This window comes from Bacteroidota bacterium (assembly GCA_016718825.1).
Lineage (GTDB): Bacteria > Bacteroidota > Bacteroidia > J057 > JADKCL01 > JADKCL01.
The window spans coordinates 1-115343 of sequence record JADKCL010000065.1 but is presented as its reverse complement, the minus strand read 5'-3'; the positions used below and the strand labels follow the sequence as shown (position 1 = coordinate 115343).

Annotated in this window: 87 protein-coding genes and 1 tRNA gene; 41 read left to right on the top strand and 47 right to left on the bottom strand. The window is 50.3% G+C overall.

The annotated features are described in order from the left end of the window. Positions 1-182: 182 nt before the first annotated feature. A complete protein-coding gene (locus IPN95_29470) occupies positions 183-548 on the top strand; it encodes a GNAT family N-acetyltransferase (protein ID MBK9453443.1) in 366 nt (121 codons plus the stop codon). A 408-nt stretch (positions 549-956) separates the two neighbouring features. Here IPN95_29470 and IPN95_29465 read toward each other — a convergent pair whose 3' ends face one another. The 4 genes from IPN95_29465 to IPN95_29450 all read right to left on the bottom strand — a co-directional run bounded on the left by IPN95_29465 (position 957) and on the right by IPN95_29450 (position 6661). After that, on the bottom strand, positions 957-2003 hold the full coding sequence (locus IPN95_29465; protein ID MBK9453442.1) for an OmpA family protein: 1047 nt from the start codon (positions 2001-2003) through the stop codon (positions 957-959). Between the two features lie 8 nt (positions 2004-2011). Beyond that, a complete protein-coding gene (locus IPN95_29460) occupies positions 2012-3358 on the bottom strand; it encodes a hypothetical protein (protein MBK9453441.1) in 1347 nt (448 codons plus the stop codon). Between the two features lie 54 nt (positions 3359-3412). Further along, positions 3413-5095: a hypothetical protein gene (locus tag IPN95_29455; protein MBK9453440.1), complete on the bottom strand. Its 1683-nt coding sequence runs from the start codon at positions 5093-5095 to the stop codon at positions 3413-3415. A gap of 258 nt (positions 5096-5353) precedes the next feature. Then, positions 5354-6661 carry a hypothetical protein gene (locus IPN95_29450; protein ID MBK9453439.1) on the bottom strand — a complete coding sequence of 436 codons (1308 nt, stop codon included), beginning with the start codon at positions 6659-6661 and terminating at the stop codon, positions 5354-5356. A 381-nt stretch (positions 6662-7042) separates the two neighbouring features. Here IPN95_29450 and dnaB point away from each other — a divergent pair, with 381 nt between their 5' ends. Continuing rightward, positions 7043-8605, top strand: coding sequence for a replicative DNA helicase (gene dnaB / locus IPN95_29445; protein MBK9453438.1), 1563 nt, complete (start codon positions 7043-7045; stop codon positions 8603-8605). A gap of 164 nt (positions 8606-8769) precedes the next feature. Here the strand turns inward: dnaB and IPN95_29440 are convergent, their stop codons facing one another. Then, the gene (locus IPN95_29440; GenBank protein MBK9453437.1) at positions 8770-9174 is read right to left on the bottom strand and encodes a hypothetical protein; all 405 of its coding nucleotides are present in this window, start codon (positions 9172-9174) and stop codon (positions 8770-8772) included. A 519-nt stretch (positions 9175-9693) separates the two neighbouring features. Between IPN95_29440 and IPN95_29435 the strand changes: the two genes are divergently transcribed. Further along, positions 9694-9969, top strand: a complete 276-nt coding sequence (locus tag IPN95_29435) for a hypothetical protein (protein MBK9453436.1) — start codon at positions 9694-9696, stop codon at positions 9967-9969. Between the two features lie 2 nt (positions 9970-9971). Here the strand turns inward: IPN95_29435 and IPN95_29430 are convergent, their stop codons facing one another. From IPN95_29430 to IPN95_29420, 3 genes are all read right to left on the bottom strand, one after another. Continuing rightward, entirely contained in the window at positions 9972-12446 is a 2475-nt protein-coding gene (locus tag IPN95_29430) for a TonB-dependent receptor (GenBank protein ID MBK9453435.1), read from the bottom strand. Between the two features lie 136 nt (positions 12447-12582). Beyond that, a complete protein-coding gene (locus IPN95_29425; protein MBK9453434.1) occupies positions 12583-13683 on the bottom strand; it encodes a YARHG domain-containing protein in 1101 nt (366 codons plus the stop codon). 26 nt (positions 13684-13709) lie between these two features. Further along, on the bottom strand, positions 13710-14453 hold the full coding sequence (locus IPN95_29420; GenBank protein ID MBK9453433.1) for an FkbM family methyltransferase: 744 nt from the start codon (positions 14451-14453) through the stop codon (positions 13710-13712). Between the two features lie 281 nt (positions 14454-14734). On the opposite strand from IPN95_29420, the gene clpB reads away from it, so the two are divergent. Continuing rightward, entirely contained in the window at positions 14735-17350 is a 2616-nt protein-coding gene (gene clpB, locus IPN95_29415; protein ID MBK9453432.1) for an ATP-dependent chaperone ClpB, read from the top strand. 132 nt (positions 17351-17482) lie between these two features. Here the strand turns inward: clpB and IPN95_29410 are convergent, their stop codons facing one another. The 5 genes from IPN95_29410 to IPN95_29390 form a co-directional block, all read right to left on the bottom strand. Further along, positions 17483-23629: a T9SS type A sorting domain-containing protein gene (locus IPN95_29410; GenBank protein MBK9453431.1), complete on the bottom strand. Its 6147-nt coding sequence runs from the start codon at positions 23627-23629 to the stop codon at positions 17483-17485. Between the two features lie 194 nt (positions 23630-23823). Further along, entirely contained in the window at positions 23824-26259 is a 2436-nt protein-coding gene (locus tag IPN95_29405) for a carboxypeptidase regulatory-like domain-containing protein (GenBank protein ID MBK9453430.1), read from the bottom strand. Between the two features lie 45 nt (positions 26260-26304). Then, positions 26305-27267, bottom strand: a complete 963-nt coding sequence (locus tag IPN95_29400) for a type IX secretion system membrane protein PorP/SprF (protein MBK9453429.1) — start codon at positions 27265-27267, stop codon at positions 26305-26307. Between the two features lie 48 nt (positions 27268-27315). Then, positions 27316-29724: a DUF2341 domain-containing protein gene (locus tag IPN95_29395; protein ID MBK9453428.1), complete on the bottom strand. Its 2409-nt coding sequence runs from the start codon at positions 29722-29724 to the stop codon at positions 27316-27318. A 76-nt stretch (positions 29725-29800) separates the two neighbouring features. Beyond that, positions 29801-30025: a hypothetical protein gene (locus IPN95_29390; protein ID MBK9453427.1), complete on the bottom strand. Its 225-nt coding sequence runs from the start codon at positions 30023-30025 to the stop codon at positions 29801-29803. Between the two features lie 172 nt (positions 30026-30197). On the opposite strand from IPN95_29390, the gene IPN95_29385 reads away from it, so the two are divergent. Continuing rightward, on the top strand, positions 30198-31991 hold the full coding sequence (locus tag IPN95_29385) for a CocE/NonD family hydrolase (GenBank protein ID MBK9453426.1): 1794 nt from the start codon (positions 30198-30200) through the stop codon (positions 31989-31991). Positions 31992-32968: 977 nt separating this feature from the next. On the opposite strand, the gene IPN95_29380 is transcribed toward IPN95_29385, so the two are convergent. The 4 genes from IPN95_29380 to IPN95_29365 form a co-directional block, all read right to left on the bottom strand. Next, complete coding sequence (locus IPN95_29380) at positions 32969-34168, bottom strand: AAA family ATPase (GenBank protein MBK9453425.1); 1200 nt, start codon at positions 34166-34168, stop codon at positions 32969-32971. 198 nt (positions 34169-34366) lie between these two features. Continuing rightward, positions 34367-35782, bottom strand: a complete 1416-nt coding sequence (locus IPN95_29375) for an MBL fold metallo-hydrolase (GenBank protein MBK9453424.1) — start codon at positions 35780-35782, stop codon at positions 34367-34369. Between the two features lie 239 nt (positions 35783-36021). Then, positions 36022-36756 (bottom strand): hypothetical protein, encoded by a 735-nt coding sequence (locus IPN95_29370; GenBank protein ID MBK9453423.1) that lies wholly within the window; start codon positions 36754-36756, stop codon positions 36022-36024. A gap of 307 nt (positions 36757-37063) precedes the next feature. Further along, positions 37064-39010 carry a T9SS type A sorting domain-containing protein gene (locus IPN95_29365; protein ID MBK9453422.1) on the bottom strand — a complete coding sequence of 649 codons (1947 nt, stop codon included), beginning with the start codon at positions 39008-39010 and terminating at the stop codon, positions 37064-37066. A 106-nt stretch (positions 39011-39116) separates the two neighbouring features. Here IPN95_29365 and IPN95_29360 point away from each other — a divergent pair, with 106 nt between their 5' ends. From IPN95_29360 to IPN95_29350, 3 genes are read left to right on the top strand one after another with little or no spacing between them, the layout of a single operon-like run. After that, entirely contained in the window at positions 39117-39368 is a 252-nt protein-coding gene (locus IPN95_29360; GenBank protein ID MBK9453421.1) for a hypothetical protein, read from the top strand. After that, positions 39358-40809, top strand: a complete 1452-nt coding sequence (locus IPN95_29355) for a hypothetical protein (protein MBK9453420.1) — start codon at positions 39358-39360, stop codon at positions 40807-40809. The genes IPN95_29360 and IPN95_29355 overlap by 11 nt, the downstream gene beginning before the upstream one ends. Before the next feature lie 44 nt (positions 40810-40853). Next, a complete protein-coding gene (locus IPN95_29350; GenBank protein ID MBK9453419.1) occupies positions 40854-41216 on the top strand; it encodes a hypothetical protein in 363 nt (120 codons plus the stop codon). On the opposite strand, the gene IPN95_29345 is transcribed toward IPN95_29350, so the two are convergent. Next, a complete protein-coding gene (locus IPN95_29345) occupies positions 41191-42105 on the bottom strand; it encodes a DUF58 domain-containing protein (protein MBK9453418.1) in 915 nt (304 codons plus the stop codon). The genes IPN95_29350 and IPN95_29345 overlap by 26 nt on opposite strands. 171 nt (positions 42106-42276) lie before the next feature. On the opposite strand from IPN95_29345, the gene IPN95_29340 reads away from it, so the two are divergent. The 5 genes from IPN95_29340 to IPN95_29320 all read left to right on the top strand — a co-directional run bounded on the left by IPN95_29340 (position 42277) and on the right by IPN95_29320 (position 46268). Then, entirely contained in the window at positions 42277-42561 is a 285-nt protein-coding gene (locus IPN95_29340; protein MBK9453417.1) for a hypothetical protein, read from the top strand. Between the two features lie 98 nt (positions 42562-42659). Next, a complete protein-coding gene (locus IPN95_29335; GenBank protein MBK9453416.1) occupies positions 42660-43265 on the top strand; it encodes a heme-binding protein in 606 nt (201 codons plus the stop codon). Positions 43266-43362: 97 nt separating this feature from the next. Next, entirely contained in the window at positions 43363-44691 is a 1329-nt protein-coding gene (locus tag IPN95_29330; GenBank protein MBK9453415.1) for a serine hydrolase, read from the top strand. A gap of 41 nt (positions 44692-44732) precedes the next feature. Next, a complete protein-coding gene (locus IPN95_29325) occupies positions 44733-45266 on the top strand; it encodes a hypothetical protein (GenBank protein ID MBK9453414.1) in 534 nt (177 codons plus the stop codon). A 63-nt stretch (positions 45267-45329) separates the two neighbouring features. Next, positions 45330-46268: a hydrogen peroxide-inducible genes activator gene (locus IPN95_29320; GenBank protein MBK9453413.1), complete on the top strand. Its 939-nt coding sequence runs from the start codon at positions 45330-45332 to the stop codon at positions 46266-46268. Between the two features lie 138 nt (positions 46269-46406). Here IPN95_29320 and IPN95_29315 read toward each other — a convergent pair whose 3' ends face one another. Next, a complete protein-coding gene (locus tag IPN95_29315; GenBank protein ID MBK9453412.1) occupies positions 46407-47018 on the bottom strand; it encodes a YceI family protein in 612 nt (203 codons plus the stop codon). A 218-nt stretch (positions 47019-47236) separates the two neighbouring features. On the opposite strand from IPN95_29315, the gene IPN95_29310 reads away from it, so the two are divergent. The 3 genes from IPN95_29310 (at position 47237) to IPN95_29300 (ending at position 51388) form a co-directional block, all read left to right on the top strand. Further along, positions 47237-47860 (top strand): 3'-5' exonuclease, encoded by a 624-nt coding sequence (locus IPN95_29310; GenBank protein MBK9453411.1) that lies wholly within the window; start codon positions 47237-47239, stop codon positions 47858-47860. Between the two features lie 795 nt (positions 47861-48655). Next, complete coding sequence (locus IPN95_29305) at positions 48656-50272, top strand: T9SS C-terminal target domain-containing protein (protein MBK9453410.1); 1617 nt, start codon at positions 48656-48658, stop codon at positions 50270-50272. A gap of 72 nt (positions 50273-50344) precedes the next feature. After that, positions 50345-51388, top strand: a complete 1044-nt coding sequence (locus IPN95_29300) for a T9SS type A sorting domain-containing protein (GenBank protein MBK9453409.1) — start codon at positions 50345-50347, stop codon at positions 51386-51388. Between the two features lie 3 nt (positions 51389-51391). Here the strand turns inward: IPN95_29300 and IPN95_29295 are convergent, their stop codons facing one another. Further along, positions 51392-52543 carry a hypothetical protein gene (locus IPN95_29295; GenBank protein MBK9453408.1) on the bottom strand — a complete coding sequence of 384 codons (1152 nt, stop codon included), beginning with the start codon at positions 52541-52543 and terminating at the stop codon, positions 51392-51394. A gap of 1 nt (position 52544) precedes the next feature. Next, on the bottom strand, positions 52545-53993 hold the full coding sequence (locus tag IPN95_29290; protein ID MBK9453407.1) for an MBOAT family protein: 1449 nt from the start codon (positions 53991-53993) through the stop codon (positions 52545-52547). A gap of 162 nt (positions 53994-54155) precedes the next feature. Between IPN95_29290 and IPN95_29285 the strand changes: the two genes are divergently transcribed. Together IPN95_29285 and IPN95_29280 are read left to right on the top strand one after the other, a co-directional pair. Beyond that, entirely contained in the window at positions 54156-54860 is a 705-nt protein-coding gene (locus IPN95_29285) for a hypothetical protein (protein MBK9453406.1), read from the top strand. A gap of 39 nt (positions 54861-54899) precedes the next feature. Further along, positions 54900-58151: an ankyrin repeat domain-containing protein gene (locus tag IPN95_29280; GenBank protein MBK9453405.1), complete on the top strand. Its 3252-nt coding sequence runs from the start codon at positions 54900-54902 to the stop codon at positions 58149-58151. Between the two features lie 67 nt (positions 58152-58218). On the opposite strand, the gene IPN95_29275 is transcribed toward IPN95_29280, so the two are convergent. Beyond that, positions 58219-58560 carry a hypothetical protein gene (locus IPN95_29275; GenBank protein ID MBK9453404.1) on the bottom strand — a complete coding sequence of 114 codons (342 nt, stop codon included), beginning with the start codon at positions 58558-58560 and terminating at the stop codon, positions 58219-58221. A gap of 5 nt (positions 58561-58565) precedes the next feature. Between IPN95_29275 and IPN95_29270 the strand changes: the two genes are divergently transcribed. The 5 genes from IPN95_29270 to IPN95_29250 all read left to right on the top strand — a co-directional run bounded on the left by IPN95_29270 (position 58566) and on the right by IPN95_29250 (position 64519). Next, positions 58566-59387 (top strand): UbiA prenyltransferase family protein, encoded by an 822-nt coding sequence (locus IPN95_29270; protein ID MBK9453403.1) that lies wholly within the window; start codon positions 58566-58568, stop codon positions 59385-59387. Positions 59388-59546: 159 nt separating this feature from the next. Beyond that, positions 59547-60554 (top strand): hypothetical protein, encoded by a 1008-nt coding sequence (locus IPN95_29265; GenBank protein ID MBK9453402.1) that lies wholly within the window; start codon positions 59547-59549, stop codon positions 60552-60554. 10 nt (positions 60555-60564) lie between these two features. Next, a complete protein-coding gene (locus IPN95_29260; protein ID MBK9453401.1) occupies positions 60565-61644 on the top strand; it encodes a hypothetical protein in 1080 nt (359 codons plus the stop codon). Positions 61645-61653: 9 nt separating this feature from the next. Then, positions 61654-63168 (top strand): hypothetical protein, encoded by a 1515-nt coding sequence (locus IPN95_29255; GenBank protein MBK9453400.1) that lies wholly within the window; start codon positions 61654-61656, stop codon positions 63166-63168. A gap of 118 nt (positions 63169-63286) precedes the next feature. Next, positions 63287-64519 (top strand): hypothetical protein, encoded by a 1233-nt coding sequence (locus IPN95_29250; protein ID MBK9453399.1) that lies wholly within the window; start codon positions 63287-63289, stop codon positions 64517-64519. 28 nt (positions 64520-64547) lie between these two features. Here the strand turns inward: IPN95_29250 and IPN95_29245 are convergent, their stop codons facing one another. The 3 genes from IPN95_29245 to IPN95_29235 form a co-directional block, all read right to left on the bottom strand. Next, the gene (locus IPN95_29245; protein MBK9453398.1) at positions 64548-67403 is read right to left on the bottom strand and encodes a DEAD/DEAH box helicase family protein; all 2856 of its coding nucleotides are present in this window, start codon (positions 67401-67403) and stop codon (positions 64548-64550) included. A 126-nt stretch (positions 67404-67529) separates the two neighbouring features. Continuing rightward, the gene (locus IPN95_29240; GenBank protein ID MBK9453397.1) at positions 67530-68102 is read right to left on the bottom strand and encodes a pentapeptide repeat-containing protein; all 573 of its coding nucleotides are present in this window, start codon (positions 68100-68102) and stop codon (positions 67530-67532) included. A 2-nt stretch (positions 68103-68104) separates the two neighbouring features. Then, positions 68105-68623, bottom strand: a complete 519-nt coding sequence (locus IPN95_29235; GenBank protein ID MBK9453396.1) for an N-acetyltransferase — start codon at positions 68621-68623, stop codon at positions 68105-68107. Positions 68624-68772: 149 nt separating this feature from the next. Between IPN95_29235 and IPN95_29230 the strand changes: the two genes are divergently transcribed. From IPN95_29230 to IPN95_29215, 4 genes are all read left to right on the top strand, one after another. Further along, positions 68773-69744 carry a Smr/MutS family protein gene (locus tag IPN95_29230; protein MBK9453395.1) on the top strand — a complete coding sequence of 324 codons (972 nt, stop codon included), beginning with the start codon at positions 68773-68775 and terminating at the stop codon, positions 69742-69744. Between the two features lie 111 nt (positions 69745-69855). Next, on the top strand, positions 69856-71877 hold the full coding sequence (locus tag IPN95_29225) for an OmpA family protein (GenBank protein MBK9453394.1): 2022 nt from the start codon (positions 69856-69858) through the stop codon (positions 71875-71877). Between the two features lie 5 nt (positions 71878-71882). Then, positions 71883-73619 (top strand): hypothetical protein, encoded by a 1737-nt coding sequence (locus IPN95_29220; GenBank protein MBK9453393.1) that lies wholly within the window; start codon positions 71883-71885, stop codon positions 73617-73619. 58 nt (positions 73620-73677) lie between these two features. Next, complete coding sequence (locus IPN95_29215; protein ID MBK9453392.1) at positions 73678-74637, top strand: radical SAM/SPASM domain-containing protein; 960 nt, start codon at positions 73678-73680, stop codon at positions 74635-74637. Positions 74638-75063: 426 nt separating this feature from the next. On the opposite strand, the gene IPN95_29210 is transcribed toward IPN95_29215, so the two are convergent. The 3 genes from IPN95_29210 to IPN95_29200 are packed head-to-tail and all read right to left on the bottom strand — an operon-like array spanning position 75064 to position 77769. After that, positions 75064-75735 carry a glycosyltransferase family 2 protein gene (locus tag IPN95_29210; protein ID MBK9453391.1) on the bottom strand — a complete coding sequence of 224 codons (672 nt, stop codon included), beginning with the start codon at positions 75733-75735 and terminating at the stop codon, positions 75064-75066. Positions 75736-75746: 11 nt separating this feature from the next. Further along, positions 75747-76895 (bottom strand): glycosyltransferase, encoded by a 1149-nt coding sequence (locus IPN95_29205; GenBank protein MBK9453390.1) that lies wholly within the window; start codon positions 76893-76895, stop codon positions 75747-75749. A 43-nt stretch (positions 76896-76938) separates the two neighbouring features. Then, positions 76939-77769: a sterol desaturase family protein gene (locus IPN95_29200; protein ID MBK9453389.1), complete on the bottom strand. Its 831-nt coding sequence runs from the start codon at positions 77767-77769 to the stop codon at positions 76939-76941. A 322-nt stretch (positions 77770-78091) separates the two neighbouring features. On the opposite strand from IPN95_29200, the gene IPN95_29195 reads away from it, so the two are divergent. From IPN95_29195 to IPN95_29180, 4 genes are all read left to right on the top strand, one after another. Continuing rightward, positions 78092-78916, top strand: a complete 825-nt coding sequence (locus IPN95_29195) for a 2,3,4,5-tetrahydropyridine-2,6-dicarboxylate N-succinyltransferase (GenBank protein ID MBK9453388.1) — start codon at positions 78092-78094, stop codon at positions 78914-78916. Positions 78917-78974: 58 nt separating this feature from the next. Beyond that, positions 78975-81323 carry a ribonuclease R gene (gene rnr / locus IPN95_29190; protein ID MBK9453387.1) on the top strand — a complete coding sequence of 783 codons (2349 nt, stop codon included), beginning with the start codon at positions 78975-78977 and terminating at the stop codon, positions 81321-81323. 150 nt (positions 81324-81473) lie between these two features. Beyond that, a complete protein-coding gene (locus tag IPN95_29185) occupies positions 81474-82445 on the top strand; it encodes a polyprenyl synthetase family protein (protein MBK9453386.1) in 972 nt (323 codons plus the stop codon). A 3-nt stretch (positions 82446-82448) separates the two neighbouring features. Then, on the top strand, positions 82449-83156 hold the full coding sequence (locus IPN95_29180; GenBank protein MBK9453385.1) for a rhomboid family intramembrane serine protease: 708 nt from the start codon (positions 82449-82451) through the stop codon (positions 83154-83156). Between the two features lie 7 nt (positions 83157-83163). Here the strand turns inward: IPN95_29180 and IPN95_29175 are convergent, their stop codons facing one another. Together IPN95_29175 and IPN95_29170 are read right to left on the bottom strand one after the other, a co-directional pair. Then, a complete protein-coding gene (locus IPN95_29175; protein MBK9453384.1) occupies positions 83164-83547 on the bottom strand; it encodes a hypothetical protein in 384 nt (127 codons plus the stop codon). Positions 83548-83657: 110 nt separating this feature from the next. Then, positions 83658-84446, bottom strand: coding sequence for a hypothetical protein (locus IPN95_29170; protein ID MBK9453383.1), 789 nt, complete (start codon positions 84444-84446; stop codon positions 83658-83660). A gap of 119 nt (positions 84447-84565) precedes the next feature. Between IPN95_29170 and IPN95_29165 the strand changes: the two genes are divergently transcribed. Further along, positions 84566-85294: an SIMPL domain-containing protein gene (locus IPN95_29165; GenBank protein ID MBK9453382.1), complete on the top strand. Its 729-nt coding sequence runs from the start codon at positions 84566-84568 to the stop codon at positions 85292-85294. 371 nt (positions 85295-85665) lie between these two features. On the opposite strand, the gene IPN95_29160 is transcribed toward IPN95_29165, so the two are convergent. After that, a tRNA-Gly gene (locus tag IPN95_29160) sits at positions 85666-85738 on the bottom strand. A gap of 124 nt (positions 85739-85862) precedes the next feature. After that, on the bottom strand, positions 85863-86450 hold the full coding sequence (locus IPN95_29155) for a hypothetical protein (GenBank protein ID MBK9453381.1): 588 nt from the start codon (positions 86448-86450) through the stop codon (positions 85863-85865). 186 nt (positions 86451-86636) lie between these two features. Between IPN95_29155 and IPN95_29150 the strand changes: the two genes are divergently transcribed. Next, a complete protein-coding gene (locus IPN95_29150) occupies positions 86637-88934 on the top strand; it encodes a M48 family metallopeptidase (protein ID MBK9453380.1) in 2298 nt (765 codons plus the stop codon). Continuing rightward, positions 88931-89599, top strand: coding sequence for a hypothetical protein (locus tag IPN95_29145; GenBank protein MBK9453379.1), 669 nt, complete (start codon positions 88931-88933; stop codon positions 89597-89599). The genes IPN95_29150 and IPN95_29145 overlap by 4 nt, the downstream gene beginning before the upstream one ends. 4 nt (positions 89600-89603) lie before the next feature. Here IPN95_29145 and IPN95_29140 read toward each other — a convergent pair whose 3' ends face one another. After that, positions 89604-90131 carry a DUF922 domain-containing protein gene (locus tag IPN95_29140; GenBank protein ID MBK9453378.1) on the bottom strand — a complete coding sequence of 176 codons (528 nt, stop codon included), beginning with the start codon at positions 90129-90131 and terminating at the stop codon, positions 89604-89606. 245 nt (positions 90132-90376) lie between these two features. Here IPN95_29140 and IPN95_29135 point away from each other — a divergent pair, with 245 nt between their 5' ends. Together IPN95_29135 and pbpC are read left to right on the top strand one after the other, a co-directional pair. Further along, a complete protein-coding gene (locus IPN95_29135; protein ID MBK9453377.1) occupies positions 90377-95953 on the top strand; it encodes a hypothetical protein in 5577 nt (1858 codons plus the stop codon). A 90-nt stretch (positions 95954-96043) separates the two neighbouring features. Then, the gene (gene pbpC / locus IPN95_29130) at positions 96044-98383 is read left to right on the top strand and encodes a penicillin-binding protein 1C (GenBank protein MBK9453376.1); all 2340 of its coding nucleotides are present in this window, start codon (positions 96044-96046) and stop codon (positions 98381-98383) included. A gap of 80 nt (positions 98384-98463) precedes the next feature. Here pbpC and IPN95_29125 read toward each other — a convergent pair whose 3' ends face one another. From IPN95_29125 to IPN95_29085, 9 genes are all read right to left on the bottom strand, one after another. Beyond that, complete coding sequence (locus IPN95_29125) at positions 98464-98958, bottom strand: hypothetical protein (GenBank protein MBK9453375.1); 495 nt, start codon at positions 98956-98958, stop codon at positions 98464-98466. A 31-nt stretch (positions 98959-98989) separates the two neighbouring features. Then, positions 98990-99814, bottom strand: a complete 825-nt coding sequence (locus IPN95_29120; protein MBK9453374.1) for an ABC transporter substrate-binding protein — start codon at positions 99812-99814, stop codon at positions 98990-98992. A gap of 62 nt (positions 99815-99876) precedes the next feature. Continuing rightward, on the bottom strand, positions 99877-100173 hold the full coding sequence (raiA, locus tag IPN95_29115) for a ribosome-associated translation inhibitor RaiA (protein ID MBK9453373.1): 297 nt from the start codon (positions 100171-100173) through the stop codon (positions 99877-99879). Positions 100174-100198: 25 nt separating this feature from the next. Further along, on the bottom strand, positions 100199-101095 hold the full coding sequence (locus tag IPN95_29110) for a tyrosine-type recombinase/integrase (protein ID MBK9453372.1): 897 nt from the start codon (positions 101093-101095) through the stop codon (positions 100199-100201). Positions 101096-101190: 95 nt separating this feature from the next. Further along, positions 101191-101385, bottom strand: coding sequence for a 30S ribosomal protein S21 (locus IPN95_29105; protein MBK9453371.1), 195 nt, complete (start codon positions 101383-101385; stop codon positions 101191-101193). A 139-nt stretch (positions 101386-101524) separates the two neighbouring features. Beyond that, positions 101525-102667 (bottom strand): acyl-CoA dehydrogenase family protein, encoded by a 1143-nt coding sequence (locus IPN95_29100; GenBank protein ID MBK9453370.1) that lies wholly within the window; start codon positions 102665-102667, stop codon positions 101525-101527. Positions 102668-102790: 123 nt separating this feature from the next. Then, positions 102791-103324 (bottom strand): adenine phosphoribosyltransferase, encoded by a 534-nt coding sequence (locus IPN95_29095; protein ID MBK9453369.1) that lies wholly within the window; start codon positions 103322-103324, stop codon positions 102791-102793. Positions 103325-103387: 63 nt separating this feature from the next. Next, entirely contained in the window at positions 103388-103753 is a 366-nt protein-coding gene (locus tag IPN95_29090) for a helix-hairpin-helix domain-containing protein (protein MBK9453368.1), read from the bottom strand. Then, positions 103690-104358 (bottom strand): helix-hairpin-helix domain-containing protein, encoded by a 669-nt coding sequence (locus IPN95_29085; GenBank protein ID MBK9453367.1) that lies wholly within the window; start codon positions 104356-104358, stop codon positions 103690-103692. Before IPN95_29085 ends, IPN95_29090 begins: the two co-directional genes overlap by 64 nt. A 241-nt stretch (positions 104359-104599) precedes the next feature. Between IPN95_29085 and IPN95_29080 the strand changes: the two genes are divergently transcribed. After that, positions 104600-106009 (top strand): hypothetical protein, encoded by a 1410-nt coding sequence (locus IPN95_29080; GenBank protein MBK9453366.1) that lies wholly within the window; start codon positions 104600-104602, stop codon positions 106007-106009. Positions 106010-106021: 12 nt separating this feature from the next. Here IPN95_29080 and IPN95_29075 read toward each other — a convergent pair whose 3' ends face one another. Together IPN95_29075 and IPN95_29070 are read right to left on the bottom strand one after the other, a co-directional pair. Further along, positions 106022-106945 (bottom strand): SDR family oxidoreductase, encoded by a 924-nt coding sequence (locus tag IPN95_29075; protein ID MBK9453365.1) that lies wholly within the window; start codon positions 106943-106945, stop codon positions 106022-106024. A 48-nt stretch (positions 106946-106993) separates the two neighbouring features. Continuing rightward, positions 106994-107509 (bottom strand): hypothetical protein, encoded by a 516-nt coding sequence (locus IPN95_29070; GenBank protein MBK9453364.1) that lies wholly within the window; start codon positions 107507-107509, stop codon positions 106994-106996. A gap of 283 nt (positions 107510-107792) precedes the next feature. On the opposite strand from IPN95_29070, the gene IPN95_29065 reads away from it, so the two are divergent. The 3 genes from IPN95_29065 to IPN95_29055 all read left to right on the top strand — a co-directional run bounded on the left by IPN95_29065 (position 107793) and on the right by IPN95_29055 (position 111088). Beyond that, positions 107793-108095, top strand: coding sequence for a rhodanese-like domain-containing protein (locus IPN95_29065; GenBank protein MBK9453363.1), 303 nt, complete (start codon positions 107793-107795; stop codon positions 108093-108095). 939 nt (positions 108096-109034) lie between these two features. Then, positions 109035-109406, top strand: a complete 372-nt coding sequence (locus IPN95_29060; protein ID MBK9453362.1) for a DMT family protein — start codon at positions 109035-109037, stop codon at positions 109404-109406. Then, positions 109403-111088, top strand: a complete 1686-nt coding sequence (locus IPN95_29055; protein ID MBK9453361.1) for an alpha-glucosidase — start codon at positions 109403-109405, stop codon at positions 111086-111088. Before IPN95_29060 ends, IPN95_29055 begins: the two co-directional genes overlap by 4 nt. A 114-nt stretch (positions 111089-111202) precedes the next feature. Here IPN95_29055 and IPN95_29050 read toward each other — a convergent pair whose 3' ends face one another. The 3 genes from IPN95_29050 to IPN95_29040 form a co-directional block, all read right to left on the bottom strand. Further along, positions 111203-112189, bottom strand: coding sequence for a hypothetical protein (locus IPN95_29050; protein MBK9453360.1), 987 nt, complete (start codon positions 112187-112189; stop codon positions 111203-111205). Between the two features lie 65 nt (positions 112190-112254). Further along, positions 112255-113598 carry a T9SS type A sorting domain-containing protein gene (locus IPN95_29045; GenBank protein MBK9453359.1) on the bottom strand — a complete coding sequence of 448 codons (1344 nt, stop codon included), beginning with the start codon at positions 113596-113598 and terminating at the stop codon, positions 112255-112257. Beyond that, positions 113549-114154, bottom strand: a complete 606-nt coding sequence (locus IPN95_29040) for a LamG domain-containing protein (protein ID MBK9453358.1) — start codon at positions 114152-114154, stop codon at positions 113549-113551. Before IPN95_29040 ends, IPN95_29045 begins: the two co-directional genes overlap by 50 nt. Before the next feature lie 198 nt (positions 114155-114352). Between IPN95_29040 and IPN95_29035 the strand changes: the two genes are divergently transcribed. Next, positions 114353-115315: a pirin family protein gene (locus tag IPN95_29035; GenBank protein MBK9453357.1), complete on the top strand. Its 963-nt coding sequence runs from the start codon at positions 114353-114355 to the stop codon at positions 115313-115315. Positions 115316-115343 lie beyond the last annotated feature (28 nt).

The window sequence follows — 115343 nt, the reverse complement described above, 5'->3', positions numbered from 1 at the left end:
TATTGCCAGATTGTAAAAATAGGTGATCCAAATCAAATTCTAATGGGAGATTCACAGTTCTTGCGGCGTAGGTGGCCTATTTTCTCAACATTTTTCCTCCGAAATTGCATTCGTCTGCCTTCAATGCCCGAATCGGCAGCGTCGTGGATGGATTCTCTCGCTTTTGACTTTAATTTTAGCGTATGCTCAACGTTCAATTTGATAGCTTTCCAGAAATCGAAACCGCCCGATTGCGTATGCGCGAAATCCTCACCGCCGATGCGGAGACGCTTTTTGCCCTGCGCACGCATCCGGAAGTGACAAAATACCTCGATCGGGAAAATGACAAGGATGTCGACGAGGTGAAGGTTCTGATCGGTAAAATCAGAGATTCTTTTGATGCCGGAGACGGGATTACTTGGGGGCTTTGTTTACATGATGATCCGAAACTGATAGGCACCATGGGCATCTGGAAAATCGACAAAGGCAACCACCGTGGGGAAGTGGGCTACTCAATGTTTCCTGAATTTTGGGGCATGCGGCCGTCCAATCGAATCAAAAACAATTAAAGGCTGATGTCCGGAAACCAAAGCCACAGTCGCTGCATTGACGCCATTCACTGTCCTCAACGTGCACATTGAATTACACAGGCCTTGAAGCCAGTACCACCGCGTTCCGGTGCCAGATGTCGTCCTTGCCGCATTCTGCAAAGAATGCCAAGCCGGTGCCGTGCCTCTGAATTTGAGATTCAGTTGCAGCCAAGCGCATTGTCAAGTTGAAAGGTGGTACTTCCTGTGGGACAATTTTCTGCCGGCGCTTGATTCCGTGATGTTTCGTTGTTGAATCCAAATGCGTGTTAGGCGAAAAGCCGACCGTTGCCACGTCGGAAGGTTGGCAATCCCATTGCATACCCAATTCAAAAAAATCCGGGCCACTTTTCAGCAGCCCGGATTTTCTATTTGCATTCGAAGGAAGCCTTATTCAAACTTCACTTCCATCTCCACGCGGCGATTCTTCTGCTTGTTGGCAGGAGTGGTGTTGGGCACCAATGGCTTGGTTTGGCCAAACCATTCGACGATGAAGCGGTCCTCGGCGACGCCGCGGCTGTTGAGATAGTTCTTCACAGCGTTTGCGCGATTCTTTGAAAGCGTCATGTTGGAATTAGGGTTACCAACGTTGTCGGTGTGACCCGCGATACGCAATCTCCAGTCTGGCTTGGAAACGAGCAATGCAGCCAAGGAATCCAATTCGTCGAGCGACGTGGTGCGGATAATGGCTTTTGCAGACTCGAATTCAAGGTTGCTGAAAGCAAGATCCAAGATTTCCTGCTCCTTTTCGGAGAGTTTTGGACAGCCTTTGTTTTCTGGGAGACCAGGCGTATTCGGGCAATCGTCGACATTGTCGGTCACGCCGTCACCGTCGAGGTCACCGTAAGGACAGCCTTGGTTTTCTTTTGGACCAGGGGTGTCGACGCAACGGTCTTCCTTGTCAAACACGCCGTCTTTGTCCAAGTCACCGTAAGGACAGCCGAAGTTGTCTTTAGGACCGAAGTCATCGACGCACTTGTCTTCGTTGTCGTAGGTACCGTCACCGTCGGTGTCTGGGCAACCTTTGTGCTCGGCATCGCCGGGCTTGTCAGGGCACAGATCCTGGCTGTCCAAGATTCCGTCACGGTCGCGGTCTGGGCAACCCTTGGTTTCCTTTGGTCCAGCCTCATCCGGGCAAGCATCTTCCTTGTCAATGGTTTTGTCACCATCGCGGTCAGGGCAACCTGCAAATTCGGCCAAACCAGGTACGTCGACGCAAGCATCGGAACTGTCCACGACACCGTCGAGGTCAGTATCTGGGCAACCACTGAAGGCAGCCAAACCAGGAACATCCGGGCAAGCATCTTTCAAGTCAATGATTTTGTCACCGTCACGGTCTGGGCAACCTTGGAATTCGACGGCACCCGAATCGTCTGGGCAAGCATCTTCTTTGTCTGCAATGCCATCCCCATCGCGATCTTTAGGCTTCCAGCCCATGGTCAGGTTCAAACCAGCATGAACATGACCTTGGCGCACGGATTGTGGCGCAAAAGGAGCCAAATATTGTCGGTGACCGCATAAATCTGCACAGGGCCGGCATTCAGGGAGATGCCAACGCCTGGATTGAGCCAGCTGCGATTGGCATACGACCAACTTGCCGACAATTGGAGCCAACGGCCGAGGGCGATGTTGTAAGAGGCTGTGACCGATGGGCGGAATGTGCCTTTGTAAACTTCTCCGCAGAACAGCAACCCAGCATTCATGCGCTCATTGATGAGGTAGTTACCGCCAATGTAGAACCTTGGAATCGTCCAAGCGGTGTAGGCATTGTGGGTCGTATCAGGGACAAAAATTCCCACCAAGGAATCCAAAATGGCTGTGCTCAGCGAGTCAAAATAATTGCCATTGAGGCTGTCACCTGTTGGAAAATCGGTGATATCGATGCCTTCGAATGTGAATGTGGCATTGTCGGAGGAAATATTCGTAGGAGTATCCTTCCAGCGAATAAAGCCCAAATCCACGATACTTCCTGAAAGACGTACCTTTTCTGGCACAACATCCCAGCTGAAGCCAAGGTCAATCCCGGCGCCATGGTTTTTGCCGATGATCATGCTTGTCGGGGTAAATTCACCATCAACCAGCGAATCACCGCCCATCAACAAACCAGGCAGACCTGCACCATTGATTTGAAAGTCCGAATTGGCCGTCAAATTGAAGTAGTCCGCATCTGTGAACAGAGAAATGTCGCTGCGCGATGTATAGACGTTGGCGACACCATTCAGGTATTTCAGGCGACCACCAATTTTGAGTCGGCCATCGTCGAAGATGTCGCGGGTATAGCCCAAACCAATCTCGTGGTACATCCCCGCATCGATTGCAAGGCTTCCAAAATCAGCGGTTTCACCCAAAAACCCGCCATTACCTTTCCAAACCAAGCCGAAGAAATCTTCGGGATAGGTGAAGCGCATATAGGTTTTGGTGGTCGCATTCAAGCTCAAATAAGCTTGGCCAGAACGGAATCCTACAGAGATCAGGTCCGTGTTGAAATTCAGCGCAAGCAAGTTGCGACTTGCAAGTTTGCTCAACATGTTGTCGACGTCAAGCGTCAAGGAGTCATCGGATCCAAGGACCAGCAGGTCCTTAAGGGCAAATCCGCTGTTGATGCCTTGGAAGTAAAGGGAAGATATGACCGGCAAGCCGATATTGACCTTTGTCGGCGGAGTAAGCGCCGGGTTTTGGTACATCGACTGCGGTGTCCGGTTCATGTTGTAAAGCGTGAGGTCTGTTTGGGCAAAGCCCAACGAACCCATGCACAACATGATCAGTGACAATATTTTATATTTCAGTTGCATTGTTTTCTTAATCTTAAAAGGTCCTCAATTGTCCAATTTGTAATGAGATTTTCGTCAGAGCTGAACCTTGACTTTCGCTTTGACCATTACACCGAGGTACAAGTCCATTTCGTATTCTTTGTAAATCTTGACTTCGCGCGTACCCAACTGGTAACTGTCGATCCAACCGCGAGCCACGATTTTCCGCATTCCCAAAGTCTCAAGCTTTTGCAGAAGTGCGCGGTCGACGGTAATGTCAAGTACACTGTGTTTCTTGTTGTTTTGATCGACGATTCCGGAAGCTGGAACATCAGGAGAGGCAAATACCACTGCTTGTCCATTGGGGAAAATTGAGTCGATCAAGCCGCCGGTAATCGCGCCTGTGATGGAATCCACCACCAACGTCGAGTCTCCGAAATATACCTGGGCATGGGCGTCGGCCGGGAAACCGTTGTCAATTGTGAGGCGGAACATCACTTGCTCGATTTCTTCGATGTCTTCCGAAATCGGGAAAATGTCGATGTCGCTGGTGGATGTTCTGCGGAAATTTTCTGCAGTGCCATCAAAAGGCAAGAAAACCTCCATGTCCAAACGTACACGGCTCGTATCTTGGATCCAATTGTTGAAGGGGCCTGTGCCTGGATTCAGCTGACCATTGTAGGCATAGAGCAGCTTGGTGGGCTTTTGGGCTGCTACCGTCAGGATATTGGAATTGAGGCGATCCACGGTGAAGCTGTCCACGACGCTTGCACCAATGGTATTGCTGAAATTGAGCGTGGGATTGTTGAGCAATGGGCTCGAGCCGGTAAGGAGGGTTGAGGTGAATGGGCCGACAAAATTCAGCACAATGTTATTCAACTGAACGCCAGCGCCTACGCCGTTGGTAAAGATCGCCTTGACCTTTGGGTCATACCAAGTGATTGTTCCATTATTGGAGTTGGTGGTGTCATTTTCGAAGAAACGAATCCGCACTTCTCCTGATCGCTGAGGAATTGCAAAATTTTTCAAATCCCCCAAGATCTGCTCAAAGTCCAATCCGTTCAAGGCAACGGTAACATCGATGGTCTGCCCGGGAGCTCCTGCACCGCTGCCACCGATGGTCATCGTGGCAGAAACAGGCACCTGATTAATCGGCGAGAAGGTTAAAGTTGCACCCGCCAAGGAAATCGTCGTGGGCCCGGTTCCTGAAAACGTCTGATTGAATGGATTTCCATTGATCGTGAGGCCCGGAATCGACAATTGGATGGAAGCAGGATAGGAAAATTGCTTCTGAATGTCGACGACCATGGTGCCACCATCAAAACTGAGGCTCGTGAGCTCCGGAGAAGATCCCAAATTGGAGACATCAAAGGCAAAATTGTAATTGATGGGTACTGTGACGGTGCCTCCTCCGAGCAAGATTGTTGCCTCGGGAGCCGTCAAAGTATGGCTTTGCTGATCCAATTGATCCTGAAACACGATCATGGAATCGGCTGAAAATGAGAAAATATTGTCACGGTAATACAAGGCCAGAATCCCGGTCGAGTCAATCGTGATCACATCTTGGTCATCAAATCGACCGAGGACTTCCGGAACCGTGATCGTGGATTTGATCAAAGGAACTGCCAACTCGGGGTTCCAAGTTGCATCTTTGATCCGATCAGGTTGGAAATACTCCTTTTTGCAGGATTGCAGGGATAGCAATCCGAGCAGCGCAAAACCCAAGCAAGCAAGTAACCAGGTCGGCCTGGATACGCCAAAACGCACTTTGCTGTTCATAAAGGATGAATTACTTTTGGTATTAATTTAAAAACAGGGCAAAATTAACGCCCTAAGACTACAATTCCGCAAAAGTTCCGAAAAATAGCCCAGAATAACAATGATTTCTGGACGTGCGATACCTACAGAATCATCTCAATTCCAACATGGTTGATTCATTGCTTTTGGCTTTTCCGAAGCCCGATTTCTTTGCCAGGATTCATAGAATTGAGCTGAAAAAGATGCATCAACATTCAGTTCAGCAATGTTTTTTGCCGCTCACCGATTGTAGTAGGTGCTGATGAATCGTACATCGCCAAATCCTCCTTGAACCATGCCCAACGATGCACCCGCACCCGTCACAATGTCGATTCTGTCCGTGCTACCAATAAAAAGACGATTCCGCGCAGCGTCCACTCCCAAAGCAGAAAAATCACCCGCCATCAACACGGACGAAAGGGTGCCATTCGAAGGAAAATACTCCATCATCCCTGAATCAGTCAGCACCCAAACCCTGCCGTTTGCCGTCACTGCATCGCGAAAGCCTTCCAATAATTCAGTTTCCTGATTGCGGATCAGGGATTGCCGGTCTAGCACAAAAATCCTTCCCAGACCGCTGGAATTGCCGCAAACGAGGATTTCATCAGCATCCATGGCCAAAATCCGAAGGACATCCCAATCCAGCACCTGTGTCGCTTCCAGGCTTTCATTCGCGATGTCGTACACATCCACTTTGCGAGGTGACCCCAAAATGCCCGAAACGCCCAAATAAACCTTGTCTGAAGTGGCCATCACCGCCGTCCCCGGATACAACACTTGCTCGAAATTGTTCTTTGGTGAGCCATCAAAGCGATAACTGCGCAGATATTCCGGAACCCTTACGGCCGCATAAAAGCCGTTTCGATTCATGGCTATCCCTGAAAAGGTCTCTGTACCCGTCCCTTGCGGCAATGTAGTCTGAAACATCGGCGTGAATTCCTCAAAATCCCAAGCAGACAACACGCCAGCATTGGATTGCGCAGCTACAATTTGTCCGTTGCGGCTGTCCATCAACAGATCCACCATGGAATTTAATCCACCCGGTCCAGAAAGGACATTGCCTGCTGTATCCTGTGTGAAAATGGAGAATGCCCCTCCCCCGCTTTCTCCGGCCCAAACAAGACCTTTGAACTCCAATGGCAATGCTTGAACCGTGATTTGCAAAAACGCAGAACCCTCATTACCAGCCTTGTCGGCAGCGGTCACACGCAAGGTGTAATCCCCACCTTCGGTGTAGCGGTCGCCTGCGGGCATGCGAAACGAGAAATCGGTTTCCATTCCAGAGATCGCGATCGAAGTCGTTTGCACGATCTGCTCGGTAAATGTTTCAAACAAAACCGCCGTTACGCTCACCAAACCTTCGTTGTCTGATGCCCTTCCTGCGACTTCAAACTCCGAATTGGCAACAACCACAAAACCGTCACCCGGCAAGGAAAGCGCCGTGGCAGGCGGCTCACCGTCCTCATGTTTACAACCAACAACAAGGATCACCATGGCGAAAATCCCCAATGACCACCACCCCATCCTATTCGAACCCACTTTTTTCACCTTATTCCGTTGTTAGCGAACGAAAGATAGCTGATTCTCACCGTCTCTGCCAATTTGAATTCGAATCAATCCATTGGCAAGCTTATCCACAGCTACGTATTTGGCAGAATTCCTATTCCATCAGCAACGAAATAGTTGTACACATTCGCACATTTTCCCCTTTGCAAAAACGCGCTCCTGAGCCGTCCAACGCATCCTGAATTATTCACAAATGTGGAAAGCTTTCGGTAACGAAGGGGTTCTTATTCCTCGTAGATTCAGAATGAGCGACTTAGGCAGTTACGCACATCGCGGGAGAAAAACTTGTGGAAAATACGGAATTAAAACTTCTCCCTAATTTTGAGGCTGGGTTGTCAAAAGAACCCAAAGACGACAGTATTTATGAGTGAGCAGTATCCACCCGAAGGCGTACACTACGCGCCCTCCGCAGAGTTTTTGTCACGCAAAAACAAGAACGTCGTGCCGCAAGCACTGCGCTCAGGACGCATTCCCCCACAAGCCCTCGAAATGGAGCAGGCTGTCTTGGGTGCATTGCTCCTGGAAAAGGATGCCCTCAACAAAATCGTCGACGTCGTCAGGCCCGAAATGTTTTACAAGGAAAGCAACAAGCTCATTTATGAGTCTGTGAACAAGCTTTTCCAAAACTCGGAGCCGATCGACTTGCTCACCGTCAAAAATCACCTCAGCACCACCGGAATGTTGGAAGCTGCGGGCGGCGTCTATTACCTCACCGAACTCACAAGCAAGGTCGCCTCTGCAGCCAACATCGAATACCACGCAAGGGTCATCGCCCAAAAGTACCTGATGCGCGAGCTCATCAAAATCGGCGACGGCGTGGTGAATTCGGCATTTGACGAGACGACCGACGTGTTTGACTTGTTGGACCGCACGGAGCAGGACTTGTTTTCGCTGTCGGAAACCAACCTGCGAAGGAATTATATGGCGATGAGTGACCTCGTGGTCACTACGCTCAAGAAACTGGAAGCCATTCAGGGCACCGAAGGTGGCGTCACGGGTGTGGCAACCGGCTTCAGTCTGCTCGATCAAATGACCTCCGGCTTCCACCCTGCCGACTTGGTCATCATCGCTGCCCGTCCGGCTATGGGTAAAACCGCGTTTACCTTGAGCATGGCGCGCAATTCGGCGGTGCGTTTCGGGACTCCGGTGGCCTTCTTTTCCTTGGAAATGGACGCACCGCAGTTGGTGCAACGTCTGCTCTGCGCCGAGGCCGAGGTCGATGCGCAAAAGGTGCGTACGGGCCGTTTGGAGCGCTACGAATGGGAACAACTCACAAGCCGCATCGGCGGATTGAGCAAGGCGCCCTTGTACATCGACGACACCCCTGCCCTTTCGATCATGGACTTGCGTGCCAAAGGACGTCGTCTCAAGGCTGAGAAAAACATCGGGATGATCATCATCGACTACTTGCAGTTGATGACCGGCAACGTGAAGTCAGGTGGTAACCGCGAACAGGAAATTGCAGGTATTTCGCGAGGTCTGAAGGAATTGGCGAAGGAACTGAGCATTCCGATCATCGCACTTTCACAGTTGAGCCGATCCGTGGAAACGCGTGGTGGCGACAAAAAGCCGATGTTGAGTGACTTGCGTGAATCCGGCTCCATCGAGCAGGATGCGGACATGGTCATGTTCCTCTATCGCCCTGAATACTACGGACTTACCACGTATGAAGACGGCAGTTCGACTGCGAATGTTTGCGAAGTGATCATCGCCAAGCAGCGTTCCGGTCCGGTCGGTGACGTGAAACTGCAATTCATCAAAAAGTTCGCAAAATTTGCCGACTTGGACGACCACAACCTCGAGCAAAGCCTTGCACAGCAAGGATTTGGCCAAGGCAACAGCGGCACGATCACAAGGCAGTCCCGGATCAACGAAGAATCAACGAGCAACGCCCCAAGTGGCGGCGGAGATTTCTTTCCGTTTTGATGGAAGGGCAATACGCAGTCCAAATATCACGTTCAACACCATCCTGCTCTGTCAATGATCGAAATAAAGTAAGTTTTTTTGTTGGCATGCAGTCCACTTGAATTCGTTCGAAAGGTAATTTTTACGCGTTGGAGGTAACCAATTCCAAAGCACTAGGAAGAGATTCACAGTGACCCTCTTTCTTTTTCAATTCCAATTTCAAAGCAGATTTTCCTGAACTCTTCGAACAGATTCTTCCTTTCGATGAAATTTAGCACCTTGTTGATATCCCAAATCTCAAAGATTCTACCATATGCCTGTTTCTGATCAGAAATCCAGCCATAGATTCGAGGCAAGACCTCTGGACGTACATCCCCATTGAACACCAATATTCCAACGATACTTGGAGATTCCGCCTTACCCAAAAGAAACTCTGGTAATGGAACCTCGAAAATTTCTTCCAACTGTGGCTTGACTTGTCTCCATTCTTTCGTTTTTAGATCGCCAATCTTTGCTTGGAAAATTTCAATTTTGCTGTCAGCTTGGATAACTACGAGATCCTTACCGCATTCATTGCTTCCGTGCAGCAATTGAACATGCGGGACTCATATTGATCAGTGAAGTAATAGATTCCAAAAAGGGACTCTTCTTTATCCCTTTAAAACTTTCCTTAGCCAGTTCCTTCTGTGATTGGTCATTAAAGACTTTTCTAAAACCTTTCTTAATGGATTCGATCTCTTATTTTGTTGTAAACCCATAAAACGATGATGCTGAATAAATATCATCAACATCACACACAAGATTATTGCAGAAGAAATATAGACATTTCGAAAAACCAATTGATTACTATGAATTGGTAAGTCCATAGAGTCAGGAACTTTTCGATTGTTCCAAGTTCGTTCTTTCAATAGTCAATTCATTTTGTAGGTATTGATAGATTGCCTTTACGTCGCCAATTTCAATGTTCTCAACGACAAAGGCCACGTGGAAAATATTGTCTTGCGATTGTCTAATTTCAACAACATAGCAATCCTTCACCGTTTTTTCCCCTACATTGCTCAATTGAATCTTTTTCTCAACAAGCAAAAATTTGAATTCTTGACGAACGAATGAAAGTAAGTATTCGACCATTTATCTTAAGCAAGGAATATTTCCTACGCATTTGGCCAAAAAGGTTTCATTTGGCTAACATTTTTGCGCAATCACAAAGAAATGCAAATAAAACCATGCAAATAACCGGCAGGATCTCTACCTCTCCCTCGAAAATCATTGAAAATAATTTTGAACTGCTTCTTTCGCCAGCTGCTGAAGATGTTGCGTTTGAAATTGGTCGAAATACCAATCCTTCATCAGCGCCCCCGGTGCCAAAAGTGGTTGGTGGGTAGAATCAGGCTACTCTTCCCCCTCCAACCGCAAAATTCACCCGGTAATAAAATATCGGCAAGAACCCGATTTGATTCACAGGCGCAAACACCTGATTTCCACCGACATATTGCAAGCGCAGCAGATTCGCTTGCCCCGTCACGTTCACGAAGTCAAATCCGATTTCGTGCGTGAGCTTCGCAGCATTGATGCGGTAATAGAGCTTGAGATCCAGTCGGAAATAATCGGGGAATTGGAGCGTGTTACGCAATGAATCTTCGACAACTTCGTCGGCAATCGCAATTGAAGCCAGCGTATCGAGCGGCGAATACCGCTTTCCACCCGCATAGGTGACCTTTCCGCCGATGCCGAAGGTGACCTTTCGCTTTTTGCCCCAACTGAACTCCTTTGTTCCCAGCAAGTTGGCGACAAATCTGCTGTTGAAGTCAGTGTTGTAGGTGCGGCCGTCGCTGCCTTGGTACCTGCTGTCGAATACCGACGCAGTCGCCAACAAAAACCAGTTGTGGCTGAAGAACTTCTCGACCGTCAATTCGCCGCCGATATTGCGACCCGTGCCCGTGTTGACCATTTTTCCCGGGAAATAGCGGTCAAATCCTGAACCTTGGTTCAACATGGAAAACGAGGACGCTGAAGTATCCACCGGGGCGTTGAACAGGTATTGATAATAGACTTCCACCCGCGTGCGGAGGTATTTTCCGAGGAAAGCGTCGTGCCCGAGCACAAAATGAAGGCTGCGGGAGAATCCGAGGTCGGAATTGTGGCGCACTGCGCTGCCGTTGATCGCGGGCAACTGTTGGAAGTAGATGTAATAAGGCTGCAACTGACTGTGCAGGCCCGTACCGAAATTGAGGCTTTGCCGGTCGGTGAATGCCCATTTCAGCCCTGCCCGCGGTTCCAGGCTCATGCTGTTTTTGTTGAGGGTAAACACTTGTCCGTGGAGGCCCGCATTCAAATTCAAGCGTTCGCTGACGTTGTAACGCCATTGGAAGTAGGGTTGCAGCAAAAATTCGAGGCCGTCATAGTTCATGCGGGGGGTAAAATCGGTCTGACCCGGCGTTTGAACGATGCTATCATGGAGTCGTTGATAATACCCATCCACGACAATTCCGGTTTGAAATCCGTGCCGGGCACTGACTTTGTGGCGGTAGTAAAAATGGCTCAACGCCTTGTGGAGATTCCCCTTGAAGCCCATGTTGCGGGTGATGCTGTCGAGCACAAACAACGAATCGGGACCTTCGGTATGCCGCCAAACATCAAATTGGTTCATGTTCACATGTTCCAGCGAATAGGCCAAGCTTGCCCGGAACACGCCCTTGCTTCCATTCAGCACGGTCAACCGCGTGCCTGCCACACCCATCCCGGCGCGGAAGTATTCGTCACGCGTACCGGACGCGAAGATTTCACGGGCATCCTTTTTCTCATCGTCGCTCACGACAAAATCGATCTTGCTGTTGCCACCGAGACCAAAAAAGCTGAGTTCAGCGCCCTTTTTGAGCGGAACATTCACCTTGAATGCCGCATCCTGATATTTGGGGATGGCCGTCGTGCCAATGTCAATTCCTGCTGCCGAGAAAAAGCTGAGCGTGGCATACCGCAAATTGAACAGATACGATGCCCGTTGCCCGCTTGCATTTGCCTTGCCGAGCGGACCTTCGCCGGTTGCTTCGGCCCCAAAAATGCCCGCCTGCAAGGTAAATTCGTGTCGTTGGGTGATGCCCTTGCGGAATTTGAGGTCAAATGTTCCGGAAAGGGAATTGCCGAATTCCGCCGGGAATGCGCCGGTGAAGAAATCGCTGGAGGCCAACACTTTGTTGTTGAGCATTCCGACCGGGCCGCCGGCGCTGCCCGTAATCGCAAAGTGATTGGGATTGGGAATGTTGACTCCATCGAGGCGGTAATTGACCCCTAACGGCGAATTTCCGCGAATCACGAGGTCATTGCGGGTATCGTCGGTGCCTTGAACACCGGCAAAATTGCTCGCCATACGCGCGGGGTCGCCACGACTGCCCGCGTAGCGCTCCGCCTCCGCGACCGAAAAAGCCCTGGCAGAGACGGTCGACATTTCATGCTGCGCCTCGCCTGCCTTGCTCGCCTCGATTGTGACGGCATTGACCTCCACCACCATTTCCTCCATCCCCGCATCGACGACGACCGTTTTGGCAGACCAAACCACCACGTCGGGAACCATTCGGCTACGGTAGGATGCATATCCAAATGCCAATGTGTAGCGGCCGACCGGCACTTTCTCCAAGGCATAGGCTCCTGTTGCGTCACTCAGCACACCGGAAACAACGGAACTGTCCTTGAGCAGCCGAATTTCAACCCCTTCCAGCGGGGTACCCGCTGCGGCATCGGTCACCGTACCGGCTATGCGGCCGTTGACATCCTGCGCGCGCAATGGCAGGGAGGCAAGCATCAACAAACACATTCCAACCAGCCATTTGGAAATCCATTTTGGGAACAAGCAAAGAAAATTCATCGCCTTCAAACTTAGTGGTGAGACCAATGCGCAATGAAGATAAAGGAATTTGTGAAACTTTCGGATGCGCTGCTATTCGTTGCTGAACATCAAGGCCCTCACGTTGCAAACGGCGCCAAGCTGTGCCCCTACAAAGTCACTTCCGCTTCGCTTCTTCGGCAAGAATCGCCTTGATGGCATTTTGCTCCCAATCTTCCCATTTGATTTTGTCAACCAAAAGCCCCTCGATCGGATCGTACCAGATAAATTGGCTAAAATAGGCCGTCAATTCCTTGCTTTTGAAAGGTAATCCATGCCGCGCATAGAGGAAATTCCGCATGATCCGCAATTGCTTATCTGTTAGATCTTTAAGGCATTCATCGTCGGAGCCGGCAAACAGCGTACAGGGTAGCCATTCATTCACCTCTTCTATCAGATCAGGTCTTCCCCAGACGTAGGCTTGGTTGTGAATTTGCAATCCGTTGATTCCCAAATCGCGGTCTGGATGAAAATGGAGTGCTTTCAATTGCACTGCGCCATTACGGAGATAAACTGACCGGAAATAGGATTCGAAAATGATGTCTGCGTCCTTCCCCATTTTACCTTCACCGAGAATTTTCCATTTTGCCGGGGCATCACTGGTGACAAAGCTCCAAGGCAGTGTAAACAATGCCCGCTCGCCCATGTCAATTTCAAGCGTAAAATCCCCGATTTCGCCATTTGCCCAGGTATTCCCCGTCGTGAGCCGGTAGCCGAAGTCGTATTCCATCTCCACGCTGCTTCCTCCCCGAAACTCGTAACGATGCCGGATGATGTTCAGACCGGGCTTGAATTTTACATCAAAGTAATAGACAAAATCATATCCGGAAGGTTCCTCGTCCCCCAGGTATTTGAACCCGGTGTCTTCCATCCTTGCGATCTTGAACGGCAACATCGCACCGTTGACTTCGGCTGAAAATCCCCTTATCTGCGGATGCTGTGCCGTGGCGTCATCGACATCCCCTTCTGCCGGCGGCGTGACAAATCCGACGATTTCCGTCTTCTCCGGCCCTGGATTGTAAAATTCGAAATAGACGTCTACGGCCATGTAGTCGCCCATTCGCTTCAATTTCAAAATCTCCTTTTTGAGCTGAACCACCGTTTCCTTGACCGGGACAAGGTGATTGCCTTGGGCATAGAAGACGCCGTCGTTGGCAAACAAACCATTTGCAACGAACAAGGCTAATAAAACAAAGAATCCAAGTCGGCTATCCTTCATTTCAATACTTTGATGCACAACGCAACCTAACAAATCAGTTGCTCTTTCACGCTCGGGCTCACATACAGCACATTGCCATAACTGCGCCCAACCTTGATCGAGGCATTGCTCATTCCATAGAGTGCATAAAACGTATAGCCATTCCCCAAAACCAAATCGTTGAGGTCGTTGATAAACGTATGCGCTTTGTCGGATGGGTTGAAACTGACCTCGCAAAAAATTGCGCCAATTTTACCGTTGCGCAACATATCTCCAAAGCCTTCGATCACCGGAAGTTCAAATCCTTCGGTATCAATTTTCAATAGGTCAATCGTGTCGATGCCCTTTTCTTTACAAAACGCCTCACCCGTCGTGACGGTGACCGTTTCGAGCGTTGCCTCCGGGGCATTGTTCATCCCCAAAGGATTTAATGAATTAATGAGGGAGGTCGCTTCTGGATACAGCCTGATCTCCCGCTTCTCAGCCACACGGCCAAGTGCAGCATGCGTGCAATGCACATTTGGATAGGCCGCCACATTTTGTTTGAGTTGTGAAAATGTTGTTTGAACAGGCTCAAACGAATAAATCTTGGCCTCTGGAAATTCATCCACCAATTCCAATGCAGTTTGACCGACATTGGCGCCAACATCAAACACCGTACGCATCGGCAAAAGCAGGCGATGCCGCACATCCGTAGAGAGGTAATAACCAACGGGCGCATGACGTGATTTAAAAATCGTGTAGCCCGTGAGGGCCGAAATCTTGCGCAAAATCTTTGTCGTGAAAACCATTCTTGACTCCCTTATTCGAATGCAACAACCACATTCCCTGCGAAAATTCTCTACTGGAACTGAAATACAGCCCAATTCATGCAAAAATCAAAGATAAGAGCTGCCTCACTTCTCTCCAAATCCTGGCGATTCTGGACAATTTGGCTCATCCTTCCCACAAAGAAGTCCATTTCCTGCCAAAACGCCATGCTCGCACGCCCTTTTGGCAGATTTTCCATCTTGGACTTTCATTTGAACGGAAGAATGCAAGTACGAAAACAACGTGCTCAACGAGAATCACTATGAATTTCAATAAATACACCATCAAATCCCAAGAGGCCATTCAGCAAGCCGCTGAAATCGCCAAAGGCAATAGCCAACAACACCTGGAATCCGGGCACTTGCTCAAAGCGATGCTTGGCGCAGACGAGAGCATCGTCCACACCATGCTCAAGAAAATGGGCATCAACCTCGAGCATACCCGCAAAAAGGTCGACGAACTCATCGCTTCTTATCCAAAAGTCTCCGACACCGGCAACGCCTACCTCGGCAAGGACATGGAAAAGCTGCTCAAAGTGGCGGAAGAGGCTGCAACCAAGGCCAAGGATGACTTCGTGAGCGTCGATCACCTGTTGCTCGCCATGCTGAAAAGCGACGACAAGGCAGGCACGATCCTCAAAGATCAAGGCGCAGACGCCAAAACCTTGGAAAAAGCCATTCAGGAGGTCCGTGGGGGCAAAAAGGTCGAAGACCAAAATGCCGAAGCCACTTACAATGCGCTCGAAAAATACAGCCGCAACCTCAACGAACTGGTGCGTGCGGGCAAACTCGATCCGGTGATCGGGCGTGACGAGGAAATCCGCAGGGTGCTGCATATTTTGACGCGGCGCACGAAAAACAATCCGATTTTGATCGGTGAGCCGGGTGTTGGCAAGACCGCGATTGCAGAAGGGCTTGCCCACCGTATTGTCTCGGGCGACGTTCCCGAGAACTTGAAATCCAAGATTATCTATTCGCTCGACATGGGCGCGCTGATCGCAGGCGCCAAGTACAAAGGCGAATTTGAGGAGCGTTTGAAAGCCGTCGTCAAGGAAGTGGTGGATGCCGAAGGCGAAATCATTCTGTTTATCGACGAGATTCACACGCTTGTCGGCGCAGGCAAAAGCGAGGGGGCGATGGATGCAGCGAATATCCTGAAACCTGCGCTTTCCCGGGGTGATTTGCGCGCCATCGGTGCCACTACCCTCGACGAATACCAGAAATACATTGAAAAGGACAAGGCCTTGGAACGCCGTTTCCAAACCGTGGTCGTCGATGAACCGAGCGTCGAAGATTCGATTTCGATCTTGCGGGGTCTTAAGGATCGCTACGAATCCCACCACGGCGTGCGCATCACGGACGGCGCCATCATCGCCGCTGTCGAATTAAGCCATCGCTACATCGCCAACCGTCAGTTGCCCGACAAGGCCATTGACCTCATGGACGAATCCATGGCCAAACTCAGGCTCGAAATCGACTCCATGCCCGAAGACCTCGACGAAATGGAGCGCAAACTGCGCAAGCTCAAGATCGAACTCGAGGGCATGAAGCGCGAAAACGAGCAGGAGAAAATCAAGGAACTGAACCTGCAAATCGCCAACCTCGAGGAGGAAGCCAAAGGCCTTCGTGCGCATTGGGAAGAAGAAAAGCGAATCATCCTCGAAATCAAAGGCATCCGGCAAAACATCGATGCCTTGAAATTGGAGCAGGAACAGGCCAATCGCAGCGCCAATTTCCAGAAGGCCGCTGAGATTGAATACGGGTTGCTTCCTGCACAGGAACGCGAAATGAAAGCCCTGGGCGAAGAACTCAATCGCCTCCAAGTAGACCGCAAAATGCTCACCGAGGAGGTCGGACCGGCCTTGATCGCTGATATTGTCGCACGCTGGACCGGCATTCCAGTCTCCAAAATGCTCGAAAGCGAACGCATCAAGCTGCTGCGTTTGGAGGAGGAACTCGGCAAACGTGTCGTCGGACAAAAAGAAGCCATTGCTGCTGTGGCAGATGCCATTCGCAGGAGCCGAGCCGGACTGAGCGACCCCAATCGCCCCATCGGATCGTTTATTTTCCTTGGATCGACCGGTGTTGGCAAGACCGAATTGGCCAAGGCGCTCGCGGAATTCCTCTTCAGTGACGATGAAGCAATGGTGCGCATCGACATGAGCGAGTTCCAAGAAAAGCACAGTGTGAGCCGCTTGATTGGAGCGCCTCCCGGATATGTTGGCTACGACGAAGGCGGTCAACTGACCGAAGCTGTGCGCCGCAAGCCTTATTCGGTGATTTTGCTCGACGAGATCGAAAAAGCACACCCCGACGTATTCAACGTCTTGCTGCAGGTGCTCGATGATGGCCGACTCACCGACAACAAAGGGCGTGTCGCCAACTTCAAAAACACGATCATCATCATGACCTCCAACATGGGTTCGCAGCTCATTTTGGAAAACTTGGCCGGTTTAAAGCCGGAAAACCGCGAAGCGGTATTCGAGCGGACGAAAAATCAAGTTTTGGAACTGCTCAAAGCTTCGATTCGCCCCGAATTCCTCAACAGGATCGACGAAACGATCGTCTTTACCCCACTGAGCAAGGAAGAAGTCCGCGATATCGTGCGCTTGCAGGTCAATTTCCTCAAGCAAAAGCTCAAAGACATCGACGTGGTGCTGGATTTCACCTCCAAAGCCATCGACCGTGTTGCCGAAATGGGATTTGACCCGCAATTTGGTGCAAGACCGCTCAAGCGTGTGCTCCAAAAGGCTGTGGTGAACGAGCTGTCCAAGCAGATTTTGTCAGGACAAGTGGAAAAGGATGCGGTGATCTTGGTGGATGTCGATGATCAAGGTGGATTCCACTTTGAAAATGCAGAGGAACCGATCAAATTCTAATTTCATAGCTTTTGAAGGATGAAGTGTCGGGGCGGATCCAAAGGGTCCGCCCCGACTTTTTTTGCCATGCCCTGAAAACGAATGCGGTTCGACAAACCGATTGCCGAACCGCATTCGAAGGAAACAATAGGCTTATTCGATCACCAATTTGTGCACCAAGTTGGCATCGGCCGTCCTGATTTCCAGCAGGTAGATTCCTGCTGCCAATTCGCCAAGATCGAGCAAAACATCCTCCTTCAATTGACGCAGCGAAAATTGTTTCAACTCCCTGCCATACAGATCATTCACCCGAATTTCCAATGGCTTTCTGACCGGCGTTTCCGGACGCAGATGCACCTGTCCATTGGAGGGATTGGGATACAGTGTGATCGCTTGCAAAAGCGAAAGTTCCTCCGAAATCCCGACTGCGTACGGCAAGCCATTCGAAATTTCTGAACAGCCGTTGGCATAATAAACACGGACGCTGTAGAGACCATTGATGGGGGCAATGTAACTGCTGTTAAGGGCGCCGAGAATCGGGAAATTGCCATTGAACCATTGATAGCCAATCCCCACGGTATTGGTGTACATGGTATCGGCATTCGCCTGAATATCAGGAAAAGGCGAGGACAACGTGCTTATGATTACGGGATCGGAGGTTTCATGGCAACCGAAACCATTCCAGACCTGAACAGAATACGTCCCCGGGATAAAGGCCGTGATTTGTGGAGTCGTGAGCGCGTTGTTCCACAAATAGGCCGCATAGCCAACTCCAACATTCAAGTTGAGCGAAGTGTTTTCACACATACCTACGTTGCCGCCCGGCGTTACAATGGGATTCGGGCCTGGGAAAGGGACAAACGTGATTTGGACGGAGCGCAGCAGGCTGCAGCCATTGGCATCCGTGACAATGACCGCGTAGTTACCACCCGTAGTGACGAGGGTCGTATCTGCGGTTGACCCGGTGGACCATTGGTAGCTGACGTAGTTGGGATCCACGAGCAATTCAAGTGTATCGTCAATGCAGACGACCAATTCGCCACTTTCCGAACGCAAATTGGGGTCATTCGTGACGAATGCGCTCACGGTGACCGTGTCAGCGCCGTCGCATCCGACAGGACTTACAACGGCTAAGAAATAGGTTCCCGCAGCCGTCACGGTGATAGACTGACTGGTTTCACCCGTACTCCAAAGATAGGAACTCATGCCGGCAGGTCCGGAAAACACGAGCGTGTCACCGTTGCAAGTGGTTGTATCCGGCCCCAAATTTACCCCTGCTGCGGAGATTCCGGAGGTATCGACGACATTGACATGGCCCGTGCAATTGCTTTGGTTGCCGGTGCTGTCCCAAAGACTCAACGTCACAGCAACCCAACCCAAATCCGCGCAAGTGAAGGTATCTCTGGAAATCCAAGTGGAATCCAGCCCACAATTGTCAAACGAATTGGGGCCTAGTTGCAAGGGCGACAAGCTAGCCGCCCCATTGCTTCCCAATTGCAGCGTGATGCTATCGCAAAGGGCAAAAGGTGCAAGATTATCGTTTAGGGTAAACGTGGTGGTGCAGGAATCAAGATTTCCAGAGGGGTCTTCGACATACACGGAAACGGAATTGGGGCCAATGTTTTGGCAATTGAACAAAAATGGCGTCGTATAGGCCGTGTCGATCCCGCAAATATCCGTACTTCCTGCGGTGAGCAAGCTTCCATCCAACAGGTAGGTACCGTTGCTGTCCAGATTCACGGTGATGCTATTACATGAAATTTGTGGCCGGATCGAATCCAGAACGAGGATGTTCGCGATGCATGTCCCGACATTTGCGCTGCTATCAGTTGCCGAAAGGGTAACGGCATTGGCACCGACCTGCGCGCATGTAAACGTTGCGGAACTGATGGACAGGTTGGCGATACCGCATGCATCAGAACTTCCTCCGTTGACTTGTGCCACAAGCAACGTTGCGTTGCCTGCTGCATCGAGGTACAAAGTGTCGTTCAAGCAAACTGCGTTCGGGCTCGTCGTATCTACAATCGTCACGGTGATAGCGCAGGAACTGGTGTTTCCACTTGCATCGGTAAATGTGACCGAGACAGCATTCGCACCCAAGTCGGAACAATCAAAGGCCGAATTGCTCAGACTTCGCGTGGCAATTGCACAATTGTCAGTGCTGCCGCCCGAAACTGCAACCGCAGTGAGGGTAAAACTACCCGCAGGATTCAAGGCAAATGTATCATTGGTGCAGACGGGAACAGGTGCCAAACTATCCAGAACCGTCACATTGGCCAAGCAAGTACGCTGCAAACCAGATGGGTCCGTTACAGTCAGCGTCACCGAATTGGGACCGATTTGGCCACAACTGAAAGTCGTCGGGTTGACCGCCGAACTTGCGATCCCACAATTGTCTGAACTACCGTTGTCGACCATCGCGGGCAGCAAAGCAAATTGGCCATTACCATCGAGGTAGGCTGTATAAGCCTGACAAACAGCAACAGGCCGAATCGTATCAAGCACCGTAACGGTCGCCGCGCAGGACTGCGCATTGCCATAGGTATCGGTAATGGTCAGACTGACAGCGTTGCTACCTGTATTGGCACAAAGAAAAGTCGTTTGGGACAAGGAGATACTGGCAATTGCACAGTTGTCGGTGCTGCCATTGTTGATGTTGGATGTGGCAATGGTGGTCGTGCCGCTTCCATTCAGATAGGTGGTAAAATTCTGGCAAACGGCAACCGGAGCTACTGTATCGGTGACCGTCACGACGGCGCTACAGGTGCTGGAATTCCCGAAAATGTCCGTTGCGGTAAGGACAACATTGTTGGCACCGACGTTGGCGCAGGTAAAGGAAGTGGGGCTCGCAGTGATGGATGCAATGGTACAATTGTCGGAGGTGCCATTGTTGACCATGCTTGCCGTGATCGTCACGTTCCCTCCTGGATCGAGAATCGGCGCGATGTTTTGGCATAACGCGATGGGCGGCAGGTTGTCCAGAATGGTGACGTTGCCTGTGCAACTGTCCACCCGGCCATTGACATCCACGACAAACAATTCGACGACATGCAAACCGGTCTGTCCGCAGGTGTAAGTGCCGATGTCGACATAACTTGTGTCAAAAAAGGTGCAATTGTCGAAGCTGTTGATCCCAAAAACCGATGGATTTACGGTTGCAATCCCGAGGGCATTCAGGTAAAAAGTCGTGTCTGTGCAGATCGCCTGTGGTGGTACCGTATCCAGGATGGTCACGTTGGAAATGCAGGTGCTCAGGTTGGTATCTGCATCGATGATGCTCATGGTCACCACATTCAAACCCGTATCGACACATGTAAAGGAGCTTTGGCTGATCCAAATCGAATCTATCAAGCAATTGTCGGAGGAACCATTGTTCAGGTTTGCAGGTGTCAAATTGGCAATCCCCGAGTTGTTGATGTAAATGGTGGTGTCGCGACACAGCGGAATCGGCGATACGCTGTCGATCACCCGCACGTAGCCTTGGCAGGTGGCGACGTTGCCAGAAATATCTTGCAAGGTAAGGGTCACAAAAACGCCCGGGACATCCGCACAGTTAAATGTCGTTCTGCTGATGCTGAGGCTGTTAATGCCGCAATTGTCAGTGCTGCCGTTGTTGATCGCTGCTGCATTGGTCGCCGCATTTCCTGCGCCATCGAGGAATATCGTTGCCGTGCGACAGGCCGCTGCAGGACGCGTAGAATCCTCCACAACCACAGTAGCAACGCAATTGCGGTTGTTGCCGCTGCCATCGGTTGCGGTGTACGTAACAACGTGGCTACCGGTATCGGCACATACAAAAGAGGAAGGCGAAACAATTTGTGAAGTGATCGCACAATTGTCCGTGCTCGCTCCGCCTATCACCGCAGGATTGAGCGTTAATTGGCCATTCGTTCCGAGATAAACCGTCGCATTGCTGCAAACAACCGTCGGTCGGATCGAATCCAGGACTGTCACGGTGGCGGCACATGTGGAAGTCCGGCTTGCCAAATCTGTGACGGTCAGGGTGACGGTGTTGCTGCCTAAATTTGTGCAGGTCAAGGAGGTGGTGTTGAGCGCGTACGTTGCAATTCGGCAATTGTCCGAGCTTCCATTGTTGAGCATCGCAGGTGTCAAGGTCGCATTTCCACTGCCATTCAACTGCACGCTGATGTTTTGGCAAACAGCCACGGGATTGACAAAGTCATTGGAAATGAGGTTGTGTCCAACTGCGGCCGTATCGGCACAGCCGTTGGTGTCGGTGATGCGGCAATTGTAAATCCCGGTCAACATTGCTTGGTAAGGATTGACATTGCTACCGGGGATGGATGCTCCATTTCTGAACCATTGGCGGCTCACAGTATTGGACGCTGTGGCTGAGATTGCCAAGCTATCCCCGATACAAATGGTATCGATCGCATTGGGATTCACCGTCACGACTGGCAAAGCATTCACGATCAGGCTCAAGCCCGTCGCGGCGCTGTCACGACATCCATGGATATCGGTTTGGCGCATATTGTAAATGCCCGCAAGTCCAGTGGCGTAGGCATTGTTGGTGGCTCCGGGGATGATGCTACCGTTGCGAAACCATTGGTGGGATGCGCCGGGACTACCCGTAATTGTGACGACATCGCCTTGACAAATGGGTACAGGCACAGAAGTCGTAAAATTCACGACCGGCAACGGACGCAGGTACAATTTCAGGGCCACCGCTGCACTGTCGCCACAGCCATTGGCGCCAACGACGATGCAATTGTAGTTGCCGGCAATTGCGGCTTGGATCGTGGTCCCGGTTGCTCCCGGAATCGAGAGTCCATTCCGGTACCATTGCCGTGATACCCCAACGCCATTCGCAGTCACCAAAACCGAATCGCCTGTACAAATGGAATCTCTAGGTGCAGGTACCAAAGAGACCGTCGGCGGTGCACTCAAGGTAATCACAGCAGTATTCGTCGTCGAACAGCCGGTCAAGAGATTCGTCTCCACCACTGTGAGCGTGTAACTCCCGAGCACTCCAGACCAATTCACTCTCACGGAATCATTTGTGGCCCCAATTGCGATGGAGCCGCCGGAAGAAAGTGACCATTGATAGCCATTGAGCGGCGTATTATCGGTCGTCACTCTGAACAAATTATTGAAGGAATTGGCGCAACCGGGATTTTGGCCCAAAATCGCATTCGTGGATGGAAAAGCGCGCGGGAATTGGGCTTCAAAGGCCCCCAAATCCCATTTTGCGATGCCATTTCCATCTCCATCAATCGGCCTTGGATTGCCATCGTAGTCTTCAGCAATGAAACCGAGTGAGTCTGCGACATCGACGGCAGGTGAGCAAGCCTTGATACGACCGATCGGATCTGAAAATTGCGGGTCGAAGGTCATGATGTTGGTCCCCGGAGCATAACCGCCCTCGACAATGCAGCGATTCACGATAGGGCTCCCAAAAATATCAGGTCCGGGATTTCCCCAGAGTATACAATTGCGTACCTGAGCAGTAGAAGATGAAATGAAAAATGCAGCCCCAAAACTGGCCGTATTGCCCGTAAAAGTACAATTGAACAATTGGTAATCACCTGCAGCACCGGTAATTGCACCAGCGAAACTCGTTGCTGAATTGCCGACAAATGCACAGTTATGAATCCTGATTTTGGCTCCAGCGCTCGACTGATTGATTGCTCCTCCCTGACCTCCGGTCTGATTGTTGCGAAACAAACAACGCTTGAAGTTGAAACTCCCTACTGCATAAACAGCGCCTCCTCCATCAAAAGAATAATTGTTTTGAAAGACGCAGTTCAGGAAACTGGCACCACCCCCAAAGGAAAAAACCGCTCCACCGAGTCCATGAACCGATGCCCCGATGGCATTTCCAAGTTCGATCACGAAGCCGTCCACAACAGCTGTGGTATCTTTGGTATGCGCATTGACCACATGGTAAGCGTCAGCGGCACTATGGATGCCGTTTCTGTCCAAATCACCTGAAAGAACGGTGACGTTGGTATAAAAATTCCGTTGTGATGCCGAGGACTCCTGCGCTCCACTCAAACCTTGGAATCCCCCCAGCATCGCCACGCCGATCTTGAGATCAAACCAAGCGAGATTGTCTCCTGAGACTCCTGGGAAATAATGGCCATCTGCCACCCAAATCGAATCTCCAGCATTTGAAAAGTTAATCGCTGTTTGAAGATTGAGATACGCATTCGCCCACGAAGTGCCGTTATTTGCCCCGGCTACCGCGGAAGAATCCACATAGTAGTGGGTTGCCTTTCCGCCGATGGCAGCAATCATGAACAATCCCAAGAGCAGGTATTTTTGTAGGGTTGACTTCAACGTCATCGATGACCTCCGATACTAAGCAATAGAAAGAGGCAATATAACGCATTTCCCTTTCAAAATCGCCAACCTCAAAGGGCATTCTCTTACATCGCCACAAGTGTCGGATGGCTTGCAGATTTGCTGGGGATACACCCCTCCTAGCTCAAGAAACGATTGAGCATCCGCATTTTTCCCGCTGTGATCGATCTTTAGCGAGGTTCAACTTCCGAAGCGACCTTGGTAATTCTAATTTCCGTACGCCGATTGAAGGAATGCTCCTCTTCTGTGCAGGGGACATTGTCTTTGCATTTGTTGACAATGCCGGATTCTCCATAGCCTTTTGCCACGACACGATTGGCGGCAATTCCCTTGCTCGTGACGTAGGCCACCGCGGCATCCGCCCTGCGCTGCGAAAGATCCTGATTGAACTTATCCCCACCACGGCTATCCGTGTAGGAGCTCAACTGAATACTTGCCGCCGGATTGTCTTGCAAAAAGTAAACAATTTCAAGCAACTCCTTGGATGCCAATCGCTTGATATCACTTTTGTTGTAGTCATAGTAAATATTTTTCACAAGCGCACCGACTTCATAAGGTACCATCCCGATGGTGACATCCAAGACGGTGTCTCGGGTTGCACTGTCGAGCGGAGGCAATTCGTAACGAGATGCGAAGTACGCAGTTTTAGATGCGATCAGGGTCGGATCGGTTTTGGGATCCACGACAATTTCCCAGAATCGACCATCTTTGCGGCTGATAGCGGCAGAGGCCTCCTGCTGATTGACCATCGCGATCGCACGCACATTCACGCCTGCGATGGGGATCTGAGATTCACTATCCAAGGTTTTTCCTTGAACCAGGACAGCAACTCCGGGGACCATTTTTGCATTGAATTTGAAGTCTTCCGTAGCTTTTTTGCCTTCTGTTGAGAAGTAGAAAATTTGCGGAATGTAGCCTGCCTTTCTCACGATGACCGCATATTCCTTGTCGGAATCAATTTTCCGAAGGAAATTTCCCTTTGCGTCCGAAGTCAAAGATTCATCGGTATTGGAAACAACCCTTACTGAAGCACCTTCCAATGCCAAGCCAGAGTTTACATCTGTCACCCTGCCAGAAACGGTGAGGACCATTTCGCCTTCCATTTCAAATCGCCGATTGAGATCCTCCAACGGGCTGACCTCTGTGGTGGCAATTCGATCCCTGAATGGCAGGAAATTCGTCTTGTTGGCCGTCACAAGGTATTCCTTTCCCCAATCCCCCATGTGACTGAATGCGCCCATTTCGTCCGTCACATACTGCGTCTCTTGATTGGATGCATCACGCACCGAAACGGCAACCCCTGACATTGGTTTGCCGGTAGCCTTGTCTACAAAAACGCCATTGATTTTCATCTGACGCTTAAACATGTAGATTTCGTCATGGCCATGGCGATTGGATGCAAAATAGCCCATGGACTTCCCTGGAATCCAAGCAATGCTGAAATCGTCATAGGTACTGTTGACACCGTAGCCGGCATTCACAGGTTTACCCCATTTTTCACCTTGCTTGGGAGCAGCAAAAATATCAAATCCACCGAGGCCGATTTGTCCAGTCGATGCAAAAAACAAGGTTCCGGAGGGATGGAGATAAGGAAATTCCTCATCACCTTCGGTATTGATCGTGGAACCCAGGTTCTGTGGGGTCGTCCAGGCATCCCCCTCCTTTTTACAGAAATAAAGATCCGTACCGCCAAATCCGCCAGGAATATCAGAGGCAAAGATGAAGGTCATTCCATCTTGCGAAATGGCTGGATGACCACAGCTGTAATTGTCGCTGTTGAAGGGCATGGGTTCAATGTTTCTCCATTTGCCTTTGATGTATTCTGCGACGTAGATGCGGAGTTTGCTATGATGGATCGCCGCCTTGCCTTTCTTATCATCCACATATTGGCTGCGTGTAAAGTACAATTTGGATTGATCGCGGTTCAAGCAGGCAGGGCCTTCATGAAACCTTCGATTGACCTTCCCTTTGAGGCGATCCACCTTGATACCCGACTTTGACTTCGGATTCCGCTCGGCATAGTACAAATCGTAAAAAGCATTGCCATTGCGCAAATTCGTCACTTTGCGCGCAGAGGAGGAATATTCACCAGCAAAAATATAGCCTTGCTTGAACAAAACAGGTCCAAATTCGGAACCTTTGGAATTGAAAGGCTCAAGTGTGATTTTGTAGCGAAGGCTGTCTTGGCGACTTTCGACGGCAAAATCACATGCTTCAATCATTCTCGCGCCCAAAACGGGATTTTCTCCAGTTTGCAAATACGCTTCAAACCAAATCCGTGCCTCCTCATACTTGCCATTGGTTTTCAACATTTGGGCATAACGGTATTTGTTGATGGGTGCTGCCCCTTTCATTTTGACGACTTCACCGTACCACCGTTCAGCTTTTTTGGTGTTTGACAACTGTACATAGGAATCGGCAATACGTTCCATTGCTCTTAAATCCAATCCCTTTACCAGCCCGCGCTCGTATTCGCGTACGGCAGAAGGATAGATCATCTGGTCGTAGAATCGGTCACCGTTTTTGATTTGCTTGTTCTGGGCATTCACGGACCCAGCCACAACCAACATGAAAAACACCAAAATTGAAAAATAGGCACTCTTCATTGTAAGAGAGATGTTCTTTATGTGCATTGAGGACAGATTCATGCCTTAGAAATAACGGGGGGATACGTGAGCCTTGTGCTTGATATGCAAATCAAGGCCAAGCATGAACTCATGCGAAGCATTGCCATAGGTATTGATATCGGAGGTGATGTAGTCAAAGGCATATCCCATCCGCAACCATTGGAACAATTGCAGTTGCACCATCATCACCACAGCGTCTTCCGTACGGAAGGAAGCCCCGAGCCAGAGCCGGTCACCCAGGAGAAAATGTGCATTGAAGTCAAACTGCACGGGATTGGCAGGCGACATTTTCATCAAAATCGAAGGCTTGAACTTTAAAAAGGATTCCTCACGCCCCAAAACGAGGCCCGTGGTCAAGAAAAAGTGGCGGCTCAATTGCGCCAATGAACCTGCATTGTCGCCGTTGAGGCCGTGTAGGACCAGCCTTGGTGTGGAAGCACCCGCAAAAAAGCGCTTTGTATGAAAATAAACCCCGGCCCCCGCATTGGGAAGCCAAAGATTCACTGAATTGCCATTGAATGCAGGATCAGGGCCGTTGGCGTTAGGGTCAATCGTACTTCCAGTCCTTACTTCGCCAAAATTTGCGCGATAATTATCGATAGAGCCCTGCAGTCCGAGTGCAAGTCGCGCATTTTCACCCAAATGGATGCGAAATGCATACGCAGCGCTCACACCTGTCGTCTTCGTGATGCCAATTTGATCATTGACAAAGCCGATTCCGAAGCCATGACGGTCGTTGCGGGAAGGCAAGTGCATCGAGAAGGATTGTGTTTCAGGAGCGCCATTCATGCCCACCCATTGCTTGCGATAAATCAAGGTGGATGTCAGATAACCCCAACTTCCAGCATACGCTGGGTTCAGAACCTGATGGTTGAACATGTATTGGCTGTACATGGGGTCCTGCTGCGCTTTGACGTCTGCAGGCAGCAGAAAACTCGCAAGCAACAGCGTGACGCCAATGAAACCTGAAGTCAATTTCGCAACCATGGTCCTAGACTTGGAAATTTGCAAACTTTTCATTGTCATTCTCATGGCTTAACGGTTGATAATGATGTAGTCGCTAAACTCCTGCCCATTTCCGAGCTTGAGAATGTAGAAATATGTGCCATCCGGCAAATCATATCCGTTGTTGCCAATGCCATTAAACGAATTGTCGTACGGACTCTTCGAATACACCAACGAGCCCCAACGGTTAAAAATCACAAGATCGTTGTCGGGAAACGAGGTGATATCGGCAATGTAAAAGAAGTCATTGATGCCGTCGCCATTTGGAGAAAATCCTTGCGGGATATCTTCTGCCGAAATTTGATCCACCTCTTCAATCGTGATCACGTTGGAGTAAACCGTATCGCAACCATAAGGGTCGACCACCATCACCATATAGTCACCGGGCACATCTGGCACAAATAAAGAACTCGTCGCACCGGGAATGGCCACACTGTCAAGAAACCACTGATAATTGGGAGCAGCCGAAGCTGCCAATCCAGCAACGCCTCCACCGATGGCCACCGGTGAAAGCTCCGGATAGGCGAAGAAGTAAATAATGGCGCTGACCGCCGAACAACCGTTGGTGTCAACCACGACGACATTGTACAAGCCTGGCCCGACATTGACCGTTTGCGAGGTTTCCCCATGCGACCATGCATAGGTTGCAAAGTCTGGACCGGCATCCAAAAGCACCGTAGAATTGCCGCATATCGAATCACTCGGCCCAAGATCGACAACAGGCAATGGATTTACCAGCACATTCACTGTGTCTGCGCCTGTACAACCATTGGTGTCAACGACGTCCACGATGAAACTACCAGTGGTAAACACTTCATACGTTTGAGTACTTACCCCTAGAGGCCAAGTAACTGATGCCCAACCAATTCCCGCATCCAAAGTTGTGGAATCACCGATACAAAACGATTGATCGGGCCCCAAGTCGACATTGGGTGAAGCATGAAGTGCAATCGTGACCGCTTCAGATGTGTCGCTGCAAAATTCGCTATCCCATACGATCACTTGAAACGTGCCGGAGTCCGTCACAAGAACGTTTCCGGCGGTTTCGCCGCCAGGAAGCCATTGGTAAGCATACCAATTCTGGTTCAAGGCTACCAAGTTGGTGGACTCTCCGGGGCAAAAAATACTGTCTCCCTGAATGGTAATTACCGGCAAAGGCAACGGACGCAGGGTAATCTGAATCGTATCGGCATCTGTACAACCGACGGTGTCGGTGACTTGCACCCAATAACTGCCAGAAGTAGAAACCACCAAGGAGCTATCGCTGGAATTGTCATTCCAAAGGTATCCCTGAAAGCCGCCGGCGGCGCGAATGGTATCGTTGCCATTGGTGCAAACCAAACGATCAGGACCTAAATCAATTTGGACGGAGGGATAGCTGATCGAAAATGAATCCGAGGAAATCGATTGGCAGTTCATTCCAAAATCGGCCACACAATGATAAACGCCATCCGACAACGCCAAATAGCTCGTATCGGTTGCCCCGACAATCAGGTTACCATTCTGAAACCATTGATAACTTTGGGCACCAATGTTCTGTGCAAACAAGCCCAGCGTATCGCCAGGACACATTTGATTGCCGCCCGGCGAAGTCATGCCAAAAGGAATATTCCGGTCAAACTCCGGCCACAGGCTTGATCCCGGATCGACGAAGGCTCCACGACGGTACCAAACCTTCATAGAAGGAAAAACGCCACAGGAATCCGTTTTCAGGGCACCAAACACCCCTTGGTCACCCGGCTTGTATACTGCATAACCACAGCTTCCAGGGCAAGGAACGATGGGGGCACAAGTATTCAAAAACCTTCCACCTGTGCTTGTGTACCAGCCGGGATGGCCACCTACGCGTGCTGCGAGTGCGGCATTGAAAGTATAAAACCCTGGTGTACTTGGCACGTTGAAAAAGGCAGATGAGCCCGTCACCATGTTGGTATCGTTGCTCACCTTGAAACGAATGCGCATGGTGTCATCGGAATAAATCCTCCAAAGCACGGTGCGGGCATTGATTGGAAAAGTATATTCTTGCGTTGCAACAGTCAAGCCAGGCGTTGCGGTATCTGTACCCATGCTGTCATTGCCGAGGGAAAACAAGACAAGATCCAAATTGGATACCGGCGTATTGGCAGCCGAATTTCCGTAGTACATCTGTACCCAAGTCGTGTCCATCGATGCAAGTTGCGGATGGCGCACCCAGATAATCGTGGAGGGAGTATTCAAGCCACTTTCAATCCAATAGGGAATCTCCGTGCAGCAGTCGTCGGTGGTAAATCGAATGTCTGAGCCGTCAGCGTTCATTTTTCCAGCATTGATCAGGGTCTGTGTATCGACATTCACCCTCACCTGCCAATCATTCAGCAGACCGAAAATATAATTCTGAACGGCAACTGATCGTGTATACCTCCAGCCCTGGAAGCAAGTATTTTGTGCTGAAAGGCTCATTCCAGCAAAAAAAGGCACACTCAGAAGCAGGATTCGAAGTAAAGTTTTCCTCATTGCAAATACTCGTTACTGCCAATTAACGCATTCTATTCTTTAAAATCAGCATTCCTTTTCCCATTTTGTTCCACATCATTAAAGATTGGCTGCAAAAACAGGCAAAGAATTGTTGAAACATTTTCGCTAGCAAGCAGTGAATTCCAAAAGTTTGGGGCGATCCTCCCAAAACAAAGGATACCTCAGTTGTTGACCAAACAAAGGTATCTTCCAAAAAATCTTCAATCAAATCTTTTTCCAGCCCCAATTTGTTTTTTTTCGCTCATTTCTTTCAAGCGAAAGGCCTGCAATCCAACGCGTCATCCAATCCAGCGATCACCGCTCATCCAAGGCTGTAAAATAACCGCAGATTCAATGTCCAAGGAGCAACTGAATCCCGCCTGCTTCCCCTAAATTTGTGCATTAGACCGCTGATTCCAATGATGTATCCCTATAAATCCCCCGACGCAGGCCGTTTCCACAAGGTGCAGCGCCACTCCGTTTACCTTCCAATGCGGGACGGCATCGCACTTGCCATCGACGTTTGGTTACCCAAAAACCTCCCTTCGACCGAAAAACTACCCTGTTTGCTGCACCAAACGCGGTATTGGCGGGGTGCCGAGCTCCGTTGGCCGTTTTCTGCCTTGAGTGACGGCTTGCTCGGCCACGAGGGGAAAATGGTCCGCGAATTGGTTTTGAATGGCTACGCTTTTGTCAACGTGGATTGCCGAGGCTCGGGTGCCTCCTTCGGAAGTCGCAACCATCCTTGGTCCCCCGACGAGGTCAAAGACGGCTACGAAGTGGCAGATTGGATCCTCCAACAGCCATGGAGCAATCAAATCATCGGAACCTTGGGCATTTCCTACACGGGAACCACTGCCGAATTCGCGAGAAGTCTCGCCCATCCTGCCATCAAGGCAAGTATGCCGCTTTTTTCCTTGTACGACATCTTTGATGACATCGCGATGCCCGGTGGCATTCCACATGACGGTTTCGTCGTCGAATGGGGAAAAGCCAATGCAAGTCTTGACAAAAATGTCATTCCGGTCAAGGATCCGCTGATTAAACTCCTGGTCAAAGGCGTAGCTCCCGTCGGAAAAGGCAAGGAAGCGAATGCGCAATTGCAGGCCGCCTTGATCGAACACCGCCAAAACCTAGGGGTGCACGAAACCTCGTCGGGGATCGATTTCCGAGACCAAGCGCCGCAAAACAAGATCGTCAACAGCATGGACGACTTCAGCCCGCATCAACATCAGGCGGCAGGAGACTTGTCCAACACTGCCCTGCTCAGCCTCAGCGGATGGCGTGACGGGGCCTATCCGCATTCTTCGATCAGGCGGTTTCTCAATTCCACGGCATCGGTCAATCGTTTGATTCTCGGACCTTGGGATCATGGCGGCAAGAACCACATCACACCCGGAAAAGCCCATAAAATGGGCCTTGAAATCGCGCAGGAGGCGATCAAGTTCTTTGACCATCATCTCAAGGGCTACAAAACGGGGATCGACAAGCAGCCTGCGGTGCAGTATTTCACGATGCAAGAAGAGAAGTGGAAAGGCAGTGATGTTTGGCCACCCGCGGGATTTGTTGGAATGCCCTACTTTTTGCATCCGCAGAATGTCTTGCGTTCAACGAATTCGGCGGAGACTTCAACGAAAACACTGGTTCACAACCCCTTGCAAGGAACAGGGCATTATACGCGCTGGAGAGGCCTGCGCATGTCCTTGGGCACGGGAAAACTTTATCCTGACCGGAAAAAACGCGATGGATTGCTCGCCTGCTTTGATTCAGAGCCACTTTCAACCCCAACCGAAGTAACCGGTCACGGGGAGGCGCGCCTGTACATCCGCACGCAGGAGCAGGACGCGACCTTTTTTGTCTATTTGGAAGACATCACCCCCGGCGGCGAAATCTGGTATGTGACCGAAGGCGAAATTCGGGCCTTGCACCGCAAGGTTGCCACATCGCCTCCCCCCTACCGCGACGCGATCGCTTACCATTCCTATTTGAAGGAAGATGCGGCGCCGATTCCCGCTGGCGAAATCGTCGAAGTTCGGTTTGACCTGCTGCCGGTTTCCTATTTGTTCAAAAAGGGCCACCGCATGCGCATTGCCATTGCAACGGGTGACTGCGACAATTTCAAGCAGATTTCCAATCCGGGAGCAAAATTTGAGCTGATCTTGGGCGGCGAATTTGCTTCTCAGGTTATCCTGCCGGTCATGGGCGGGAAATAGGAGGATAAAAAAAGGCCGCTCCAGGCGGGAGCGGCCACGAAAACATCTATCGAAATTCATTTTCTATTCAGGATGTCTTGCGCTGCGTACTGGTCGGCAGCGGTGCTGGACGGCGGTCGGTTTTGTGACGACCTTGTTCAGTGGTGGAAAATTGCGGCGAAACCGTTGTGTGCTTTTTCATGATCAATTCCTCCTATCGTTAATGATGTTTGACTTTGGGAAGTTGGGAAGCGCGGTGACTGCGGTAGGCCATGACAAATCCGCCTACCAAAATCGCCCCAATTGCAGCAAGACCAAGAGCAAGTTCAATCAATTTTGCCTTTTCCATGGCGTTAATTATTTAGAACGTGAATGAGATACTTTTTTACCACCCCGGTGGGCCACTACAAAGCCACCGGCCATGATGAGGGCTGCAAATGCAAACCCTACGATTGCTTGAAACATTGATGCCTTTTCCATATTCAATTCCAACTGTCTGATATTCCATAATTGTAAACTGTTTTGAGGGTCTTGAATTAACGAGCCGCCCTGTTTGCCCGGATGAGGCCGATGGTGAACACTGTAAGCATCAACCCTAGCCCAACGACTGTCTGAATTCCTGTTGTTTCCATCTTGCCCTCCGTTTTTGAATCAATGTGAAATGAAACGTGAAAATCGAATACATTGACGTGTACGCAAGTCGGATGCCACCGGACGTCGATCCGCCCCGTTCCGAAGTCTCAAAATAGGCCCAATTCTTACACGGTGGCGTTTTTGATAGGGTTTGAACGATTTAGGTGCTTCGAAAAAAACTCAAAAAAAGTACAACTATTTCAATTTCTGAATAAATCCCGTTGTGAAAGGTAGGCCATAGGTATGCGAAAAAACGTAGCCTTTGCTGTACGATGGATTGGACACCTTACGGCCTAAGATGCCATAGCTGCCCTACGAAGGCATTCGAGGGCTAAAATGACCAGACCAGTGGACAATGCAGATTTCTAAACGAAGTCGCTTTCCATGATTTCGGAAAGGCTTGCGCCTACTGCGCATGTGCTCCTGCGAATGGTGACAGTCCCTTTGGCATCGCGATGAAAAATCAGGCGCTCCGCAGGATCAAATTCCGCGGCGATCACAGGACTATGGGTACTCACAAACAATTGACTTCCAGCAGTGATCGCCTGATAGAGCGGAAGGATTTCCTTGACAAATCCGGGATGCAAACCCGCTTCCGGCTCCTCCAACAGACAAAACCCATGTTGAATGCTCCGGTGGAAATGCAAGGCCCAGGTATGACCTAGGTTGAACAACAGCCTTCGAAGTCCTGTTCCCAAATCCCCATACTCTACGCGGTGCCCATGATGCTGATGTTTCAGGTGCAAAACGAGCTTATCGCGCAAATTGGCAGGAAAGCCGGCATGCTCGAGGTCGGCAACCAAGCCCAAATGCGACAGAATCGGTTCCCATACCTTTGCCAGGCTGGGCAAAATCTCTGGATAGGTCTCTTCGAATAGGTGTTTGGTCACTTGCTCAGGTTTGCCCCTATGCTGTGCGGTATCCGCAAATTCCTTGTACGCCCGCTCCCGTTGGTGAATCAGAAAGATCAGCAACGCCCAGAATTCGGTGGTTTTGTCAGGCGAAATCTCGTTGAAAAAGGGAAATGTCGTGGCGAGGCTCTCTGCCTCATGACTTTTCGTTGGCGGCACATCTGTCAAGCCAATCGTGCGGTCCCGCTGATAATCAGCGGGTTGAAAGACCACGATGTCCGAACCATTGTTATCCAGCCACAATTCGTCATACAAGGCAGGTTCTTCTTCGTGACCGATGCAGTATTGTTCGTAGTTTTTGTTGAAGGCCATCGTGAAGGCGCCGTCGCGAATCAATTCAAACATCCACATCGGCTCCTGATCAATTTCCTGCCGCAGCAGCAAGGCGTTGTTGTTGATGTGCACCGAATAGATAAACCGGTCGGCAAGCTGGATTTTGACCAAAAACAAGGTTTTGCTCTTATAGCGCAGCGTATTTCGCAAGTATTCTGCGACCATCTTCATCAGGCTGCTTTTGCCGGCCCCATTCGGACCGATCAGACAGACTTTGTCCAAGGCTTGGCCCGCACGGGCATGGCCCTCGGGATAGGTCAGGTCGATCTGAAAATCCCGGAAAGGCGGGGTGGATTGGACAAGGACTTGCGCTATTTTCATTTGCGCGCAAATCTAAGCGAAAACTGCATGTCACGCAGCAGAACATTCATCTACACGAAAACTGTGTGCGCTACATTCGGAAATTCGCTCAAAACATCAACCCCGCACCAACTCGAATTCGACATCAAAGAAAACCCGGAACATGATGCCCCGGGTTTCGATGAATTTCTATTGGTAAGTGAAGATCCGCTGCTTGAATCAGCTTTTCAGCACTTTGCTCTGACACATATAATTGGTGCGCGGAATTTCAGTGCCGCTGATGGCCTTGAATCCGCCTTCCACTTCCGAGAAGTTGCGGTATCCGCGTGCTTGCAAGATGCTTGCTGCGATCATGCTGCGGTATCCGCCCGCACAATGCAGGAAAAAATGCTGATCGGGCTGAATGTCCTTGATCCAGTCGTTGATCATTGCAAGTGGCTTGCTATAGGCCTCTTCGACATGCTCTGCGGCATATTCGGTTTCCTTGCGCACGTCCACCACAACCGATTTTTCGGGTTCGAATGCGGCTGCGAATTGTTCTGCGGTGATGCGGTTGACGGTATCAACCTCCAAACCTGCCGCGACCCACGCCGCAAATCCGCCTTTCAAGTGGCCGATCACGTTGTCAAAGCCCACACGGCTCAGGCGCGTGACCGAATCCGCCTCTTTTCCCGGATCAGTGACCAACAAAATCGGCTGCTCGACATCCACGATCAAGGCACCCACCCAAGGCGCAAAGTCGCCGTTCAAGCCAATGTTGATCGATTGCGGAATATATCCCTTGCTGAATGCACCGCTGTCGCGGGTGTCCAGAATCAAGGCATTCGAAACTTCAGCCGCCACTTCAAATTCTGCTGGAGAAAGTTCGGTCATGCCTTGCGCATGCACCTTTTCATAGCTTTCATAGCCGCTTTTGTTCATGCGCACGTTGGCACCAAAATAAGCAGGCGGAGGAAGCAGACCTTCGGTCACCGCCTCGATGAAGGCTTCCTTGTTGGGCTGATTGAGCGCATAATTCATCCGCTTCTGATTGCCCAGCGTATCCACCGTTTCCTTCATCATGTTTTTTCCACAGGCGCTGCCTGCGCCATGCGCCGGATAGACAATCAGATCGTCTGCCAAGGGCATGATCTTGGTCATCAGGCTTTCGTAAAGCAAACCCGCAAGCTGTTCCTGCGTCATGTCTGCGGCCTTTTGTGCCAAATCAGGACGACCGACATCCCCCAAAAACAGGGTATCGCCGCTGAAAATCGCGTGGTCCTTGCCTTCTTCGTCAATCAACAGGAAGGTGGTGCTTTCCATGGTATGACCAGGAGTATGCAAGACCTTGATTTTCAATTTACCGACGTTGAAGAGTGTTCCGTCAGCTGCTGAAACCGATTCGAAGGCCGTCGTTGCATTGGGTCCATATACGATCGTGGCACCTGTTTTTTTGGCCAAATCCACGTGTCCGGAGACAAAATCTGCGTGGAAATGGGTTTCAAAGATGTATTTGAGCTTCACGCCGTCCGTTTCCAACCGGTTCAGGTAGGGCTGAACTTCGCGCAGCGGATCGATGATGGCGGCTTCGCCGTCTGACACGATATAATAGGCCCCTTGGGCAAGACATCCTGTATAAATCTGCTCAACTGTCATTTTCTATTCCAGATTAAAGTATTCAAAGATAAGCACTTTGCCTCAAACGCCCATCGGGTAAGGAAGGGCCGACCTTGGCTGTTGAGTGGATAAACGCAACGACAGCGTCGATTGTTGCGGCAAAAAGCCTCGGATACTGGTAACTCAAGTTGCAAATCCCTTTCAATCAATCTTCCAAACAATCCAAAAAAACGATTCGATGGGTCAGGCCAATGCCGTCAGTCGTGAAGGGTCCAAATCTATCGTGGAATCCAAGCTTCAGTCGGGGTTTTCGAAACAATTTCAACAACCGCACCTTGCCGAATCACATATTCGCTCATTCCAAAGTGAGTCGGATTTTTGCTGTTCCAATCGAAGGTATAACCCATGCGCGTCCAGGGAAAACCTTTGGTGGCACCGATGATCCCCTCGTAAATCGGTTGATAGCTGACATTCTCTGGAGAATAGGCACCTTCCGGAAAATTTGGAATACATTCACAATCATTCACTTCCGGATCTCTACAGGGTCGAAAAAGGTCTTCCGGTTTTACGTGCAACACTAAAAATGCCCGCGTAGTGTCAGCCGCAGGTGGGAGTCCGAGCAATTGCTCCAACCGAAGGGCAAGTGCCTGCCCTGATTTCTTGTGCAATTTCAATTTGGCCATCATGGCCTCCAATTGCGACGCCTTGGTAACCCATGTAAGGTATTTGGAATCAAGGGTATCCAACTTGCCGGGGGCAGAATAATAATCACGCACAGCTTGACCGCCCTTCCAAGCCACCATTCTTACATATCCGCTTTTGCTCAAATCTTCCGAGGAAATCTGCGCTAGCCCATGGTCAACGCGGCTTGCGCCTTCATTGTCAATAATGGACTTGGTTTCGCGGTCATAGATTGCCTTTTGCGCCGCCAGTTCTTCAGCGGTGACACGCGCACTCGTGCAACCGAGGAGCATCAGAAGCGATAAGATCAGGGTAAAAGTGACTCTATTCATAGCAAAATAGCATTTTAGTTAATGTGGGAGAGATAACGCCCCTTCAAGGTAGCCTCCAATTCTCGAATTACGGGTTTGCTCACAAAAAATGAAAATGCAAGTATTAAAGGTGTGTTCCAAGATACCCCCTAAAAACGCCAAAAGCCCCGGCTTGGCGCCGGGGCTATTTGGTCGATTCTTACTGGTGTTGGGACCGTGGAGAATCGAGTCGGCGCAGTTGCCAACGCAATCAATAACAGTGTCCTTCAGTACACTCGTGTAGGTAAGAAAATGAAAGAACGTCGGTAATAGTATCTGTGAAGCTAAATTATCTTGTGATGATGACCTTGCGGGTCAAAAGTCCCTGCTTGACGCGCACTTGCACGAAGTAAATCCCCGGTGCATAGTGACTTGTCTCGATCACTCTGTTTCCTTGCAGGTCGCCCTGTTCCAGAAACATCCTTGTTCCGCTGCCGTCATAGACTGCAACCTCCTCGGCTTCAAGCGTGTCGAGCAGGATCGTCATCCGTCCATTCGCAGGATTCGGACAAAGATTCAAACCTGGCAACGCTCCCGGATAAACCGGCACGATGAAAACGTCGATCCCGATTGCATTGCCCTTGTTGTCGATCAAGCTGACGTCAAAGGGTTCCATTGCGTCTTCCCAAGGGTCGACCCCGGTGAGGTCGTCGATCATGACCATGGTCACGCCGCCCAACCTGCCGTTGCCGGTGGTATCTTGATGGTCGTCGCGGCAAATCGCCCAGTTGAACTTGCTGTCCTTGACCTTCATTTCGATCAAGTTCTGCCCCGGTTGACCGAGCCAAGTTCCTTGAAGGGTCGCCGTAGCGGAGTTCAAGTCAAACATCGTCGGGTCAAAGGCCAAGCTGAAGGCAATCCCATAGACGTTGGTCGCTGGGTAATTGGCATCGCCAAGGCGCAAGTTGATGTCGATCGTGTCGCCGGCTTGGGCTGTGCGGGGCACTTCAATGTAGAGCGGAATCCCGCCCGAGTTGATGTGCGCCTGCATTTTCTGGTGAGATTGGCCGTAGTTGGCGATGATCGCCGCCGTATCTGCCAAGTTCACCACTCCGTTGCCATCGCAGTCGGCATGTTTCAAGTTGAGACCGGTTCCGAAGTTCTGGTCCCAAGGCAAACCTGCCTGCCCGAGCCAACCTGCATTCGCGCCCTCCCGTGGGTAGCCCGAAGTGCCGTTGGCAACGCCGATGTGCAAAAGGTCTCTGACCCTTGCCGTGCCATCGTCGTCGGTATCCCCCGGCCAAACCTGACCGATCACGCCGCAATCCGTTCCCACCGCGCCATAGTTGAGGATTCCCAAACCCTGCTGACTGTTGCCGTCGATGATGGATGCCGCAATCTGGGCCGAATCACACCAACAATTGCTGCCGATGCTCACGTTGTTGCCCGAGGCGACTCTGATGTTCACGCCATTTGCGCAAAGCTCATTGTCAAGGAACGCTGGCAGACTCACTGCCGTAACCAATGCTGTGTCGTTTTCTGCAAACTGACAGCGGAGAATCGAATCCTGTGTGCCGCCCGTGTGAAACTTCAACGCCACCTTGTTGGAGACGAAGAGCGAGTGAGCGACCCGACCACTTGTGTTCCCGATTGCCGCGACCGTCTGACCGCTGAATGTACAGGAGTCAATGTCGGAGGCAGAATTGGAGACGCCGAGGTCGTTTCCATAAAAGGCGCAACGGGTGAGGCTGAGGGCGCAGTTTTGGACAGCAATGGTGTTGCTTTCAAAACGGCACCTGCGAATGGTCTGATTTCCCGACAGACCTTCCAAAGCCCGCGCATTGCGCTTGAGCAAAGTATTTCGAAGAACGATGTGGTTTCCTGTCGGATTGCCGCTGATCGAAAGCGCATTGGATGCGAATTCGATGTGGCAAAAGTCGAGGTCCACAAAACCTCCCACAGAACCTGAAACGACGATTCCCATCCAGGAACCCGTATCGGGCAGCAGTGCATTCGAAGTGAGAAAGATCGAATCTGTCGCAGTTCCCAAAGCCGCAAGGCTTCCTTCGACAGTGATTTTTGTGCCTTGGTCAAACCGGATTTCAAGACCGGGTTCGACCGTGAGCGTAGCGCCACTCGCTACCAAAACATCCCCTGTCACCGTGTAGGGGCCATTGGCCACTGACCAGACAGTGTTGGCAACAATTGTCCCGCTGACGCTTGTTTGCGCCATCACGCCCAAATTCCCCATTAAAACAAGGAGCAAGGGCAGGGTCAACCGTAGGATCTTCTTCATCGCCAACAGTTTTTCAGACTTGCCTCCGAAACGATAGTTTCTTCCGCTTATCTGATACAAATATCTACCCATCCTTCGCCAGAAAAAAGAACAAAAATAGAGCGAAGTGGGAAATAAATTATTGAATGGAGAATTGAGAATGGAGAATGGAGGGATTCTGGCTGAGGCGGACATGACCCTTAAAATTTGCATGATTCGCCCATTTGGGACAAATCCGCTGAAAGAATTCCCTGGAGATTCGTTTCCCAAGAGGGTCAAAAGTGGAAAAAGTATTTTTTGGATGGGGATGCAGATGAAAAAAAAATTGATTCTCTTTGTCCTACTTCGAATGTTGATCCTCGGTAACGATGAAAAATAGCAAGTTGGTCAAGGCGATTTCCGATCTCGGTGCCTGGGAACTCAGGCATCTATCTGATTTCGTGCATTCGCCGTTTTTCAACAAACATGAGCGCCTCACTTTGTTGATGGACCTGCTGATCGATTCCGCCCCCGAATTTGATGCGGATCGCCTGAATCGTTTGGAGGTTTACCGCCTTGTCTTTCAGAATGGACCTTATGACGAGCAGAAGTTCAAGGACTTGCTCTCGCTGGGAATGAAGACTTTCAAATCGTTTTTGTCCTTTTATCGGCTGCGACAAGACGAATTCACACAGGGAATGGCCTTGCTCGAGGAACTGAGCGTGCGGCAATGGGAAGGTGAATTCGCTAAAAGTCGGAGCCTGCTGGAAAAAGTCGCGGAATCCCAACCCGGGCAATTGCAGGAAAAAGAGCTACGGCTTTTGCGGTTGCAAGAGACCTTGATCAGCTTTTTGGGTTCGTCTGTGAACCGCAAAGCCGACGACACGATCCAAGTTGCAGCAGGATTGCTGGACAACTATTATCTCTTGGCCCGCCTGAAATATGCCGTCGAAATGGCCAATCGCAGGAATGTGATCGGGCAAGACTTCGACCCGGGCTTATTGGGTCCGATTCTGGATTTTCTCGCTTCCCATCCGGAAATCGTACAAGGGCATATCGGGATTCACATCTACTTGCTTATTTACCAATCGCTTACGCATCCGGAGGAAGTCGCTCATTTTGAACAACTTTCCAGCCTGTTTGGACAACATGCGGTGAGCTTCCCCATCGCCGAGCGCCGCGAAATCTATGCTTATGCACTCAACTTTTGCATTCAGCAGATTAACCGCGGCAAGGAATCGTTTTTGGAGACGCTGCTCGACCTCTACCAACGGGCTTTGGAAGACGGGAGCCTGCTCAAAGACGGTTGGCTCGGCCAATGGGACTACAAAAACATCGTTTCGGCAGGATTGAAGGCAGGTCGCTTTGAATGGACCGAACAATTCATCGAATCTTCCAAGGCCAAAGTCGAGCCCGGCGCCCGCGAGAACGCGTACACATACAACCTTGCGAGCCTGCGCTACGAACAGGGGCATTACACGCAAGCCCTCAAACTCTTGCAGCACGTCGAGTTCAGCGACGTCTTCTATCACCTCGGCTCAAAAGTCATTCTCCTGAAATCCTACTACGAACTGGCTGATATCGAGGCACTTTTGCACTTGTGCGAAACCTTCCGCATGTACATCAAACGCAACACCGACCTCAGCAAATACCACCAAACGACCAATATGAACCTGATCGCCTTGACGCGCAAGTTGGCCGATATGCAAAGCCGTTGGCCCGATTTGGGGAGGAAGGAGCGGGACGCGCAGATCGAAAAAATGCGGAATGCAATCGCGGAGAAGGGGAATGTGGCGCAGAAATCGTGGTTGGTGGCGAAATTGGAGGGGTTGGGAAGCTAGTATTAAGTTAGAATGGAATACTGCATCCGAAAAATTGATGAATTATGGAAAATGTAAAACCTACAGAATTGTCGGAAGGCAAAAGTCACAATCTTCTCCTATTCACATTCATCATGGAATACAAAAGGGGCACCTACATTTGGCAAGGGGAAAGTGAAAGTAAGGAAACAGCTTGTTTCAAATGGGTAGAAGAATTGAAAACCGATGAGATCGCCGGTTTCTCAAAAAAAACGAGAAAAAAACTTCACACACGATTATTGGATGTGGACAATGCTCCTATTGCAATTAAGAACTGTGAGAATGTTTGGTGCATGCTTTTTACCATAAAGAAGAAATCCATTCTTGTGAACATCATTCAAACGGAAAAGCCCATTCAGAATTCTACCGCGCAATCATCTGCCTTTTGATCAGATAGTCGCTCAACACCTTATCATAAGTGGTCGCGATGTCCACCTCCACGAAGTCGATGTTGAGTTCGTGGCATTTTTTCTTGAAGATGGCCTTGCGTTGCGTCATCAGCGCTTGGTATTGGTCGCGGATTTGGCTGGGATTTACTTGGATTTTTTCGCCAGTTTCCAAGTCCTCGAGCACGATCGGCCGGTTTGGAAAGTCGAATTTCTCCTCGGTTTTACGATCAAGCAGGTGAAACAGAATGACTTCATGCTTCGCATGGCGCAGGTGCTGCAACGAGCGGAACAATTCGTCCTGACCTTCGAGCTGATTAAAAAGGTCCGTGATCAAAACCACGAAGCTGCGCCGCTGAAACTTCAGCGCCAATTGGTGAATGATCTTGCTGTGCGCGGTTTTGTGCAGGAGCTTGCCTTTGTTTTCGACGACTTCTTCCAGCTTGGTGAACATCTGCACGAGCCAAGACTTCTTGCTTTTGGGCGGCGCATAAAACTGAATGTCATCGTCAAAAAGCGTCAAACCCGTCGCGTCGCGCTGCTGCACCATTAAATACTGCAAGGAGGCCGCGAGGTAGGCGCCGTATTCGAGCTTGGAGATGCCCGTCTGCGGATAACGCATCGAGTCGCTGATGTCCAAAACGACCTGACAGCGGAGGTTCGTCTCTTCGTCATAGCGCTTGGTAAACAGCTTGTCGGTCTTGCCATAGACCTTCCAATCGACGTTTTTGAGGGATTCGCCGCTGTTGTAGGGGCGATGCTCGGCAAATTCGACGGAGAAACCGTGGTAAGGACTCTTGTGAAAGCCCGTGATGAACCCCTCGACAATCAAGCGCGCCTTGATTTCGATGTTTTTGAGCTTGGAGACCACGACGGGGTCGAGGTATTTGATTTCGTGTAGCGCCACTTTGCTGCGTTGTTTGGGTAAAGATGCGGAATTTTGGGGAATCGGGAATCGAAATTGCCTAGCTTCGGAATGCAAAGGCGTCAACGGTCCTTTCCGTGTTGGCGTTTCCTTTCTTTAGCATGTCGACTTCTCCGTTTTGAACCTAAGATTGATATGATGTCCAAATCCAGAACCTTCGAAAATGTAACTCCCGAGATCTTCGCCTGCATCAAGGAGACGACATGGGTCAAGCATGCAGCCATTTATGAGCCTGCGAATGCCCTCACCGGCACGGTGAGGACGGCAGTTCCATTGGTTGGCACGGTGGTTTTGGCTTTTGAATTTGATCCGGAGGCCGAAACACTTACCTATTCCATTGTCAAAAAGCCGTTTGTGGTTGCCGAGCATTATATCTGGGACGGGATTCAAGAGACGATTGACGGATGCGGGACGGTTGGCTGATGGTCAATTTTTCGGCGATGCTGCAAAGTTGATGGCATCCGCTGCGGAAAATGAACAATCACTTCCCGGCTGTAGTTATCTCGCTAAAAATCATGACTATGAAAGGCTTATTCATCACATCCGGAATTTTTGTAGGCGCCGTCATCCTTTCCCAAATTTATACCGTGGTTTCCACCAATCGCACCGAGCGGCAGCCTTATGAAGTGATCCGCAAGGAAAAAGACTTCGAAATCCGACACTATCCTGCTGCGACGATGGCCAAGATCACATCCTCAGCGAAATCCTACAAGGAATTGGGAAACAACGGCTTCAGAAAACTGGCAGGCTATATTTTTGGCGGCAACGAAGGGAATCAACAGATAGCCATGACCTCCCCTGTGCACATGGACATCGATGACAGCTCCTCGACAATGAGTTTTGTGATGCCTGCTGCCTACAACATCGCCAACCTGCCCAAACCCAACAACGCCGAAGTGATCATTGAGACGGTGCCCGAGGAGTACATCGCGGCCATCACTTTTGGCGGGTTTGCATCAGATGCCGACATGAAAAAGTATTCTGATCTGCTTGCGAAGGCCCTCAAGAAGGCAGACCTGAAGCACGACGGGAACTTCAGATTTCTTGGTTACAACCCGCCCTTTCAATTGGTGGACCGCACAAACGAGATCATCGTACGGGTGGAATGGGTTCCTTTGGAACAATGAGATTCGAACGGCGCGCAGCCCAATCGGCCAACAAATTTTTAGAGGCCGTTAAACCTTTGCCTCTTTTCCTAGTCCAACTGGGAAACGCGCGTTGTCGATGAAAAAAACACTACTTCTCTTTACAGTCCTCCTTCCGCTCAGCCTGCTCTCTCAAAATCTCTACTTCCCGCCCACGGTCGGAAATACGTGGACGACCATGCCCATCACCGACCTCGGATGGTGCCAAGACAAGGTCGATAGCCTCTACAGTTACCTCGAAGGCGAAAATTCGAAGGCATTCATCCTGCTCAAAGACGGGGAAATCGTGCTGGAGAAGTATTTCGGGACCTTTACCCAAGACAGCCTTTGGTATTGGGCATCAGCCGGAAAAACCTTGACGGCCTTCACAGTCGGCATCGCGCAGCAGGAAGGGCATCTGAACATCAACGATACCACAAGTGACTACATTGGAACAGGATGGTCGGTTGCGCCGCCACTCAAGGAAGAGAAAATCACCATCCGGCATCAGCTTGCGATGACTTCCGGGCTCGACGAACTCGCCGCAGGCGACCCGAATTGCACGCTTCCCTCCTGCCTGCCCTACCTCGCGGATGCGGGCACGCGCTGGGCCTATCACACGGGCGTGTACACCCTGCTCGACAGCGTGATCGAAGTGGCTACGGGCATGACCCTCAATGCCTACATCAACGCAAAGATCAAAACACAAACCGGCATGACCGGCTCCTTTTTCATGTCGGGCTACAACAATATTTTCGTCAGCAAGCCCCGCAGCATGGCCCGTTTTGGCCTCTTGATGCTGAACAAAGGCAATTGGAATGGCAATCAGATTCTCACAGATACCGCCTATTTCCATGACATGACGCATCCCTCCCAAAACCTCAACAATGCCTATGGCTACCTGACTTGGCTCAATGGCCAATCGAGTTACCTCCTCCCCTATTTGCAACTTCCGATTCCGGGTCCGGTTTGCCCGAACGCCCCCTCAGACATGTACGCTGCCATCGGCAAAAACGGTCAGATCATCAACGTTGTACCAAGTCAGAACTTGGTCTTCATTCGCATGGGAAATGCCAGCAACAATGCCGATGTTTCCACCTTGCTCTGCGATACCATTTGGCAGTATATCAATCAGTTGCCTTGTACTCCGATTGCTGTAACGGAAGGTTTGGAGAATGGATTTGAGCTGTATCCGAATCCCGCGAAAGATCAGCTGACACTGCGCTGCCCATCGGAAATTGGGCATTGGATAGATTTGGAAATCATGGATCAAGTTGGCAAAGTAGTGTTTCATGCCATAACCAAACAAGTTCCTGCGAATGGAAATCTTACCTTGGAATTGCCCAACGGGATGCAAAACGGCGTGTATTGGCTGCGGATTACCACAGACAAGGGGCAAAACATCAGCAAGAAATTGCTGCGATTGTGAAGAGAATTCGTTAGCTTGGACTTGCATTCATCACAAGATTCATGAAAAACCTCACCTTTCTATTTCTGCTAGTCCTTTCAATTTCAGCAATTGCGCAGAACGGCAAAAAAGTTGACGTGCCACCTGGCGTGGTTTACAATTATTGCAAACCTGCCTTGCTTCAAAAAGCTAAGACTTTGGTGAGCAATGAGCTGAAAGGAACACCTTCCTATGAACTCTGCGGCAAAATACTTTTTGTCGGTCCGGTATTATGGCAACGGTTTCGTAATATCCCCGCACTTCAACAAATCGAAGGAGGAAATCTCACACTCAGGGTGGACAATCAAGAATTGTCAGGAAAAATGACGCAAGATATCGCTGACACCCATCGCTTTTGGGATGCCCTGAGGTCGGAAATCGGCGCCGAATCGTTTGTCCTTCGTGAGGCAACCGCAAGAGAACTCAGCTATTATTGGTCTGTCATTTCATTTGACATCGACGAGCCACTGATCATCGTTGAAACCAAGGCGCATCGGTACATCCTGAACATCGTACCCAAAACGATGCAGCTTGTTTGGCTGGATGAGGCGCCTTGAAGTTAATTGTCCATAGAAGAACTCAGAAGATTCTATCTTTGCCATAGATACGCACTATGGGATATGAATCTTCAGCAACTGGAATACATCATCGCCGTCGATCAGCTGAAAAGCTTCAGCAAGGCTGCCCTTCATTGCCAAGTCACGCAGGCGACACTCAGCGCGATGGTCAAAAAACTGGAGGAGGAGCTCCAAGTCGTCATTTTTGACCGTAAACTGCAACCCGTGATCACCACGGATGCCGGCCGAGACATCGTCAACGAAGCACGAATGGTGATTCACCATAGCACGCACCTCAAGGAACTTGCACGCCCCGGTGACCGCCCCCTGCAAGGCAACGTCAAAATCGGTATCATTCCGACCATTGCTTCCTCCTTGCTTTCCATCGTCTTGAAGCCACTGCTGGAAAAATATCCGGAATTGGTATTTGAATTCTACGAATTCACTACCGATAATATCGTGAAGCAGTTGCGCGACGGGTTGATCGACATGGCGATTGCGTCCACACCACTCGCAATGGACGGAATCGAGGAAAATATCCTGTATTACGAAGCCCTGCTGATCTATGGCAGCGTTGATCCTGACAAGGAATACATCCTACCCAAAGAACTTGAGGATCATCGTATTTGGCTCATGGAAGAAGGCCATTGCTTGCGACAGCAGGTCCTGCAATTATGCTCTCTCAAACCCAAGGAAAACCTCCCGAAAAATTTGGTTTTCGAAGCCAATTCATTTGAAACATTGTTGAGCATGGTCGACAATTTTGGAGGGCTGACTTTGATCCCGGAATTGTATTATAAAACGATTTCGGAAGCACGCAAACGCAAGGTAATGCCCTTTGCGCGCCCCATTCCCGTGCGGGAAGTGAGTTTGATTTATTTCCGGCCATTTGCAAAAGGGCGCATCATTGAGGCGCTGACCGCTGACATCAAGGAAATTGTCAATCGCGACTTGATCTCCAATCAATATAAGAAAAGCGAATTGACGATTACGCAAATTTAGGCTCAAGCAAATGTATCGTCATCCTTGAAGTTAGCTCCCAAAATGGCAAAAAAATTGCCCCCGAAATTGTAAACAAAATCGGGGGCCTCTCAAATTCACCTTCTCAAAATCCTTTATCTTCTAGCGCTCGTCAAAGTATTAGCCTTGAATCTTCGCAGCTTGGCCTTCATCGAGCTTCATTTTCAAGTTTTTCCCAGTCACATTGGTGAGTTCAACCTCACAAAGAATGTTCACATCCGGGCTGACCATAATGCCACCACTTTCCAATGCCTTGTTCCAATTCAGACCCCAATCCTCGCGGTTAATCACCCCGCTGATGGTAAATCCAGCCTTTTCATTTCCCCAAGGATCAACGGAAAATCCTCCGAAATTGGCCCAAAGGCGCACATTTTTGGTGATTCCCTTCATCGTAAGTTCGCCCCAAAGTTCACGGTTGCCGGCATTGTCGGTGGTTTGCCCGACATTGCTTGAAACAAACGTAATTTGTTTATGATTGGCGATGTCAAAAAAGTCCTCACTCATCAGGTGAGCATCACGTTCGTGATCTCCTGTATGAATAGTCGAAACGTCAATCCACAGGTCGATGTCTGCTTTTGTGAAGTCTTTTCCACTTGCAGAAATACTTGCTTCAAATCCCTTAAAGGAGCCTGAAACATGGGCAATCATCAAGTGACGAACGCGAAAGGTAATTTCGCTATGTGACTGATCAATTGCCCAGAAAGTTTTTGGTGAATTTACGACTGCTTCCATTTTCTGTATGTTGAAATAATTTTTCAAATTTTTATAGATCACAAAGTTGCAGGATCAAACGCTCAATCAGTTACACGCAACCTGTGAATTGTTACAGCATTCACAGGCAAGGTCACATGTCGCCGTGGGCCCGCATTATCCACATGGGTATATAAAACGCATTTGCAAACTGCCTTGAAACTTTCAATCCTTGCCATTGAGTCAACTCCACCCGGAGAATGGCTCATTCTGTATCTCCAAATGTTCTCCTTTATATGAATTTTGTTGCGATCGATTTTGAAACTGCCAACAGCAACCGGAGTAGCATCTGTGCACTGGGCGTGGCCATGGTACACAATGGCGAATTGCTCGATACTGCGCATTTTTTGATCAAGCCTGTACCCAATTACTATGACAGTTTCAATTCGCAGCTGCATGGCATCCGCGATAAGCATACGCGTGACCTGCCTACGCTGAAGGAGCAATGGGCGGATCTTCGGGAGTTTTTTGAGGGTTTGCCCATCGTGGCGCACAATGCCTCCTTTGATTGTAGCGCCCTGCGGGCAGCATTGGACTTCGACAATCTTGAGTACCCCAATGTCGATTACCACTGCACTTTTCAGCTAGCCAAGGCATCGCTTCCTTTGCAGGCCCACTCACTTGACTACGTTGCGCGGCATTTCAAGATTGAGCTCGATCACCATCAAGCGGAAAGTGATGCAAGAGCCGCAGCCTTGGTCGCAATTCGCCTCTGTGAAAAGCATAAAGTCAATTCGCTCGAAGAATTGTCAACTTCACTGGGATTCAAGGCCGGGAAGATCTTGCGGGACAACAGAAGTTATAAGCCGTTTTCACGGAGGTAGGTGGTTGATAGTACCCGAATTCACTGCATTTCGAGATCGAATTTCAAGAATTCTACATTTTATCCCTAATATTACATCATTTGCCAATCTCTGACACTCCCACACTTTCTTGAATGCTACACTCCAAACCAACCCCCCCCCCGGGGGGGGGGGGGGGGGGTTTTTTTTTTGGGGTTTTTTTTTTTTCCGGGGCTCGGGCCCCCCCCGGCCCAGCCGGCGGGGGGGGGGGGGGAGGGGGGGGGGGGGGCCGGGGGCGGGGGGGGGGGGGGGGGGGGGGGGGGGGGGAAATGGCCGGGGGAGCCCCTTTCCCCGGGTTTTTTTTGGGTTTGGGGGGTTTTTTTTTTTTCCCCCCCCCCCCCCGGGGGGGGGGGGGGGGGGGGGGGGGGCGGCCGGCCCCCCTCCCCCCCCCCCAACCCCCTCCTGGGGTGGGGGGGTGTTTTTTTTTTTGGGGGGGGGGGGGGCCCCCCGGGGGGGGGGGGGGCGGCCCCCTTTTTTTTTTTTGGGGGGGGGGGAAAAAGGGGGGGGGGGGCCGGGCGCGAGAATCACTTTTTTTTCCCCCCCCCCCTTCGCGGGGGGGGGGGGGGGGGGGGGGGGGGGGGGGGGGGGGGGGGGGGGGGGGGTTTCCCGGTTTTTTTGGCCCGGGGGGGGGGGGGGGGGGGCGCCGCCGGGAGGGGGGGGCCCCCCCCCCCGGGGGGGCTTTGTATTTGCGAAAGAAACCATGACCAACATCAGCAACTTCAATTGCAAACCGACTCGCATTCGCTGCCTATCTTTGCGGCGCAAAAAACAGAAATGATGAAGCTGAAGTTCGTCTTGTGGATGTTGTTGGTGCTGGTCGCGGTTCATTCGACGGCGCAATCGCCATTTCAAATTTCTTTGGAGCCACTGGAGATCAAAGAGATGCCAGGCTTACAATCCTTTGCATGGGGACAAGCAGATGGCAAATGGCTGCTGATGGGTGGCCGCGTGGATGGCCTTCACCGCCGGCAACCCTTTGCGTCCATGGACAGTGCGGGACATCATTACAAGCTTGTCGTCGCCGATCCCACTTCGCAAAAGACCTGGTCTGCCCCGCTGACAAGTCTCCCCAATGCAATGCAGGAACAACTCGCTTCGACCAATCTCGAATTTCATCAACACGGAAAGTTCCTCTACATTTTTGGTGGATATGGCTACAGCCCGAGCTCGGGCGACCACAAAACCTATCCGAATATGACTGCCGTCGACGTTGGGGCAGCGATTCAAGCAATCATCAAAGGCGAATCCGACCTCAAACCCTATTTCAGGCAGTTGGAAGATCCAAAATTTGCCGTCACCGGCGGGCAGTTGGAACGTATCGGTGAGGATTATTTTCTGGTTGGAGGACAAGATTTCGGGGGCCGCTACAATCCTATGAGTCCCGACCACGGGCCCGGATTTGTGCAAAAATACAACCATACCGCGTTGCGATTCCAAATCATCGACGACGGCAAAAACCTTCAAATAAAACACTTGCCCTCCGAAAGCGATACGGTTTTGCTTCACCGCCGAGACTACAATATGTTGCCGCAAATATTTCCTGACGGCAAGGAAGGCCTGACAGCATTTTCAGGCGTGTTTCAATACGGCGTCAACATCCCTTGGCTACATTGTCTTGACATTCATGCCGATGGAATGCGACAATCCCCCGGTTTTTTCCTATATTACAACCATTACCATTGCGCCAGGATTCCAATTTTTGACGCGCAAAGCAAGGAAATGCACAACTTGTTTTTTGGTGGAATTGCGGCCTATTATGACAGTCTCGGCGTGTTGACCCACAATCGCGACGTGCCATTTGTCAAAACAATTGCCCGCGTCACACGCACCGCAGACGGCAAAATGGCGGAATTCAAACTCCCCGTCGAAATGCCGGATTACCTCGGCGCAAGCAGCGAATTCATTCCTGCGCCTGACCTTCCAAAATATGAAAACGGCGTGCTCAAACTCGATGAAATGACCGGGAAGAGTGTATTGCTCGGCTATATTGTGGGCGGCATCGACAGCCAAGACGACAACATCTTCTGGGTCAATGAAGGTGAGCACAGCAAGGCGACTTCGCAGGTATGGAAGGTTTACCTTCGCAGGAATGCAAACGCCACCCAAGACGTACTCAATACCCACAGCATCAGCCCGATGCAATTGCAGGTATTGCCGAATCCATTCAAGGGGGAAATTGAAATCGACTTCAATATGGTCGCCTTCGGACATGCATCGATCCAATTGTACAAAGGCGAAAAGAAACTGCTGCTCTCCTCCCAACTGATGAACAATCCCGTCGGCCCGATGCATTGGAAAAGCGAATGCAAACAATTGAAAAAAGGGGGAATTTTCACCGTTGTCGTGACCGCCAATGGAGAAACGGCACGTATCAGGCTCGTGGTCGAGCTTTGATGCTTGGGTGAAAATCGTTTAGAATTTCTAAATTTGCCTACTTTGGACAACTAAAGTCTGAAGCAATTTTCTATGAAAAGATCATTGATTCTCCCGCTCTTGCTCTTATTAAGCTTCTTTGGTGCCAAGGCACAGGTCCCGTCCGATTGCACCGTCCCTCCCGTGCTGCGGCAGGAATACGCCCGCGATGTCATCAACCTTGCAATGACCGACATGTATGGTGCATCCAGTCCAGACACAGCCTTCGTTCATGTTCCGGCGACTTGGACCGAACCGATTTGGGCCGGATTGGCGGCCATTTACAATGCGACGCCACTCGCGGAGCGTGACTCCGTATTCAATCTCTATTGTGTTCATGATCAGACGAGCATGATTCAAACCTACCAAGGTTATCTGATTCAAATCGATACCAATTTTTCATGGACGCAAGCCTGGCAAAATCTCACGACCCTCACGGGCAACGCGCCGCTCGATGCCATGCTCACCCGCTATGATTTGGAACTTTCGCAGTATTTCAACTGGTCATTTGGCCAATATGCGCTGCTTCAATCGGACTCACTGTGGAACAACCGCGCCCTGATCGACAGCTTGGAAACCATTCAAGGCATTGTCTACGGTGAGCCCGATCAGATCATTGGATCCGCCGGAAAAATCCAGTATTCAACGATCGGAAATGACCGGTATTATGACTTTTTCTTCGAATGGAGTGATTGCTTTGATGGTTGCGACAACTCTCACGTATGGCACTTCAAGGTTTTGGCCGATTGCAGCGTAGAATATTTGGGTTTTGACGAGTGGGGCTTTTTTGGCGTCTTACCGCTTCCTGCGCCGTTGAACTGCAACATTTCGACGGGTCAGTTGGCGGCGAATCCGACGCGTGAATTTGAGGTTTTCCCCAATCCGACCTCGGGAAAAATCAGGGTTGAATTCGCTGATTTTCACGATGAACGCTCCGTACTCACATTGCAGGATGTCAATGGCCGCAACCTCGCGACCTTTGACGGATCAAATCATACGGTGGAGATCGACCTCAGTGTTTATGCAGCAGGGATTTACAACATGGTCCTCACCACCGATCAGAAAATCCTCGGAAGTTGCCGCGTGGTGAAGCGGTAGGCTTCACTTGTCACCCAACCGGGCCTGATTGTCGAGCAGGTGCCGCAAGTTCGCTTCCATGGGCATAAAAATCACGACATCGGGCTTTTCGTTGATGATGATCTCAGGGTTGAGCATGTATTGCCATGCGTCAAAAATCTTGACACTTCGGCCAAATTGTTCGGCCAAATGCGGGAAAATATTGTGCCCAAAGGAGTCACAAATCAATACCATTTTGGGCTTGGACGTGTCCCCGGTTTCCTTGACTTGCTCATAATCCCATGGATAAGAAAAACCCTCCAAGGGTTCGTAGGGTACTTTGGCAGCATCATTGGCCTTGAATCCGGCCTTTGGCACAAAGGCCACCACCGTATCGATCATCAAATTTTTGATCCCAAACATGGCAGCGACATTCCCCACTACTTTCTTGCTCGGCTGAAAACGAAAATCCTCCGGTCGGTTTGCGACCACCGCAGGAAAGTCCTGATGAATCCGATTCAAAACGACATTGGCCGCAAGAAAAGCACCATAAGGTGTCCAGTGATTGTCACGCTTGAAATAGAGCAATTGATCCTTGCGCCATGCGCGAAGGGTATCATAAACATTGATCGTCTTGATGGTACTTTTCTGCGCTAAATGATTGAGGATCTGTTCGCCCCAACAATCCGGGAAGAGCGGATAAGCGGTTGACGGTTGATACTCCGTATAAATGTTGTTCTTGACCGGCGCAACAAAAAAATACATTTCTCCGCCTTGCTGCCGAATGAATTCACGACGGTACTCCAATTCCAAACGGAAGGAATCGAGCTCCGCCGGTGTGATCCGATGATTTCCCAAATAGGAATCCTGTTCGTCGCCCGCAAAGAAAAACCAGTCTTCCTTGCCCAGCAAAGCCAATTCCGGAATCGGCGACACTTTAAAAAACCGAAATTGGAGCTGCGAATAAAAATCAACGAGTTGAAACCTCAACGAAAAGTGATCATTGTAGTAGGCCTCGTATTTGCGGGGAAATGGATCGAGAAGGCTGACGTCAAACACTGGCTTTTCAGCAAGTGCCCGATTCTCTGCGCTTTCGATGTCCTTCACCAGGCGAAGGTTTTCATTCACCATCGGAAAGAAAATCATCGCCAAAAAGACGATTGCGATCAAGGCCGTTCTGAACTTGGTGTGCGTCATTTCAGAAACGGTAATAGATGAATGGATTGTAGGTTCCCGCGATCAAATAGATCGTAGAAATCAGCAGCACAGCGGCATAAAATGCAGCCGAACCGACGTGAAAAAGGTAGGAAAAACCGTTCGCAAGCGGTTTCGGAGTGGCCAATATCCGATCCACCCATTTCCCGAGGTAGGCATAAAATCCCATGACACCGGGAATCGCAATCACCAAAGCCAGCTTCAACTCAAGGCCAATTTGCCCCCAAAACATTGCCTTTTGCGCCGCTGTGAGGGAAAATTGGAACATGGCCCCCCAGTATTGAACCGCATATTCCAGCGTATCGGCCCGGAAAAGTACCCAGGCAAACATCACCACAATAATCGTGTACAGATTCGACACGGGACTCCACAATTTGGTCAGCAATTTCTCGAATCCCAACCGCTCGATAACCATAAAGAAGCCATGCATCAAGCCCCAAACAACAAAACTCCAGCTTGCACCATGCCAGAAGCCGGTCAGAAAAAATACGAGCAGCAGGTTGACATACGTCCGGCCAACGGTCGCACGGTTTCCACCGAGCGGAATGTAAACATAGTCCCTGAAAAAAGTGCTCAATGAAATATGCCACCTTCGCCAGAATTCCTTCACGGATTTGGCAATGTAGGGGTAATTGAAATTCTCCAGAAATTCGAAGCCAAACATTCGCCCAAGGCCAATTGCCATGTCGGAATAGCCGGCAAAGTCACAATAGATTTGCAGCGAATAACAAAGAATTCCGAGCCACGCATTGGCAGCTCCGAGATTGGCGGCATCCTGCGTAAACATGGCATCTGCTACGCGGGCAAAGGTATTCGCCAACAAAACCTTCTTTCCAAGGCCGATCAAAAAACGTTCGACACCCGAGGAAAACTTGGCCCATGTATGCGTGCGTTCGCGCAGTTGCTGCCACATATCGCTGTACCGGATGATCGGGCCCGCGATGAGCTGGGAAAACATGGTGATGTACAGGGAAAGGTCAAAAATATTGCGTTGCGCAGTCGTTTTTCGGCGGTAAATATCGACCAAGTAAGACAGGGAGTGAAATGTATAAAACGAAATCCCCACCGGCAGCACGATCTTGGACTGCGGAATCAGCGGAATGGAAGCGGTGTCCAGCACCAGATTCAGGTTTTCGATGAGGAAGTTGGCGTATTTGAACACGCCCAGGATGACCAAGTTCACACCCACGCCTGCAAACAACCAATGGTAGCTCGCCCGCGTTTCCAAGGTTCGCTGAATCTGTAGTCCAAACACAAAATTCACGATGATGGATCCGATGAGAATCCCCGTGAAACTCACGCCACCCCAGGCAAAAAAGATCAAACTCGCGAAGAGAAGCCAATAGTTCCGCACGTGTCTGCCAGACAAATAGTAACCCAGCAACGTGAGTGGCAGGAACAAATAGAGGAATATCGTGGAACTAAAGAGCATCTGGCGTTCTAAGGTTAAAACCCGCAAGGCGAATCTAAGCACAAAACGAGGATTAGCCAATCCGTAAGCTGACAAGTGTTTTCCATTTCCTGCGGTTCTTTCGATCATTGGCCGATCGCCAGGAAATGGTATATTCGAAGGGTGAAATCAATCCGAATCCTCGTGAAGTTTCCCTTCTACGTTGCTGCTTTTCTCTATTTCCTCGGAATTTCAATTGCCCCAAGGCATCTTTCGGCACAGATGAAGGCCGTTGACTTTCCCGATACCATCCCCTTTCGGCCGTTGCAAAATGAGGTTGTGCAGACGGTCCCATATCATTTGCGGTCAAATCAATTCTGGATCGTTCCAAACACAACCATTCTCGTACCTGCTCACAGGAACAAAGACCGATCCGCCGAACATACTTTTTGGATGAATTCCGGCAAGAAGTTGGTGGTTTTCAAACTGAATCCGCAACTGGAATTTGATGATGAGGTCGGAATGGAGGTTTCCGAAATCCCCATCGGCGAAGATTCCTTCTACCGCATCGACTTTTCCGGTCAAACATCCGTCTCCTGCTTGAATGACGCTCCTCAGAAACAATGTGCGACCTTCTTCTGGGTGGATGCAGCGAATCGTCAAGTCTTGGATTTTACAGTTTTAAGAAACGAATCTTGGAGCGAAATCGACGCAAACAGTGGTGATACCCTCCAAAACACGGTGAGTGAAGCTGCAACGGTCACCATTACGGACTCCATGATTACAATTGAGCTCCTACGCGAGCGCTTTACGCCCGAACCAAACTACCACCTGTTTTTACAAAACTATATTTACACCTACCGGCACGACCGCATCGGCTGGATCAAGGAATCCGAAAGGATGGAGTAAGCAATTATCCGAGACTTGAAATTTCCTTAATTTTCCCTTATGATCCACAAAATCATTGTTTTGGGGGCTTTTCTATTCCTGCATTTGCTTGTCATCGGGCAATCAAATGCTGATTTTGTAAGCGCCGTGGAAGCTGGAAATCTCGCTACGGTTCAGCAGTACCTTCAGAAAACGGAATCGGCCAATTCGTTTCGGTATGATTACGTTTCCGTCCTTTCCATCGCGCTGCAAAACAAAAACAGGCCAATGGCGCAGCTCCTGATCGATCATGGCGCGAACCTATATAGCTGGACGGGCGCGGGTTCGCCGTTGAAATTTTGCGGTGATCAGGAGATTTGCGGCTGGTTCAAAAGCATCAGACAGGCAGCGGAAAGCATGGGAGCAGCTACCTTGGCGGGTGACATAGCGACTCTTCGGCGGACTGTCGCCCAAGGATTTTCCCCTGACCTTGGAGATTCCCTGCAAGGTCGCCCGTTGTACATCGCGGCGCAGAAAGGTGACCTAGAAATGGTGCAAGAACTCCTGAAACTTGGCGCCAAACCCACGGTGCATTGGGAAGAAAACAAAACGCTCTCGCCGTTGCATGCCGCAACAAAAGAAGGCCATTTGGAAGTTGCAAAACTGCTGATCATTAGCGGTGCCAATGTCAGTTCGCGCTCCGGAAACGGCGCCATGCCCTTGCATTTCGCCTTGGATATCCAACACACCGAGATCGCAACCTTGCTGATTGAAAGCGGAGCAAATTTGGAAACCACCTTGCATACGGCTGGGTATCCCATCATCCTAGCGGCGCAATACCGCAACAAGAAAATGCTCGACCTGCTCATTCAAAAAGGGGCAACCAAGCCAAAAGAATCATCCGATCAGGAGTATCTGCTGAAAGCACTTGCCAATTTTGGCGATGTGGAGCTCTTCAAGTTTTATGTCGAAAAGCTTGGACTTGACCCGCAATTGCCGCTGCGTGAGCGCATGGCGCATGATGCCAATCCGTTGGTGACCGCCGCCGCGCATGACAGCCTGCCCTTGGTAAAGTATTTCGTGGAGGAACTCCATTACGATATCAATCGAATTTCTTGGGGAGAATCGCCCCTTTCGATCGCTTGCCGGCTCGGGCATCTGGATATTGTGCGTTACTTACTCGACAAGGGTGCCGATATCAATGCCCCGATCAATTCAAGCAATGCCCTCGGGAGGGCCGTGATGGACTGCCGAACTGAGGTGGTGGAATTGTTGCTTCAACGAGGCGCAAAGATCGGATCTGTTAATGGCATCAACCATCCGATGCACCTTGCTTGTATGGTTGATTGTATCGAAGGCGCAAAAATTCTGATTCGATATGGCGCCGATCCCGAGGAAGGAGATTGCGCGCCTTGGAAAGGGAATGTGACGCAAAATTATATTCTATCGTCGCAAAATCGCTTGGCAGATGTCTTTGGAGCGCTAAAAAACAAGGATTACGCAACCTTGGAGGCATTTTTGAAAGCCACTGGCAACCCCAATGCTACGCATGAAGGCCATAGCTTGCTTGGAATTGCAGCGGGCGAAGGCGATTTGGCAGGAATGAACCTCTTATTCAGGTACAAGGCCGATCCGAATTTTGTACCCGAAAATGGCTACGCACCGCTGATTGCTGCGATCACTGCTCCCAACTGTGTTCCAGCGATCAAGGCGCTGATTGCAAAAGGTGCCGAAGTGACGCCCAAAGTGCTCAAAGGCTGGTCTCCACTCTCATGGGCGGCCATGATGGGGCCTCCCGAGGCTGTTCAAACGCTGTTGGAGGCGGGAGCCGATCCCAACCATTATGGGATCGATCGGCGGCCGGCTTGGTTTTCGGCTTTGGGCGAAGGACGCAGCCGCAGCCTGCAATTGATGCTGGACAAAGGTGCTAATCTCAAATTGCAGGATGATTACGGGCGAAATGCGCTGTATTCTTGCTCGAATAATGATTCCATGTTGCGCTATTTGTTGGCTCTACCCGGAATCGTCGTGCAAGACAACGACAAATTCGGGCTCAATATTTTGGCTTACCTGCAGCCCGACATTTCCATCGAGGCATTAAAAATGATTCTCCAGCATCCCATAGACGTCAACGCTAGCAATAGTCAAATTCGCATGGGTGTCGCGGAAGCTGCTTCCAATTGGAAACAAATGCCGGAAAAGGTCAATCTCCTACGCAAACATGGCTTTGATATCGAAGCTGAATTGCCCTTACAATCCTCGTTTTACCTTGCAGCCTACAACAACAACGCAGCTGAATTTCGTCGTTTGATCGATCAATTTCATCCGCCATTTGACGTCAAAAACCCTGTTTATGGACCTTCTTTATGGCAAGCCTGCATCCGGAAAGGCGACGTCGCCGGGCTGAAATTCCTGCTTTCCCATGGCTTGAGCATTGATGCCCGTGATCATCGCGGTGCAAGTTTGCTGCAATTCGCCTATATTCCTGGCATTGTAGGGCAAAAAAGGGATTCGATTTTGCAAACCATTCTAAACTACAATCCGAAACTCGACATTGCCGATTCTTTGGGACATACAGTCCTAATCTCTACGATGCACCAAGGCGACATCAAGTGGGCGCAATATCTCGTGATCCATGGCGCAGATCCCAACAAAGCCGACCGAGCAGGATACACGCCATTGCTGCATCTTGGGTACGCTTGGGCCTTTCAGAATCAGACGCTACCCTCAGGCGAATCCAATCTTGACTTGGCAAAATGGATGATTCGCAATGGGGCCAATCCTGAAAAAAAGGCATTGGATGGCACCACATTATTGATGGCTGCCTGTTTGCGCAACGATTTAGCGCTCGCAAAATACCTTATCGATACGTTAAAATTCCAGGTCAACGATACGACCAAAGCGGGTGAAAGTGCATTTACCAAGGCCGTCAGTGAACCGCAAATGAGAATCAGCATCGACCCTGAAGGGCCCGACATTCCGGGAGATGATCCCCTAATGTGGTTGGAAGCACGCATTCCACTTGTCCGTTACCTCATTTCGAAAGGAGCAAATGTCAATGCCATGAATCGCTATCTCGGTTATGACCCAGTCGCTATGATTTACCAATATGGCTATACCGACTTTGCAAGGGAATGCGTCGAGGCAGGTTACAAAATCAACCGTGTGACCACAGCGCGGAACTTGTTCCAATCGGCAGTGATGCAAAAGGACTACAACTTTGTGAAGTACCTACTTGGAAAAGGGTTGGATCCCAATTTGCACTTCAATGGAATGCCCCTTGAACGGGCTGTGGCCGACCCGAAAATGTTAGAAATTTTGCAGGGGCGGTGAAGGTAGAGGCTAAGAGAGAACAATTCCCGAAGTCCACTCCAAATCCACCAATCTCTCAAAGAATCATTCAAATGCTCAATTCGCCAAAAATGCAGAAAAGGGATACATCTACCTTCACGTCAGATTGTTGACCTGAATCCAGGATCATCCTGAAAACCCAAAGCACCATTTTCCGGTGATCCCCGAAGGCCCGAAACCTTCGGGGATTTTCTTTTGGCGGGCAAAACAGATAACATTGCACTGCCTGCAGGGATTCATTTGTATGCTGCAGGAGAAGATCAAAGATGCAATTGGACGTGTGGATAGCATTGGGATTGATGATTGCGGGAAGTTTGGCACCACCCTTGGTCGGGCTTTGGCTGCGTCCGGCGCTGACGCGGGCGATTTTGGGCGACCTTCGTTTTCCCACGGATTTTGTACTTTTTGACGCTCGGTGCATTGGGAATGGCCATTCGGATCCATGAAACGGGGCAAACGGCGATGGTCGATTGGGCCGAATCGGGACTGGAATTTTTAGCTATGCTGATCACACTCAGTTATGCAGCCGTGTTTGCCATCGTCACCAACAATTTGGAGGATTTGGAGGCGGATCGCATCAGCAATCCCGACCGCCCGCTCGTGCGCGGGAGCGTGAACAAGCGCAGCTACCTGCTTGCGGGCGTGCTGTCGCAAGCGCTTGCGCTGGGATTCGCGTTGGTGTTTCCAATGCTCTGGCAATCAGGACTTGAGCTCGATCTTTTTTGGGGAATCGTAGGGATTTCCATCGGATATTATGTCTATTCCTGTCGGCCATTGCGGCTCAAGCGGGTGCCCGTGATTGCAAAATTGATCATCGGGATGAATGGATGGATGGTGACGGTTTGCGGCTACGTCATGGCGGGCGGCGAATGGGCTACATTCCCTTGGATTTGGTCGATTTTCATCTTGGTGCCGCTTTCGTTGGCTGCGAATTTCATTGATTTAAAGGACATTGCCGGCGACAAGGCTACGGGTGTTGCGACGTTGCCGGTGCTCCTTGGCGAGCGGAATGCACGGTTGGTGATCGCCTTGGCGACCTTGGCGACGTATGTGATGGGTGGGATTTTGTTGGATGTTGCTTGGGCTTATCCGCTGAATGCCGGAGCTGCGCTGTTGCATATTTACCTGTTGTATCGGAAGCCCTACAATGAGAAATTGATTTTCCCGCTGTTGTTGGCTTCGCTTGCGGGTTTGGTTATTTTCTTGGTTTGGGCTTAGATTTAGGGGATGGTTGGTTGCGAAAGAATCAAGGATTTTGTTGGTGCCGTACCGGTGGGGGATCCTGTTGCGAAATTTTGCCACGAAGACACGAAGACACGAAGTTCTTTTTGCCACCAAGACACCAAGACACCAAGGAAAGACGGTTTATGGGCTTGCTTGGGGATTCTTGTCGGATTGCTGTTGGTGGTTGGCTGCAGCAAATCTCCGACAGAAAAGGCACTGGATAAAGGCGTTGAATTCTTCGCTAGCATTCAACGGGAGGACGGAGCCATCTGCGATACGGTCAATCCATTGTTTGACATCTGGGAAACGGTCGAGGCGGCGACGGCGATTTATGCAGTTCGCAAGGATACGGCAGACGAAACGTTCCGCAAGGCGATGCAATTTCTCGCAGCGAATGAAAACCCAGCGGGATTGCTCTGCCACAACGTCAAATGCCGCGCATCCTATTGCCTGGAAACGACTTCGGAGTATTTCATCTTGTTGGCCGACATTTATGGTCCCGAAAAAATTCAGCCGAGGATGGATACGATTCGTAAGCTCCAAAAACCGACTGGAGAATGGGAAATTGGGAATCCGGATGTGCTGGAAAACAAGGCTTTCCCTTCGGTGACGGCCTTTGTTTTGTCTGCATTTGAGGCTGTAAAAATGGAGCCTTTGTATCCCAAGGCAGCTTGGTCTTGGTTGTTGCAACAACAGAATGCGGAGAAAAATTGGGGCAAAACCTGGGAATATTACGGTGTGAAAGCCTACGCACTTTGGCCGGTGATGCGTGCGTTGCGGCAGGAAAATTCCAAGGAATTTGCCTTGCCCATCCAGCAAACCGCAGATTATATTTTCAGCGCACAACAAGGTAAATTGTATTGGGATTCGGGCGATCCAGCGCAACCCAAGCGTATTTCTGCAGAACTGGAAACGGCCTTGATGCTCGCTGCTTATCCGGATCTGATCGGGAATGTCGGACACATCGCCACTGAAAATGGCATTCAATTTTTGATACAAAGTCAAGGAGAAGACGGGCATTGGGACGGTGGATTTTTCCCCATTCCGAATGCGCGTTACGTCAAAGAGGAATATGTTTTTGCAACGGCAAGAGCGATGGTGGCCCTGCAAATGAAATTGCACGAGCGAAAAGGTCCGGGGGTGATGGAAAGTGAAAAGTGAAAAGTTATTAGTGAAAAGTGGACAATTTAGCCACGAAGGTACCAAGGCACCAAGTATTGCAGCTGATCCTTGGTGCCTTGGTGCCTTGGTGGCAAGAATCAGCAACCACCTTGGAATTGTTATTACCCTAATCATCAGCATTTTCGTTTCGTTTGGTTGCTCGAATTCCCGTCCACTGCCAGAGGAAAAGCCGTTGCTCTATGCCCCAACGACCGAAAAATACTGGCTATGCCATTTGGTAACAGGCATCGACAATGGGGACGACATCCAGTTCGTGCATGATTGTATGCTGGTCACCTATTCCCCAACAGAACAAGGGAACTACACCAATTTCTTCCTTTCTGAATGGAGCGAAATCGATTCTACCTTTCATTTTGGGATGCGGTCGAGTAAGGACGCCGTCTGGAGCAGAAGCGGAAAATGGCCGTTGTCTGTGTTGATTCCTGAGGATTCTACCCATCCTGCTTGGCGCTTGCACTTCAGTCCAAAGGCGATTTGGTTGAATGGCGCTTTTGCCAATGCCGAAAAAAAACCTTTGTCCATGCGAGGGCGGTCCAGCGCTGGCAAACACTATAAAGTCCTCCCGTTTCTTCCGAATGTCACTGCCACAGAAAACACCCTATATGCGTACCATATTCCCAAGGATACTGCCGAATATTTTGCCAGTATCCAATTGGCGGAGTTTACGGAGGCTGCCAACCTGATCGCTGCGGGAAACGCCAAGGCGATCTATTGGATTCATTTTGAAACAGGAATGGATGAACTGAGCATCCTCTTGCAGTTAGACCTTGATGGAAATTTGAAACTACTAGGACAGCAATCAAGGTATCATCCACATGGCATTCGCGCTGAGGCTATCTGCAAAGTAGAGCCGCAATTCCAGTGGACAAGCCAAATCAGCCACAAAACCTATCAGCTTGGGATCCACATCAATCTTGGGATGTGGAACGATTACATCGTGCGGCCGATGATGGAAGACCAAGAAATCCGAGCAGGCAAAAACAGCTTTTGGATGGGGGCGATCGAGGCGGTGGACTCCCTCAGGGGAACCCAAGCTGCGATAGGAAATATGTATATCTTCACGCATTAATCTCGCGGGATGCTCAAGAAAATACAGGCGCTGTTTGTCACGGTTGTCGATCGCATCGAGGGCAATCCTGCGCCTGCAAGCCGCTATTTCATCCTGTTTTTTGCCATTCTCGCCGTTCGGTTGGCCCTCGAATTCTTCTCCACGCAGCGGTTGTTCACGCTGGATGACGTCACCCACATCGGGCTCTGGTTTGCTTTCATTGTGCTGGCTTTCATGCTGCAATTGAACCTGTTTTCGGGTGCGCCCATGCAGCGCGTGGCCAAGTTGGTTGTCGTATCCTTTACGATCGCGCTGACGGCGCCGATCATCGACTTGATTTTGCGCGGAGGGGTCGGCGCGAAGATGAACTACCTGGCGATCAACAGTTGGCAAGATGTATTCTATGCCTACATCACGGTCGGTGGCGCGAGCCTGTCCCGCGGCGCGACCATGGGCATCCGCATTGAGATCATCTTGTTGGTGATTGCCTCGTTCAACTATTTGCGCATCAAAACAAAAAGCATCCTGAGAGCGATTTTGGGCACGATTTGCATCTATACCGTGCTGTTTTTGTCGGGAACGATTCCGCGGCTCCTCGGCTGGGTCGTCGACAACTTTGGATTGACGTATCAGCCGGATGATCAGAGCACCGTCCTCTTTTTACTTTGCTTGGATTTGCTGCTTGTCTTTTTCATTTTGCTGCGGCATTCGGGGAAATGGATGGGCTTGATTTTGGCGGCGATTCCTTGGGGAGCGGTTGCACTTGGCATCGGCAATTTTGTGATCGGTGCAGGTTTGGCTTTGAAGTCCTATCCGGGAAACTGGTCGCTGAATCCGACGACGTTGTTTTGGTTTCCGCTGCTTTTGGGACTTGGAATGGGTTTGGGTGCGTTTGCAGGCATTTTTAAGCTGCCGAATGCGATTCAGCCGGCCAATTCGCAATCCAAATTCGCGCCCTTTGATCCGCAGAAACCACAGCGATTGGTTCGCAACGGCCTGCTGATTTTGATTACCGGGCTTGGATTGGCCATTTCGGAAAGGGTATTTTTTGCGGGAATGGTGATTTGGGGTTTGCTTTTTTTGCTGAATGAAGCGCCATTGGAACTTAGAAAAGTGCCGATTCTGCGCAATCTCTTGGAAGTAATGGCCCTATTCGGAGCGGGATTGGCTGGGTTTGCTGCCTTTGGTGGGCCCATGATCGGCTTTCCCAAAGAATGGATGATGGTTTTGCTCGGAACCACCGCGCTGGGAAGTATTGCCTTCGACGCCTTCAGACAAGGTGATTCGATCGTGCTTTGGTACCGGGATTGGCTAAGTGGCTGGCAACGATGGTTTCGCATGCTGGGCGTTTTTGCGCTTGTGAGTGCCGCGCTACTTGCAAGTTGGGCTTTGGAAGGGCAATGGCAAGAATTCTGTATCGCAACAGCGCTGATCAGCTTGCCATCGACGGCTATTCTTATCAAAATCAACCGGATGCAGGCCGCAATAGCGACCTTGGTTCCTGCTTGGATCTATTTGGCAATGCAAGTTTTCGGGTACCTTTAAAGATTTATTTCTAATTTCACGTCCAGCGTTGTGCCTACTTCGGCAGGAAATAGTACCATTGGTCATTCGTATGAGGGTTTATTCTAAAGGTTTCTTCCTTGCTGCATTGTTGTTGTCAATGTCAACTGCGCTTTCCGCGCAGTCTGTTTTTTACAGCGTGAACTTCAACAATGGCTGCACCGCCAACTGCCTTGCAAACACCTATGCTGGCTGGACTGTACTCAACAACGATGGCGGTGTTTCCGGTGGTTCTCCCAACGATTGGTTTGTAAGCTGTGCGGAGGAAGGTATCGTGCCACCCGGTTGCGGTAGTACTTGCATCGGTGATGCCTCTTTGCATATCGGCGCCGATCCAGGTGCCGGTGGCGACAATGGAGCGACCTTTAATGAAACTGGCATAACCAATGCGACTTTCAAAACGGCTGTTTCCCCAACGATTTCCACGGTTGGATATTCGTCCAATACGCTTTCTTTTGACTTCATAGCTTTTGGAAGTGCCGCCTGCTCCGACGACCGAGCGCAACTCCGGCTCAGCACCGACAATGGCGCAACTTGGCCTGTTGGATTTCAATATTGCTTGACGAGCGTCTGCTGCGGTGCCTGTAACGGCTACAGCCAAGGTCAGTGGACGACCTATACACTGGCATTGCCTGCTGCATTCAACAACAATCCCAATGTGCGCGTCGGCTTCAATTGGAGAAACAATGGAAATGGAAGCGGTACGGATCCCTCCGTCGCCATCGACGACGTTCGCATTTCCACGATCATCGTTCCGGCACAATTGGTGACGTTTGCCGCCCGTGAAGAAGCCAATCTGATTCGACTCTCATGGACAAGTGCCGAGGAATTGAAGCTTGACCGCTACGAAGTCGAACGCAGCCTGCAACCCACTGGATTCAAGACCATTGGCACCGTATCGGCCAAAGGCAACGGCAGTTTGGGCAATGTCAATTACAGCTACAACGACCCCAAATCGGGCGCATCTACCGTCTATTACCGCCTCAAAATGGTGGATCAAGACGGAAAAACGCAATTCTCCAACATTGTCAGGATCGTTGAAGGCAGTACGATTCCTTTGGAATTGGTTTCCATCACCCCCGATGACAATGCCGCCTACAATGTCAATCTCTGGTCTGTAGCCGACCTTGTGGTTCAAATGGAAGTCCATGATTTACAGGGCCGCCGCGTATTGAGCCTCCCCGATCAGCACGTGGTCGCCGGAGAAAACAAACTCCACCTCGACATGAGCGAAAAAAGCACCGGCGCCTATTTGCTCAATGTCAAACTGCACAAGGCTCCCAAAGGATATGAGGCGATGAATCTGACACGGAAATTTGTGGTTGCCAGATAATCGGGCCTTCCTGTTCTCCGCGCAGATATCAAGAAAACAATTCGACCAAGTCTTTCAAATTCAACTGTTTGAACAATTCCTTTTCTTCGGAAATGACCGCATCTGAGAGTTGTGACTTGCGCTCTTGCAGCTTTACGATCTTTTCTTCGATCGTGTCTTTGGAAATGAATTTGTAGGAAAATACCGTTGCGGTTTGACCGATACGGTGACTTCTATCAACCGCTTGGCGCTCAGCCGCGGGATTCCACCACGGGTCAAGGATGAAGACATATTCAGCCGCTGTCAAGTTCAGACCCACACCCCCTGCTTTGAGGCTGATGAGGAAAACCTGCACATCCGGATCAGTTTGAAATCGCTCGACTTGCGCCTGACGATCAACCGTCGAACCGTCGAGATAACAATACGTGACGCCCTTTTTCTGCAAATCGGCCTCAAGAATCTTGAGAAGCCGTACAAACTGCGAAAAGACGAGCACTTTGGCGCCTTTGGAAATCACTTCCTCCAAAAGCCGCTCATATTCCTGGAATTTACCGGATTCGGAGAGTTCATAATCCTGTCCCTCTTCCACCAATTGGGGGTGAATCGCGATTTGTCGTAGCTTTTGAAGGCCTGCGAGGATGTTCAGCTTCTTGGTCCCGAATTCCGCTTCGTCCATTCCCAAGAGGAAATTGCGGTAGGCATTTTTGGTTTCCTCGTAGAGTCCACGCTGCGCGTCAGTCATCTCGCAAAAGTGCACCTGCTCAACCTTGGGTGGCAATTCGAGGGCAACTTGGGATTTGGTGCGGCGCAGAATGAAGGGGTGGATCATTTTGCGCAAGCGCTCTGCGCGGGCTGCATCGCGAAATTTCTCGATCGGGGTCACGTAAAAATCGCGGAAAAACGTTTCGCCGCCGAGCAATCCCGGATTGAGGAAGGTCATTTGCGACCAAAGGTCGAGCAATGTGTTTTCCACGGGCGTGCCCGTGAGCGAAAGTCGGTGTTTGGCGACAAGATCCTTGACCGCCTTGGCAGTTTTGGAGCTCGGATTCTTGATCATTTGACTTTCGTCCAAGATCAAATAATGAAACGGAAACTTGGCCAGCATTTCGAGATCGGAACGCACCAAGCCGTAAGTCGTAAAAATGACGTCGTATTGGGAAAATTCGAGGGGATCTGTATTGCGTTGGGAACCCGTGTGGATGAGCACCTTCAGTGATGGCGTAAACTTCCTGGCCTCCGCTACCCAGTTGTATATCAGCGAAGTCGGCATCACTACCAAAGATGCTTGCGTCGGACCATTCTCCTTTTCGCGTTGAAGCAAAGAGAGCGTTTGAAGCGTTTTTCCCAAACCCATGTCATCGGCCAAGATACCGCCAAAGCTGTATTCCTGGAGAAATCCGAGCCAATCGTATCCCTGTTTTTGGTAGCTGCGCAAATCGGCTTTGAGCCCACGCGGGAGGTCGTACTCCTTGATTTCCATCGAGGAAACCAAATCCCCGATTTTCTGCTTGAAATTGGATTTGTTCCCCATCGGCATGTCCAACACAACCGCCTGATACTTGCGAATGCTCAAGGTATCGTCGTCGCGTTGCTCCGCAATTTCGAGCAGGTGACGGTAATCTGAAAACCACTCTTCGGGAAGGATCGCCGTGGCACCATTGGGCAGCACGTAGTCCCGTTTGCCTTGCATAATGTGCTTCCTGAACTTCAAAAAGGGAATTATGAAGCCTGCAATATGCACCATGGCTTTGATATCAAACCAGTCGCCCGCGTCTTTGGTCTCGAATACAATTTCGGGGCGTTCAAACGTGAGATTCTGAACTTCACCGTCTTGCACGACTTCGATGCCGTTGGAAACGAGCTCACGTACATTTTCTGAAAGCCATTGCAGTCCAGATTGCCGGCCCATCATGCCCATATCCAGCAAGTTACTTCCGCCGAGCAAGCGTTCCATGTACAAAACGACGTCACGTTCGGCTTCTTGATTGCGGAAAATCTTGTAGAAGATGAAGTCGTTGTCTTGTTGTCCCACCACGACGTCGACATCCTTTTGGTGGTTGGGCTTGAGATCGAAATCCCCGTATTGCACACGCAACTCCATGGACAAAAGGCCATTGCCGGTCGCATCTACCACAAATCTAAACTTTGGGTCGCGCCGAATGTAGGATATCCGCATGCCCTCGGTATCGACCTCGTATTTGCTGACGATTTGAGGGACGAATCCTTTGAAGTACTTTTCCTCAACGGCTTTTGGAATCGAAATATGGGGTTTGGAAAAGAATGGACGCATCTTGCGCGCCTCAATATCTTGGTCAAAAGTGAAAATTTCCGTTCCCAGCATCATCCAAGCGGGCTCTTCCACGATGACCTTTGCATCTTTTCGACAGACGGAAAGCCTGACGTTGTTGCGGTAGACCATCGGAAAATACCGCGTTTCATCTGCATTGCGGCGAAAATAAAAGCGTACCGATGCGAGATCATCGGCAATGCTCAAACGGGTTTTGGCTGGATAACCGTCCCTGCTTGATTCAAAAAGGGGTTTGTTGCGTAACATGGGGATTGCTTCCAACATCAGGCGATCTACGTACCGAAGCACAGTGTCTTTGATCGCATCGTGGAACTTTTTGGAGAAAAATTCGCTGATGTTGCGCACCGTTCCGCCAAATTTCTTGACAATCTCATCGCTGGTAAGTTTGTCAAGATGTTTGACCAAGGCCCTGTCCTCGTTGTCGAGCATGTGGTTGAACTGCGACATATTCTCGGGCATCAGCGCTTGGTAGGTCAGGCTAAGGCTCCCATTGTCAAGCTCTTGCACGACATGCGAAGAAAAAAGACAACCCAAAAATTCATGCTCGTACAGCGAATAAACGACCTTGAATTTCTTTCCTGAATCAACCAATCTCATAAAACACCTCGACGCTTCATTTCAATCCAAACGTCAAAGATAAGCGGTTTTCGTGTCTCGGGGCACTGAAATCGATGCAAGAAAATGAGTTTGGCGTCGGGCCAATACAAAGTCCCAGAAGTCAATTCATTCAATTTCAATTCCAAACTTGTCGAGCAAGCCCAAGACGTCCGGATAGCTGAATTTGGCACCCTTTACGGCATTTTTATCAGGATCGATGCTGTAGTTTCGGGCTGTGCGGAAGTCTGCACCGCGCAACTGCGAGGCTTGAAACACGGTGCGCTTCAAGTCACAACCATCAAAAACTGCCTGGGACAAATCGGATTCGGTAAAATTGGCCTCGGCGATCGTGCAGTTGACAAATTTTGTCTTTTTGAGCTTTTTCTTGTGAAAATAGGCAAAATCGAGGTTGCAGCCATCGAAACCCAGATCGAGGAGAAAGTCGTTGCAGGCAGAAAAATCCAATCCGATCAGCTTGCAATCCTTGAAAAACACGCCCTTCAAGCCCGTACCTTCCAGCTTGGCATTGCCAAGATTGCAGCCCGAGAAGCGGCAATCGATGAAATTGACCTCGCTCAAGTCTGCTTTTGCAAAATTGCAGTCCAAGAATTCGCAGCCTTCGTATTCCGGGAAGGGCAAGCTGCGGCCGGCATAGTCGTTGCCTCTAAAAGTGCTGTTGCGGATGTTTTCCTTCTGCATCGTCAATCAATCGGATCTGTGAGTAGTACTTGCCAATAGCCGACATCAATCCAATTGCCAAACTTGAATCCGACCTCCTTGAAGTGGGCAACCTTTTCGAATCCGCATTTTTCGTGGAGCCGCACGCTTGCCTCATTGGGCAGGGCGATACCTCCAATGGCAGCGTGCAGGCCGAGTCCGCGAAGCCGGTTCAGCAATTCCTGATAGAGCAATTTCCCCAAACCCCGACCTGCAACGTTCGCGTCGAGATAGACGGTCGTTTCCACCGAATTGCGGTAGGCGCAACGTGATTTCCAGCTGCTTGCGTAGGCGTAGCCGAGGATCCGGCCGGCCTCCACACAAACAATCCACGGGAATTTTTCGCTGACCTCGGAAATCCTTCCTGCCATTTCATCATCCGAAATCGCCGTTTCTTCAAATGTGATGACCGTTTCCAGTATAAAATGGTTGTAAATGGCGGCAATTTCCGGGGCATCCGATGGGGACGCGTTCCGGATTTTAACATTTACAAATTCAAGCATGCACAATCGATCTCGATTCAATCCCAGATAGTTTTGCCGACAGACAAATCTATCGCCCCGAAATTAAGGCATTCGTCTTAGTTTTACCAATCGATCAACGCTGCCTCCCCTGGATTGCAGCCATCAAACACTGAAAAACGGCATCATCAATGCGTGAGATATTTAAGGTAGGCGAAAAGGTAAGATTGCTTCATGCCAAAGGAGAAGGCGTCGTCCAAAGGGTGATCAGCCCCACAAGGGTTGAAGTCCTGATTGATGAGTTCTATGAAATGGAACTCGGCGTGGACGAAGTGGTGAAAATCAATTCGGCAGAAAGCATTTTGAGGAATGAGGAGGAGGAAGAAAGCGACAAGCCCAAAAAGAAGGGACTGGGAATTGGGCCTAGCCTCGCGCCTGCCCCGGATCTCCCGCCAAGTTTTGTCCTCTTCAAGAATGCCGACCAAGACTACGAATTTTGGCTCCTCAATCAAGGTCGGAACGAGGTGCTTTTCACGTGTTATGTCAAAGTCGGCAACAAGTTCATCAGCTACAACTCGGGATCGGTGATGCCCCGCGAAAATCACTTCATCGGGCGGCAGACGCCTGCAGAATTCCACATGGCGCGGCTGATTTACCTTCAAATCCTTCAATTTCCGCGGATTGAGCATCCCAAGCCGATTGCACCGATCACGCTGGAAATCAATTGCAAAACCGACATTTTTACCCGTGAGACGAAATCGGTGCCTGAGTTGAATGTACAAGGCTGGGAATTTGTCTTGGAGGAAAAAGTTGAGGTTCAGACCAGCATGCTCGCCGAGAGTGCCGTCAGCGATGCACGTCTTACCGTGCAAAAGCCACCGAAACCACCGAAGGTGGTGGACCTGCATATCCACAAAATCATCAGCAACCCACTTGGAATTGACAGCCATACCATGATGCGCCTGCAATTGGAGGCCTTTGAAAAGGCCCTCACCGATGCACAGGCCCATCATTTGGACTCTATGGTGTTCATTCACGGGATCGGAAATGGCACGTTGAAAAAGGAAATGCATCACCGCCTCATGGGATTTGACTTCGTAAAACACTACGAATTGGCCGATCCCGTGCTCTATGGCAACGGGGCAACGATCGTGTTTTTTTAGCGGATTTCATTTGCGGTACTTATTTTGCATTGCAATGGATTTCGGGCGAGGTAGCACGTAACCACGCTGCATTTGCTCGTTAGAGCTTGAAAAGAATAGGAGAGCATCAAGATGAAACGATTGTTGGGTTTGATTTTGGCGGTTGGCTTCGGTACAGGAACTGCTTTTTCTCAAGATGTACATTGGGCTTCAAAGGTTTTGGAGGTTTCATCGGAATACCGCGACGCCAACAATCCCGGCCACTATGCAGCCAAGGAGGCGCTTGGGCCGCCCAGCATTGACCCGGCAGTGAGCAAGGGTACAGAATGTACCTGGTCGCCTTCCGAAGCCGATATCGACAAGGAAGAGTACATCACCTTGGGGTACCCAAAAGCAATTCACATCCAACAAATCGCGATTTCTGAAGCCTTGGGCGCAGGATCTTTGGTTAAAGTCATCCTGTTTAATGGAAATACACCCACGGTCATTTGGACCAACCCGGCTCCCGGACCTGGTTCGATGGGAGGCAAAATGACCAACATATTCATTCCTCGCACCGAATTTGCCTGCAGCAAGCTCATGGTCGTGCTCAATCCGAAGCTTGTGGCCGGTTTTAACCAAATCGATGCTGTCGGCATCTCGGAATCAACTGACACGATCAAAGCAAAAATCAACCTTGCGCCTGGCATTTTGACGGAGGGAATACGAGAAAACCTCGGGCCCAATGTCAATTCACCTACGGATGAGCTGCTTCCTGTCATCATCCCCGACGGGCAGTTGCTGTATCTCACACGCCAAGGCCACCCCAACAACCTCGGAAACGTCGATATGCAGGACATCTACGTCTCGCGCCGAAATCCGGATGGCACTTGGGGACTTGCGGAGAATTTGGGTGAGCCTTTGAATAACAAGGACAACAATGCTGCAGCGGCCATATCGCCTGATGGTCAGACGATGTTGCTGCTCAACAAATACAAGGAGGATGGAAGCGGCGAAGTGGGCGTTTCTTATGCCCGCCGACTTGGAAATACCTGGGACAAGCCAAAAGGGCAGGATATCGACAACTTCTACAACCGTAGCCCCTACGGGGAATATGCCATGGCAGCCTCAGGAAAAACGATGATTTTGGCCATTCAACGAGACAATGGCAGCGGCGGAAAGGACCTGCATGTCTCCTTTTTGAAGCCTGATGGCAGTTGGACCGAGCCCGCCAACATGGGTGCAACCGTGAATACTGCAGGTGGCGAAAGCACGCCCTTTCTCGCGGCTGACGACGCGACGCTGTATTTTTCGACAAATGGTCGCGTCGGCTATGGCAGCAAGGACATGTACGTGACGCGCAGACTCGACAGCACCTGGACCAACTGGTCTGAGCCGCAAAACCTTGGCCCTCTGCTCAATACTCCTGGATGGGACGCCTATTATTCGATTCCAGCATCTGGCGATTACGCCTACTTTGTCTCCTATCAAAATTCGCTGGGGCGCGCTGATATTTTCAGAGCTCCGATGCCTGCGAGCGTGCGCCCCAAGCCCGTTGTGCTGATCAAAGGCCGTGTCTTAAACGCAAAAACCATGGAGCCTTTGGGTGCCGAGATCCTCTACGAATCCCTCACGAGTGGAAAAGAACTGGGAATCGCACGCAGCAATCCCGGTGATGGCTCCTATTCCATCGTGCTTCCTGCGGGAGAAGTTTATGGTTTTCTAGGTCAAGCCGTCGGCTTTGCGCCTGTTAGCGAAAATCTCGATCTCAAAAAACTCGATGCTTATCAAGAAATTACCAAGGATCTCTACCTTGTTCCCATCGAAGTGGGCAGCATTGTGCGCCTGAACAACCTCTTTTTCGACACTGGAAAATGGGATTTGCGTCCTCAGTCGACCAAGGAGTTGGGCCGATTGGTAAAATTGTTGAATGACAATCCGACCATGACGATTCAAATTGCCGGCCACACGGACGATGTCGGCTCCGACGTGAGCAACCTCGAACTCAGCAAAAAGCGTGCATTGGCGGTTCAAACGTATTTGATTGCGAAGGGCATTGTCGCCAATCGCCTCACCAATAAAGGATTCGGAGAGACAAAACCACAACTCCCGAATACGAATGCCGAAAACCGCCAAATCAATCGCCGCGTCGAATTCAGCATCCTTCAGAAATAGGGTCCATGGTGGTAAAAACTGGGACACGTCGGCGATTGGATGCAAAAGGAGCGGCATTTTGTCTGGTTCTGCTAGGATCGTTTGCCTTGGCGAATGGTCAATTACCCGTCATCAAAGGTAAATCAACGACCCAAAGCGGGATGATTTACTACGATGTCAATAGCGCAGAAGACAAACGTGAGCGGATTTACCAATATACGGTCTGCCCTGACTCTGCTGGTTGTATCACACTGGATTTCAACATGATTCGCAGTGACCAGGTTGTCAATGGCCGTGTGGAAGGTCAGGAAGAGGCGACGAATTTTGTAAAAATCTTCGATGGGAATTCCGTCGGGGGCCAACTCTTGGGAAGTTTTGGAACCATGGCCGGCACACGGTCCTTCCAAACCAATTCAGGTTGCGTGACGGTTGAATTCGTTCGGGATGCCAAGGGCCTTAATTCGGTTTGGACAGCAATGTGGCGTGGAAGAAAGTCTGTCGAATGCATTCGTCCGATGGAAACCAATCCTTGCGCCAATGTTCAAGACATCTGCGGCCCCGATTTTCACGAGAATTTCCACTATTTCGGAAAACAATCCCTGAGTCCCGCCACGCCTGCAGGCTCCTGTGTAGAAAAACCGCACAATGAAACTTGGTACCGATTTGCGATTGTACAATCGGGAAGACTGCAATTTGAGATCGTTCCTGACAATGGATTTGATGATTACGACTGGGTTTTACTCAAAGCCGATCCGCAGGATCCCGATGCTTGCCCGACTCTCCCCGAGACCAACGCGCGCTTGGCCTGCAACAACGCCGCCGGACGCGGACACCTTGGTGCTACGGGTATGGGTACAAAAGGTCAGTCCCTCAATGCCGGAAGTTCGGGAAATCCTTACTGTCAACCCCTTGACGTCAAAAAGGGTGACATTTTCTTTTTGATGATTGACGACTATTCCAAGCATTCTGCAGGCTTCACGATCAGCTTCAATGAGGTCGTGATGAACTGTTTGAACCCCAAAAAGGACTTTTTGCAGGTCGCTTGGAATGAAAGTTTGAGTGCGCCCCCCGTCGATCCCCGAAAGTCATTTTCCAAATACACGCGTGTCCTTCGCATCGACCTTTCTGAAAAAGCCAACCTTCCCTTGGCGAATAGCAGGCTGCCAGAAAAGTTATTCGAAAACGAAGGTCAATCCAAGACATCCGCGAATGCGCAACTTTTTGAGAACAAAGGCATTGTCTCGGCGCTACTGCACAGCTTGAAGGCCGGGAACTCACAGGCTTTTTCCGCCCATGATTTCCGCAGTCCGGTACACTTCGGGGACTTTTTGGATCTTGCACAACGGCAAAGTTCAGACAGCAATGCCGTTCGCACGGACTGGTGGAATCCGCGGCGGGAGGATGTCGAAGGCTATTTGCAAGTCCTTGAATTGATTGTCGATGAGACGTTTGACAAAATTTCCGGGATCAAGCGACAACAAATTCGATACATCCGGGTCTTGTGGACCGACCGTGATGGAAAGGCGCCCGACTTCAACGTTGCGGTCTTCAACTATGCCGAGGTCCAAGACTTGTTGGACCGCATTCCTGTAGAAAATGGGCACAATGAAGCCAACGCCATCAGCATCAAGGACTTTCTTGAGAATCAAATGTACAATGCGGTGATGGTCGAACGCAGCAGCAAATCGGTCAACACCTTGCAGCAGAGCCGATTCACGGGTGAAAGGCAAGTGGAGTTGGACAGTTTCAACTGGAACCAATGACGCTTTGGTGGATCGCAACGCGCATCCATGCTTCGTGAAACTTCATTAATATTGTAAGATGGCCATCCGCTACAACATGGGACGCAAGGGAATGCTGCGCAACGGGCTGTACAAGCTCCGCCGCGGCATGCCCAAGGGCTTGCGGCTCCGCGTATGGCAAACCACTGCGGCCCGCATTTTTGAACGAAAAGCATTCTCCAAACAGGTTCCGCTTTTTCGATCCCTTGAATTGGAAACGCGCACACGCTGCAATTCGAGTTGCAGCTTTTGTGCGGCAAGCATCCTCACCGATCAGCGACCCGACGTGTACATGCCCGAGGCGCTTTACGACAAGATCATCGCCGAATTGGTGGCCCTGGATTACGACGGCGCCATCAAATTCTTCGTGAACAATGAGCCGTTGCTGGACAAACGCACCCCGGAATTCATTCGAAGGGCAAAAGCAAATCTCCCGAAAGTCAAGACCGAGGTTCATACCAATGGACTGAAGCTCAACCCCAAAAGTGGCCGAGAGCTGTTGGAAGCGGGCTTGGACTTGCTGTATATCAACAATTACAGTCAAGACGGCGAGATGCACAAAGGTGTCAAAGCCTTTTTGGATGAAGTCGCACCCGAATTTCCCAACACGGAGATCGTTTTCCATCTGCGGTTGCTCGACGAGCAATTACTCAACCGAGGCGGCACCGCGCCCAACGGCCGTGTGCTTTCGGAACCCCTGCCCCTCCCCTGCATTTTGCCCTTTGACGAGATGGTCGTCACGGCCGATGGACGCGTTACGATCTGCTGTCAGGATCACTACTTCGAATCCGCCGTTGGAAACCTCAACAACAGTAGTCTGCACGACGTTTGGTACGGGGCAGGCTTCAGCAAACTCCGGTCGGATCTGTTGCGTTCCGACCGCTCAGGCAACAAATTTTGCAGTTCTTGCGATTTCAGAGGCTACAAAGAGGAACATCTTACATCCACAGAATCGTTCAAAAACCGTGCTGTAGGGGCATTGTTGGATGAATTTTCCTGAATCAGCCGGAAGTTGCACCGATCTTCAGCCAGCGCCCTTTTACAAATCCACAATTCTTCAGTTTTCCTGACAGTCCATGCAACGAATATTTCGATTTTCGTATCTATGTACAAAGAGGAGCGGCAATTCAACTTGGCGATTGTCGGCTGACTTTGAAATTTTATCCTAAGAACTGAAGCGTTTCCAGGTTGGAAATGCAAAATGGAGGTTGTTATGGGAACCATGTCGGAATTTGGTGTCCTGCTTTTGCTTGTTTTGGCCTTCTCTGTGCCTTTGTTACAAAACATTTTTGCGCGCTTTTGGCGGCAGGATGAAGACAACGAGAAGTCGTAGAAAATTTTTGTCGGGCTTATGTGGGTGCAAGGAACGTCGAATCGGACGCAACTTTGCACCCATTTTTTATCCCGGCTTCGAAGGAACAAGCATTCAACGCCGAAATCGCAAATAGATCAGAAAGAACAGGTTATGAAACCCGTCCCGAAATTTCCGGATCTTTTTTTCGCCAAATCGCAAATAGTATGGAATGTGGACTTCCTTGAATTTCAGGTTCCGTTTGATCGTATCGATTTTGATCTCTTCGCTCAACGGCATGCCGTCGCTTTCCAGCCTGATTTTCGCCAGGACATCGCGTTTGAACACCCACATTCCGCTTTGTGAGTCTTTCAGGCCATAGCCGAACAGGATTTTTGCCGCCAAGGTCAACACCCAGTTGCCAAATTTGCTAACCGGGTCCATGTTTGCAGGGTTCTGAAGCGGAAATCTGCATGCCGAGATAAAGTCCAAATCGCTGGCAAGCAGATGCTCCACCAATTTGGGAATTTCCTCGATGGGATAGGTTCCGTCACCGTCCAGCGTGACGACGACATCCGAGTTCACCGCGGAAAAACCTGCTTTGTAGGCCGCACCATAACCTTTTTTAGACTCAAAAACGACGGTTGCGCCCAAACTGCGTGCGATTTCTGCAGTATTGTCGGTGCTGTTGTTGTCCACCACAAGGACGACATCGACACAGGCAGGCAATTTGGCCATCACATGCGGCAATCCCAGCGCTTCGTTGAAGCAGGGAATGACGAGCGTAATGGATTTTCCGTTCAGCATTGGCCTGTGTTTCAATAGGAAAGTTTGGCCATCAGTTCTAACATTCTTGGCGACTCCGAATCCCAACTCCATCCTGCGGAAGGCAAGGGATGCTGCTGCAGTTCGGTCGAGAGCGTCTTCACTTGATTGAAAACCGTCATCGCATCTTCGCTCGTCCAGGCTTTTGGAAGCACCACACCAAACTTCGAATGGGCATTCATAGAATCCCAGATGGGGTTTTCCGAATAGACCAACGGCTTGCCAGCAGCCATGAATTCGTAGAACTTGGTGGGAATGCGGTCTTTGATATTTTCCTTCAATTGGTACAACGCCACACCAAAAGTACAGACTTTGATCAAGGCGACCAATTGCTCAAACGGAACGTAGCTGCTGCCCCCAACCAACGCAAAGCGACCTGACAATCCCGTCGCATTGACGCGCAATTGCAGTTCTTGAAGCAAGGCAGCATCCTGCGAATGCCCGGCAATGACCAAATTGACGGCGGAGAATTTGTTGAATTCGGCCCAAAGAGAAACTGCCTTGAATATACCCCAGTTTTCGGCAATGGTACCGGTACAGAGCATCATCGGCAGCTTGGGGTCGGCCAAATCGAGCTTTTGCGCGGGAACGATTGCCGGTGCGCGGAACTTATTGCGCGCCACCACCGTGCGGTCGGGATCGAAGGGAAGGAGGGCTTGAAAGCAATCTTCGGCCAAGATGAGGCCATCGCCCCATTTGCAAAAGTCGTCCTGTACGGCTTTTACCCTTGCAGCGAGCTTTGGCCTTGACCATTCGGAGTAGTAATCGGCATGTAAAATGTTGGCGACATAGTCTTCGTGCATGTCATAGACGACTTTGACGCGCGTCAAAGCCTTTTTCAGCTTCTTTCCGGTTGCGAGCAATTCGACGGTGTGAATCTGATAAATGTCGGCTCCCACGCGTCGGGCAATGCGACTAAAACGCCAAGAATACCAAATTCGTCGCCAACTCAGCCGCCCAAAAACGCCCAAGGGGATGATTTCAACGCCCTCGCGTAGATAAGGCGCAGGCGCAGGATCCTGCGCGATGATGGTTACCCGGTAGCCCGCCCGCACCTGAGACAAGGCCATTTTGAAAAAAATCCGGCTGTGAATCGCAGGATTCAGCAGGGAAATATGACAAATATGGAGGGCATCAGCCATGAGGTATCGGCCAAGTTAGCAATTAATGGCCTTGAACCCGCTTCTACTTCAAAGGCTCAAACGGCCGCTTCAACAATGCGCCCAGATTTTCGTCTTGCTCGTTGGGATAATAGCGATCAAGTCCGTAGCGGATATCCTTGGGATTCATCGTCTTGAATGTGAAGAAGATACGGTCCCAAATCGCGAATACCGCACCGTAGTTGCTGTCGGTATAGGGCTGCTTCCAATGGTGGTGGACCTTGTGCATATTCGGGGAAACGAGTACGTAGCTGATCAACTTGTCCAGCACGGGCGGCAGGGAAATGTTGGCGTGGGTGAAGGAGGTGAAAATGGTCAAAAAGGTTTGGTAGATCATCACACCGTAGACCGGCGCACCACAGAGCACCAATCCGATCAGGAAAAATACGCCCCGCCAAACGCTTTCCAGTGGATGGTGGCGCAGTCCCGTGGTGACATCGACGTTGTTGTCGGCATGGTGAACGATATGCCAACGCCAAAACAGCGGAACCTTGTGCTCAATGAAATGCGACATCCATCCCCCAAACAGATCCAACATCAAGGCGGAGAGAATCACGACCAGTCCAGTGGATTTGGCCAAACCAGCCCAGTAAATAAGGCCGAAATTGGCTTTCGCGCACCAATCAGCGAGCAAAACGATGACGATTCCAAAGCCGGTGTGGATGATCAGGTGAATCAAGGTAAACAGCAAATTGACGCCTGCATGACGTGCCTTGTTCTTTTTGTAATGCATCGGAAGTAACGGAATCGCCCCTTCGATGATCCAAAAGATCAACAATCCACCGACGATAAACGCCAAGCGCTCCAAGGGCCGGTTTTCAAGGCCTTCGAAGTGTGCTATAATGTCATTCCACATTGTGTACAAGATTTACCGTCCAAGTTGCGATTTTTCAGGGAATCATGCCAACGCAACACATTATTTGCATCAGTTGACTTGTTTCGATTTTGGAAACAACTGCCCAAGCATGGAAAACCACCGATGGAAACTATAAAATGTCTTTTGGCAAGGGCTCAGGCTCCATTTCCTACGATCCAATTATATTTGCAGCAGAAAAGTCAGAGGGGTGGTGACCGCGCGGTAGATTTTCGGATATTCGCAAACAAGCAAGAGAATCCGGAGTTGAATGAAGGCAGGGTCAGAACAGTTCGCTTGCGAACACCTTTTACAGTGATTGCGCATGTCAACAGACGCATTGAAAGAAAAAATCGAAAAAGCCTGGGAGAACCGGGAACTGCTCAAGGAACAAGCCACATTGGACGCCATCGACGCCACGATTGCAGCGCTTGATGCAGGTCAAATCCGTTGTGCCGAACCCTTGCCCAACGGCGATTGGCAAGTCAATGAATGGGTCAAAAAGGCGGTGATCCTGTACTTTCCGGTTCGGAAAATGGAAACGATTGAGCTTTCCCCCTTCGAATACCACGACAAAATGGCCCTCAAACGGGACTATGCAGCCAAGGGCGTTCGTGTCGTGCCGCCGGCAACGGCGCGCTACGGTGCTTACATTTCTGCCGGCGTCATTCTCATGCCCTCCTACGTCAACATCGGCGCCTACGTCGATTCGGGGACGATGGTGGATACCTGGGCAACGGTCGGCTCCTGTGCGCAGATCGGCAAAAACGTGCATTTGAGCGGCGGCGTGGGCATCGGCGGCGTCTTGGAACCTGTTCAAGCCGCACCGGTGATCATCGAAGACGATGCCTTCATCGGCAGTCGCTGCATCGTCGTCGAAGGCGTGCGCGTCGGTCGCGAAGCTGTCTTGGGCGCCAACGTGGTCCTCACCGCATCTTCCAAGATCATCGACGTATCCGGTCCGGAACCCATCGAATACCGTGGCTACGTACCTGCAGGTTCCGTTGTGATCCCGGGTTCGATTCCCAAAAAATTCCCTGCCGGCGAATACCAAGTCCCCTGCGCCCTGATCATCGGAAAACGAAAACCATCGACCGACCGTAAGACCTCTTTGAATGACGCCCTCCGCGAATTCAACGTAAGTGTTTAATTTTCAATGAATATTTCAAAAACAACCTATCAATTTCATCATTCAAACCCAGATAAAAATGGCTAAAAGTAAATCACCCAAAACGATCGAGAAGGAAAATAAACGCCTCCGGTCGCTGCGCACGCTCGTCGTGCAGTTTCTTCAGAAGGAACCCCACAAAGCATTCAACCACAAACAAATCGCTGCCGGATGCGGCCTCAAAGGCGAACTCAGCACGGAAAGAATGATTGAATTCCTCGACCAAATGGCCGAGGCAGGTCTTCTCAAAGTTCCTGAAAGAGGGAAATATTCGGTCGTGGTCAAGGAGCGTGTCCAAACGGGCCGCGTCGAGATCAAGGGCGAAGGCTACGGATTTGTGGTTTTGGACACCGAAGAAAAGACCGAAGACGTCTTCGTACCACCAAATCGCCTGAACAAGGCCATGAACGGCGACAAGGTGCAAGTGCGCATCACCAAAGGCGGTGGCCGCGGTCAACGTGCTGAAGGCGAAATCGTCGAAGTGCTCGAAAGGGCAACGGAGGCCTTCATCGGAACCATCGAATTGATCGGCAAAACCCCGACTTTCCGACCCGATGACCCGAAATTGAATCAGGACTTTGTTGTCACCGTTGCCAAGGACCTTGTGGTACGTGACGGAGACAAGGTGATCATCAAACTCGGGGATTGGACCCATCATCTGCCGGAAGGTGAGGTGATCAAAGTCCTCGGCAAATCCGGCGAAAACGAGACGGAAATGCATGCCATTCTCTTCCAATTCGGATTTGAGGTGGCATTTCCGCCGGAAGTGGAGGCCGAAGTGGCCAAATTCGACGGAAAAATATTGGAGGAAGAGATCGCCAAGCGCCGCGACATGCGCAAGATCACGACGTTCACGATCGACCCGCACGATGCCAAGGACTTTGACGATGCGCTTTCGTTTGAGCGACTGTCGAATGGCAACATCGAAGTCGGCGTTCACATCGCGGACGTGAGCCACTTTGTGCATCCGGGAACGGCCTTGGACGATGAAGCCTACAACCGCGCCACGAGCGTCTACCTCGTCGACCGAACGGTTCCGATGCTTCCTGAGCGCCTTTCCAATGACTTGTGCAGCTTGCGCCCGCATGAGGACCGACTTTGCTTCTCGGCCATTTTTGAGGTGGATGAGCACGGAAATCTGATCAAGGAATGGTTTGGCCGCACGATCATCCACTCCGACCGCCGATTTGCCTACGAAGAAGCGCAAGACGTGATGGACAAAGGCGAAGGCGACTACTTCGAAGAACTCACCGAGCTCAACCGCCTCGCCAAAATCTTCCAGAAGGAGCGTTTCAAGCACGGATCGATCAACTTTGAAGAGGACGAAGTCAAATTCGAGCTCGATGCTGAAGGAAAGCCGATTCGCGTGTACCGCAAGGTGCGCAAAGACGCCCACAAAATGATCGAGGATTGGATGTTGATGGCCAACAAGCGCGTGACCTTTCACGTTGCCAAGATGCGCCAAGGCATTCCCCTCCCCTTCCTCTACCGCATCCACGACCGTCCCGATGAGGAAAAGCTCTACACTTTGCAGCAGTTTGCCGCGACTTTGGGCTACAACCTCGATTTGAGCGACGAACGCAAGATCGCCAAGGCGCTCAATGCCTTGATGACGCAAGTCGAAGGCAAGCCCGAACAGAGCATGCTCCAAACCGTGGCGGTCCGCACAATGGCCAAGGCCATCTACAGCACCGACAACATTGGCCACTATGGCCTTGGTTTCGAGCACTATACGCACTTCACATCGCCGATTCGAAGGTATCCCGACTTGATCGTCCACCGATTGCTCGGTCAGTACCTTTCCGGCAACTTCAACGCCAACCCGGGGAAACTCGAATTGGCCGCGAAACATACGAGCAACCGCGAAAAACGGGCTGCTGAGGCCGAACGCGCGAGCATCAAATACAAACAGGTCGAGTTCCTCGAGGACAAGATCGGAGTACAGTTTGAAGGCATCGTGACGGGCGTGACCAATTGGGGCGTGTACGTGGAAATCCTGGAAAATCGCTGCGAAGGCATGATCGGCCTGCACACGATGACCGACGATTACTACGAAGTCGACACCACCAACTACTGCATCCGCGGGCGATTGAGTGGTCGCAAGATCAGTTTGGGCGACAAATTGATGGTCGAAGTCAAAGGCACGAGCCTACGCAACCGCACGATCGATTTCCTGATGATCGCCCACTTGGAATCGGCCTTCGAAGACACCGAAATGCCGTTGGTGCAACGTCGGGCAGCGCAGGCGCCGGGCGGCAAAGGCCAATACGGCGGACGCCGTGGCGGTATGCCGATGAAAAAACACGGTCCGGCGGGCGGCGAAAAGCGCAAAGCCAAAAAGGGCACGAGCAAGGGCGCCAACAAAGGCAAGCCCAAACGCAGAGGATAAAGCAAGTGGAGGGCAAGATTGGAATGCGAATTCGAATTTTGCCCTCTGTTCTTTTTCTGACCGAACCTTCCGAACAATCACTATTTTTGACCGACCTCCTCAACGCTCGAGATGGGGTCAAGGAAACATCTACTGACGTCAAAAAATACGATGCAGCAACCTGCAGAACTCAAGGCCGCACTTGAAGGCCACCTTTCGGGAATCTCGTCAAGACCGCACTGGCAATCAGGATTGTATGCGCCGATGGCGTATATTTTGGACTTGGGTGGCAAGCGCATCCGGCCGATGCTGTTGCTGATGAGCTATCAGGCCATGTCGGGCCGCCCGGGAACTGAGGCCTTGAACTGCGCAACCGCCGTCGAATTTTTTCACAACTTCAGCCTGATCCACGATGATATCATGGACAACGCGCCTGTGCGGCGTGGCAAACCGACCGTCCATGAAAAATGGAATACCAATACCGCGATTCTTTCAGGGGATGCGATGTTTGCCTTGGCCTATGAGTTTCTGATTCAGGACTTTCCACAGCAGGCAGCTCCGCTTTTGCGTGAGTTCACGCGCGTGGCCGTGGGTGTCTGCGAAGGCCAAATGGAAGACATGGAGATGGCCGGGCAACGTGCTGACGTGCCGCAGTACATCGAAATGATCCGCAAAAAGACCGCGATGCTCATCGGCGGGAGTCTAAGCATAGGCGCGATTGCCGCAGGCGCAAGTCCGCAGGAAGTCGAGCGGCTGTATCAACTTGGAGAGACCGCCGGGATCGGATTTCAACTGCATGACGACTATTTGGATGTCTATGCCCCTGCAGAAAAATTTGGAAAACAAGTCGGTGGAGACATTTTGGAAAACAAGATGACCTTCTTGCTGATCCGTTGTATCGAACGTGCGAATCCCGAGCAGAAGAAGCGACTCGATCACTTGCTCTACGAGGAAAAGGTACCGGAGGCAAAAATTGCCGGCGTCATGGCGCTTTATGCTGAGCTGGGCATCGAGCAAGAAACCATCGCCGAAATGGACCGTTATTTTGCAGCAGCAGATGCGATTGCCGTGGAATTTCGAGGAAAACCTGGATTTGAGATGATTGAAGGCTTTTTCCAGTCGATATCCAAACGTGACCATTAAGCGATGAATCCCCTCGTTTCCAAAATCATCCACAGTCCAGTTGCCACCTTTCTCATGTTGGCAACGATCGCGACGAGCATTTCTGCGTTTCAGAATCAGTTTTTGAAGGAGAAGTTCATGCTGCGCCCGCATGCCTTCGTTCATCGGAAACAGTACTTCACGATCATCACAAGCGGCCTGATCCATGCGGATTGGACACACTTGATGATGAACATGTTCACGTTTTATTTTTTTGCCTTCAGCCTTGAGCATTACTTCGTGTACCTGCAATGCATGAAAATCGACGAAGTCGCGACGGAAAGCGCGCAGCGATTTTCGACGATATTGGGACATGCAAAGTTCTTCTTGATTTACTTCATTTCGATGATCGTTGCTGACTTCACGACAATCATCAAATACAAGGACATCCCCGGATATGCCTGCCTCGGCGCCTCGGGTGCCATTTCGGGATTGGTGATGAGCACGATTATCCTCGCGCCTGCGATGGGCAATTCCATTCGAATTTGGGGTATTTTGCCAGGATGGATGTTTGGTTTGCTGTATGTTGGCTACAGCTACTATGCTGCCAAGAAAATGCAAGACAACGTTGCGCACGAGGCGCACATGTGGGGTGCATTGGCAGGAATCGTTTTTACGTTCATCTTGATGCCTTCCCAAGCCTGGAAGTTCATCCTGATGATGCAGGAAACGTTGTATGGCTGGATGGGATAGGTCGACTTCAATCCGCTGAAAGCATCACCGGCTCGCAAGTTTCCTTGATTTCCCAGGTGAGTTGCTGTTTGTCTTGGTCGTAATCGTCTTTGCAGAAAGCCCTGGCGATGAATCGGGTGCTGTCTGCAAGTCCGACTTCGTAGACAAACTTAGAACCGTCCTCCATGTCTTCGTAGAAGCCGATCAGTTCTAAATCAGTGGTATAAGTTTTGTGATTTTGATGATATTTCTTTTCCAAATCACAGATATGGCTGAGCTGAACCTTCGCCTCGGCATGCATCCCGACGTACATTTGCTCGCTGATATTCCCAAATAGCATTTTTACAAAAACAAAAATGATGAGTCCAACGGCAACCGTGGCGATACCAATCCATATCCATTTTGAATCCATGTGGCGAAATTAGGGAATCTTCAGATCAGCGAAGCTAAACTTTGATTCGACAACGGCGATCTTGCTGTCAACACTGCGAAATTGCCATTCCATTGAAGGGGCAAAACGCCTCAAAACAAGACTTCAGTATTGGACAACGTCCGCTCCAAATGGCGCTTTGATCCCGCTTCAAACTGATGGCCTTTTAGATCGAGCACTTCGAGGTAGGTCATTTGTAGAAAAGTCGTTGGAATCTTCCTCAACTGTGTGGAACAAAGACGAAGTCGCTTCAAATGCTTCAATTTGAGCAGTTCCCCGCAATTGGCCACGATCGGATTGTTGCTCAGGTCCAATTCCTCCAATGCAGGGGCGAAGTTCAATTTTGGGACAAACGGAAATGCATTTCCAGCCAAGGAAAGCCATTTCAGGTTGGACAAAGGGGTAATCAAAATCCTCGGATATTCATGCCCGACGTAAACGTCACTGGTATATGTGTTGTAGGATAGGTCCAAGCTAATCAGGGATTGGGCAAATGGAGGCTTCCGCATCCATATATAGCCGATGTCGCAATCGTTGAGCTTGAGGTGCTCGACCGTATTAGAATTTACTTCCGTCCCGAGATCGCAATCCCCATAACTCCCCCAATACCAAAAGGCGTTGAAGGAGAGGTTGACGGTTTTGAGATGTTTGAATTGCCCGAAGTCAATGGCAACCATGTCGATGTAGTTGGAGCTCAGGTCGATCTCTTCGACATGCAAAAAAGGCTTCAATTCCTCGCCATACATCCCCCTTGCATATCCCCAGTTCATTCCCAGCCTGCTCAGATCGAGAATTTTGAGTGAATTGGCCTTCGGTGTAAGGTGTTTGAAACGATTCTGCAACCGTTCCGGCCAATCGTTATGTTTTAGTCCTGATTGCACTTAGCTTTGTCGCTTTCAAATTCAAGCCAAAAAATAAGACTTTTGTCGCATTTGCCAACATTCGAAGATTGCATCCGTACCCATCCGCAACAACGTTAAAATTCACTTTTTGATCTTTTATGAAACAGCATTTAAATTCTCTGATTATTGCCCTCACTGCGATTATCGTATGTGTAATTGCCACGCAGGCCTACAAAAACCGCAACAACAAAACGGAAACCATCAATGTCACAGGTCTCGGCAGCAAGGACTTCAAAAGCGATCTGATCGTCTGGAGTGCGAGCTTTGATGTCTCCAACCTTGACCTGAAGGCTGCCTCAACAACCTTGGATGCCCATCGCGAAATCGTGCGGAAGTTCATTGGCGACCAAGGCGTGGATTCCAAAGAACTGATCTTCTCGGCCGTGGACATGTCCAAGCAATTTCATACCTGGACAGACGACAAGGGCAATGAGCACTCCGAATTTCAAGGCTACCGTCTCAGCCAAAACGTTGAGGTCAGCAGCAAGGACGTCGAGAAAGTCGAAAAACTCTCCCGCGAAGTGACCCAACTCATCAACGAAGGCGTGGAAATCAGCTCCTATCCCCCTGCCTATTACTATACCAAACTGGCCGAACTCAAGATCGAAATGGTCGCGGCAGCAACCGAAGATGCCCGCACCCGCGCCGAAAAAATCGCAGAAAAGGCTGGATCCAGCCTCGGCAAATTGCAAAATGCACAAATGGGCGTTTTCCAGATTGTTGCCCAAAACAGCAACGACGACTACGGTTGGGGCGGCTCCTTTGATACTAGCTCCAAAATGAAAACCGCCAATATCACGATGAAGCTCGTGTTTGGGATTGACTGATTGGTCCTTTCAAAATTTCACCACCCGAAAAAAGGCAAGTCCAACGATTTGCCTTTTTTCATTTGACAGGCTATCCAATTGAGCCGCATTCAGGATCCTGAACCAATCTAAGGAATTCGCCTGCAACATTTTACCGAGAACTCCACAGGACCAGAAAAGGGTGGGCTGATGCAATTTTTGTGGTGGAATTGATCCCTCGGAGATTTTGAATACCACACGGACACTTTGCCCAGCACGGGAGGCAGTGTTTTCGGTTGTATAAGCAGGACGATCTGAAGGAAAAATCACGAAACCTCCAAATGGCGGAGATTGTCCAAAACGACGCGGGAAGTCAAAAAAAAGTCCCGCCAAGCCGGCAGGACCATTTTTTGAGCGAGAAACGAGACTCGAACTCGCGACCCTCAGCTTGGGAAGTTGATGCTCTACCAACTGAGCTATTCTCGCATCGTTGCGCTATTGGATTTCCAAATGGTCAACCGACAAACGGCATTACAATAAGGAAATTCCTTAAAAGCAATCAAAGATAGGCTAACGGGGCTGATTTGTCAAGGACTGCAAATCAAGTTTCTTATTCCTCTTCGCGCTCGAGGTCTTCGATGGATTCGCCGCGCGCGATGCGTCGCTGCTTTTCCGTGGAGCGTTTGTTGCGGATTTCAAGCCGCCGAAGTTCATTCGCGGCAGTTGCTTGATCCAAACGCGACTTAAGCGCCGGCCATTCGCTCATTTCCATTCGTTGAGCCCCAAACTTGATCAGCTCCTCTCCCACCCAATCGCTGACGACTTGACTTTCAAGCCTCAAGAAGCCGTAACCGCGCTCCTCAATGATCTTGCTCACACGTCCGTTTTTGTCATAAAGCACACGGAAATGCTGCTGATTCTCGTCAAACCAATCCTTCAAATCGGCCAACATCATCTCATCCGTGAATGGGCCGATCTGCTCGACTTCGATGTAACAGCCGTATTGAACCAGGTCACAGGCAAGCGATTCCGCCTTTCCAACGGTGGTGGGCAACAAGACGATCCGCTTTCCGATACTCAAATCCCGAATGTGCTGATTGGCTTCCTCAAGGTCACAGGGCATCGTCTCGCTCAGCACGAGTGCCAACTGCTTGAGGTAGTCTTTGGACCACATGGCGTTGAGTATGATTTTGAACATCGAATGCAAGTTAGGAAAATCTAGATACTGATTTCGATCAAGTCTAGGTCGATTCCTGGAGAGTTATTCACGGTAACCTTCGACATATCGACATCCGGATTTTCGGCAAATTCATATTTGAATCACTGAATCTTGGTATATTGCCCAATGATCAAAGCTCAAATTTGCCCAAGCGGGGACAGACAAATGCAGATCCCAAAAGCGGTCATCTTGGCTTTTGCCGTGGCGATCTTGACAATCTTCAGTCTGTGGGCAGACGTTCAAGCCCAGGACTTTGATCATTTCAAGCCCCTCCAAAGTACAGGTTCTATTCCGGAGGAACTCCGAACCGCATCCTCCAAAAAATATGCCCGAGACCTCGCCCAATTGGGTGATTCCGCACGGGGAAAGGCCGGCCGCGCACGCGACAATTTCCTCTTGCAAAGCAACTTTGCATTGGACGATCTGCTGTTGAGTGGCCGTGTGATTTTTAACGATCCCGTCTCCGAATACGTTTCTCGCGTCAAAAGCCTGATTCTGAGAAACAACCCCGAGCTCGACAAAAAGATCAGGATTTACATTGTCAAATCTCCCGTGGTGAATGCTTTTGCAACCAACAGCGGGATTTTGCTTGTGAACATGGGCCTGCTTGCACACCTGAAAAACGAGGCCGAACTCGCATTCATTCTTTGCCATGAAATCCAGCATTTTGTGCGCAAACATCCGATCAACAACTACGTCAAGGCCGAAGAGATCAAAAGCAATGCAAAGCTGCTCGGACTCAATACCGTCGAAGATTACATTGCAGCCCGCACCGGCTATTCGCGTAGACTCGAACTCGAAGCCGATGATCTTGGCTATCAACTGTATCGCACCTCTGGCTATTCCCTCTCGGCAGCGGATGGCGTATTTGACCTGCTGGAAAATGCCGAACGCCCCTTTGATGAAATCCCTTGGGATGACAGCTTTTTTGAATGGGAATTCATGCGCTTTCCTGCCGAATTCACCAAGTGGCCGCTGGAAGAAGTCGCCCGGGAAGAGGACGAAAACGATACCCTGAGCACACACCCGAGCATTGCAAAACGTAGGACGATCATCGCTGAGCAGGTCAAGGCTGAAAAGGAAGACGTTGGCGAGGTATTTATTGTCGGTCCAGAGGTCTTTTTGAATGTGCGCAAAATTTGCAGGTTTGAGCTCAGCGAACTCTACTTGGCACAACATGCCTTCGAGGAGGCGATTTACAACTCCTACCTGCTCCTGCAAGAAGAACCGGAGAGCCATTATCTGCGCAAAAACATCGCCCAGGCGATTTACGGACTTTGCGTATTCCACAATTCCAGAAAGTTCTGGAATACCCATATCGACGACGACGACGTGCCCGGCGAGATTCAGCAATTGCTCTATTTCACGGAATCCATGGATGGTGAGGCATTTACCATTTTTGCCTTGCATGAGGTTTGGAAAACCTATTTAAGGTATCCCGATGATGAAGAGCTGGATCGATTTTCCAAGGACCTGCTGAGACTTTTGTTCAAAAAGCACTATGATACAGCGGGTTGGCTGGAAACAGAACTGCCCAAAACCATGCCCGAGCCCATTGCCAAGGTAATTGCAGAAAAATTGGTCGCCATTGAAAACCGTGACTCCATCCTGATTCCCAAAAAGGAGGGAGATGAGGAACTGGACGACCACGAATTGGAGGTGAAGGAGCAAAACCAGCGCTACCGCAAGGAAAGAGCGGACAAAAACGAATACATGAAATGGGCGATCACCGACCTTTTCCAGAAAAATCTATTTGCCGATGCCTGGAATGAACGCGTGCGCGCTGGAAAAGTCGTTAAGAATGCGGAGGAGGATGAACCCGATGAATCTGAAATGAGGCTGGAAGGGGTAAGATTGGGGATCGACAAAATCGTCATGGTTCAGCCGATATACAAGGAAGTGGACTTGCGCAGCAAGATTCCCGTTCAATACCTGGCTTCGGAAGCCTCCATGCTGCGCTACAAATCGACAATCGCCGACATGGCCCAAAGAAATGGCATTTCCTTGACCTTTTTGGAAAATCGCAGCCTTGAGGAAGGTGATGTACAGACATTCAACGATGTGGCAACCATGGCCAATTGGTTCAACCACTATTTGAGCGAAGAGGATGCGGAGGTGGAAATCGAAAATTTTTCGCAAGGTGAGGTTCACGACCTTATCGAGCGCTACGGTACCAAGTACTTCGCTTGGAATGCACTGATCACGGTCACCACACGGTTGACTTCCACTCAGAAGGCAGCCTATATTCTGGTAGGACTCGTCTACCTGCCGGCGTTGCCGTTTCTGATCGTCAAAGTCGCCAAACCGATCAAAAAAACGATGTTTGTGACCTTGGTTTTTGATTTGGAGTCCTCCGAAGTGGTGATGGAAAACTATCGCATACTCAAGGCAAAAGACAAGCAGGGCATCACCAAGGCGACTTTGTACGATACATTCTACCAAATCAAACAAGATCCCAAATGAAACGATGGATTTGCCTGCTGCTACTGCTTGGTGTGATTCAATTTGCCTGGACCCAACCGGGCTATTTGGGGCGGAAAAATCTGATTCGCTATGACTGCTTTTTGATGCCTGCCAGCTTGCTTTACCTGCGCAATGCGGGAACTTTCAGGCTGAATAATTCGCATGAATTTGGTTATGAACGCATTGTGTCCCGGCGGCATGTGGTGGGAATCAATGCTGTCTACCTCAATCTCCCCAATCAATATGCCGAAAACAACGTGGTTCCCGATCCAGTGGGTTACATCACCCGGTTTTCAGGTGGTATCGGGATTCATGCAAAGTTGTATCCATTTTTACGCAAAGGTTGGCTCGCACCCTTGGGACCTTACCTTCGGCTGTCGATCAGTTTCAATCGCGAGGTATCTACTTGGCATTCCACCTCGGGTTTGTATGGTGACCGTCCGTGGGAGGCGCACTTCTACAATTCCTACAGTCTGGGATTCGGATATTCTGAAATCTTTTTTGAGCGAATGCTGGTCGATTTCGGGATGCGGTTCGCGGGTGCAGATTTAATGCATGCCGTCGCCGGGGGCGGCAACACGCCTGCCAGAGTCTATTATGTCGCTGAAGACATTCTCCAAAGTGAATTGATCAAATTACATCTCGGAGTTGGCTTCCTTTTCTGAGTTGTCAAGGTGCAGCAAATTTTGCCAATGCCTTGATTTCCTTTGCGATCATCAAATCCCAACGGGCTTGCTCCTCTTTGTCCTTGCTATGGCGGGTCTCTTCGTCGTATTGCAATTGTCTGGCATTCCAAGCATCGAGGATGGTTTGGCTTTGCGCCTTGACTTCCTCCGTGGACAATTTGCAGGCATCGGGCATGGAAGCGAAGTGTGAACGCATTTTCCGGGCATAAAGCTCCGTAATGTCAAAATGCAACTGTTCATGGGCCAACAAGTAAGGCGTAAAAACATCCTTTTTCCAAGACTTTGACTTGTCAAACTTGGCGATCGCGGTCATTTTGAAAGTGTTGTCCTCGCAGTCCCAACCCATGGAAATCTTGGCCCAAGTATAAGCTTTGGAAGATACTTCCTCATTTGCAGGACCCGTAAAGTCCTCCCAAGTCAGTTTGCGATCGGCCTCCCAAACGATGTATCGATCATCTCCTCCTGAAAGGAAAAGAAGGCAAAAAAGTAAGGCAAGAAGTGATTTCACCATACAACAAAAATACAAATGAATTGACAATCAAGGAAATGATACACACCTCAAAAGTTACAGGAAACCGCTGAAAAAATATTTAACATTTTTTAGAACACAATTCCAACCTCTCCGTATGAGCAAACAAGGTTTTTCCTGCAAAGGGAAAATCCCAATTCAAAATATTTCCTTTTTCGAATCATTCCCGCCGTCTGCGGGCGATGAATCTTTTGCTGCGATGTCAACCCATTCGTCATACTTCTTCTATGTGGAACCGTTACCCGCTTTTGCCTTTCGCATTCATAGCCGTTTTGATGGTCGGCTGCACCAAAACCTACACCGTCAAGGTCTTTCCCAAGGGCGAGGTTGAGGTCGCTTCGGCCCTCAATTTTGAATTTGAAGATTCGCTTGCACCCGTCGATTCGATTGGAAAATGGTCTTCAACGGCCTATATGAAATTTGATCCGCCGATCAAAGGTTCATTTCGCTGGAAAAAACGCAACCTGTTGACCTTTTTTCCGGAGAATGGAAAACTGCCGGCATCCACCAAAATCGTCGCAAGCCCCAATCCAGCGTTGTTTTTTGGCGAGGAAGCCAAGATCAGTCCGGAAATCATCGAATTCAACACGCCCTTTTTTGCGCCGGAGCGCCTTTGGCTTTCGTGGTCAGACAATGTCAGCAGCACACAACGTCAACCGATCAACATTCACCTTGAATTCAATTATCCCGTGGACCCCGAGGAGTTGCGCAAACACCTTGAAGTTTACCGTGGTGACACCAAGGTGGAATCCCTGTCGATTTACGCTTACTATGCCACCACCGAGTTTGAAATTCTCGCCGATATGCAGCCTTTTGGGCCCGGCGCGCAACCGATTGAGGTTCGTTTGAAACCGGGATTGATGGCGTCGACCCTGGGACATAGCCCCTTGACGGAAACGGCCACCTTGCGGGATACGCTTTTGCCGGTTGCCGAAGTGGAAATCATCAGCGTGCGGGAAGACTTTGACGGCGGCAAATACCACGTGCGGATTGACGGCAACCAGGGCTTGGAAGCGAACTCCATTGCACCATTTATCGCCATTGTCCCGGACATGCCGTTTCAGGTCACCAACCAAAACGACGAAATCATCCTCGAAGCCGACTTCAAACCGGGGACGAGCTACCAAATCGGCTTTCGACAAGGTTTGCCAGGCACTGCCGGCGGCCTTCTGCTCAAGGACTACACATCTGAAATTCACGTTCCAAGCCTGAAGCCGTTTCTCAGGTTTGCAGATGACAAAGGCCACTTCATGATGCGCAATGGTTACGAAAACCTGAACGTCAAGACCACCAACCTTTCCAAATTCACCGTCGAATTGTATGAAATCTATGAAAACAACCTCGTTCATTTTCTCGGCTCCAACCCCAGCAACTTCCGAACCTGGAGCTATTATGACACTGAAAATCAATACTTCTACGGCGACGATTATGGCTATTTGAGCATCGAAGAGTACGGCGCATTGATTCACACTGACACGATTACTGTCCCCGATGCGGTGCGCAATGAGATTGCAGACATCCCCATCAAGCTCAAAAAACAGTTCCAGAACAAATTCAAGGGAATCTTTGCAGTTCAGATTCGAAGTGTCGAGGGAGAAGGTTGGCACGATGACTACAAAATCGTCTCTCTTTCCGACATCGGATTGATCGCCAAATGGAACGACGATGACTTGCTGGTATTTGCCAATTACCTCTCGACGGCAAGGCCCGCTGCGGGCGCAAAAATCAGCTTGATTTCCAGTACCAATCAAGCCTTTCTCACCGGCGTCGCCGATGCCCAGGGTGTGGTGAAATTCTCAAAAATCGGAGGCAAATGGGACGAAAGCCGCACATTTAAACCGAAACTGATCACCGCCCAGATCGGCAATGACCTTCAATTCCTCGACTTGGACCGTTCAGAAATCGATCAAGACCGTTTTGACCTCGAGGGAAAGTCGCGCAGCACCTATGACATTTTCTGTTACAGTGACCGCGACCTGTATCGCCCCGGAGATACGCTTCATTTCAGCGCCATCGTGCGCAATTGGGACTTCGGAACACCCAAAAATCTGCCCGTCACCATCAAGGTTCATGGCCCGGAAGGCGGATTGTTGCATGAAATGCAGAAGTCGACCAATGAAGACGGAGCGATTGAAATCAACCATCCGATCGATTTTGGTGTAAGGACTGGAAGCTACCGCATCGATGTAGTCGCCGGTGTCGAGGACTACTATGGCCAATATACCTTTTCAGTCGAAGAATTTGTCCCCGACAAGATCAAAGTCACGATCGGTTCCGACAAAACAAGCGTTAGACCCGGCGATACGCTTCAATTCCCGTTAGAGGCCAATTATTACTTCGGATCCGCCTGCGCGGAACATGATTACGGCACAATTTTCAAACTACGCTACGTCGATTTCCGGTCAGCAAGGTATCCCGACTTTGACTTTGCGCAACGCAGCGACGACAATCAGGAATCTGAATGGTCCCATGTCGATGGAAAACTGGATCAATGGGGCCGAGATACCCTTGAATACATCGTTCCGACAGAACTCAAGGGTACTGGAATTGCGTCAGGGCTTGCCCAAGCCACGGTATTTGACAATACCGGCCACAGTGTCATTGCCCAAAAGTCATTCTCCGTCGCTACACGCGACAATTTTCTGGGTATCAAGGAACATGGGCAGTATTTCAACATCAATGACAGCTATCGGCTGGACTTCGTGCCCATGACCTACAACGACCAAATTGCAAAGGGCCTCAAAATGGAGGTAAAACTGGTGCACTTCGAATGGAAACGTTCCATGCGCAAGGATACCAAAGGGTTTTATTATGTCAGTGAAAACGAAGCCATTGTTCTGAAAAATGACACCATCACGCAGGGTGCTGACATCAACCGGTATGCCCACCGAATTTCCAAAGCGGGCAATTATGAACTCACCATCACGATGCTGGATGCCAGCGGAAGCCAACGCAGGCAATTCAGTGCTTATGGAAAGTCCGTCGCGACGGAATCCTCGTTTGGGGTGAACCGCGAAGGCACGGTGGCCATCAAATTTGACAAACCCGCATACAAAGTCGGCGAAAAGGCGCGCATTTTGCTCACAGCCCCATTTTCCGGACGAATGCTCGTCACCCTCGAACGTGACAAAGTAAATGAATACCGCTACATCGACATTGAAAACAATTCGGCGGAGGTGGTCTTCCCCATCAAGGACGTGCATGCACCGAACGTTTTCGTGACAGCGACACTTTTCCGTCCGCAAAAGGGCAAAGGGCAGTTGCCCATGACCGTTGCCCACGGGTACGGGGTCATCAAAGTCGACAATCCCAGCCGGATTTTGCCTGTAAAAATCACCGCGCCCGGGATCATCAAACCCGGCGGCATGCAGTCGATTACCGTTCAAACTTCGGCGAAAGCGGGCGTAAAAATGACCGTTGCGGTGGTGGATGAGGGCATTTTGGCGATCAGTGGGTTTCGCACACCCAACGCGTATGCCCACATGTATGCGCCGCGCGCGCTCACGGTGCAGGGCTATGACATGTATGAATTCCTGCTGCCGGAGGTACCCAATATGGGGATGGCGACCGGCGGTAGCGACGGCGGTGATTGGAGTTCTTATGGCCAACTGAATCCCATCAAAGCCAAAAGATACAAACCGTTTGCGTGGTGGAGCGGGATCCAAAACACCAACAGCTCGGGGCGTCTCACGTTCAAAGTTCCGATTCCAGAGGATTTTAATGGTCGGGCACGGGTCATGGTGATGGTGTATGACGGCATGCAATTCGGGTCCGGAGACAAGCCTATGATCATCCGCGACGATTTGATTTTGATGGCTGCGATTCCACGCTTTTTCACCGCCGGGGATTCGTTGCAAATGCCTATCAATCTGATGAATCTCACGGAAAATGCAGGAAAGGTAAAAGTCAAATTGACCGTAGAGGGGCCGCTGGAAATCGATGGCGGAAATGAAAAACAAGTCGAAATTAGCGCCACAGGAAATGCGGAAACAGACTTCGGAATTCGGGCCATTGCTGCCGGGCCCGCCGCGATATTGCTGGAAACAGAAGGCCTTGAAAAGCTGCGGCAACGCGTCGAAATCGCAGTTCGCCCCCCAACACCCCTTGAAACACGTGCCGGTAGCGGCGTGATCGAGGCTGGAAGTCAAGCGACCATTTCGATTCCGGGTGGTTACGAACCTCAAATGCAGCGTACGCTCCTCACTTTCAGCAGCTTTCCAGCGTTGGAATTCGCAGATCAGCTTGACTATCTCCTCAATTACCCACACGGATGCGTCGAGCAAACAGTTTCGAGCGTCTTTCCGCAGCTTTACTTTGGAGACCTTGCCGAATTGGTTGCGCCTGAAAAATATGCCCAATCCAATGCCGTGCACAACGTGCGGGAGGGTGTCAAGAAACTCGAAGCCATGCAACTCTACGACGGCGGATTTTCCTATTGGCCCAACGGGGCGCAGTATGAGAACAAATGGGGCAGTGTTTATGCAACGCATTTCCTCCTCGAAGCCGAGAAGGCGGGATTTGCCGTGCAGAAAGTTGTCCTTGATCGCGCCATCTCGCATTTAAAAAGCATCACCACCGACAAAACCACATTCCAGCACAGATTCAACCGCAACGGTGCTTGGATCTCGGAAGAAAAGGCAAGTCAGGAACTCATTTACGCCTTGTATGTCCTTTCCCTGGCCGGCCAACCCGACGTTGCGCTGATGAACTACTACAAAAGCCGCCCAAACGGACTCTGCCAAGACAGCCGTTACCTGCTTGCAGGAGCATTTGCCATGAAAAAGGACATGGATAGCTTTGAAGACTTGCTGCCGAATGGAGGCGTTCCCGACCTGCCCGAAAAAATGACCGGAGGTAGCTTTGACTCGCCGCTGCGGTCGACAGCGATCATGCTCAACGCCCTTGTCGATGCAGATCCAAGCAACCCACGCGTTCCCATGCTGCTCAATTACCTCAAGGTGCACCGCAAGGAGCTCAACAATACCCAAGAAAAAGCATGGGCATTTCTGGCCTTGGGCAAAATCGCGAAGGGAAGCAAACTCGACAATATCACCGTCAAGGCCATGCTGGGAGCGGAATCTTTGCTGACGTTTACCGGGGAAAACAATCGCCACCTTGGCACCAATTTGAGCGGAAAAACCATCGCGCTGAGTGCAATAGGGAGTGGGAAAGCCTATTACTATTGGAAAATTGAAGGCATCAAAAAAGGTGCAACCGTCAAGATTGCGGATCGTGACGAAGGTTTGCGCGTCCGGAGAGAATGGTACGATACCGATGGCCGACGCATTCAAAATCCGATTTTCAACCAAGGCGAATTGGTCGTCTGCCGCGTGAAGATTCGCAGTACCAATACCGTGGAAAACGTCGCCATTTGCGACATGATCCCCGCCGGATTTGAAGTTGAAAACACCAGACTCAACGATGCAGACTACTCATGGATCAAAAACGCCTCGCCCAACGACTACGACAACCACGATTTGCGCGATGATCGCGTGAATGTTTTCACCCATCTTCAGGCTGGCCAAGACCGCGAATTCAACTATTTGGTGCGCGCGGTCAATCTTGGCAGGTACATGATGCCTCCGATCAGCGCCGAGGCGATGTATGATCCGACGATTTGCAGCTACCATAGCGGAGCCATCGTGCGGGTGGTTGCAAGAGATGCCTCCATTCCCGGTCGCACCCCAATTGCCAGGGACAGCCTCAAATCCGGAAATGCCTGGGGATCAGAAACTTTTGCGGCAACGGGCCAAAGAGTTTCTACTTGGGACAAATTCATGCTGAAAGTGAAAAGTGAAAAGTGAAAAATTGGGCATTGGAGCGAGAAGGCATTGCTTCTATGAGCCTTGCTGGGGTTCTAGCGAATACATCACGGAATTGAGCGACAATTCTTTATGGGAATAAAAATATTAGGTCAATGGATTTTGCGAGGGCGGAAAAAGCTCAATACCAGCCGAATGCGTTGGGCGTTCACCGCTGCGCTGCTGTCATTGGTATTTTTCCTTCTTCTCGATACGTTTTTTCCATTGCCGGCTCCCAAGCCTTTCAGTCCGGAAGTGCGTGCCTCAGACGGAAGCCTTCTGCGTTGTTACCTCAGCAAGGACGACAAGTGGCGGATGCAGGTGCATTTAGAAGATGTTCCGGCAGAATTACCCAAAGCACTGATTGCCAAGGAGGACCGCTGGTTTTATTGGCATCCGGGCGTCAATCCTTTGGCAATCGGAAGAGCTTTGTTTGGAAATGCAGCTTCAGGCGCGCGCAATTCGGGTGCGAGTACCATTACGATGCAGGTGGCGCGCATGATGGAACCCAAGCCGAGGACGATTTGGGGTAAAATCCAGGAGTCATTTCGGGCATTTCAGTTGGAATGGCATCATTCGAAGACCGAGATTTTGGAAATGTACATGAGTTACCTTCCTTATGGCGGCAATGTCGAGGGTGTTTCGGCGGCATCCCACATCTATTTTGATCGCCCTCCCTCCCAATTGAGCCTTTCACAATGTGTTTTGCTCACGGTCATTCCCAACCGCCCCAATTCCCTTCGGCCAGACGCCAACAGTCCGGAAACGCGGGAATCCCGAGACAAATGGCTCCGCCGCTTTAGCGAAAGGGGGATTTTCCCTGCTGCACAACTCACGGATGCCCTGACCGAAACCATTCCGACCGAGCGAAAAGAATTTGCCTACCATGCGCCACAATTCTGCGAATGGGTTCAGCGTCAAGCACCTGAATCCACAACCCAAACAACACTTTCCCCGAAAATTCAATTGTTGACGCAGAATCTCCTAGGAAATCATGTGCGTCGCGTACAGGCCTCCGGCATCTCCAATGGCGCTGCAATCGTCGTGGACAACCGCACGATGAACGTGCTTGCCTATTGCGGGTCGGCAGATTTCCACAACAAAGCCGCCTCTGGCGAGGTCGACGGAATCCATGCCGTCCGCTCGCCAGGCAGCACTTTGAAGCCTTTCATTTACGCAATGGCCTTCGATCAAGGCATTTTGACGCCCAAGATGAAGTTATTGGACGTACCGAAGGAATTCAGCGATTTCTCGCCCGTCAACTACGACCGCCAATTCCGGGGCGAAGTTTCCGCTGAAGAGGCCTTGCGTCATTCGCTCAATTTGCCTGCGGTGCGGCTGCTGAACGACATCGGCATTCACAATTTCATCTGGGCACTGCGTGAGGCTGGTTTTGCTTCGGTGAGCAAACACCACAAGGATTTGGGACTTTCATTGGCTTTGGGCGGATGCGGTGCAACGATGGAGGAATTGGTGCGTGCCTATGCGGCCTTGGCGAACGGCGGGGTGCTGCGGCCGCTACGGTTTCTGGAATCGGAACCGCAAACCAACAATGGCCATCGGATTTGCTCGGCAGAGGCAGCCTATATGGTCACCGAAATCCTCTCGGGCATCCAACGTCCTGATTTACCGCCATTGTTCCTGAGCCGCAGCAAATTGCCAAAAGTTGCCTGGAAAACCGGAACGAGCTTCGGCAGGCGCGACGCTTGGAGCGTTGGCTACAATCCGCGGTATACCATCGGTGTGTGGATGGGCAACATGGACGGCAGCCCCGTTTTGGAAATGTCGGGGAGCAAAACGGCCGTGCCTTTGATGCTCGACCTGTTCAATGCGATCGACTATGATGCGGATAAACATTGGTTTTCAAAGCCTGAGCGCCTGCGAGAGCGGGTGGTCTGCGCGGAAAGCGGGTTGCCTCCCGCGCATACCTGCACTCAGCTCACAAAGGATCTTACCATTCAAGGGGTTACAACTTCAGCTACTTGCCAACGCGACCGCGAAATCTTTACCAATCCGGAGGGAACCCTTCAATACTGTACAGCCTGCCTGCCCGCCTCGGGATACCAAAAGCGGCGCTTCAGCAACTTAAATCCCGAATTGACCTTGTGGATGGTGAGGTCGTCGTTGGATTTTCAGCGGCCACCAGCGCATAATCCGGAATGCGAGGGTGTATTTCATGTTGGCGGACCAGAAATTCATTCGCCCGCACAAGGAGAGACTTATTTTGTTGAAGCCGGGCAGGAGCTCTTGCTCCAAGCTGCACCTGATCCTGAATCAGAAATGCACTATTGGTTTGCTGATGGTGCCTTTCTCGGAGGCTGCGCTGCAGGTGAGCGATTTTTCTTCGCACCGCAAAATGGCAAAATTGAAGTCACATGCATGGACGACAAGGGACGGAAAAGAAACGTAAGCATCGCCATTGAACGTATCTGAACCAACCTGATGCAAAAAGAAGCGGGACAAATCCAGGTTGTTACCCCGATTTGTCCCGCCATTTTCATCCATCAGACGAATTAACGCTTCACAAAGACGCTGACATCTTCGCAAAAACCTAAACCATCCTGATACTTGACATGTGTTTCAATCCGGGCAGGGCTTTCGAGGTATTCGACATAACCAGAAATCTGGTATGAGCCCATTTTCTGGGATGAACCCAGCTGAAGCTTGCCTTCGCGCCAGCGGGCTTTGACAACTTCGCCTTCGTCAAGCAGGTTTCTTACGCGGTAAAGATTGGTGCCGGCATCCAGCACATCCACTACAATCTCAAAATTGTGTTCAGTCGCTGCGCATCCAGACTTGCCGGAATAAGTTGCTGCCAAAACGGCTGGGGGTAGGTCTGCAGGAATGTCAGTGCTAGGTTTTTCGGTGGCGTCGACAAGACTTACAAGTGAAGATTTCGCATTGGTCAGATTGGCTGATTCAGCCTTTTTCCAAGCCGCAAGTGGCAAAACCAACACAACAAGTAAGGACGTCACGATACCGAAGCGGAGCAGGGCATTCAAAGTCATAAGCAAAAACTTTTTAATTCCAGTATACAGTTCAAACCGAATCATGCAAAGATAAGGAAGCGAAAGTATCTTGCAACACCAGATTGAGATAATTTTCGACACCGATCAAGTGTGAACCATACCAACTAAACATTTCACCATCTACGATCCGGACAGCAGGTGTAGCCACAAGCTTCTGAACATCAACAATATGCAAATTTGTAAAAGGATAGGGCTCACTCGAAAGGAACACCATTTCCGGCATTTTCCCCCGAAATGTTTCTTTGGTTACAATCGGATAACGGCCATCCAGGGAGGCAGCCACATTGTGAAATCCACACTTTTTGAGCACAGAATCAATAAAAGTGTCAGCGCCAACGGCCATCCACGGATCTTTCCATATCAGATAAAGGCAAGAAACAGGTCTCGGCAAGGGGCAAATCGCATCGTAGGACGCCCTGATTTGCGACACGAGTCCGGCCGCCTTCGTCGCTGTACCCGTAATTTTGCCCAAGTCCGTCACCATCCTAGCTGAGGATTCCAGATCGCGGACGTCGGTGACGAAGACGGGCCACTCTGCTTCCAAGGCTGCAACCATCTCGGCGGTGTTCTCTTCCTTTTCGCCGATGATCAAGTCAGGCTTCAATGCCCGAATCCGATCAAAATCAACCAATTTGGTCCCGCCGATGTTCTTCACCTTCTTCAAAACCGACTTCGGATGAATACAAAACCGCGTTCGGCCGACAAGCCGCTCCCCTACCCCCAAGGCGACCAAGGTTTCCGTCTGTGACGGGCACAAGGAAACAATCCGCTGCGGGATTTGCGGCAAGTCAACCTGCCTTCCCAGGTGATCATATATGGAAATCGGAAACGACATCGCTGCAATATGGCGAAAAAAAAGAGCCTCACGGTGGAGGCTCTTTTTTTGTTCTTATCAGATCAGGTCCGCATTTTCTCTTTGTAGCGGGTCAATTGACGCTTCAAACTGTCGGTAGCGTTGTCGATACATTCTTCAAAAACAAAACTCTCCTCTTTGACAAGCAAGGACTCTCCGGGGACCAATATCTTGATTTCCACGGACTTCAACGAATGCTCGCCCTTCTTTTCAACGCGCAAATAAACCTGTCCGCTCGTGATTTTATCGAAAAACTGATCGAGCTTGTCGCATTTCTTTTGGATGTAGTCCAGAAGCTTCTGATCAGCATCGAAGTGGATTGACTGGATTTCAAGTTTCATCTATTCTTTATTTAAGTTTTGGTAATCAGGCCTTTGGATGGGCCTTTGAATATACATCTTTGAGTTTCGATATTGAATTGTGCACATACACCTGCGTCGCAGCAAGGCTCGTATGGCCCAACATTTCCTTGATCGCATTCAAGTCCGCGCCACGATCCAAAAGGTGTGTCGCGAAGGTATGCCGAAGAACGTGCGGACTCGTTTTGGTCAGGCTCGAAACCTGCTTGAGATACTTGTCCACCAATCGATGAACCAACCGATCGTAAATCGGTTCGCCGTCCGCCTTGAGAAAGAAATTTCCCCTGTAATCGAATCCGGCTTCGTCGCAAACCTGAATATAGGTTTTCATTGCTTTTGATGCACATCTCCCAAGCGGAACGACGCGTTCTTTGCGTCCTTTCCCCATCACTTTTACGGTGGCATTCAGAAAATCGATGTCCCGAAATTGCAGTCCAACGAGCTCCGAACGCCGCAATCCGCAGCTGTAAAGCAATTCCAAAACCGCGCAATCTCTAGTGCCCTCAAAATCAGCACCAAATTCGATGCCCTCAAACAACTGCCCAATGCTGTCGTGCTTGAGAAATGACGGAAGTTTTTTTTCGAATTTGGGAGACTTGACCTTGGTGACCGGATTTTGGGTTGCGAGGCCGGATTTGCGGAGGTAACGAAAATAGGCGCTGAGGCTTGCGACTTTCCGGGTAACACTGCGATTTCCTGCGCCACCATCAAGCAACTCGCCCATCCATACGCGGATCATGCGATGCGTAACGGCCTGAGCATCTTTTTCTTGGAAAATATCGAGGGAATAATGCTCCTTCAAAAAGGTATCGAAGGACTTCAAATCTTGCGTGTACGCTAAGATCGTATGCGGGGAATAATTCCGCTCCACTTGCAAGTATTGATGAAATTTCCCCTCGAGCATAAATGAAAATTACCTTCCACCTGATGGTGAAAGGTAAATATTTTTCATTCCCAATGCAATCTACTTACGCAGAAAACAGGGTTTAAATTCAGAAATCAATAGTTGTCGGCTGCGTAGTGCTCTTCGCGGCGACGGGCTTTTTTCATGAGCTCGCGGTTCTCGACCGAAGGCTTGATAAAGTACATACGGCCACGAACTTCGCGGAGGATGCCAGTTTTTTCAAACTTCTTCTTGTACCGGCGCAGTGCGCGGTCGATGCTCTCGTTTTCTTTGATTTTGATCAGAAGCATTGTATCACCTACTTTCTTAAATTCTAAAGAGTGGCAAAGATAGAAAAGGAATTGAGAATTGACAATTTAGAATGGAAAATTGTTGAAAATTTTCTGAAATTCAATTTCTCCACACGGAAAATCCCGACTTCAATGCTCATCAAATCTCCAGCAACTGCCTGGAAATCACGAGCAATTGAATTTCGCTTGTGCCTTCTCCGATCGTGCAGAGTTTGGAATCCCGGTAGAATTTCTCAACGGGATAATCCTTGACAAAGCCGTATCCGCCAAAGATTTGTACGGCCTCGTTGGAAATACGAACGCAGGCTTCGGAAGCGAAGAGCTTGGCCATCGCGCCTTCTGTGGTCACTTTTTGGCCCCGGTCTTTGAGGTCTGCGGCACGCATACACAGCAGCTCAGAGGCTTCAATCTCGGTCGCCATGTTGGCGAGTTTGAAGGCAATTGCCTGAAAATTCGATATGGACTTCCCGAATTGGCTACGCTCCTTGCTGTACTGCACTGAAGCCTCAAATGCGCCTTTTGCAACGCCCAGCGCCAAAGCAGCAATCGAAATCCTTCCGCCATCGAGAATTTGCATGGCTTGCTTGAAGCCAAAGCCAACCTCGCCAATGCGCTGACTGTCAGCGATGCGTACATCATCCATCAGCAATTCTGTCGTTTCCGAGGCGCGCATGCCGAGCTTGTCTTCTTTGCGGCCGCCACGGAACCCGGGCGTACCCCTTTCAATGATAAAAGCGGTACTGTTATTCTTCGCGTTGGGTTCGCCCGTGCGGGTCATCACCACCGCGACATCGCAGGAAATGCCGTGTGTAATGAAATTTTTGGCACCGTTGATCACCCAGCCGTCGCCATCGCGCATGGCCGTCGTTTTCATGTTGCCAGCATCGGAACCAGTATTCGGCTCGGTCAAGCCCCAGGCACCAATCCATTCGCCAGAGGCAAGCTTGGGCAGGTACTTGCGCTTTTGTTCTTCGCTGCCGTGATAATAGATGTGTCCGGTGCAAAGCGAATTGTGGGCTGCTACAGAAAGGGCAATCGACGGATCGATTTTTCCCAATTCGGAGATGGCGGTCACGTATTCCGCATAGCCAAAGCCCGAGCCGCCGTATTCTACCGGAACGAAAATGCCCAAAAGGCCCAATTCGCCGAGCTTTTTCATGCAATCCACAGGGAAATGCTGCGATTCATCCCATTCGCGGATGTAGGGCTTGATATGCTCCTCCCCGAATTTACGGATCATGTCGGCGATCATCCGCTGATTTTCGGACAGGGAAAGATCCATTTGGGAGGAGGTGGAAATACTGCTAACAGCCATGAAATTCGAATTTAGGCCTCAAAAATACGGTTCAAATCATTCGCAGAAAATGCCAAAACGCAAAATGTCGCCTTGGCCTCCCGAAAATGATCAATGATAATGAATGATCGCATGCACCTCGGAGCCGTCCTTGGACAAAACGGAGCGCCCATTGAGGAATGCCAGATCGATCATAAAACTGTATCCTGCTACTTTGGCCCCGAGCTGCCGCACGAGCATCGCCGAAGCGTTTGCGGTGCCGCCTGTCGCGAGCAAGTCGTCGTGGATCAGGACATTGTCTTGAGGTCCGACCGAACCTTTGACCATTTCAATCGTGGCATTCCCGTACTCGAGCGAATAGGAAATCGACGACGTCTCAGGCGGCAGCTTGCCTGCTTTGCGCACAATCACGAATCCTGCACCAAGAATTTGTGCAATCTGCGGGCCGAAAAGAAATCCTCGGCTTTCGATGCCGACGACGCGGGTAATGCCTTTGCCTTTCCAAGGCGCAGCCAAGGCTTCAGCGGTCTGCCGGATCAAATCCGGTTGAAGGAAAATAGGAGATATATCCTTGAAATTCACCCCTTTGATGGGAAAGTCCGGCACTTCCCGGATGTTTGACTTGAGCAGAGATTCGAGATCCATTCTTTTATCATTTTTGAAAGACCGTCGAATTTGAGCCAAAGAATCTGGAAATGCAACAGGAAATCAAAACACCAGATAAGGCTTGATCTTATCGAGCTTTTCGGGTGCGACGCCGAGAACTTGCTGCAAGGCGGCGAAGTCCACAAATGGGCCGTGTTTCTCGCGGTAGGCGACGAGTATCTTGGCTTCTTTGTAACCAAGGTACTTGTGTTTTCCGAGTTCGTCGACGCCCATCTCATTGATTTTCAGGTGCGGCATGGATTGCTTCGAATTACCGACGGAAAGGTAAGGCTTCATCCGTTCCAGATTCTCCGGCCGGATGCCCCAGACTTCCGACAATTGCTCCAAATTGTCGAAGTAGAAAATCAACGACCGGTATTTGACGATGTTGCGTGCCGTTCCGGGGCCAATGCCGCTGATTTCCACCAAGGCCGAAGAATCTGCAATGTTGATATCGAGCAATTGCCGTGAAAAGGTATTTTTTGCTGGAACGCTCGCTGAGGGTTGTGAGGCTTCGACCGCTGCTGGCGAATTCCCGGATTCGCTCGAACGCTGCGCGGCTGCCGCTTCAAATTTGCTGGAAGAAAAGCCATCCTTGTAGCTGCCACGAGGACGCTGGGATAGGATTGTTGGGCGTAGGGATTAAACTTTCCCTTTTTCAACGCTGCGAATGTCGTGGTGGTCGTATCCACAAAGACCTGTTCTTCAATGCGAATGAAATTTTCCGGCGTAATTCCCCATACTTTGAGCAGTTGGTCTGTATGCGTGAATCCGCCAATCAGACTGCGGTACTTAACGATGCGGCGGGCACTTGCCGGACCGATTCCTTTGACGGTTTGAAGAAGCGTAGTGTCGGCTGTATTGAGTTCGATGCGCGCGGATTTCGGTTTTTCGGGGCCTTCGGATGCTGTTTCTATAAGCGGCGCGCTATTTTCAAGGTGTCGCGCACGTAGCCGCCATCCCGCGAGGAGCACCAATGCAGCCAAGCCAATCAGCAGGCCACGCTTTTGTGCATTGTTGAGTTTGTGAACCATCGTTTATTGTTTTTGAGTTTTGTGCTGCGAAGTAACGCAATGCAAAAAGGCCGCGCAGGGAGAATGTATAAACGGGTCATCTGGGAGGACGAAGTGGCAGGTTCAATTATCCAACGGGCATTTCTCCAGGACGAAGTGGCACTCCCAGCATTGCGATCCTAAAAGGGTTCACTTCCTTTTGCTTTGGTTTTGCCAAGGTAAATGTCCATTTTCGTGGCTGCCTGAAACTGGGCATCCATCTATGCCGCGTTTTCTCAAAATCACCCTTCTGGTTACTGCAGCCACACTTTTGTTGTGCTTCTTGGCGTTTTACAATGGCTTTCCATTGCTCTATCCCGACACCGGAACCTATATCCACAGCGGCTTCACCGGGCAATTGCCGATCGACCGGCCGATATTCTACGGCATGTTCCTGCGGCATGCAAGTCTTGCTGCGTCCCCTTGGCTGGTAATCTTGGTACAGTCCGCCATCCTGGCCTGGCTCCTTCTCATAACGCTCAGGCGATTTGTGTCCGAGCGCCGCATTGCATATTATTACATCTTCACGGTGCTCTTCCTCATCTATACCACGGGCATCTCTTACTACGCAAACCTCCTGATTCCTGATATTTTCACCCCGATCCTTTTCTTGTCGGCGTTTAATCTCGCCTTTTTCACGGAACTCACTTGGTCACAAAGAATACCGTTGGCGATGCTGCTCATGCTTGCATTGAGCACCCATCTTTCCAATTTGCCGACGATCGTGGTTGCGATGATGGGTTGCGCATTGCTGGGTTGGATCCGGAGGAAGCGCAGCAAGGTTCCCTTCCAAGGGAAGAGCTTGGCGATCGTGGCTGGATTGGTGGCCATCACCTACTTGCTGATCCCCGGCTTCAATGCCCTGAAGGATGGCCATTTCCGTTATACGGCGGGTAGCAGCATCTTTATGGCCAACCGATTGCGCGACTTGGACCTGGTCAAGAGGTTCCTGGACGAGGATTGCCCCAACCATGACTGGAAACTTTGTCCGTACAAGGGCGAACTGTATGGCGACTTTCTATGGGATGCAGCCAATAGTCCGCTTTACAAAACAGGCGGCTGGGAGGCTAACTTCGAGGAATATTCAAATATGAACCGCCAAATTCTGCTGCGTCCTTCGCTTCTCTCAAGTTATGCGCGTGCTTGCTTTGAGGATGGTAGCAGACAGTTTTTTGTATTTGAGACCGGTCCAGCAGGCGCATTTCCTGAAGCGTCGCCACCGGTTGAGAACTTGAAGACTTTTTTCCCATCCAGTACGCGTGCCTGTCTGGGGGCTAAGCAGATCAAGGGGCAACTTGACTTCACGGCACTTAATGGACGCCAAGAGATGGTGGTGTTTGTGAGCTGGGGCCTGCTTTTATTGGTCGCAATGGCGGGTTCGCGATTTCAGCGGTTACCGGCAGACCTACGCTGGTTTCTGATTTGGTTACTTTCCTTCTCCGTCGTGAATTGCTTTATCTGCGCTTCGTTGGCCATGGTAGATCCTCGTTACCAAGGTCGGATGGTATGGCTGTTTCCGTTCGCGGCGTTGATGGTGATCTTTGTCTATTTGGAGCGATACGAAATCCCGGAGCGAGCGAAAAGGTGGCTGAAAGGAAAACATCTCCTCCAAGATTCCCAAAGCGAGGATTGAGCGATCTTCAAGTCACTTATCCTCTTCCCAGTCATTCAACTGCCTTTCCACGATGGCCAATGCTTCGCGGAACGTCCTTGGACGGTAGCCGAGTTCGGTTTGGGCTTTGAGGATGATGAATCCCGTCTTCAAAGGGCGTGTTGCCGCTTGGTTGAGCATATTGCTTTCAACCGGGGTGATCAGTTTTTTGTCCAATTTCCAGTGATCCGCGACCATTTGCACCATTTCGCAGATGCTATACATATCCGGCCCGGAAATGTTGTAAATGCCACTTTTGTCCTTCATGGTCATCAACACAACCCCTTCGGCAAGGTCCTCTGCTAAGGTCGGACAACGAATTTGATCGTTGACCACGTTGATGGGTTTGCCTTCCTCCAATGATTTTTTTGCCCAGAGCACAAAGTTGCTGCGGGACATGTCGGCGACGACGCCAAACACGAGCATCGTGCGGGCAATCGCGTAGGGCACGCCCGACATGATCACCAAATTCTCTGCCTCCAACTTGCTTTTGCCGTACCAAGACAACGGGTTCGGTGTTCCCTTTTCGGTGTAGGGTCCAGCATTTCCATCGAAAATGAAGTCGGTGGAAATATGGATCATTCGCGTCTCAAACTCCTTGCAAAGCGCCAATTGTGTTTCGACAGCCTTGACATTCAACTCCCAACAGGCTTCCTGCTCCTTTTCGCATTGATCGACGTTGGTCATCGCCGCGGTGTTGATGATCTCCGTCGGTTCGTATTTTTCAAAGATCCTCCGCACCTCATCCGGCTTGGTGATGTCCATTTTTTCATAGACATAACCCTCGTCCATCGGATTGCGGTTTTCGCCAACGCCTGTTGCGATCAAGTGAACAGCATCACGGCGAGACAATTTTTGTACAAGTTTCTGACCGAGCAAGCCGTTGGCACCGGTAACGAGGATAGTTTTTGCGATCATAGGAACAGAAGTTTAGCCACGAAGACACTAAGACACGAAGAAAAGGTCCTATTCAAACTGTCGGAATGGGAAATGGTGGGCGCCTTTGCGTTCGATTTCATCGATTCCGAGTTCGAGGTCGGCATTGGGAAGGGCGCCGAGGTTGTGGCGTTGGCCTCCTTGCAAGGTTTTGCCAAGGACCACGCGTTTGGTGCCATCCATGCGCACACTATATTCTATGGTGTAGTAGTGAAGCTTGCTGGATTCGGCATCGAATTGAATGATTCCAAAGTAAGCCTCGGGTGGTGCAATGGGCTCGGGCATGGTGATCACGACCAAATCCCGTCCCTCCTCCCCCTTGCGAAAGGTCGCCTTCAGCCCCTCGGGCTCAAAAAATTCGAGATTCTGCGAAGCAGCGGTCCGGTTCCAAGCCTCCTTCAGATATTCTCCACTTGTCTCGGCGTCAGCAAGTACACGCCAGACACTGAGGCCGTTGTCACCAAACAACATCATCGGAAGCATCCGATAGGCAAACGAATAATGCAGTTTCCGGCTCTGCGAGGCCATTTGGAACATTTTCTCCATCTCTTGTAAGGGCAACCGCCCGTCTCAGCATTTTCCCACTAGGTCGGAAAAGTTCGGGAATTCTTTCCACATAACTGAGCATAATTTGAGCAGAATTCACAGAATTTATAGAATCAATTGGGGGTGTTGAATTTCAATGCGGTTGGTTGAGGTAGGAGGAACGGCCGCAGGTGGGACTGGTTCGAATTCTCATGGTAACCTTGGTTACACCTTGGGTTTGGAAAGCTGTTCATCTTTGCCTCGTTAACTTCTTGTAGTACATCATCATTAAACAGTATTCGATATGGGACTTTTCAGCAGTCTTTTTGGTAAGTCAGTAGATTTTGCAGATTTGATCGCAAAAGGTGCAAAGATCATTGACGTTCGTTCGCCAGCAGAGTTTCGCGGCGGGCATGTGAAGGGTTCGGTGAACATTCCGCTGGACCGCATCCGTTCCGAAGTGGCAAGCCTGAAAAAAGCTGGCAAGCCAGTCATCCTTTGCTGTGCATCCGGCAACCGCAGCGGCAGCGCGACAAGCATCCTCCAAGCAGAAGGCATCGATGCCCACAACGGCGGTCCATGGACGACGGTGAATCGCTTCGTCTGAATCAGAATTTGAGCAGAATTCTTAGAATTTTCAGAATCGGTGTTGGTGTTGAATTCTGCGGGTTTGAATCAGAATTTACAGGATTTGCAGAATTTCCGGAATGGGGTCGTGCCCACGTTCTGGAAATTCTGTCGATTTTGGGAACAAACCCATGATAGCTTAAATGGAATCGGCAACAAGGCAAAGCATACCTCAATTGGGACCATGTCAAGTCCACTTCTTATTGAAAACGCCTAAGCCTACTTTGAAGATCTTTTTGGGATCCCCGGGTAGGGAAATTCGACGTGGTGACTTGGATCATTTTGTCCATGATTTTGTGGCTCCAAGTCACGATTAACCGAACAAGGTCCCACGCTTGTTTGCAGGACTCTTTTGTTCCGATTGGATTTGCTTGCAATTCACAGCTGATTTTGCTCTCTTACAACCTGCTGCGCAGAAGTCCTGTGTGGCGAGAATGTGCCGAACAGCTTTTCGTTGACGCAGTATAAGTCCTTTAAACTACCTCAGCCATTCTGACTGGTTTTGAATCAAGACCATTAGTTGCTGTTCCTCAACCATGATATCAGGCAGGAAAAGTGATTGTAAACGTTGACGTGTGTTCTCATCACCTTGTCGGGATTGAGGGTACTTGATTGTTTTTCATCCATATGTTGCTTTTATTCAAAATAGCGCAACTTTCAGAATACAAGAATATTCCCGATTTTGCTAACTTTCCATTTGGTAACCCTTAAAACAACGGATATTTGCTTGCTGCGATTTTTTGCTTTTAAACCTGGTAAGCTTGTGTGGCGGTGCAGAATGATTCTTCGCTCCATTTGGAAAGTTTCCAAGCTAATGGAAGCAGAATACTCCAGGAATAGCGTATAGTTTCAAGGCCTTCTGCTAATTCTGACGAATTCTGTATCTCAGAATGCGTAGGTTATTCAATTCTGCTCCTTTATGACGCGTGCCATCTCCTCCATCCTGCTCCTTGTCGCTTCGAATGCCTTTATGACGCTCGCTTGGTACGGGCACCTGAAATTTAAAGGCATGAAGGGCTTTGAGAGCCTCGGACTATTCGCGGTGATCCTGATTTCCTGGGGAATCGCCTTTTTTGAATACTGTCTGCAAGTCCCGGCGAATCGGTTGGGGCACCAAGACTATGGCGGGCCGTTTTCATTGCTGGAAATGAAAGTGATTCAGGAAGTCATCACCTTGGTGATTTTCGTGTTGTTTTCACTGCTATTTTTCAAAACCGAACAATTTCGGTGGAACCATCTCATCGGATTTGTTTTGCTGATGGGCGCCATCTTTTTCTTCTTCAAAAAGTGAATCGACTCCTCATCTTCCTCCTCTTGATGTCGCTTTCCCTGCCCATGATCGCCCAAGAAACGGCCCCGTGGTGGCAATCCACGAGTATTTACCAGATTTATCCGCGCTCGTTCCAAGACAGCAATGGCGACGGTATCGGCGATTTGCAAGGCATCATTTCCCGCTTGGATTATGTAAAGGAATTGGGATTTGAGACCATCTGGATTTCGCCGTTTTATGCGAGTCCGCAGGCGGATTTTGGCTATGACATCAGCGATTACCGCAGCATTGCGCCCGAATATGGCACGATGAAAGATGCCGAGCAGTTGATCGCAGCGGTGCATCAACGCGGGATGAAGATTGTGTTTGACATGGTGCTCAACCATACAAGCGCTCAGCATCCTTGGTTTCTCGAATCCAAAAGCAGCCGCGACAATCCCAAGGCCGATTGGTATATCTGGCGCGATGGCAAAGGGAAAAACGGCCAACGTCCGCCAACAAATTGGACGAGCATTCCGGGACCTCCCGGATGGCAGTATTCCGCGCAGCGCCAACAATGGTATTTCGCCTCTTTCCTCCCCTTTCAGCCGGATTTGAATTGGGCGAATCCCGAGGTGAAGGCGGCAATGAAGGATGTATTGCGCTTTTGGCTGACGAAGGGTGTCGATGGTTTCCGCTTGGACATTTTTAATGCCATCGTCAAGGATGACCAATTTCGGGACAATCCCGCGTCGCTGCATTATATCCCGACCAAGGACGGCATGCATGCGCGTTTCCAAAAGCGCATCCATACGGTCAATCATCCCGGAAACTTTGCCTTAGCCAAGGAAATTCGGGCTACCATTGACGAATTTCCCGACCGGTTTTTGGTGGGCGAAGTGTTTGGCGCGCATCCGACGATCAGCAAATTCCTCGGCGAAAATCAGGATGGACTCAACCTGATTTTCCTGTTTGACATGCTATTTTACAAGTATGATGCTGCTTTTTTCAGGGAACGTTTGGTGGAATACAACCGATATTATGCATCGCCGCGCGTGCCGACGTTTGTGGTCGGCAACCATGACAACAAACGCAGCATTGGGCGGGTGAAGGGCGATTTGGAAAAGGCGAAACTGTTGGCCGTTTTGCAAATGACCACGCGGGGCGTTCCCGTGGTGTATTATGGGGAGGAAATCGGCATGTTGGATGCGGAAATCGACAAAAAAGATGCCCTGGATCCGATCTCGCACATGTACGGGTCGGTGCCCACGTGGCTGCGCAAACGTATGCCCGTGCCGCTCAACCGCGACGTTTGCCGCACGCCCATGCAATGGGATTCGACAGCAAATGCAGGGTTTACGACCGTGGATGCAAAGCCTTGGTTACCGATTTCAGGTGAATTGGAACAGCGGAATGTCGCTGGGCAAAGTGTGGATCGCAGTTCGTTGTTTTCCTCCTACAAGGCCTTGCTTCAATTGCGAAAACTGCATCCTGTCTTTTCGCAAGGCGCATTAAAGGTGGTGCAAGAGTCGGTCAGCGGGAGAAATGTCCTAATGTACATCAAAACACTGGGCGAACAGGAATTGACCGTCGTCGCCAATTTCGGGAACAAGGAAATTCAATTGCCGGAATCGACACGCAATCTACCGATGGTTTTCACGATGGGATGGAACGGCAGCGAGGGAATCGGACCCAATGGTTGTATCCTGTTTTTGCGCGACTAAGAACTGACCGAAGCAAGCCTATTTCGACTGCAATCCAAAGTTGCCTCAAATGCAGGGCCTTGGGCTTTTTCTGCGACGTTCTTTTTAATTGCAAAAAAACGGCAACCATTCAGCTTATTTCACAAACTTCGTCCCATCCCAATACAGCTTTTCTCCTGATGGCAAGAGAATTGCATCCGAAAGGACCTGCCCATCGCAGCTGATGTCCTCGGTATCTGATTCGGAGCCGCCTGTTGATTTGACATCTGCAGGCAAGACAGTTTTGGTGACATCTACGGCACCATCGGCATATTTGTATACCGTCAATTCGTAGCCGCAGCTGCTTCCTGAAATGCCTCCGGACATCTCGTCGTTTTCATCGTAGGATTTTTCAAAGCCAGTATAGGTGGAAAAGTGCACAACAAACACGCCTGCCTCGGAGGGCAACAATTGGTAAATTTCCGTGTAATCCGAGGAGCGCGCCGTCGAATTGTAGCTGGTATAATATTCCAACCTGGTCGGGGTAAACACGTCGATTCCGCCACCCCAATTGGGAGCGAAATTCGTAATCGTGCCGTTAGGAGCCTCCCATTGTGCATCATCGATTTTGGCGCCCTCCGCATCGGGCTCTGCCTGCAGCAACTCCCGCAATACAGCAAAGTAGCTGACAATCGCGGAGGATTTTACATTGGCTTCGGCGGCCGTCAAAACAAAAGGCATCGTCTTTGCGGGTTCGGTGAGCGTCCAATTTCCGGTGACTTTTTTGAGTTTCGGATCCCAACGGCCTTCGAAGCGCTCCTTCGGATTTTCGTTGTCCCCCACCGTGAGCATTAGCAATCCCTTCGAAGGGGAAAGTGTGCCATTCAATGGAATCGGCTTCAATTGCGTGCGGTAGAAGTATTTTCCGCGCACATCAATGTTGTCCGTGCCGCTATTGTTAAAGAAGTACTTGCCCGTCTCGAGCTGCAGCACCATGTCGATTCGGATTTTTGTTCCCAAAATGCCTGTGAGGTGGACGTCGTCGGCGACTTGGACTTCTTCGTCGAGGGTTGAGGCAGGCAGGGTTTGGATTAAGAACAGGAATCCCAATCCCAAAAACAATGATTTACAAATACTTACCATGTCGAATTTTACATTTCAAATACATTCGAAGAAAAGAATGTGCAAGCTCATTTTCCAACTTGCCATCAGCGATTCACAACCACGCGCATCGCCGCAATACCATCGGTTCCGTGCACCTTCAACGTATACACTCCATTTGCAACGGTTCCCAGATTGAGATTTTGTTTCCCTGCTCCGAGCATCGATTCCCAAACGATTTGCCCTACTGCATTCCGAACTTCAACTTTGACAAGCCCCGTGAGGGTTGCAGGCAATTCCAAAACAAAGCTACCCTTATTGGGATTAGGATAGAGTGCAATCGACGGTGCGGGTCCATTTCCGACGCCCACCACGGTCACTGCATAGCAGCTCGAAGTATCCGAGCAGCCATTTTCCGTCACCACAACCGCATAATTTCCGCTCGTCGTCGGTGTAAAGCTGCTATTCACTTCGCCTGAGATCGGGAAACCCGTCGAGCAGTCGATCCACTGATAAGTTGCGCCGGTAGCCGAAGCAGTGAGGGTAATGGCAGCGACGGAAACCGCTGTGTCCACAACAAATACATCCACCGTGGTATTGATACTGCTATCACATCCGGCAATGGTCTGAAAGGCACTAATATGGGAAACTTGCGTCGTAATATTGCTCTGTACCGATCCGTCAGGGAATGTATAGTTTCCGCCATTGCAGACGGTGTCTAGCACAAAATAGAAGTAATTGGGCGTAACATCGACCGTGGTCACGATGATGCTATCGCAGCCTGCCAACGTCTGCAACGTGCTCGTATGCACGACTTGCACCGTAATATTCGTATCCAAAGAACTGTCTGGAAACAAATAACTGCCGCCACTGCAAACGATGGCCGATTGCGTGAGGTTGTAGCTCGGCAGCACATCTACCGTTGTCACGATCACGCTGTCACAACCCGCAAGCGTTTGCAGGTTGCTTGTTTGCACCACTTGCGCCGTAATATTGGATTGCGTGGATCCGTCGGGAAACGTGTAACTGCCGCCGCTGCAAACCCATGCCGAATCTTGCACATTGTATGTCTGATTGACATCCACCGTCGTCACAATCACGCTGTCACAGCCGTTCGTGGCCGTCAAAGTGCTTGTTTGAACGACTTGCGCTGTGATATTGGACTGCGTGCTGCCGTTGGGGAAAGTGTAGCTTGCTCCTAGGCAAACTGATGCATTCGCAGCAATATTGTAGCCCCCGGTTGCATTGCCATTGGAGGTGATATTGACGGTAGAGGCAATCCAGTTGGAGGTCGTTCCAGTCAATGCAAAGTTGGAAAGTGTGCCGTTGTTGGCATTCCCGGAATAATCTGAAAGCGTCGTCACACCCGCATTGTTGCCGCCTGCAGTGCCGTGGTTGAAGTCATAATAAGCCACCAAATTGGTCTGCGGACCTGTGAAATGACGGTTCATATTGCTTTGAATTTCGCATTGCGTGCGGGCTGTACTCCAGATTCTCACTTCGTCGATGGCACCCGGAAAATATTGTGCACCCGCCGGGACGCGTGCCCAATGTCAGCAAGCCGCTCGTCCCTGTTGAGGATGATCCGCCCGGGGATGAAGCCTGCAAAACGCCGTTAAAAAACACCGCTACGGCATTCGTTCCGGCTGTCCAGCGCGCGGCAACATGCGTCCATTGGTTGCTGGGCAAGGTTGCGGTGGTCGCCGCGCTGTAATTCGTCCCATTTGCTACGACGTAAAAATAGATGTTGTTCGTTCCGCCAGTGCTCATCGTAGCGAAGCTATTGGTGGTGGATTGCGCATAAATGATCCGGCTGAAGATCGCGCCCGTCGGATACACCCAAGCTTCCATTGTGAAGCTATTGGCGGTGAGATTGCTGAAAAGGCTGGGCACCGTGGCAACGACCTGATCGTTGGCCCCGTCAAAGTGCAGCGCATTGCCTGATTGGGCTTTTACAATGAAAAAAGAAAGCAAGAGACTCAACAACAACACGTAGAAACTTTTCATCGAATGTGATTTTGATAGCCAAAGGTTAAAATTCGGAGAAAAAGCGAAGGTTTACAAGCTGCTTTCGAAGCGTTGAAAATAGGCTCCCCTGAAAATTACTGACAATGAACACATTACACATTCCGGCACCTCCAAACATCGTTCTTACTAATTGGTTATCTTTCATTCGGTATTGTCTTCCAATTCGACTCCAAACGCATGAAACGCAAGGAATTCATCAAAACATCGGCCATCATCGGCGCTAGTCTCGCGGTGCCGGGCATTCTCAAATCTGCTTCCGGGCTGCTCGCAGGCGAATCGACGCGCAAAGTCGCGGAAATTCTGAACATGCAACGCGAGATGGTCGGGACGCTGCCGATTTTGCGGGCATTTGCTGGGGATCGGCAGGATTTGGTGTCGCCGTATGTTTTGTTTGACGAATTCGGGCCTGTCACGATGTCCGCAGGCGCGAAGCCCCTGCGTGTCGGCGCGCACCCGCATGCGGGCGTGATTCCGACGACGTTTTTCCTTTCGGGAAATGGCCACCACAAAGACAGCCTCGACTACGATTTCCAGATCGGGAAAGGCGATTTTATGATGTTCAGCTCGGGACGTGGCGCGATTCACATGGAAGAAACCGGCAAAATGCTCCACGACGAAGGCGGCATTTACCACGGCTTCCAAATCTGGCTCAACATGCCCTCCGCCTATAAATTGGACGCCCCGGCGACCTTGCTCTTCGCAGAAAAGGACTTTGGCAAAATTGACACCGAGAAGGTCAAAGGCACGGTCGTCCTCGGCGAATTCGGCGATGCGAAGTCCAAAATCGAGACGCTGAGCCCCGCATTTTATTACCACATGCACCTCGCAGCCGACACGCGGCTCGACATTCCCACCGATCCGACCCACAACTTCATCCTCTACCTCGTCAACGGCGACCTCGAATTGGAAGGTCAAAAAGTCCTGAAAACCAATCAAGTCGCCCTTTACCACCGTGGCGAAAGTACCGTCCAACTCTATGCCAAGGAAAACGCCGAAATCCTCGTGTTGGGTGGTCAGCCGCTGAATGAAGTCGTCTATTCCTACGGACCGTTTGTGATGAACACGGAGGAGCAGATTCGGCAATGTATTCTGGATTATCAGACCGGAAAGATGGGTGATCCGCAGTTGGTGGATCGTTAATGCCATTTTTGTATGACTTTTCATTCAA

Bases quoted from the DNA above. Each gene is read 5' to 3' on its own strand.
- IPN95_29075 (MBK9453365.1), bottom strand. From the start codon at position 106,945: ATGATCGCAAAAACTATCCTCGTTACCGGTGCCAACGGCTTGCTCGGT.
- IPN95_29430 (MBK9453435.1), bottom strand. From the start codon at position 12,446: ATGAATTTTCTTTGCTTGTTCCCAAAATGGATTTCCAAATGGCTGGTT.
- IPN95_29470 (MBK9453443.1), top strand. From the start codon at position 183: ATGCTCAACGTTCAATTTGATAGCTTTCCAGAAATCGAAACCGCCCGA.
- IPN95_29105 (MBK9453371.1), bottom strand. From the start codon at position 101,385: ATGCTTCTGATCAAAATCAAAGAAAACGAGAGCATCGACCGCGCACTG.
- IPN95_29255 (MBK9453400.1), top strand. From the start codon at position 61,654: ATGCTCAAGAAAATACAGGCGCTGTTTGTCACGGTTGTCGATCGCATC.
- IPN95_29355 (MBK9453420.1), top strand. From the start codon at position 39,358: ATGAAAAATAGCAAGTTGGTCAAGGCGATTTCCGATCTCGGTGCCTGG.
- IPN95_29230 (MBK9453395.1), top strand. From the start codon at position 68,773: ATGCGTGAGATATTTAAGGTAGGCGAAAAGGTAAGATTGCTTCATGCC.
- IPN95_29120 (MBK9453374.1), bottom strand. From the start codon at position 99,814: ATGTCGTTTCCGATTTCCATATATGATCACCTGGGAAGGCAGGTTGAC.
- IPN95_29245 (MBK9453398.1), bottom strand. From the start codon at position 67,403: ATGAGATTGGTTGATTCAGGAAAGAAATTCAAGGTCGTTTATTCGCTG.
- IPN95_29425 (MBK9453434.1), bottom strand. From the start codon at position 13,683: ATGAAGGATAGCCGACTTGGATTCTTTGTTTTATTAGCCTTGTTCGTT.
- IPN95_29135 (MBK9453377.1), top strand. From the start codon at position 90,377: ATGTGGAACCGTTACCCGCTTTTGCCTTTCGCATTCATAGCCGTTTTG.
- IPN95_29385 (MBK9453426.1), top strand. From the start codon at position 30,198: ATGATGTATCCCTATAAATCCCCCGACGCAGGCCGTTTCCACAAGGTG.
- IPN95_29100 (MBK9453370.1), bottom strand. From the start codon at position 102,667: ATGGATCTTTCCCTGTCCGAAAATCAGCGGATGATCGCCGACATGATC.
- IPN95_29305 (MBK9453410.1), top strand. From the start codon at position 48,656: ATGAAGCTGAAGTTCGTCTTGTGGATGTTGTTGGTGCTGGTCGCGGTT.
- IPN95_29060 (MBK9453362.1), top strand. From the start codon at position 109,035: ATGACGCGTGCCATCTCCTCCATCCTGCTCCTTGTCGCTTCGAATGCC.
- IPN95_29085 (MBK9453367.1), bottom strand. From the start codon at position 104,358: ATGGTTCACAAACTCAACAATGCACAAAAGCGTGGCCTGCTGATTGGC.
- IPN95_29145 (MBK9453379.1), top strand. From the start codon at position 88,931: ATGAAACGATGGATTTGCCTGCTGCTACTGCTTGGTGTGATTCAATTT.
- IPN95_29315 (MBK9453412.1), bottom strand. From the start codon at position 47,018: ATGGAAGCAGTCGTAAATTCACCAAAAACTTTCTGGGCAATTGATCAG.
- IPN95_29225 (MBK9453394.1), top strand. From the start codon at position 69,856: ATGAAACGATTGTTGGGTTTGATTTTGGCGGTTGGCTTCGGTACAGGA.
- IPN95_29320 (MBK9453413.1), top strand. From the start codon at position 45,330: ATGAATCTTCAGCAACTGGAATACATCATCGCCGTCGATCAGCTGAAA.
- IPN95_29155 (MBK9453381.1), bottom strand. From the start codon at position 86,450: ATGTTCAAAATCATACTCAACGCCATGTGGTCCAAAGACTACCTCAAG.
- IPN95_29070 (MBK9453364.1), bottom strand. From the start codon at position 107,509: ATGGAGAAAATGTTCCAAATGGCCTCGCAGAGCCGGAAACTGCATTAT.
- IPN95_29110 (MBK9453372.1), bottom strand. From the start codon at position 101,095: ATGCTCGAGGGGAAATTTCATCAATACTTGCAAGTGGAGCGGAATTAT.
- IPN95_29125 (MBK9453375.1), bottom strand. From the start codon at position 98,958: ATGACTTTGAATGCCCTGCTCCGCTTCGGTATCGTGACGTCCTTACTT.
- IPN95_29240 (MBK9453397.1), bottom strand. From the start codon at position 68,102: ATGCAGAAGGAAAACATCCGCAACAGCACTTTTAGAGGCAACGACTAT.
- IPN95_29300 (MBK9453409.1), top strand. From the start codon at position 50,345: ATGAAAAGATCATTGATTCTCCCGCTCTTGCTCTTATTAAGCTTCTTT.
- IPN95_29150 (MBK9453380.1), top strand. From the start codon at position 86,637: ATGCAGATCCCAAAAGCGGTCATCTTGGCTTTTGCCGTGGCGATCTTG.
- dnaB (MBK9453438.1), top strand. From the start codon at position 7,043: ATGAGTGAGCAGTATCCACCCGAAGGCGTACACTACGCGCCCTCCGCA.
- IPN95_29185 (MBK9453386.1), top strand. From the start codon at position 81,474: ATGCAGCAACCTGCAGAACTCAAGGCCGCACTTGAAGGCCACCTTTCG.
- IPN95_29295 (MBK9453408.1), bottom strand. From the start codon at position 52,543: ATGACGCACACCAAGTTCAGAACGGCCTTGATCGCAATCGTCTTTTTG.
- IPN95_29195 (MBK9453388.1), top strand. From the start codon at position 78,092: ATGTCAACAGACGCATTGAAAGAAAAAATCGAAAAAGCCTGGGAGAAC.
- IPN95_29380 (MBK9453425.1), bottom strand. From the start codon at position 34,168: ATGAAAATAGCGCAAGTCCTTGTCCAATCCACCCCGCCTTTCCGGGAT.
- IPN95_29365 (MBK9453422.1), bottom strand. From the start codon at position 39,010: ATGAAGAAGATCCTACGGTTGACCCTGCCCTTGCTCCTTGTTTTAATG.
- IPN95_29375 (MBK9453424.1), bottom strand. From the start codon at position 35,782: ATGACAGTTGAGCAGATTTATACAGGATGTCTTGCCCAAGGGGCCTAT.
- clpB (MBK9453432.1), top strand. From the start codon at position 14,735: ATGAATTTCAATAAATACACCATCAAATCCCAAGAGGCCATTCAGCAA.
- IPN95_29165 (MBK9453382.1), top strand. From the start codon at position 84,566: ATGAAACAGCATTTAAATTCTCTGATTATTGCCCTCACTGCGATTATC.
- IPN95_29400 (MBK9453429.1), bottom strand. From the start codon at position 27,267: ATGGTTGCGAAATTGACTTCAGGTTTCATTGGCGTCACGCTGTTGCTT.
- IPN95_29465 (MBK9453442.1), bottom strand. From the start codon at position 2,003: ATGGGCTGGAAGCCTAAAGATCGCGATGGGGATGGCATTGCAGACAAA.
- IPN95_29050 (MBK9453360.1), bottom strand. From the start codon at position 112,189: ATGGTAAGTATTTGTAAATCATTGTTTTTGGGATTGGGATTCCTGTTC.
- IPN95_29330 (MBK9453415.1), top strand. From the start codon at position 43,363: ATGAAAAAAACACTACTTCTCTTTACAGTCCTCCTTCCGCTCAGCCTG.
- IPN95_29280 (MBK9453405.1), top strand. From the start codon at position 54,900: ATGATCCACAAAATCATTGTTTTGGGGGCTTTTCTATTCCTGCATTTG.
- IPN95_29420 (MBK9453433.1), bottom strand. From the start codon at position 14,453: ATGGTTTTCACGACAAAGATTTTGCGCAAGATTTCGGCCCTCACGGGC.
- IPN95_29045 (MBK9453359.1), bottom strand. From the start codon at position 113,598: ATGAACCGTCATTTCACAGGTCCGCAGACCAATTTGGTGGCTTATTAT.
- IPN95_29095 (MBK9453369.1), bottom strand. From the start codon at position 103,324: ATGGATCTCGAATCTCTGCTCAAGTCAAACATCCGGGAAGTGCCGGAC.
- IPN95_29180 (MBK9453385.1), top strand. From the start codon at position 82,449: ATGAATCCCCTCGTTTCCAAAATCATCCACAGTCCAGTTGCCACCTTT.
- IPN95_29215 (MBK9453392.1), top strand. From the start codon at position 73,678: ATGGCCATCCGCTACAACATGGGACGCAAGGGAATGCTGCGCAACGGG.
- IPN95_29350 (MBK9453419.1), top strand. From the start codon at position 40,854: ATGGAAAATGTAAAACCTACAGAATTGTCGGAAGGCAAAAGTCACAAT.
- IPN95_29370 (MBK9453423.1), bottom strand. From the start codon at position 36,756: ATGAATAGAGTCACTTTTACCCTGATCTTATCGCTTCTGATGCTCCTC.
- IPN95_29405 (MBK9453430.1), bottom strand. From the start codon at position 26,259: ATGAAGAGTGCCTATTTTTCAATTTTGGTGTTTTTCATGTTGGTTGTG.
- IPN95_29455 (MBK9453440.1), bottom strand. From the start codon at position 5,095: ATGAACAGCAAAGTGCGTTTTGGCGTATCCAGGCCGACCTGGTTACTT.
- IPN95_29435 (MBK9453436.1), top strand. From the start codon at position 9,694: ATGAAAGTAAGTATTCGACCATTTATCTTAAGCAAGGAATATTTCCTA.
- IPN95_29340 (MBK9453417.1), top strand. From the start codon at position 42,277: ATGTCCAAATCCAGAACCTTCGAAAATGTAACTCCCGAGATCTTCGCC.
- IPN95_29460 (MBK9453441.1), bottom strand. From the start codon at position 3,358: ATGCAACTGAAATATAAAATATTGTCACTGATCATGTTGTGCATGGGT.
- IPN95_29325 (MBK9453414.1), top strand. From the start codon at position 44,733: ATGAAAAACCTCACCTTTCTATTTCTGCTAGTCCTTTCAATTTCAGCA.
- rnr (MBK9453387.1), top strand. From the start codon at position 78,975: ATGGCTAAAAGTAAATCACCCAAAACGATCGAGAAGGAAAATAAACGC.
- IPN95_29040 (MBK9453358.1), bottom strand. From the start codon at position 114,154: ATGAAAAGTTTCTACGTGTTGTTGTTGAGTCTCTTGCTTTCTTTTTTC.
- IPN95_29200 (MBK9453389.1), bottom strand. From the start codon at position 77,769: ATGTGGAATGACATTATAGCACACTTCGAAGGCCTTGAAAACCGGCCC.
- IPN95_29220 (MBK9453393.1), top strand. From the start codon at position 71,883: ATGGTGGTAAAAACTGGGACACGTCGGCGATTGGATGCAAAAGGAGCG.
- raiA (MBK9453373.1), bottom strand. From the start codon at position 100,173: ATGAAACTTGAAATCCAGTCAATCCACTTCGATGCTGATCAGAAGCTT.
- IPN95_29310 (MBK9453411.1), top strand. From the start codon at position 47,237: ATGGCTCATTCTGTATCTCCAAATGTTCTCCTTTATATGAATTTTGTT.
- pbpC (MBK9453376.1), top strand. From the start codon at position 96,044: ATGGGAATAAAAATATTAGGTCAATGGATTTTGCGAGGGCGGAAAAAG.
- IPN95_29080 (MBK9453366.1), top strand. From the start codon at position 104,600: ATGCCGCGTTTTCTCAAAATCACCCTTCTGGTTACTGCAGCCACACTT.
- IPN95_29250 (MBK9453399.1), top strand. From the start codon at position 63,287: ATGTCAACTGCGCTTTCCGCGCAGTCTGTTTTTTACAGCGTGAACTTC.
- IPN95_29290 (MBK9453407.1), bottom strand. From the start codon at position 53,993: ATGCTCTTTAGTTCCACGATATTCCTCTATTTGTTCCTGCCACTCACG.
- IPN95_29175 (MBK9453384.1), bottom strand. From the start codon at position 83,547: ATGGATTCAAAATGGATATGGATTGGTATCGCCACGGTTGCCGTTGGA.
- IPN95_29205 (MBK9453390.1), bottom strand. From the start codon at position 76,895: ATGGCTGATGCCCTCCATATTTGTCATATTTCCCTGCTGAATCCTGCG.
- IPN95_29235 (MBK9453396.1), bottom strand. From the start codon at position 68,623: ATGCTTGAATTTGTAAATGTTAAAATCCGGAACGCGTCCCCATCGGAT.
- IPN95_29140 (MBK9453378.1), bottom strand. From the start codon at position 90,131: ATGGTGAAATCACTTCTTGCCTTACTTTTTTGCCTTCTTTTCCTTTCA.
- IPN95_29210 (MBK9453391.1), bottom strand. From the start codon at position 75,735: ATGCTGAACGGAAAATCCATTACGCTCGTCATTCCCTGCTTCAACGAA.
- IPN95_29335 (MBK9453416.1), top strand. From the start codon at position 42,660: ATGAAAGGCTTATTCATCACATCCGGAATTTTTGTAGGCGCCGTCATC.
- IPN95_29065 (MBK9453363.1), top strand. From the start codon at position 107,793: ATGGGACTTTTCAGCAGTCTTTTTGGTAAGTCAGTAGATTTTGCAGAT.
- IPN95_29035 (MBK9453357.1), top strand. From the start codon at position 114,353: ATGAAACGCAAGGAATTCATCAAAACATCGGCCATCATCGGCGCTAGT.
- IPN95_29395 (MBK9453428.1), bottom strand. From the start codon at position 29,724: ATGAGCCTTTCAGCACAAAATACTTGCTTCCAGGGCTGGAGGTATACA.